The organism is Halostagnicola bangensis (assembly GCF_054653435.1).
On sequence record NZ_BAAIGG010000002.1, the window covers coordinates 1462109 to 1577451 of the forward strand.

The following is a 115343-nucleotide window of genomic DNA, read 5'->3' on the forward strand; positions in this document are numbered from 1 at the left end:
AACCTTGTAGTTAACACCGGAAAGGTCACCCATCGCACGACCCTTCGCTCCACCGATACCGGCGATGGTCACTTCGTCGTGCTCGTCGATGAACGAAATTGCACCGTCACCGGGACAGAACGCGGTGACCTGCTTTCCATTCTTGATCAGCTGCACTCGGACGCACTTTCGAATCGCCGAGTTCGGCTGTTTTGCCTCGATACCAACCTTCTCGAGGACAATCCCGCGAGCCTGCGGGGCACCCTCGAGCGGGTCGGACTTCTCTCGAAGTCCACGTGCACGGCGCGCGTAGTCAGAGTCGGACCACCGCTGATTCTGGCGGTCCTTCTTGAGCTTGCGCGCGGCGTATTTGCCGTTTGCCATGCACGTCGGTATCCGACGGAGGCACTTAAGCATCCCTGTTTGGAGTCGGTGTTACGTCCCGAGAACGCTCGAGGTACCCCCCTCGAGGAATCTGAGCGCGTTTCATAACGACTCGAGTTACGGGCAGAACGCGGCGTAGCGCCCCTCGGCGGGCAGGAGGTGTCCGAACGTTCGCCGACAGCTCGGCTTTCCCGTTTCGGAACGCATCTCGAACCCTCCATCGCGAAAGACGTCCCTCGAGTCAACTCGTTTCTCGCAAAAGGAAACTCGCGACCGCGTCAGATCAACTGCACGTCGTCGAATCCGAAGTGCCGGTCGCACAACGTGCGTGCCCGCTCGATCGTCTCGCCGTTCGAACCGATCGCGACGCCGCGGTCTTCGTCCGCGACCTCGACGTAGGCGACGAGGTCGTCGTTCTCGCTGACCGTTACGTTGTACACCGCGGCGGGTGCGAGCGTGTTCGCGACGAACGTCTCGGGATCGTCCGCGTTTTCGACGAGCCGAACCGACTTGTCGACGCGATCCTCGAACTGCATCACGTTCTGCCCGCCGGGCCCGATCGCTTCGCCCATCTCGCCGCTTTCGACCACGATTAACAACTGGTCGTCGTCGACGAGACAGTCCTGGCCCGTTGTCTCAGTCGCGTCTTCGAAGGCCGCGAGGTACCGGCGCGCCTCGTCCTCGAGGGTGACGCCCATCAGTCGGCTTGACTACCCGACCCGGTCGATCCCATCCGCAGGTCGACGTCGCCGGTTCCGAGCTTGATCGGTTTGCCGACGATGACGTTCTCCGTGACGCCATCGAGTTCGTCGATCTCGCCGTGAATCGCCGCGTTCAGGAGGTGGTTAACCGTGACCTCGAACGCCGCCCTCGCGAGGACGGAATCTTTCGATCCGGAAATACCGTGGCGACCGATCGACTCGATCGTTCCTTCGTTGCTCATCATGTCGGCGACGAGCATCAGGTGCCGAACGTTCACGTCGTCGAGCCCCTGCTCGGCCAGCGTGTTGTTCGTCTCCTCGATGATCGTCTCTCGAGCGGCCTCGATCCCGAGGTTGCGGTGAATCTCGTGGATGTTGTTACACTTCGTCCGCGAGGCGTCGACGCCCTCGATCGCGAGCGCGTCGCCGAAGGCCGACCCCTCGGTGTAGAGGACGAACTCCTCGTTGCCGTCGTCCAACTCTTCGCGCCGGATAACGACCCGAGAGACCTCTTCGATACCCTTGAACGTGATATCCCGAAGCTCTTCAACGAGCTGGAGGAGATCGCGGTAGGACGGCTCTTCGGGACCGAACTCGATCGTCGCCCCCTGCTGAACCGTTTTCACGCCGAGATTGTCCTCGATGATATCCGCGACCTCTTCGGCCGTGATCATCCGCTCCTCGAGCGTATCCTGGTTGAGCGAGATCTGGACCCGCATATCTGCGACGTTCGTCGACACGTCACCGAGTGCGAGGATCTGCGTTGCCTCGATCTTCCAGACGACCTCGTGGGCTTTCTCGCGTTCGGTCGCGTACTCGTCCTCGAGGAACACCGTCATCATCGGTGTATCCGGCGTCTTCCGTGCGTCGACAAGCTCGATGAGGCGTGGAAGCCCCTGGGTCACGTCGATCTCCGCGACGCCGGCGTAGTGGAACGTGTTCATCGTCAGCTGCGTCCCGGGTTCGCCGATCGACTGCGCGGAGACGGTGCCAACGGGGTCGAGCGGATCGACTCGCGTATCGACATACTTGTTCTCGACGGCGGTGACGATTTCGTTGATCTGCTCGTTCGTGAGCGCGTCTCGAGCTTCGATCGTCTCGTAGACGTTGTCTTTGAGTCGTCGCGGCAGATCCGAATCTTCGACGAGAACGATCGTGTCCTCGCTGACGTCGTAGGCGATCTCAGTCATCGGAGCTCACCTCCGCGCCGTCGGGCAATCGACGACTGTCCGCGTGCTCGGAGAGGTTCGTCGTCTCCTGTTTCGGACCGATGAACGCCGCCTTCTCGGCGTCGTCCTCGAACTCGGCCTCGACGATGCGGTCGGCGATTCCGTCGACGTCGACGGCGTGTTCCTCGTCGGAGCCGACCTTGACTGGCGAGGTGCCGTCCTCGCCGAACTCGAACTGAACGATCGTGTCGCTCGTATCTCGAACGGTCCCGTCGTACTGGGTCTCGAGTTCCGAGAGCGCGTTGATCAGCCGGCGCTGGAGGTAGCCGGACTTCGACGTCCGGACTGCCGTGTCGACCAGCCCTTCGCGGCCACCCATCGCGTGGAAGAAGAACTCGCGCGGTGTGAGTCCACTCGTGTAGGAATTCTCGACGAACCCGTGTGCCTCAGCCGAGAGGTCGTTTGGTTCGTAGTGCGAGAGGGTCCGGTCCTCGTAGCCGCGGTTGATACGCTCTCCCCGAACTGCCTGCTGGCCGACACAGCCGGCCATCTGGGTCAGGTTGAGCATCGAGCCACGCGCTCCGGATTCGGCCATGACTACGGCCGGGTTGTCCTCCGTGAAGTGCTCCTCCGCAATGTTACCCGCGTTGTCACGTGCCCGCGAGAGCGTCTGCATGATCTTCATCTCGAGGGTTTCGTCGATCGTTCGGCCGGGCAGGCTCTCGAGTTCGCCCGCATCGTAGGCGTCGATCAGTTCCTCGACGCGGTCGTTCGCATCGAGGATCGTCTCGTCGATGCGATCCTGAGCCTCTCCGGGGATCGTCTCGTCGTCGATCCCGATCGAGAACCCGAAGTGCATGATCGCACGCATCGCCAGCGTCGAGACTTCGTTGATGAAGACTCGAGCGCGGGTGTTCCCGTACTCCTTTGTGATTGTGTCGACGATCTCTCCGCCGAACTCGCCAACCTCGTCCTCGGCGATGGTGCCCTCGAGGAGCTGTCCGTCCTCAATGGTCACATCCTCGCCGACGGTGCCGGTAAAGTGGAGGTTGAGATCGTCCGGCAGGAGTTCGGAGAAGACGTCGTGGCCGGTCCAGAACGGCTCGTCTTCGTCGTCGATGCCGCTCGGTTCCGGCAGCTCATCGATCCGCGTCGCGCGAAGCAAGTCAAGCGCCTGCGTCTCGTTGAATCGCGGATTATCGTGCGTGAGCAGATACGTTCCGGAGATGTGGTCCTGAATCGCGCCGATGATGTTCTCACCGAAGCGGGGGCTCAGGATCTGTTCTTGCACGCGCATGAGGACGCGCGCTTCCGCGCGGGCTTCCTCGTTCTGCAACGCGTGCATGTTCATCTCGTCGCCGTCGAAGTCAGCGTTGTACGGCGGACAGACGACAGTGTTGAGACGGAACGTCTTGTACGGCATGACCACGACCTCGTGGGCCATGATCGACATCCGGTGTAGGGACGGCTGGCGATTGAAGATGACGATATCGCCGTCGATGAGGTGTCGGTTGACCTCCCAGCCGGGACCGATCGTCTGAATTCCTTCCGCGTCGGAATCCTCGGTCATCCCGGCGAGTGCCTCGCAGTTTTTCTCGGTGACCTTCAGCCGACGGCCGTCGGGTCGGCGAACGTAGTTCGCACCGGGATGCGAATTCGGCCCGTTCGCGACGTATCGTCGTGCATCCTCGACGTTTCGCTCGGTGACGAGCATCGTCTGGGTCATCTCCGAGGCGACCCGGTCGGGAACGCCGACCTCGTTGAGCGAGAGGGTTGGGTCCGGCGAGATGACGGTCCGGGCGGAGAAGTTCACGCGCTTCCCCGAGAGCGATCCGCGGAACCGACCCTCCTTGCCTTTGAGTCGCTGGCTGAGGGTCTTGAGCGGTCGACCCGAGCGGTGTCGAGCCGGCGGCGTTCCGGAGATTTCGTTGTCCATGAACGTCGTGACGTGGTACTGAAGCAGCTCCCAGAGGTCCTCGATGATCAGCTGTGGCGCACCGGCCTCACGATTCTCCATGAACCGCTGGTTGATCCGGATGATGTCCACGAGCTTGTGCGTGAGGTCGTCTTCCGAACGCTGGCCGTTGTCCAACGTGATCGACGGTCGCGCCGTCACGGGCGGAACCGGCAACACGGTGAGAATCATCCACTCCGGACGGGAACGGTCGGAATCGATCCCGAGCACTTCGATATCCTCGTCGGGAATGTTTTCGAACCAGTCCCGGATGTCACTCGGCATCAGCTTATTCGTGTCCTCCTCGGTGAGGTCGATATCTAAGGCCTTCTCGATAGCCTTCCGCTGGCTCTCGCGTGGCCGGAACGATCCCGAGAGGATCTCGTTGACTCGAGTGATCTCGATGTCGGTCTTCTCGGCGAGTTCGTCCGGCGTCGTTCGCTCGATGCCTTCCTCTTCGTCGCCCTGCATCGCTCCTGCGATGCGCTGGGAGAACTCACTCGTGAGAACCTGCTGAACCTCATAGTAGGTCGTCGGCTTCTCGTGATCGATGTCGTACTGGATTTCGCCGCAGTGTGGACACCGATCTTTCTTTCGAGCCTGTCGAATCGCGGACTTGGTAACGTCGTTTAGGTCTCGTCCGAGTTTCCGGGATTCCGTGATGTCGTCGCGGAACTCGTCCCGTTCGTCTTCGGTCAACAGGAGCTTCGAACACTCTCGACAGGTTCCGCGAAGGAGCCGTCGAATGAGTTTGGTAAAGCCGACGTGGATGACCGGCGCGGCCAGTTCGATGTGGCCGAAGTGGCCGTTACACGACCCGGAGTGTTTGCCGCAGGTCTTACACTCGAGGCCGGGGTCGATGACCCCCAGTCGCGGGTCCATCAGCCCCATGTCGATGGGGAACCCGTCGTCGTCGTACGTGTCGGCGGTGATGATCTTCGTCGCGCTCATCTCCCGATACTCCTCGGGCTCCATGAGCCCGAAGTTTATCGATCCGATGTCTTTTGGTGTGCTGTTTTGCATGGGTTAGACGGCGTCTACTAGTTCCAGTCGTGGTGCGATACCCAGCGCCTTCATCTCGTCCAAGAGGAGCTTGAACGCGTAGCTCATCTCGATCTCGTGGATGTCGGTCTCCTCGTCACAGTTCGGGCAGTAGACCCGGCGCTGCTCGACGTTCTCGACCGCGCTCATCCCACACTGCCCGCAGATGTTGATGAACTCACGGTCGGATTCGTCGAGGAGTCGCTCTTTGAGGGTCATCGCCGCGCCGTGGCCGATGAAGACGTCCCGTTCCATCTCACCGATACGGAGGCCACCCTCGCGGGCACGACCCTCCGTCGGCTGGCGAGTGAGAACCTGCACGGGCCCGCGAGAGCGAGCGTGCAACTTGTTCGAGACCATGTGGTAGAGCTTCTGGTAGAAAATGATCCCGACGAAAATCTCGGCCTCAATCTTCTCGCCCGTGATGCCCGAGTACATCGTTTCCTTGCCCGACGACTCGAAGCCGGACTCCTCGAGTCCGCCCCGGAGCTCGTCTTCGTCCTCGCCGAGGAACGGCGTCCCGTCGACGCGGCGGCCTTCCATCGCGCCGAGTTTCCCGCCGATCATCTCGAGGATGTGTCCGACCGTCATCCGCGACGGCAGTGCGTGCGGGTTAAGCACGAGGTCGGGGACGACGCCCGCTTCGGTAAACGGCATGTCCTCCTGGGGTGCGAGGTGGCCGACAACCCCCTTCTGGCCGTGCCGAGACGCGAACTTGTCCCCGAGTTCGGGGATCCGTTCGTCACGCACGGATACCTTCGAGAGCTTCGAGCCGTCCTCGCCTTCCATCAGCGTGACCGTGTCGACGACACCGCTCTCTCCCGACCGCATCGTGACGCTGGTCTCCCGACGTTTCTGTGGCGAGAGGCCACCCATATCGTCGGGCTCCTCGAGGAAACGTGGCGGGCTCGTCTTTCCGAGCAGCACGCTGTTTTCGTCGACCTTCGTTTCGGGGTTAACCAGTCCGTCCTCGTCTAAGTGCGTGTAGGCTTCCTCGCCTCGAGCCCCGCGGACGTCCTGTGAGGGAATCTCGAATCGATCCTCCTGTCCGCCGGGGTAGCGTCGTTCCTCGCCCTCGTAAGTTCGGAAAAAGTGCGAACGAGCGAGGGCGCGTTCGACCGAGGCCTTGTTCATGACGAGGGCGTCCTCAATATTGAATCCCTCGTAGCTCATCACGGCGACGACGAAGTTCTGTGCGGCGGGTCGGTCGTCGAAGCCGATCTGCTCGGTCGTCTGGGTTTTGACCATCGAGAGCTGCGGGTAGTGTAGCAGATGCTGGCGCGTGTCCGGACGAATTCGATAGTTCGCCGACGGCAGTCCTAGCGACTGCTTGATCATCCCTGCACCCATCGTAATGCGCGGCGAGGCGTTGTGTTCCGGATACGGAATCATCCCCGCACCGATCCCGAAGATGAGCTGGGGATCGATCTCGAGGTGCGTGTGGCGTTCGTTGAGATCGTCCTCCTCGACGGCCACGTAGATGTCCTCTTCCTCCTCGGCGTCGATGAACTCGATGTAGCCGTGAGCGACGAGATCTTCGAACTCGAGTTCGTCGTTACGAAGCGCTTCGATCTCGTCGTCGGTAATTCGCGGTTCGCCGTCCTCGACGACCAGTAGGGGCCGTCGCGCTCGTCCGGCGTCGGCGTTGATGATTACTTCGCGCGTGCGATCTTTCACGGAGACGTTGACCATCTCCGAAACGTCGCCGATACGTCGCGCTTCGCGGATCTGTTCGGCAAGTTCGTGCGGATCCTCGTGTGTCCCCACCAGCGATCCGTTCACGTACACCTTGGCTTCTCGTTGTTGGCTACTCATTGTTGGTTAGTCGTCTGCTGGCGATGTCGTACGCTCGATGCCTTCGAGGCCCGGAATTCCTTCGACCCCCATCGATGCCAGTTCGCGTTTGAGTCCCTGTTCGTCCTCGACGTTCTGGGAGAGTTCCATCGCCTGCGCGAAGTTCTTCACCAGTCCGCAGTTCGGTCCTTCCGGCGTCTCCGAGGGACAGATGCGACCCCACTGGGTCGCGTGTAAGTCCCGCGCCTCGAAGTGTGGCTGCGACCGCGAAAGCGGCGACCGCAGACGGCGGAGGTGAGAAAGAACTCCCATGAAGTCGGTTCGGTCGACCAGCTGAGAGACGCCCGAACGACCGCCGACCCAGTTCCCCGTCGCGATCGGGTGCTCGAGGCGTTCGGTGAGCACATCCGATCGCACGACGGTGTTGACCGACAACTGACGATTTCGCATGTTTGCACGCTCGAGCTGGTACTTCACGTCCCGGGCCAGCTTGTTCAGCGCAGTTCGGAACAGATCCTTCATCAGGTCGCCGCTGACCTTCAGTCGCTTGTTCGCGTAGTGGTCCTTGTCGTCGGATTCTCGGCGGTCGAGTGCGAGCTCGAAACACGCCTCGGCCATCCGACAGAGGTAGTGGGCCTTGTTGATTCGGACGTCTTCTTCCTCGACACCGTCCTCGTGGAGGTGGGGAAGCAGGTACCGATCAATGACGTAGTTCGCCCGTTTGAGCTGGTAGTTCTTGCCCTGACCGGAGGCGACGCGTTTCCCGAGTTCCTCGATCGCTTGCTCTTCGCTCTGGACTTCCGCTTCCTCCAGGTTCTCGAGCATGTACTTGACGACCTCGGGGTCGTTCGACACCTTGTGGACGATCTCCTCGTCGGACTCGAGGCCGAGCGCGCGGACGAGCGTGACGAAGTTGATCGAGCCCGATACGGATGGGAACGAAACCTCGAGCAGTCCGTCTCGCGTCCGTTCACACAGCACGAGTGCGCGATAGCCACGGCGCTGGGAGAACGTCTTGGCGACCTGAATCTCGTCGCCGTATTTGGTGTCATACTCCGCGAGGATCTTGTTCGGTGCGAGGTCCTCGCTGGTCATCAGCACGCGCTCGGAGCCGTTGACGATGAAGTAGCCACCGGGATCGGCGGGGTCTTCGCCGATGTCGATCAGTTCCTGATCGGAAAAGCCCGCGATATTACACTTATCGGAGCCGACCATGACCGGCATCCGACCGATCTTCGTCTCCGTGGAGTCGACGACCCGCTGGTCGCCCTCCTCGCCCTTGACGATGGACATCTCCATGAAGACCGGCGCGGAGTAGGTGATGTTCCGGAGTCGAGCCTCCTGTGGGTAGAGTAGCTCTTCGGAGCCGTCGGCCTCCCGAACGCGGGGCGTGACGACGCGGACGTCACCGAGTTCGACGTGGACCGGTTCCTCGCCTTCCTTGTCGCCGATGTCCGTGTCGATCGTCTCCTTCTCGTCGACCACCCGCTGCATCCCCCGGTTAAGGAAGGAGTTGAACGAACGGTAGTGGTGTTCTGCGAGTCGTTCCCTCGAGAAATATTCGCGCGAAATGTCCCGTCGTTTTTCTCTGTTAAGTTCTGTTGCCATTTATTCCACCACGAGTCGGTAAATTACCGCTTGATCAGTCGTTCGTGAATCCCGAACGATTTTGATTACGTCCCCGGTCTCCGCGTCGTCGGGCAGTGCGGGGTCGTTGCGTTTGATTTTCGGCAGGTCTGTACGGTCGATGTCGTACTCGTCGAGTACTTCATCGAGGACATCGTCCTCGAGGATAGTGTGCTCTGGAACGAGTTCGTGTTGGCTTACGTCTACCATGGGTTGTGCTGGGCTATGGGGAGAGAAGCTGCTGTCACGAGATACTACAGAGACGTATCGGCGGCAGGCAGTTAAGAGTTTCTAAGTCGGACGCAAGCGTAGCGCTATCCGGCCGGCCAAACCTGACCGGAGTAGCCGTTCACACTCCAAAATACCCCGTTATCAGTTAAATCCCTTTTGGGAACTGTTGTTTCGTTGATTTTTCTTGGAGGAACGACCCTCCTCGAGAGCCACTACCATACAGCGACCGAGTAAGAATCCTTAAGAGTGTCACCGTGAAAGGAATGGTTGTCAGGTGCCCGGGTGGTGTAGTGGCCCATCATACAACCCTGTCACGGTTGTGACGCGGGTTCAAATCCCGCCTCGGGCGCTTTTTCGAGAACTAATACGACGAGCGAAGCGAGTCGCTTTTTCGATTTGTATACTCGTGAGTGACCGGCGAAGTCGTGAGCCAGTGAGACCGTAGCCCGGAACGGCTCTACTGGGTCCAAATTCCACCTCGAGCCGTACCTGATTCTACTTCTCGAGCGAACAACAGTGTAGCAAACGAGAACTGAGATCATCAACTATCCAGCTACAATGCAGTATGGCGAGTCCCTGAACGAAACGCAATCGATCATGACTGGCCGGGTTAGCCATCGCTGGCGATCCCCTCGAGTGACCGAAAGAGCACCACGACCGCGGCGAGTGTGAGTCCCATCGTTAGCAGAGCGGTGAGAACCTGTAGTTCATAACCCCCGATCCAGGTAGTGATCCAAAGTTGCATTCCGACCGCAAACAACAACACAAGTCCGAACGCGCGGGTTCGATCCGCACCAACATCATCGATGGCCACCTCCAAAAGTAGCGACCCCGGTTATGGTCGTAGTGGAGGGGTGCACCTCTTAGGGACTGGTAGCTATGACGTCAAATTTCTCCGGAATAGGAGAGGCGGGAGCGGAGCAAACGGAAAGCCAAGTTCGAACGCTCGAGAATTGCCTCGACATCCCCGTTTCGCACTACCACGCGGCCCTCGATTGGAAAGCCTTAATACCATCACCGGGAAAGGAATGATTGTCAGGTGCCCGGGTGGTGTAGTGGCCCATCATACAACCCTGTCACGGTTGTGACGCGGGTTCAAATCCCGCCTCGGGCGTTTTCCTACTTTCAACTTCTGAGCGAGGAGCTTCTGTGACGAGCGAAGACTGAAAGTAGGAAAACACAGACAGGGATTTGAATCCTGGAAGTCGCAGCCCGCGCAGGCTCCTCGAGCCGAGCAGGACCGTCTTCCTTCGGTTCAAATCCCGCCTCGGGCGTTTTCTGCTGACGCTACATCATGAGTGAGGAGTGTAACGACGAACGAGTGACAGCATCAGCGAAACGCACACAAGGGTTTTGAATCCTGGAAGTCGCAGCCCGTGCAGGCTCCTCGAGCCGAGCAGGACCGTCTTCCTTCGGTTCAAATCCCGCCTCGGGCGTCTTCTTCCGCGAACAATTTTGACGAGCACCGCGTAGCGTGTGCTCGTCTTCGTGAGCGGGAACGACGGCATAAGGAATTTGAACTAAAGAGCACGCAGCCGAGCGAAGCGAGGTCGTGCGACCGTAGTTCAAATCCCGCCTCAGGCGCTTTTTCGAGAACTAATACGACGAGCGAAGCGAGTCGCTTTTTCTCGAAAACCTAACAAGGGATTTGGATACAAGTAGTCGCACCGCCCGGAACGGTCGAACGAAGTGAGGCCGCATGCCCGGAACGTCTACGCACGGGTTCAAATCCCGCCTCAGGCGCTCTCTCGAAATTCAACCTCGTGAGCAACCAGCTTGTTGTCTTACGGGCTTCTCGAGTTCTGAAGATGCTGATCTCGTTCGAGTGATCTCCTCATTTCAACGCCCACTCGGAGGGTTCGAGGCCGAGTTCATGGACAAGCCCCACCCTAAGCGCTTTAATGATCGAGAGAAGTATTGGGAACAGCTGTACGAGGGAGTACCACTACAGGCCCCAGCTGCCGATAAGTGGGGTAGACCCCATTCCCAGAACTTAGCTAATTCATTATAGCGCTTAGGGTGGGTAGTTGACCGCTCGAGCAGACGGAGACAATGGAACACGAACAGACGATCCGCTCACGCTGAGCCAGACGTGAGTTTATATACCAATAGTCTTCCAAACGGCGTATGCGAACGCTCTCACGATTTCACGAGGACGATCGAGCGATCGAAGGACTGCCGATTCGGCTCGTCATCGCACTCGTTGTCGGTGTTGCCTGCCTCGGGATCATGATGAACATGCTCAGCGGCATTGGAACGCTCTCGGAGACCGAAGTCGACGTCGAAATCGATCCGACGACGATTCCCGCGGGTACGGAAGAAGACGTCAATATAACCGTTATCGGCGAAGACGGAAACGATGTCGAAGGCGCGACCGTCATCGTCTCGAGCGGGAGCGCGTCGATCAATGAAACTGTAGATAACGAAACGGACAGCGACGGGACCACCATACTGAACCTCGAGCCCGAAATCAGACAGGGGCAGGGAACGGGAACGCTCGAGGTCGACGTCCATCCGCCGACGAGCACCGACTACGTCGACGAGCAGGCGAACAACGACATCATCGTGACCGAGGACTGATCGCGTCGTCCCACTCGATCCACTCCTGTTCCCAGCCCCGGCGAGACTGGGCGTGTCGAACGGCGTGTTCGCGATCCTCTCGAGCGGTTCGGTTTCGCTCGACGGCACCCGACTGTTCACCCTCGACCAATAGCGGATCGAACGAAACGGCACCACGTTCAACTTCCACCGGTGACCCGTCGGCCGAAACGGCCGTCAGCCGTTGGGTGTGGCTCCCCTGTGGATACACGAGACGGCCACTGTCAGCCAACTGCTGGAGAAGCGCTTGCGGCGGGGAAACCGCGGCCGCCTCGAGAAGAATTCGATCGAACGGTGCGTACTCCGGAAGTCCGTACGCGCCGTCCCGACAGTCGACGAGAATGCCTTCGTAGTCCGCGTTCTCGAGGTTCGTTCGCGCCTCGTAGACGACGGGGCGAGCGATATCGATCGCGTGGACGTTCGTCTCGCCGACGAGTTCGGCGGTGACGGCCGCCGTGTAGCCGACGCCGGCACCGACGATCAAGACGTCGTCGTCCGCCTCCGGAGAAAGAACCTGTAGCAAGCGGGCGACAACGCTCGGGGCGAGGATTCGCGTTCCCAGACAGTCGGTATCCCGATCGGCGTACGCCAACTGCTCGTCGTCGAAGAACTCGTGACGAGGGACCTCACGCATCGCGACGCCGATGTCGTTGTCGGTGAGGATCCCTTTGGCCGCGGATTCGAGCCCGTCGACCATATCTTCACGTAATACCGCCAAATCCATACGACGAGTAAACTGCCGGTGGTAATCAAAGACGCGCTTGCGTTACTGTGCGGCCTTCCGGTGGGGACGCGACCCCCCTACTTCCACCGAAATCGGCGAGCAACGAACTCGAGTACTCGAAAATCGGCTACTCCGACAAGATCAACTAGCCAAGCGACAAACGCTCGACCGTCGAATAGCGCGGTCCGTCCCGCGAAAGCGTACTCTCGGTCAACCGAACCGACGTAACACGGATTCCGCCGATAGTTGGATCTCGATTTCGAACCGTCTCCTGCACCAAATCCTTCCCACCTGCGTGTTCCATTCGCGCGAGCGTAACATGTGGTGTGAAATCGTGTTCCTCCGGTTCGAAGCCCATCGCCGTCGTTCGAGCTTCGATCGTTTCGTGTAACCGACGGAGCTGATCGCCGCCCGTTTCGACGCCCAGCCAGACAACACTGATGTACTCGAGGTCCGGAAAGACGCCGAGGCCGCCGAATCGAACGGTAAACGGGTCGATGTTGGCATCGGCGACGGCGGCCTCGAGTTCGGATTCGAGTTTCGGGACCTGATCTTCGTTGACATCGCCGAGGAATTTGAGCGTGATATGCGCCTGGGTAGGATCGACGAAGTTCAGCCCGCTGGCGTCCTCGAGTGCCGTCTGGAGATCGGCGACAGACTCCGTGAGTGTCTCGGGAAGGTCGATGCTGACGAACAGTCGCATGGGTAGCGATTCGGTGGGGAGGGTATTCAACGAACGGGGAGCCGCGACGCTCGAGAGGAAACCAGCGTCGTCCCGTTTTCCTCGCGGGGTAAAGCGTGCACTGAGGAATTCTCGGTTGGCGAGGGTCGCAGGTCTTAACAGTCGTCGCCGCCAAAAAATTGCAATGACCGAACGAGAGAACGACCGAGATCCCGAACATCAGTACTCCGAGGGGGAAGGGATCGACCAGTCGTACGACGAGTTCGATCTCGACCCGCCCGAGCTCGGCGTCGATCCGACGAAAGTCGACCCAGTCGACTCCCGAGCCGTCACCGACCTCCTAGACGAACGGAATATCGGGAGCGAGGACGTCGATGCCGAAGAACTGCTCGAGGTCGGCTTGAGCTACATGCGGATCAACCGCCACGAGCAGGCAACCGAAGCCTTCGAACGGGCGGCCAACTTCGCCGAAGACGACCTCGTCGAACAGGAGGCGTGGGTGAACAAGGGTGTCGCCCATTCGGAACTCGAGGAGTACGATCAGGCGATCGGTGCCCACCAGGAGGCGCTTCGAATCGACGACGAGAGCGAGCACGCGGCGAGTGCGGAGACGAACCTGGCCTACGCACTCTGGGAGTTCGGCGAGACCGCACAGGCACTCGAGCACGCCGAGCGGGCCGTCGAAATCGACGAGCGATTCGCACAGGCGTGGTTCAATCGTGCCTTTTTCCTCGCCGAACGGGGGCTCGCCGAGGAGGCCCACAACTGCATCGACAATGCGATTCGTCTCGGACTGCGAAACGCACAGGTTCTCGAGGAGAAGGCGCGAATCCTCGAGGAACTGGGCGAGTACGACGAAGCAGAAGAGATCGCCGAGGAGGCCAACGAGATGCGCGAGAGCGCCGAGGAGCGACTCGTTGAAGAGCGCCAGCAGCTACAGGAGTAGTCGTAACCACCGATGGAATCTGAGAGAGACATGCTCGTGACGGAACGCGAGACGCCGGAGGGGTTGCTCGTCGCCGTCTGTGACCGGGCAGTACTCGGAGAAACCTTCGAAAGCGATGATTTTTCCTTGACTGTCACCGAGGAGTTTTACGGTGGCGACGACGCCGACGAAGAGGCGGTCGCACACAGCCTCGCTCGAGCGACCGTCGCTAACATCGTTGGTCAGAAGTCGGTCGACCTCGCGATCGACGAAGGGATTGTCGACGAAGCGAACGTGCTCGAGGTCGGTGAGACGGTCCACGCGCAGTTGTTGCGGATGTGAGATGGCCGCGGTCGATGAGGAGATAGCTGCGGTCGAGAAGTCGATGGCGCGACTTACAGCTCCGCTCTCTGGAATCGATAATACCCGATAGCGACGGGGGCGACGAGCCAGAACAGGAGAACGACGATGCCGAACCACTCCTGTAAGAAGAATGGTGCGTCTCCCGATCCGGCGTAGCGCTCGGCCGGCGTCAGCTGGTAGGCTTCGGTGGACTCGAGTCCGTACTGGAACTGGAAGGGAAAGATACCACCGTCGACGAGGGAATTCGCGAAGTTCGTGTATGCGAATATTGGATTGAACTGATCGATCAGTAGGTACCACGTTTCCACTTCGAGGGGTGGCCCCTCGTCGTAGATGAGATAGTACGTACCGGCGGTGAGGAGTTCCCAGAGGGCGACGAACACCATGTAGATCCCAACGACGATAGCCATTGATCGACCGCGGGAGGAAACGCTCGCAGAGACCCCGACAGCCATCCCGACGAACGTGATTCCAAATAACACGGTGAGCGCGCCGAACGCGAGCCAGTCGGTGAACGGGACCGACCGAAACAGAACCAAGCTGAGGACGAACGCGACGACGAACGCGATGACAATAGCGACCACGACGACGCCGATTCGCCCGAGTAATTTGCCGAGCACGATGTCGATCCGGTTCGGTGGAAGCCCGAGCAGGAGCTTGATGCTTCCCGATTGGCGCTCGCCGACGACGGCCATATAGCCGACGATAAGTGCGGCAACCGGCAGGACAACCTGTATCGGAAAGTTGAGGAAACCGAGCGCTTCGGAGGCGACCACGTCATCGAGAGTAGCCCAGATAGCAACGTACCCGATGACAACAATGCCGACGAACAATCCGACTATTCCCCAGAGCAATTTCGATCGTCCAGCATCGGCGAAATCCTTTCGAGCGACGGTGGCGATATGTGACGTCATCCGGCCACCTCGCTGTCCGGGTTCTGGGTCACAGGTTCGGTGGTATCCTCGGAAGCAATGTGCGAACGCTGGGCTCGCTCACTATCACCGTTCGTCAACGTCGTGAACAGCGACTCGAGGGACACCTCCTCGATTCGGATGTCGTGAATCGTCGCGCCCGTCCGCGTAAGTTCCGTGACGACTGTCGCCTTCGCCAGTGGATCGACGACGGAGCACTCGAGCGTCTGCCCGGAGACGGAGGCCGCGGTAACGCCCTCGATCGACGCGGCAGTCTCTCGAGCGTGTTCATCGGCGTCCGCGAGGGTAAGCGTCATCGTCGCGCCGCCGCCGATAGATTCGCGCAGACCTTCGATCGTGTCGACCGCGACGAGGTGGCCGTCGTTCAACACGCCGATTCGGTCACAGACTGCGTCGACGTGCTCCAAGATGTGACTCGAGAAGAAGACGGTTGTCCCTCGGTTGGCCTCGCTCCGGACGAGTTCTTGCATTTCGCGGATTCCGTGTGGATCGAGCCCTGAGGAAGGCTCATCCATGATCAACAGATCGGGGTCGCCGACGAGCGCCATCGCCATCGCCAGTCGCTGGCGCATTCCCGTCGAATACTCGCCCGCTCGGCGACGACGATCCTCGGGAGCTAATCCGACCCGCTCGAGAAGGTCGTCTGGATCGTCGTCGGCGCCTTTGGTCTCGATCGCGAACTCGACGTGGCGGCGACCCGTCAATCGAGGGTAGCAATCGAATCCTTCGGGAAGGACGCCGACGCGAGGACTGATCCGATCCGCTTCCTCCTGAGCGTCGTAGCCGAGTACCGTTGCCGACCCCTCGGTCGGGCGCGTAAAATCCAGCAGCGTGTTGATCGTCGTCGACTTGCCGGCCCCGTTTGGGCCGAGAAACCCGAACACTTCCCCCTCTCGAACCTCGAGGTCGAGATCGGCGATTGCAGTCAAGTCGCCGTATCGTTTCGTCAAATCGGACGTGCGGATTGCAACCATCGTGCGGGCCCTACCACATTGTGCGTTATAATTCGACAGCCAGGGTTTCAACTCGAGAAGGAGCGGGCCCTCGTTGGAAAGTATCGGAGACAACGCGCCGACGCCATCAGATCGGCGTAGCTGGCCGGTCGAGCGTCGACTCCGTAAAGACGGGGGTGGACCGAAGGAGTGTTTTGTCTCCAGTCCCTCTTATTTACCAATGAGTCAACGAAACGTCGGCACGCTCGATATCGAGCGTATCCGGTCGGACTTCCCGATTCTCGAGCGGGAGTTCGACGACCAGCAGGTGGTCTACCTCGACAACGCGGCGACGACCCAGACCCCCGATCCGGTTATCGACGCGATGAGCGACTACTACCGCTACACGAACTCGAACGTCCACCGAGGCATCCACCACCTCAGTCAGGAGGCTTCGGAGGCCTACGAGCGAGCCCACGACCGCGTCGCCGAGTTCATCGGCGCGAGCGGCGGCCGCGAAGAAGTCATCTTCACGAAGAACACGACCGAGAGCGAGAACCTCGTCGCCTACTCGTGGGGCCTGAACGAACTCGGCCCCGGCGACGAGGTCGTGCTCACGGAGATGGAACACCACGCCTCGCTGGTCACCTGGCAACAGATCGCCCACGAGACGGGCGCGGACGTGAAGTACATTCGAATCGACGAGGACGGCCGTCTCGACATGGACCACGCACGCGAGTGCATCACTGACGACACCGCGATCCTCTCGGCGGTCCACGTCTCGAACACGCTCGGCACCGTCAACCCCGTCACTGAGTTGACCGAACTCGCCCACGAACACGACGCGCTGTCGTTCATCGACGGTGCGCAGGCGGTCCCGAACCGACCGGTCGACGTCGAAGAAATCGGCGCCGACTTCTATGCCTTCTCCGGACACAAGATGGCCGGTCCGACCGGAATCGGCGTCCTCTACGGAAAGAAACAGCTACTCGAGGAGATGGAGCCCTACCTCTACGGTGGCGGAATGATCCGGAAGGTCACCTTTGAGGACTCCACCTGGGCGGACCTCCCCTGGAAGTTCGAACCCGGCACGCCACCCATCGCCGAGGCCGTCGGTCTCGAGGCTGCGATCGACTACCTCGAGGAGATCGGCATGGAACGGGTTCAGGCCCACGAAGAGGAGTTAGCCGAGTACGCCTACGAACAGCTCGAGGCCGAGGGAGACATCGAAATCTATGGCCCCGAACCCGGTCCCGACCGAAGCGGCCTCGTCGGCTTCAACCTCGAGTCGGTCCACGCCCACGACCTCGCCTCGATCATGAACGACCACACGGTCGCGGTCCGAGCCGGCGATCACTGTACCCAGCCGCTCCACGACAAGCTGGGGGTCGCAGCGTCGGCTCGAGCGTCCTTTTACGTCTACAACACGCGCGAGGAAATCGACAAGTTGGTTGCGGCGATTGATGATGCACGCCAGTTGTTCGCGTAGACAAACACGGTCGTCGGCGGAGTGATACGACCGCGGGACTTCCAAAAACAGTATCGCCGGACGGCCCCTCTGCATGTCAATTCTCCTCACACGGAATTTTTCACTTTCAGTCACGTATTCGGTATCGCCGAGGTGAGAACTATGTACGAGACACCACAGGACGTTCCCAAACGGGATCCGTTCGAGACCCTGGTCGACGTTCTCACCGCGGCGACCCGATACGACCTCGCGCTCGGGATCATCCCGATCGCGTTCGCGGTTGCGCTGGTCGCCGCGTTCGTACTGGCTATTCCGGTACAGTACGCACTGTTGCCCGCAGCAGTCGTCGGCGTCGTGGTCGTCGTCGACGCCTGCTACCTGAACCCGCCGGTCGATCCCGACCAGGGTTCGGACACAGCATAGACCATCAACCGTTCTTTCTTTGGAATCGATCGAGCGTCTCTCCACACCGATTAGCGGTACTCGAGTCGTTCGGTTTCCGTGGCCGAGACACAACCGAGCGCCGTTCGGGGCGGACGCGGCCCCGGAATCCTTTTACAGCAGACAGCCGTATCCGTATTCAATCATGGGAATGGGTTCGGATATGTATCGACAGCAGATCCTCGACCACTACAAGAGTCCCCGCAACTACGGGGAGCTCGAGGATCCGACCTTCACGCACGTCGGGGAGAACCCGATGTGTGGCGACGAGATTCAGATGGACGTCAAACTCGAGGACGACGAGGAGACGATCGAACACGTCGCGTTCTCCGGCGACGGCTGTGCGATCAGTCAGGCTTCCGCGAGCATGCTTTCGGGTAAACTCGCGGGGAAGACGATCGACGAACTACTCGAGATGGATCGGGACGACATCATCGACATGCTCGGCGTCGAGATTTCGCCGATGCGGATCAAGTGCGCCGTCCTCGCCGAGAAGGTCGCACAGGACGGGGCGAAAATCTACCGCGGCGAACTGGACAAGTCGAAGACGTCGACTGAAGACTGAGCTTTCCTACCCTGTGTTCGTTGGGCCGGTTATCGTCACGTCATCAACCATAACCGGTTCGATGGCGTGATTTTGTCCCCGTTCACCGATCCACTTGCAGTTCGTTCTCGGTCGTCGAAAGGGACGTTGCAACCCGATAGCTTACCCTCGAGACGACCGTTCGTCCGATATGGTCGAAACGGCGGTCGGATTCGTCCTCGGCGCAGTCATCGGAGCGATAGCGACGGCAGCCGGCTCGTACCTGCTGTACTGGAAACGCGAGCGCGACGCGACGAAGCGGCTCCGGCAGGCGTTCAGCGAGGAACTTCGAGCGTACAAACACGTCGACGAGATTATCGACGACGGCGGCTACGAACGGGTGACGACCAGCGTCGAGAATCCGGTTATCTACGAGTCGGCCGCGGGCGATCTCGGTCTCCTGACCGAAGCCGAGATCGGGAAGCTGGTGGCCTTTTACAGTTCGTTGTACTGGTTGCAGGGGCTCGAGGACCCCGAGGATAAGAAAGAACAAATCGAGGAGGTTACGGAGATGCGTCAGGCGGCGCTCGAGGCATTGGGTAATTCGAGCGAGTGAATAGCAACAATCGAGCGAACAGTTCCGAGTGTGTCGGGACGGTTCCAGCTTCCGACTACTCCGGCTTCAGTCCCTCGTCCTGTACGCGCATTACGCCCTCGCCGTCGGCGAGGTTCGGCGCGTCGACCAGTCGGACGATCCGTTTGTCGGCTTTGGACTTTCGGAGGTAGATACGGAACGTGGACTTGTGGCCGAGGATGTTCCCACCGATCGGCTGCGTCGGGTCGCCGAAGAACGAGTCGGGATTCGAGGCGACCTGATTGGTGACGATGATGGCCGCGTTGTAGAGGTTTCCAACCTTGTCGATGTCGTGAAGGTGCTTGTTGAGTTTCTGCTGTCGGTCGGCGAGGTTACCACGGCCGACGTACTCCGCGCGGAAGTGGGCGGTCAGCGAGTCGATACAGAGTAGTCGAACCGGGTACTCCGAGTCTTCCCGTTCGCTCGCTAGTTCTTTGGCCTTCTCGGCGAGCAGCATCTGGTGGTTCGAGTTGAATGCCTTTGCGACGTGAATCTTCTCGAGGATGTCCTCGATGAGAGTATCAAGCGTGGCTTCGTCGTCAGGTGATCCTTCGATTTCGCGGTCCTCGAGGGTCGCTTCGATCGCCTCGTCGGGGAGGCCACGAACCATGTCGTCGATACGTTCCGGTCGGAACGTGTCTTCGGAGTCCACGAAGATGGCGCTCCCGTGGAGTCCGCCGACTTCCTTCGGAAGCTGGACGTTGACGGCCATCTGGTGGGTGACCTGAGACTTCCCCGCACCGAACTCGCCGTACACTTCGGTGATCGACTGGGTCTCGATACCGCCGCCCAGCAATTCGTCGACCTCGTCGATGTGCCAGCTGAGTTTGCCGATCTCGTTTCGTCGCTCAAGAACCGTCGAACCGGTTTCGAAGCCACCGATGTCAGCTTCGTCGCGGGCCGCGCGAACGATATCGCTCGCGGTAGACTCGCCCACATCGGCCGTATTCGAGAGTTCCGACGGAGCGGCGACGGCGAGACTCTGGAAAGAATCAAAGCCTGCATCGTAGAGTTTGTCTGCGGTTGCCGGTCCGACACCAGGGAGTGCTTCGAGGTCTGCGTCTGCCATACTCAGTCGTTGTGCCGGTACCCGTATAAAGCCTCGTTAACAGGGAAGTGAAAGTGAAAGTGCGCGACTGCGTCGGGGTAAACAGATTCGTATCCGAGAGTATAACCGGCAAGAGAGAATCGGCGAACGAACCGATCGCTGGCGGCTGACAGTGAAGTGAATCAATCCCAGCCCGTCGTGTCGTCCCGCCAGGAAAGACAACGGAGCTGGCCGTCGTCCGTGACAACGTAAAGCGAGCCGTCAGAAACCGCGGGGCCGCTCGAGACGCCCTCCTCGAGCGGGTAGTGCCAGCCGAAGTCGGGTTCGTCGATATCGATCCCGTAGACTGAACCGCTCGAATCGCCGAGACAGAGGGTGTCACCGACGACGGCCGGTTCCGAGCGCGCGACGCCGTCGAGGTTGATCCCCTTTTTCGCGAAGAGCCACCCGCGGAGTTTCCGCTTGCCGAACATCGTGTCGGTGATGTGGAGGTAGCCGTCCGAGGCGGCGACGAAAACGCTGTCGTCGGTAACCGTCGGTGCACTCGTAAACGACCCCTGAATCTCGTAGGTGAACCACGACTGACCCGTTTCGGCGTTCAAGGCGACGAGGAGCCCGCCGTCGTCGGCGACGTACACGCGGTCGCCGGAGCCAGCATCGATATCGCCGTCGACGGCGAGACTCTGCTGTTGGTTCTCGGCCGTGTCGACAGCCGTCTCGCTGGGCTGGATATCGGTTCCGACTGCGGTATCAGTGCCGCTCGCGGTGTCAGTTCCATGCACGGAATCATCTTCGAGTGAGGGAGTGCTCCCGACCGCGGCATCGTCTTCGGAGGCGGTTGGTTCGAGCGCAGGGGAAGTGCGTTCGGCGGTTCCGACAGGTTCGGTTCGCTCCGCGTCGCCGTTGCCCGGAACGGCCGTCGGGCCGCCGACGACCGCGCCGTTTATCGGTGCCGTCCAAAGTTCCTCGCCCGACGCCGTCTCGAGCGCGAGGACTTCGTCTTGATAGGTTCCGACGTAGACGCGGTTGGTCTCGAATCCGGGCGTCGTCGCGGGCGTCCCGACGACGCCGGCGTCCGTCTCGTGAACCCACAGTTCCTCGCCGGTTTCGGCGGCGAGAGCCGAGACGCCCTCGTCGTGGCCAACGAAGAGGACGCCACGCGAGAACGTCGGTGCCGATTCGACGCTCCCGGAGACTTCGCCCTCCCACTGGAGTTCCCCGGTTTCCGGCTCGAGTGCGAACACCGTGCCGTCGGATGCGACGACGAACAGCGACTCCTCGGTGACAGCGAGCGCCGAATCGATCGGCAGCTGCGTCTCGAAAACCCACCGACGTCGACCCTCGTACCTGTCGAACGCGTACACGTTCCCCGCGCTCGAGCCGATGTAGACGGTATCGCGGTCAAGCACCGGCGCGGCCTCGACCGAACCGCTAATTTCGGTCTCCCAGGCCGCGTCTGGGCGTTCCGGCTCCTCGAGGGCTGGCCCTCTCCGGTGGCCGGAGTTCTCGTGATCGCTTCTGAACTGGTTCCAATCGCTCACTGGCCAATCGTTGCAACTCACAGGTCATAATAGATACGACACGTGCTGGCCTCGTCGGTTGGTTTTACGGACTGATCGGGGCGAGGCCGGTCATTCCCAGGGGTGCGTTCCGGACGAACTCGGCCACAGCGGGTACCAGTACTCCTTCTCGCGCTCGATCTCGAGTTCCCCGTCGAGCACCGACTCGAGCTTGAACTCGGCGCTCGAGTCGCGTTCCCGACCGGGGCGAGGTGCAAACGGATAGAAGCGGCCACGTCGGAAGGAGTAAATCCAGTATGCGGGGCCGTCACTGTCGGCAGTGGCACCTCCTTCGTAGGCGAAGACGGCAGCAAGCAGTCGCGAGCCGTAGCCGTGCTCGATGAACGTATCTGCCGCAAAGTGCATGCTCGTGATCAGATCCTCCGGATCGCTCTCCTCGAGAATCACCCACCGGTAGCCGTGATCGTCCTCGGCGACCTCGAACTCGGTTCCCGTCTCTTCGCGGCCCGCCTCGAGGATCGCCTCGACCTCCGAGACGGCCTCGCGGAAGGTGCTCGAGTCGACGCCGGAGAAACAGAGTGCACCAATGTCGGCCGACTTGTAGCCCAGTTCGGCTTCCATGGTGAGATAGGCCGTGCTCATCCCGAAGAGGTCCTCGGGGTCGGCGTCGCGCTTGGCGTCGGACTCGGCGCGTAAGCCGAGTACGGATCGGAGTCCATCCAGCAGTCCCATACCCGTATTGTCGTGGGAACTACCTTAGAAGTCATCCATTTACGCGCGCACTCGAGTGCACGTTCGAAGTGAGTGATGAGGAGACAGGAGAGCGTGCCGAAAGACTCCTCGAGAACCCAAGCGAGGCATGGTACAGTTATAGGCGCGAACCTACTATGAAGTGATATGACCGAGATGGAAACCCAACGCGTGGGGTCGCGAGGACAGGTCACGATCCCGAAAGAACTACGAGAGGCGTCGGGCATCCAGAGCGGCGACGAAGTCGAGGTTCGAAGGGAATCCGGGCGAATCATCATCGAGAAACCCATCTCCCGCGAGGAACTCGCTGAGGGGTATCGCCGTCGAGCCAAACGGACTCGAGAGATGATCGACGAGATGAAAGGAACGTCACGCGAAGCAAACGTACACCTCGACGACGCGCCCGAGTGCGATGACGAATGTCCGCTCGGTGACGCCGAGTGAAATGATCACAATCCGTCTCTCGAGGACAGTTCCTCACTGAAGAGCGTCATATTCTCGTTCCAATTCCGATCATAGCTCATCGCTTAGTACCGGTGATGGATACGTATACTGTCGGACAGAGTCAATACGAAGTCGATGGCGATTCGCGGCCATCTCCACCGGCGACGGCCGTAGCGGAGCTATCGATCTTCACGTCGTTCTGTCCGGCAGTATAGCAACCGACTACCCGGACATCATCTCACTGACGACTCGAGCGAACTTCCGTGGTTGCTCGAGATACTCGATCCGGAGGGACTGGTCCGAGATGCGTTCGAGTTTGATCGATACGTCGACGAAGGGGAAATGCCGAAACACGAGTGGGGGAGGGGTCGTCTCGACGGTCGTGACGTCCTCGAACGAAACAACCCATTGTGGCTCCTCGAGGTACCGGTCGTACGCGACGAGCGAGTCGTCGTACACGCGATACTCGAGGAAAGCGTGTCCCAGCCACACGACCACGCCCACCACAGACAGCGAGAGCAGGAGCGTACCGACAATTGCGATCGTGACCACTGCAGGACCAACCGCGAGATTGAATGGCAATACGCCTACCAGTCCAACTGCGCCGATGAGCAAAAGACCCGGGTAAACTGTGTACAGACACCCGACGTAAAGAGCGCGACTGAATACCGCTCGTCTGTCAGTTAGGAATACGTAACGTGACTCGCTCGGCGGAACGGATACCGATGAGGCCGTCGTCTCGCTGCTGGGATCGAATATGAGGGCATTCGGGCCGATGCCAGCCTCGCGGAAATCGAGCAGTAGTTTCGGCACTACCAGAAGCGTCGTTGCGGCCGCGATCTGCCCGACGTGTGCGTCTTGTTGTGTAGCCAGAAAGAGAAACGCAAGGAATCCGACGAGAACCGTATAGAGGATCGCTCGAGGACGGACTGTCGTCACCGACGCTCGCTCGTAACGCCCTGCCTCTGTCCACGTGGCAACGGTCGAGGCGTGCTTTGTGACGAACAATGGAAGGAGCAGTACGAGGGAAATATCGAGGCTCCCTTCTGGTAGCGGAACGACGTACAATGTCACAACGAACAGCAAAGTCAACACGAAAAGAGAGGCCCACTGTGCCAGCACGAACGGAAGGTTTCCAGGCGAAAGTCCCGGCATCCAATCTGCGATGTGGATCGTGCCACGCTTATCCAGCAGATTCTCGTAGAACTTCTCGAACTCGCCGTAGGGCCCGAACGGGGGAGTGGTATCGCCCCGCGGTTTTCCGGCGAACAACCGCTCGAGCAATATTCGACAGATTCCGAATAGTGCATCGATCACGAAGAGGACGGGGACGGTAAGTGGGCCCCATTCGAAACTGAGAGCTCCAACGACAATCGCAATATTTGATAGTAGGATAGATTCTAATAGAAGGTTGCGAGATCTCATCATTTTATTTGGCTATTTTTAATTATTAATGGTACTCAGCTCTTTCCAAGTGAAACAGAAAGTGTCCCAAGCCATAGTCAGAGATAGCTACGTCACAGCTGAGTGATCGGTCATCGTTCCGCGAACGCTCCGCACGAATTCCTCCGGTTGGTCGAGATACTCAAGACGGAAACTCTCGTCTGTTGCACACTCAATTTCGACGGGTGCGTTGACGGACGGAATGATCTGAGATTTGAGCGGTTCCGGTTTCGTCGTGATAGTGGTCAAATCTTTAGACGAAACAACCCACTGCGGCTCCTCAAGGTAGTGATCATATGCCACGAGTACCTCACCATACACGCGGTACTCAACGTTGCCATACGCTAGCCACATGGCGACGTAATCAATAGACAGTGCGATTAGGAGGGTAGCTATAACTCCGATAAGGCCGACAAGAAGCGACTGAGAAAACACTGCGATGAGTCCGAACACGGCAATGATGGCCAATCCCGGAGCGAGCATGTGCAGAACACCCAAAAAAAGAGCGGTATTATACACTCCTCGTCTGCCGTTTTGAAACACGTGACGCGGCTCGCGTGCCGGGATGGGTAGTGGTTGCGTCGCAGTATCGCTGCTTGGATCGAATACAAGCAAGTCTGGACCGATACCAGCTTCGCGGAAATCAAACAGGAGTTTTGGGACTAGTGGGATTGTCGCCGCAACAATGATCGCACTGCCTGCGGGTTGTGAGCCAACAAAGACAATAGCAATGAATGCGATAGCAAACGAAAAAAGGAGTTCGCGGCGACGTCGGACTGTTGGCGCTGAAGCCTGTTCGTACTGATTTGTGGTCTGCCATATCACGATAATCGAGACGTGTCTAGTGGTAATCAGAGCCAGTACTAGCCCGAAAGATTCGTCGATGGTACCAGCTATTGGTCCGAACGAAAGCCATGTTATACCGAGACAGAAACCGAAAGCTGCAATGAAAACCCACCATTCTAGGGCATACGGGATATTCCGAGGATAGAGTTTTGGTATCCAGTCACGGAGACGAATTACACCGCGTTTGTCGAGGAGGCTCTCATAAATCACACCGTGATAAATTGGTTGCGTTGGAAAGATCGGATACGTTGGAACTTGAGCATTACCTCTCGGTTTACCAGCGAACAACCGTTCGACCGATATACGAATAGCTCCGAGGAGTGCGTCGAACACAAAGAGGGCGACAACGGTGAGCGGACTCCACCCGAACACGGCAGCGCCACCAATGATTGCAAAATTCGATATTAATATAATCGGTATTAAAAGTATTTTCCCTTTCATCATCTACACATCTATTTTTACCTTACAGCATAAATGTCCACCTGTATCCATTGGAAGATACAGCCCTTCCAAACAGGAACTGGGTCGAGTTGTTATACCTAGGAAGTTCTCTCAGCAGACATTCACATCTGTCGGGGAATGATTCCCACTACAGATATCTTCTGCTTCCGAGAACAAAATTGTCTCACCATATGTAAAGACTGCACCAAAGAATGTAGTACAAGCGACCCCTCCAAGTCCAAGCGTCCCAATTCCTAATGCAGAACAGGTCAGAGAGGCGGTAACACCAAGACCGACTCCAACCGTAACGGCGATGACAGCGATACAACCGCCGCAGTTATAATTCCCGTCTGCGAGTTCCTGCAATGCACCGGAAGAACCTAATGAGTATAGTGTATTGGCGAACCCAGCCCTGAGAGCCCAAATAGCGCGTTGGGAGCCTCTTTGTTCAAACTCTTCGACTAATCGAATAAGTCCATGCATCGTGTCGGAAATAATTTGAGTACTATCAATAATAATGTCCTCAATTGTCGTGTCCTGAGCATTTTCAACAGCAGTCGAGACTGCACCCGCTACCTCATCTTGGGTTGTACCAACATGATCGGCAAAAGAACTCACGGCATCGCCGAAGGCGTCAATGATATCATCGGCGCTCGGAATGCTCGGAACCCAACTTGGAATGCTGGGAATAAGCTGAGGCTCTACTCCTGATGTATCTACGCGCTGTACTTCATCACCTCCCTCAAAAGTCTGTTTACTGGTTTCCTCAGAAGCTGCGATGTTAGTCGAGATTTCTTCATGTTCGAAGGTTTTGGTTTCGAATGCAGTTCCAACACTGCTCGCTCCAAATTCTGTTTGTAAATTATTAATTTCGACTGTTTCAGGTATCTCATTATCTGTTAACCACTGAATCTCGTAGCCCGCGCTCTCGGTCTCGTCAGTGGATCGATCCCGATGAAGATAGGCTGTTCCGTGGTCACCATCATCAATATCGTCGATTTGAAATGCCACAGTATCTTTCGGTTCATCGTCCGCAACAGAGCCTAAAAACAGACTTTCCGCATCATGACGGATTCGACCATTGATTGCCTCGTCAATGATTTCGAAGGAGGTGGCTCGTTCGGCCTCCGCCGCTCGTTGTAATTTGGCGGAATTGACTGCATCTTCGTATACCTCGTTACCGATTGATACCTCAAGTTCATCAATCGATACAGTAGTGGGACGACCGTAGTACTTGATTTTTTCAGTTTCCCCAGGCCCAACGGAGACAGTTGCCTGCCAGTGTGCCTCACGATCGTAGACAACCGCCTCACTGGCTTCAGCTTCGAACGTTACATCCGTATCTTCCGGTGCTTCGCAGACGATGCGCTTTGATGATGGTTGGATCTCAACGGTTGTCCCACCCTCGTGTTCAATCTCCTCTACGTTGCCATCATACCGAGCTACAACGTCTCCTGATTCTGATGTTCCGGTAATCGTACCGTCTTCGACATGACTGGAAAATCCTTGTTTGAGCCGAGCATCATCTGACGTGTGGACAGTCACTTGAGCCTCTGCACCGCTGATTCTCAGTTCACCTGGGAGCCGGGATGGCAACACAGCGTCCTGTCGCGGATCTGGGTCGGGATGTCAGTGACCGCGAACTACTTGCGCAGGTTGCAACCGATGCTGGACAGCATTTCGCTATGCTCCATAACTGTGGCCCCCTCTCAGGTCTTGGCCCCGTCGGTATCGAAAATGGAGAAATTATCGTCACTGACTACGATACTGACTCGTGGTCGGCGTGGCTCCGGTCCACTGTCGAATCGAATCGAGTTCCTTTGAATGAGTTCGCCGATCTTGAACCAGATATCCGTCAATTCGTTTTTGAAGCTGTCGAGGGTCTTTCAGAGATCGAGCCAGTTCCGATTCATTATGACTATCGTCCCAAGAACCTGGTACTCAACCGACAAGGCGGAATTAAAACCGTTTTAGATTGGGGAGCAGTCCGGAGTGCACATAGTGTGTACGAATTAGTTCTCACAGAGCAATACCTGTCCAAGTGGGCACCACTTGACTCTGAAGTTCGGGGACTCGTTCGTGACCATCTTTATGGGTCATACACACGACACCGGCCATTCAACCATGATACGATTATGCAATACCGCAAATTGTACCTCGTGGTCACCCAACTTAGTGCACTTGCACAAATCCAGGCTCTACCAGAACAGGACCGGCCTCAACAACTATCACGACACAAAACTTTCTTTCGAAAACTTCTGTAACATCCCGAATCTTCCTCACAATCAGAAAACATCACATTTTGTCTCAAACAAATTCTTATAGACCATTTTCAGACGGTTCTGGTGGCAATCAGCTAATGCTTAGGTATATTTCCACCAATCATGTATTCTCTCTGGTATAGTGAAGGAACAGCATCTTGGAGCTGATCCAGCAGGTGGATACGTTATTCATTGATTTGTATTGATTATTTACAGGTGGAATAATGTGGCAGATTATATCCAAACCGTTCACGCCGTCGCCGTCTCGCGCTCGAGATCCCGAAGCTGTTCGATCCGTCGTTCCGTCGAAGGGTGGGTGCTGAACAGTCGGCCGACGATGCCCGACTTCAGCGGGATGATGAAGAAGGCGTTCATTTCGGCCTCCTCGCGGAGGTCTTCGTCGGGCACTTTGTCGACCTCGCCCGAGATTTTCATGAGCGCGGACGCGAGCGCGCCGGGGTTGCCGGTGATGGCCGCCGCGCCACGATCGGCCGCGAATTCGCGGTAGCGCGAGAGCGCGCGGATGAGGATGTAGCTGATGATCCAGACGAGCAAGGAGATCAAGATCGCGACGAGGATCCCCGCCGCGCCCTTGCCGCCGCCCTGGCTCCGTCCGCCGCCGGTAAAGATCATCGTCTGACCGCCGAAGCGAACGATGAGGAAGGCGATGGTCGAGAGAAAGGAGGCGATGGTCATCACGGCGACGTCGCGGTTCTTGACGTGGGCGAGTTCGTGTGCGAGCACGCCGTCTAGCTCCTCCTGGTCTAACGTTCGCATGAGTCCGGTCGTCACCGCGACGACGGCGTTGCTCGGCGAGCGACCCGTCGCGAAGGCGTTTGGCACCTTCGAATCGACGACGGCCACCTTCGGCTTCGGGAGGTCGGCCTGCTGGGAGAGGCGGTCAACCGAGGCGTGTAGTTGCGGGTACTCCTCGTACTCGACCTCCTCGGCACCCATACTCCACAGCGTGAGTTTGTCGCTGTAGAAGAATTGGATCAACGAGAAGCTCCCGAATAGGAGCGCAACGAGGAGAAGACTCGAGGCGGTCCCACCGAACGCGGTCGTGAGTGCAACGATGAAAAACAGGTATACTCCGAAGAGCAGGAACATCGTGAGGCCCATTCGCGCGCGAAGCCCCCAGTCCGGTTGCCAGTCCATATGGGGGACTAGAACTCGAGGGGAAATAAGTGTCGTCAAACCGACGAGCGAGCGCTCGAGCGAAACCCCCCTGTTTCCCATCGAGATCTAATGACGAAAGCACGTCTGACATGAACGAGACGTAACCATCTGACGTGTGGCAGACGTTCGTCTTGCTCATCGTGTGATAGTTCCACATGTGATAGAGGTTTCCGACCGAGAGATCCCAACATCCAATCCGAGTATCTCGAGAAAGGGCCGGAAATCACCCGACTACGCCAGGGATGAGTGCGTCCGATCGTGACCGGTAGCGTTGAAACGTTCCTTGAGCATGAACAGTTCACCCCCCTATTTCGTGTGGAAAGGAGTGACAATCAGATCGACAGACGCAAACTGGACCCCCTCGTTTCGTGTGGAGCTCTCACAAACTGAAAGGAGCAGGTATCGCTTTATGCGATCAAAATATCCTCGAGTGGGATCGAAAACGAGAGAGCGCGCCGTTTAACTCGCTCAGCCTCAAAGTGGAGTCAATGGCTGATTCGCGTGCGTTCTGTCCCCGCTGCGGTGATCCGATTCCGGATCGATCCAGGAGCGACGCGACCGAAACCGGGGATGCAACCGAGACGACAGAGACGACTGAGACGATGAACGAGGGAGACGGGACCGAGACGAGCGAGATCCCCGATCCGAGAACCGCGGGAAGCGACCTCTGCCGGGCGTGTTACTTCGAGGACTTCGAATTCGTTGATGCGCCCCAGCAGGTCGATGTCCGGGTTTGTGCGCGGTGTGGAGCGGTCCACCGGGGACAGCGCTGGGTCGACGTGGGTGCAGACGACTACACCGACGTCGCGATCGAAGAGGTGAGCGAAGCACTCGGCGTTCACGTCGACGCCGAAGACGTGGCCTGGCAGGTCGAACCCGAACAGGTCGACGAGAACACGATCCGGATGCACTGTTATTTCACGGGTGTCGTGCGCGGCGAACCCGTCGAAGAGCAAGTAACAGTTCCCGTGAGAATCGCTCGACAGACCTGTACGCGCTGTGGCCGAATCGCCGGCGACTACTACGCGAGCATCGTCCAGATTCGCGCCGAAGACCGGACGCCGGTCGCCGAGGAGACCGAACGCGCGAAAGAAATCGCGAATAATATCGTCGCCGAAATGGAGGCGACCGGAGACCGCAACGCCTTCATCACCAAAATGAGCGAAACGCCCGACGGGCTGAACATGCGGGTCTCGACCAACAAAATCGGGAAGAAAATCTCGAACAAGATGGTCGAGGAGTTCGGCGGGACCATCAACGACGCTGAGACGCTCGTGACGGAAGATTCCGACGGAAACGAGGTCTACCGCGTCACCTTCGCCGTTCGTCTGCCGCCGTACCGACCGGGCGACATTATCGAACTCGCCGACGAAGACGACGACGATGGCCCCGTCCTCGTCCGGAGCGCTCGAGGAAACCTCAAAGGAACGCGCGTAACGACGGGCGAGCACTACGAAGCGGACTACGAGGAAGGCAACTCCCCCGACGCCCGAAAGCTCGGCGAACTCGAGGCCGCCGAGGAGACGACCGTCGTCACCGTCGAGGACGAAAACGCCGTGCAGGTGCTCGATCCTGAAACCTATCAGGCGAAGACGGTGTCCCGGCCCGAATACTTCGATCCCGACGCCGAGACGGTCCCCATCCTGAAAAGCCGCGCCGGGTTGCACGTCCTTCCGGCAGAGAGCGATGACTGAGGAGCCAGAAGGGGCGAGTTCGATTCCCGAAGGGGAAAGCCCGACGCTCGAGGCGGGAACGGACACACCGCTTGCCGTCGTCGTCGAAAAGCCCCGCGCTGAAACTGCGACCGAATCCCTGCGGACCGAAGGTGTCTACGACGACGAGCGACGGGTCCGCGAGTACACCGCCGAAACGGTCGCACTGCCGGTTTCGTCCCAGCCGTCCGAGACGTCGGTGCTCGAGGTGATCCGCCAGATCGACCCCGACTACCGGAGTCCGGACCTCGAGACCAGACTCGCCGAACGGGGCTGGAGCGACGCCGAACTCGAGACGGTTCCGGGTTCGTGGGCCGTCGTCGGATCGGTGATCCTCGTGACGGTTCCCGAGGACTGCCCCGACGAGACGGCACTTGGCGAGGAACTACTCGAAATTCACGGCGAGGCCGAAAGCGTCCTCGCCGACGAGGGCGTCGCGAACGACGGTACCGCGGGGACCTATCGGGAGCCGCGAACGCGGTTGCTTGCAGGCCACCGCGACACCGAGACGATCCATGTAGAACACGGTACGAAGTACGGTCTCGATCCGACAGAAGTGATGTTCTCGCCCGGAAACCAGGCCGAACGAGCGCGAATGGGCGAGGTCGTTTCGGCGGGTGAACGAGTGTTCGACATGTTCGCCGGGATCGGCTACTTCACGCTCCCGATGGCGCGAGCCGGTGCGAAGGTGACTGCCGCCGAAGTCAACCCGACCGCGTTTCGGTATCTCCTCGAGAACGCGATGTTGAACGAGGTTCAGTCCGATCTCGAAGCCTACATGACCGACTGCCGGGAGCTGGCTGAGGGTCTCGAGGTCGACCGAGTGGTTATGGGCTACTACGGCGTCGGGGACGAGCCGAAACCGTCCAGTGACCCCGGTGACGAAACCGGCACCCGAACCGACGAAGCCCACGAGTTCCTCCCCGCGGCACTCGAGGCACTCGAGCCCGGTGGAACGGTCCACTACCACGAGGCGACCCCCGAGTCACTCCTGTGGGAGCGGCCGGTCGAGCGGGTCGAAGGAGCCATCGAAGCGGCGGGGCGGACGCTCGAGCGGGTCGACGACCGGCGTCGCGTCAAAAGTCACAGCGCCGGCGTCGAACACGTCGTTCTCGACGCCGTCGTCGACTGAGACGATCCGGTTGTGAACGCTCGACGTTCAACGATTCGGGAGCCGACGGCATCGAGCGGCGAACACAGCCGTGACATTCATACAGGTTGAGACAGAACGAGTGAATAATGAACAGAGGACAGGTCATCGCGCTCGTGTTCGCAATACTGATGGCGACTTCGATGGTCGCGATGCCGGCGATCTATCTCTTTTAGCCCGGCCTCGTTTCGCCACCGGATAGCCGGCCCTCGTCGCCCTCGAGTTCGGCGGCGAAGACATATGTCGAGACGGCCGTCGACGTTCCGAGCATGACGACGCTCACGGTGAACGTCGCCTCGTCGACGGTCAGCAGCGAGAAGACGATCCACGCGAGCACCGGCATGCAGACGATTTTCAGCGCGACGACGGAGCCGGTCGCACCGAAATCGATCGCCGACAGGTCGACCTCGAGCGAGACACCGACACACTCGGACGTTTCTACCGCCGGTTAGCTATGACGGCGTGAGGGGTCACGTTAGCCGTCAGTGTCCCAGACGTCGGCCAACGGACTCGAGCGCGAAGAATTCCGCTTCCGGAATCGGTTGTTGTCTCGCGAGGATCGGTTACCGTCGTCAGCGGACCCGGACGCGCTGTCGGACCCGGAACTGCCGTTCGAACCGGCAGACGAAGAGAACCCAGAACGACTCGAAGACGACCGTCTACCACCCGCCTCAGCCACCGCAGTCCGAGGCTCGAACGCGGGCAGCGACGGCTGGTCCATCCGAACGACCTGCGCTTCGAACCAGTCGGGCATGTCTGTGCGTGCGCGATCAAACAGGTCTAACAGGCTCGAGTCCGCCAGATACGTCGCGCCGTAGTCGTCGGGCGCGCGGACGACCCGACCACAGCCCTGGATGATCGTCCGGAGCGCGGTTCGGTAGTACCAGGCCCACTGGCCCTCCTCGAGTCGGTGGGCGACGCGCGAATCGCCGGTGTTGAGAAACGGCGCTTTACAGAGGACTTGCCAGCGACAGAGATCGCCCTTGAGATCGAGCGCTTCCTCCATCTTGACCGAGAGGAACACGTCCGGATCGTCGCTCGCCTTCCAGGCCTCGAGGTCGCCGTCGCGGCCATCTCTCGAGTGGGTTTGCACCCGCTCGCTGACGCCGAAATCCCGGAGGAGATCGGCCAGTCGCTCCTGGATCGCGTAGGAGTGAGCGTGGACCAGCCCCTTCTCGTCGGGGTGTTCCTGCATGATCCGGACGATTGTTCTGGCGATCTTCGGCAGGGTTTCGTCGCGTTCGTCGTAGGTCATCTTCCCTTGTGTCACGTCGTACAGCGGTCGGTTTTCGACGGGGAACGTGTGTTCGACATCGACGAGGGCGACGTCCGCGGGATTGAGTCCGACCTGCCTGCAGAACGCTTCTTTGTTGAGAATCGTCGCCGAGAGGAGCGCGAATTTGTTTCCCCGATCCCAGACGGTGTGTCTGAGGTATCGCTCGGGGTTCATCGGCTTGATCGTCAGCGGGCCGCCGAGTTCGTCGTCTGTACCGTCCGAATCGGTACCCTGTGCGTTTTCGTCGGCCGGCTCCTGATCGACGAGCCAGGTCGTCGGACTCTCCGGATCCCGATAGTCGGAGACGAACCACTCGAGTTCGCCGATGAGTTCCTGAAAGCGATCCCGTTCGCGAACGTCCGCGGGTGTGAGCGTCTCCTGCTCGAGTAATTCATCTTTTCTGCGGGTACACGTCTGGGCAAGATTCTCGGCGTAGCGTGCGGCGCGGTCGACGCCGTCGATGTCGGGAACGCGAAGGTCCTCCCAGATGGGGATTGATCGAGGGCCGAGCCGGATCGTGGCGTACATCTCGGCCCACTCGGCGAGCCCGTGCGCTTCGTCGACGACGACGACGTCTCGAGTTCGAAAGACTTCGCTCCCCGCGGTCTGCATGAAGTACGCGAGCGTCATCGCCGCGATTTCGCGGTTCGAGGCGATCGCGCGGTCAGAAAAGTACGGACAGCGATGTTTGACCGAGCAGTCGTACCCGCGTTCGCGAACGCAGGGGGCCTGATTGACGGGCGTGTTCCGCTCGTTCGGGAGGATACAGTCGTAGTTCGATTTCCCGCGGATAACGTTCAGATCCGCGAGCAAGTCGTCGGCCGCGACATCGTCGAGTTGGGAAACCTGCGGTGTCGTGTAGTAGGCTCCGGAGGGATCGCTCGGATCCGCCTCCTCGACGGTCTGGGCACAGCCTGCGATCGCTCGAGCCAGCAGGGACTTGCCGCTCCCCGTCGGCGCTCGAACGAGAACGACGTCGTTGCCGGCCTCGAAGGCGTCTCGTATGTCTCGGAGGGCCGTCTCCTGCGTTCCGCGGTAGCTCGGCGCGGGAAACTCCTCGAAGATCCGCTCGGTGTTCACCGTTCGGTTCACGGAGGGGCTCGATCCTAAAAGCACCGAACCGTCGCCGTCAGTGAGTCTTGGGACAGGGTATCGGTCGAACACCACTGCCCACAGAGATGCCGAAACCGCCGCCTACCGAACGGTAGGGACTCGATTACAAATACGAAATCTCCCTTCGAACCTGAACGTGGAAGGGTCGCTCAGCGGAAGAGCACCGTGGGCCATTGGCCCGCGGAGGCCCTCAGGCCTCGTGGCGTTCGAATCCCACCCCTTCCGTGTTCTCTGTCGTCTGCTATCGAACGACAGTTAGCGGAGTAGCGCTCTCAACGAAGCGATAGTGTGGATGTCTCTTCGTCAACCCGTTCTAACTTCTCGATATCCTCGGCGGTCGGTTCGTCGGGCAACGCCCCGAGACAGGGATAACACAATAGATGGCTCGAGCCGTCCTCGAGCTCGAGGGTCATCGCAGTACCGTCGCTGCCGTCGTCCTCGCCGAACGTCCAGATATTGGCGATGCCGCCCGCGACTGAGATCGGTCGGCCACAGCCATCACACGAGTCAGTTCCCATAGCTGACTATCGTGACGGAACGGTCAAAGTCGTTCCCCTGTCCTCGACTCGACGGACCTGCCGGTATAGGTGGTAGATTCCAGCGGAAAGGAAGCGATCCGCCACTAGTTCGATTTGATCTCCTCGAACTTGCTCAAGAGCTCGTCCGCAGAATCGCCCGAATCGTATTCGACCGTTCCGTGGTGGATCGTCCGCTCGTCGTCGAAATCCGTGTCCACCTTGGAAGCTTGCTTTTCACGTCGCTCGTGTTCGTCTTCATCATAGGCACCCATTGACATGGCAACTATGAACATGTAAGTAGTTCTCTCTTATCAAGGTAACGGTTGCAACAGTCGTTAACATGTGTGAAACGGAGAGTATCACCAGATGCACAATGAGCGGGAGAAGGGAAGACGTATGCGAGCCCAGCGCGTACTCGCCACTGTGGCACGGCCGCTTCGCTTCCGTTATTCGCCCGCCCACTGGAGCGAGCAACGGGTTCGACAGGAAATTTTGCAACCGCTTCGGAACAACATCGGCGCTCAAGCCGTCAGTCCGCGATATCGGATCAACGGTGGGTGGGACACCCACCGATTCGAGATGGCAAACGACGACGTCGCGCTGTTCGCCCGAAACGAGGAGGAGGCCTACTGGATGGGCAACACCGAGACGCCGTCGACGCTGTGGCGAACCGATAAGTTCGGCTGGCGCGACGTGCCGTATCACGTCTCCCGGTGGGCACAGCGGGAATTACTCTCGACGCTCCACGAGGAAGATCCGTGGCTCGCCGACTATCCGCACCTCTCGTGGTTTTTCCTTCCCGTGTTCATGTCCAAGGACGGGCGTGAATCCACGCGGGCCTTTTTCCGCGAGCACGCGGCCGGCTTCCCCGATGCCGGACGCAGGGAATCGACGCGCTTTTTCGAGGAGTTCTTCTCGAGCGGCACGCTTGATGAGTACCGACACGTCATGTCGGGAAAACTCGGCACCAGCGATCACGTCGACCGGGTTCGAATGAGCGCGGCGATGGGAGAGTTCATCGCCGCGAAAGTCCTCGTCGACGCGGGCTACGACGTGGTTCCCGAGATCGAGGTGACGACGGGACACTCGCTGGATTTCCGCGCGAAAGACGCGGAAACGAACGTGCTCGTCGAAGTAACTCGACCCCAGCCGCCCGCAAACCGGGCCGCCGCGGGGCCGGTCGCCGCGGTTCGGGATACCGCCGAGACGAAGACCAACGGCCAGCTCGCCGAACACGGCGGCGGCGCAGTGTTGTTCGTCGACTGCTCGAGTTTCCGCGAGGACAACTGGAACGCAGTTCGGGGCGAACAGCCCGACGTTCGCCACCGACCCGCCGTCGTCTATCGAGCCCGCCCGAACGGGCACATCGAGGGCTATCAGAAGGGATCGGTGCCACTCGAGTTAGACGACGCGCTCGAGTTCGAGAATTTCGGTCAGTTTTGAGACGGACCGGTCACGCTACCGCAGTAGTGAGACGAAGCTGGAGTACTGTTCTGATCACTCGAGTGAGCCAGTTACAGTAACACGTTAACTAGCGAATTCCGGACGGAGTACGGATGAAAACCCCGAAACGGGGGACTCAATTTCGAGCGAGTGTCTCAGAACGACACCTGTTCGGGGGCGTAGGGGCTTCCAAGCGGCGTCGGATCGCGGTCGCTGTAGCCGACGCGGCCGATCGCCTTCTTGCTCACGGCAGAGTAGACCGCAAACCGCACTTCTTCGGAGGACTCGAACGTCTCCGAATCGAGGCGAGCGAGTACCTCCTCGACGGATTCGGAGCCGTTCGGGAGCTCGAGCGTGCGCTCCCCGTAGGCCTCGATCATTTCCTCGGTTGTCGCGGGATACTCGTGTGCGTCGATCATCTCGCCGGTGCCATTGAGCAACATTACACGCTAACCGTTGTGAACGATAATTATAAACATTGTCCATAAACGTTCTTTAGGAGGCCGATAGACATTATATGCCTATATCGTCCTAGAATGTACTCCGACTCATTCCTCGAGGACGCCATCGGAGACCTCGATTTTGCAATACGTCGATCGATACGGAACCGATCAGCGGCTCGAAACTCCCGCGAGGACCAGTGGTACTGCCGGCTGTAACTATGTGAAGATTTTCGCACCCCCGGGGCGACGAAAATCTTGAACGACTTACAGCCGGCAGTATGAGAAACGGCTTTAGGACCGGACTGACTCGAGCACAGTATGCCCTACGCCGATCTCCACGTCCACACGACCCGCTCGGACGGGAGCTTAGAACTCGAGGAGGTCCCCGATGCCGCCCGCCGCCACGGCGTCGACATCGTCGCGATCACTGACCACGACCGACGCCAACCGTTCGAAGAGCCGGTCATCGAGCGCGGCGGCGTGACGATCCTCCACGGTATCGAACTGCGCGTCGAGACGGCCGGCGGCCAGCGCGTCGACCTGCTGGGCTACGAACTCGAGCCGACGCCGGAACTCGAGGAAACCCTCGAGGGAATTCAGACGAACCGCCGCGAGCGCGGACAGGAAATCGTCGACTGTATCGAGGATCGCCTCGGCGTCGACCTCGGCGTCACCGTCGACGACGGCTTCGGCCGACCGCACGTCGCCCGCGTGGTCGGAGACCACCCCGACACCGAATACGACTACGAAGAGACATTCGACGAACTAATCGGAAGCGGAAAACCCTGTTTCGTTTCGCGGGAGATCCCCTCGTTCGAGCGCGGCCAGCGGCTCCTCTCGGAAGCCGCGGCGGTCGTCTCCTTGGCTCATCCGCTTCGGTATCCGGAACCGGAGCGGGCGCTCGAGCTCACCGCCGACCTCGACGCCGTCGAATTACACTATCCCTACGGCGCTTCCGTCGATCTCGAGCCGGTCGAGCGAGCGATCGAGCGAAACGACCTGCTCGTCACCGGCGGAACGGACGCCCACGGCGAACAGCTCGGTCTCGAGGGACTCTCGAAGAAGGCGTATCACGAACTCGAACTGTCAGGCTAGAAATGGGGGTTTTCGACCGATAACGGAGGCTTCAATGTGTCTCGGCCCAAATGGCCGTCCATGAATTGCCACTACTGCGACCGCGAGGCCGCTTTCGCCGCCGAGTCCGACGGACTCAGGGTCGGCCTCTGCGAGGAACACTTCCGCGAGCGGTTGCAGGAACTCGCCGAGGCCGACGGCCTCGAGACGTTGAAAGAGCAAGTCGATGTCGACCGCGCTGAGTAACGCAGACGGCAACCGGTAGAAATCGAGTCCGTAATTAGGCCGTCCGGCCCGCATCCACGTCGATCGCATCAACTGGGCAGACGTCGACACAGAGCATGCAATCGATGCACTGGGCCTCCTTGGTTGGCTCCGCTTTCTTGTCGCTCTCGGGGTGTCCCGGTGTGTCGACCCACGTAAAGACGTCGACGGGACAGTCCTCGAGACAGGCCCCGTCGGCGATACAAAGGTCGTAATCGACGGCGACGTGCGTGCCCCGAATGCCGAGCTCTTCGGGTTCGTCGACCGGCCCCCAGACGGCAACCCCGTTCTCTTCGCCTTCTTTCTCGCGGTTTTCGTGGAACTGTGGATCTATGGCCATTGCTAACAGATGTAAATGGGAGGCGCGAACTTAAATTTATGTTCCTCCGTGCGTGTGTGCGACTTCGGTGTCTGAGACAGTGCAGAGTTGCTTTGGGACAGTGCGAGAGAAATGCTTTGGGACAGTGCGAGAACGTTGCTCCTCGAGAGACGGGGCCGTCGTGACAGCCGCCACGAGGGAGCTTCCGCGGTGCTGAAGCTTTTGGTAGCCGGACCACAAGTACCAGCATGAGCGAGTCCGAATCGGCCACGCCGCGGCTGGTCTTCGACGACGACTGCGGATTCTGTACCTGGTGTGCCGAGTACGCCGCCGAGCGCGGCGAGTTCGAACTCGTCGGCTTTCGGGACCTCACGCCGGACCAACTGGCCCGGCTCCCCGATGAGTACGAAGATTGTGCTCACCTCCTCACCCAGGACGCCGTCTACTCCTGTGGCGAAGCGATCGAGGAGGTCGGCACGCGACTCGAGACACCCTCGAGACACCTCGCGGCGGCCTTTCGACAACTCCCCGGTGCCGAAGAGGCGCGAGAACCGCTCTACCGCCGGGTTGCGGATAACAGGGACCTGTTCGGGAAGATCGTTCGACGGGACCCGCCAGCGAGAGAGAACTGATACTCGAGGGAGACCCGTAGACGGTTGCACAAGAGCGGGATATCCGTAAACAATACTCACGGACGGATGATCGTAAACGTGGTGCTCACACGCGACGATCATACGTAACGGACTCGACCCGCCGAACGCATCGTTTTTGCGCGACCCGACGAATAACTGAATATGGACCTCACTCATCGCCCACGACGGCTTCGTCAAGACGGAATTCGCTCGCTGGTGAGCGAGACGAGTCTCGAGCCGTCGGATTTCATCGCACCGATTTTCGTCGACGCGACGACGGACGAACGCGTCCCGATCGAGTCGATGCCGGGCCACGAGCGCGTCCCGGTAGACGAGGCGGTCGCTCGCGTCGAGGAAGTCAGAGAGACCGGCGTCGAGGCCGTCATGCTGTTCGGCATTCCGGAATCGAAAGATCCCGAGGGGACCCGTGCGTGGGCTGAAGACGGCGTCGTCCAGGAGGCGACTCGACGAATTACGAGCGAGACCGACGCGTACGTTATCACCGACGTCTGTCTCTGCGAGTACACCGATCACGGCCACTGTGGGCCGTTGGCTGAGGAACTCCGTGGTGAGGGTGGAGGCGGCGTCCCCGAAGGAACCTGTGGACACGACGGCGCCGTGCCGACCAATACGATGACCGTCGACAACGACGCGACCCTCGAGTCCCTCGAGAAGATCGCGACCTCCCACGCCGAGTCGGGGGCAGATATGATCGCGCCGAGCGGGATGATGGACGGGATGGTCGGCGCGATTCGCGGGGCGCTCGACGAAGCCGGCTTCAAAGGCGTCCCGATCATGAGCTACGCGGCGAAGTACGAGAGCGCCTTCTACGGCCCGTTCCGGGACGCCGCGGATGGTGCACCCTCCTTTGGAAACCGACGACACTACCAAATGGATCCCGCGAACGCACGCGAGGCGATCCGCGAGGTCGAACTCGACGTCGAGCAGGGAGCGGACGTGTTGATGGTCAAACCGGCGCTCCCGTACCTCGATATCGTCGCCGAGCTCCGGCGGGAGTTCGACCACCCAATCGCGGCCTACAACGTCTCCGGCGAGTACGCCATGCTTCAGGCCGCCGCGGAGAAGGGCTGGCTCGAGTTGGACGAAGTGGCACTCGAGTCGCTGCTGTCGATCAAACGGGCAGGTGCGGATCTGATTCTAACCTACTTCGCAGAAACCGTCGCCGAAGAGCTATCGGCTGGATCCTGAACGAAAGTCAGTCTCTCATGTGATCCGGCACTCGAGTATTTCGGTGATGGTAAAATAAGAGGTCGCTTCTTCAAGAGGTACCACCTCACTCGAGCTCAATGAATATGTTATCCACAGATGGCTGAAAACAGCCAGAAACCGCCAAACGTTCACATGCACTCGAGCCGGGACGCTCGTGCGGCAATATCTGCCGCGCGCAAGCCCAAAGAGGCCAAAATCCGTTCAATCGTCGCAAAAGTTTCCACGGTCGATCCGAACGCCGGTGGACGGACGGTCAGTGTATAAGCACGTGAGAAGACGAACGGCCCTAGTCAAGGCCCTAATACACATTATATTGCCTTTAGATTCGCCCGGATTGCCCTATTACACCACCATTCCTACCGGATTGTCAACGCCAACCATTATATATAGGTGAGACCTCGAGAACGAACGTGATTTGGAGTACAATCATGACTCAAAACAAAGATAGTGTGGACATACGTAACGGTATTGGGGGCAGTGCGTTCGGAACGGGTAGTGAGGTGACGCACGCATGATCGATCCAATTCTTCTCGAGGCCACTGCAGCCGACCTCGAAGAACTCGCGACGGGGATGAACCTGATGTGGGCACTGACGGTGACGTTCCTCATCTTCTTCATGCACGCTGGGTTCGCGATGCTCGAGGCGGGGCAGGTCCGCTCGAAGAACGTCGCGAACCAGTTGACCAAGAACATGTTGACCTGGGCAGTGGGAATCGGGGTGTTCTTCGTCATCGGTATGGGTATTTCAAATAACGTTGGGGCGGGGCTCGTCGGTGGCGACGGCGGACCACTGACGATGTTTGGAGAAGGATCGTTCGACCTCACGATGTGGCTGTTCAGCGCGGTGTTCGCGATGACCGCCGCGACGATCGTTTCCGGTGCGGTGGCGGGACGTGCGAAACTCCGCGCGTACGTGACCTACACCTTCCTGCTCGCCGCCCTCATCTACCCGGTGGTGGCTGGCATGGTCTGGTACGCACCGGGACCAGATGCACCGATTCTCGCTAGCCTCGGATTTGCCGACTTCGCGGGCGGAATGGTCGTCCACGGCGTCGGCGGTGTTGCAGGGCTCACCGCAGCCTGGATTATCGGTGCCCGGATGGACAAGTACAACGACGACGGGAGCGTCAACATCATTCCCGGTCACTCGATGACATTCGCCGTGTTGGGAACGCTAATCCTCTGTTTCGGCTGGTTCGGCTTCAACGTCGGAACGGCCGCAGACGTCATCGATTCCGAAGCGATGGCGGAGGGAACGTTCGTTCTCGGCGACTTCGCTTACGTTGGCGAAATCGCAGCGGTTACCGCCCTCGGGATGGGGCTCGGCGCAATCGGGGCCTCCGTCGTCTCGCTCGCGATGAACGGGAAAGTCGACACGCTCTACGTCGCCAACGGCATGCTCGCAGGTCTTGTCGGCGTCACCGGTCCGACCGACCTCATCACGCCAGTGGGAGCGATCGCGATCGGCTTCCTCGCCGGCGCACAACTGCCAATCGTCTTCAAATTCGTCGAACAGAAACTCAAGATCGACGATGTCTGTGCAGTCTTCCCCGTCCACGGGAGCGCGGGCATGCTCGGGCTGATCATCTACCCGCTCTGGTCGAACGCCGAAGGCGCAACGACCATCGGCGAAGGAGTTATCGCTGGCGGGATCTTCTCGATCGAAGCCAGCGCGTTCGGTCCACAGATTCTCGGCGTCGGTGTCATCACCATCTGGACGGTGCTCGCGACCGCAGCCGTCTGGGGCGCGTTCAAGGCAATCGGTGAAGCTCGAGTCACGCCCGAACACGAACGCGACGGACTCGATATCGCCGAACACGGCGTCGACACCTACCCAGAGTTCGGCGGCCCGGATGTCGCGACCGACGGCGGCGTTCCCGAAAAGCAGATTCGTACCGACGGCGGTGAAGACGATTACACGACGGACATTCAGATGGTCACGGCCATCATCCGTCCGGACCGCCTCGGTGACGTGAAAAAAGCGCTCGCCGAAAGCGGTGCGCCGTCGCTCACCGTCACTAACGTCTCCGGACGCGGGTCCCAGCCCGCCAAGAAGGGACAGTGGCGCGGCGAGGAGTACACCGTCGACCTTCACCAGAAGGTCAAAATCGAGTGCGTCGTCGCGGACGTCCCCGCAGAGGACGTCGTCGACGCGATCCGAGAGGGAGCTAACACCGGCGAACCCGGTGACGGCAAGATCTTCGTGCTCCCCGTCGAAAGCGCGATGCAGGTTCGCACTGGCGACACCGGAACGGACGCAGTCTGATCGGATCGGTTCCGATTTGACTGGCGATTTTAAGACGTTGCTCCGCTCAATCATTGTGGCTTACTACGAGGTGCGTTCGGCTCACTTCTGTCGTTTCTTTTCGCTCCGGCGAGCAGTTCGTCGGCTAACCTCGGTACTTCTTTGTCGTCCGATACGTAAGGCCCGCATATGAACGACGACAACTCGCGGGACCTGTACGACAGGGCACTGTCGGTGATGCCAGGCGGCGTGAATTCGGCAGTTCGTGCGGCGATCGAACCGTACCCCTTTTTCGTCCAGAAGGGGGACGGCGGCCACGTCATCGACGCCGACGGCAACCGCTACGTCGACTGGGTGATGGGACTCGGTCCGCTACTGCTCGGCCACGACCTCCCGGAGGAAGTTCGAGCCGGAATTCAACGAAACGCGACCGAGGGGCCGATGTACGGCGCGCCGACCGAGATCGAAGTCGACCTCGCGGAGTTCGTCGTCCGACACGTCCCGAGCGTCGAGAAAATACGGTTCGTCAACTCCGGGACCGAAGCGACAACCTCCGCGGTTCGACTGGCTCGAGGACACACCGGCCGGAACAAGATCGTCATCATGCAGGGTGGCTATCACGGCGCGCAGGAATCGACGCTCGTCGAGGGCGACGCCGACGAGCGCGGACCGAGTTCGGCGGGGATCCCCGTCTCCTTTTCTGACCACACGATTCCAGTGCCGTTCAACGACGAAGACGCCGTACGCGAGGTCTTCGAGGAACACGGCGACGACATCGCCGCCGTGCTCACCGAGCCGATTCTCGGGAACAACGGCATCGTCCACCCCGTTCCGGGCTATCACGAGTTCCTTCGAGAGATCACCGACGAGCACGGCTCGCTGTTGATCTTCGACGAGGTGATTACCGGCTTCCGCGTTGGCGGACTCGGCTGCGCACAGAGCGAACTCGACGTGACCCCCGACCTCACGACGTTTGGCAAGATCATCGGCGGCGGCTTTCCCGTCGGCGCGATCGGCGGTAAAGCGGAGATCATGGAAGGACTCACGCCTGCGGGCGACGTCTTTCAGGCGGGCACCTTCTCGGGCCACCCCGTGACGATGGCCGCCGGCCTCGAGACGCTGAAATTCGCCGCAGAGAACGATGTCTACGAGCACGTCGACGGACTCGGAGACCGGCTCCGATCGGGACTCTCCGACATCGTCGCCGACCAGGCGCCGAGTTACACCGTCGCGGGAACGGCGAGCATGTTCAAGGTGATTTTCACCCGCGAAAATCCCGGAACGGGAGCGCTCGAGGGAGAATCGGAGTTCGGTTGCGTACAAGATCCCGACTCCCCTCGCTACGAGTACGCACCGAAAAACGCCGCGGACGTAAGCGCCGCCGAAACCGATCGCTGGCGGCGCGTGTTCTGGGGCCAGATGAAAGAGCGGGGCATCTTCCTCAGCCAGAACCAGTTCGAGTGTCAGTTCGTCAGCTACGCCCACACCGAAGCCGACGTCGAAGAGACGCTCGAGGCGTACAAAGAAGCGCTCTAAGAAATTCATCTCGAGCAGAGAGTCTCAACACCTGCAACGAACCCACATCTACAAGTCGTGGGCTATCCCACAAAAGAGTGGAAGGGTTGCTAGCCGGGAAGAATACAGGGAATCCGGCGTTTTTTGGAGCGGTAACGCGGAGAGAGGCGGTACTCGAAACAGTGTACGATCCCGTCTCTCGGGTGAGCGCGCTCGAAAGCACGGCCATTATGAGTCTCAAGCTGGTTACTCCGGCACCTGCATGCCCGAAATCTACGACCAAATCGACGAGTCGATCGAGCCAGTCGACCTTCGGTTCTCCGAAACCGAAATCGAAGAACAGACCGATCATCTTCTGGAATTCATTCGAGAACAAGTCGACGCATCCGACGCTGACGGCGTCGAAATCGCGCTCTCAGGCGGTATCGATAGCACGGTGACTGCGGCGCTCGCGGTCGAAGCCCTCGGTACCGACGCGGTCCACGGAGTTACCCTCCCGAAGGAGGTAAACGAGGACGAAAACATGAGCGACGCCGAGCGCGTCGCGACCGACCTCGGGATTTCCTACGACGTCTTCGGTATCGACTCCATCATGAACGAGGTGCTCGAGACCGCAGACGCCGACAGCGGGAATATCGCCGAGGATCAGTGGGAGGGGCGATACGTGGGGAACACGAGCGCCCGGGTCCGGATGACCGTCACGTATCTCCTCGCCAATCGAGAGAACAGAATCGTTCTGGGGACCGGAAACCGCGCGGAGCTCGCGACGGGTTACGTGACGAAGTACGGAGACGGCGGGGTGGACTGTAACCCGCTCGCGAACCTCTACAAACAGCAGGTTCGACAGGTTGCCGCCTACCTCGGCGTCGACGAGTCGATCGTTCAGAAGACGCCGACCGGCGGGATGGTCGACTACGGTACCGACGAGGAGGAGCTCGGACTCGACTACAACACGCTCGACGCCGTATTGGCGTTCTACATCGACGGAAACCTCTCCGCTTCGGTGACCGCGCGCCTCACCGACACGACCCCCGAGAAGGTAAAAGAGGTCGAACGGCTCCACGAAGAGAGCGAACACAAACGAACGCCGCCGACGGAACCCGAGGCGCTGTTCTAGAGAGGTCGATTGTCAGAGGGGGTCGTTCACAACGTTCTCGATGCTGACAACGGCTCGGAATACCGTCAAAGCTCCCAGCGGCTCCGAATTCCCAGTCCAGACAAGGGATCCGAACACCACTCAACGCCAGACGTTTCCGTTCTAGGGTGGAACGTCACGATACGTGATTACTCTCGAGCGGCCCTCGAGTGTTTCGGCTGTCGACTGGGGACGGATTATCGAGCGGCTGTGCTTTCTCTTTCCGCCGGTGATCGGCGTCGGAGCGATCGGAGTCATTCAGGAGGCCGATCCCGGCGTCCCCGGCCTCGCGTGGGGACTCTTTTTGGTCGGGACCTTCGGCTACACCCTGTTGACGATTGGAATGATGCTTGCACTCTTCGTCGACGCGCGCGACGTTCGGTCTGACTCGATCGCCGCCGCAAACTCGAAGGGGACTGCGAGTGCAGAAGAATCCTCGAGTTCGAACGGCGACTCGAGATCGAAGAACTCCACGAGCACGAACTGGACGCCGAGTCCCTGGCTCTACGCGACGTTTGCACTGCTCTGGGCACCGGCGGCGGGGGTCATCTATCTCGCGCGACGTCACAGGGCAGCCGGGACGAAAGCTGGATGGAACGGCTGGTGGCTCGTCGTCGCACTCTCGCTGATGACGACCGTACTCGGAGTGATTACCGCGGTAATCGCCGTCGTCTTCTCGATCCCGGGACTGCTCCTGGCCGCAGTCGCACTCACCGGTGCGGTGGCGTTCGGCACGTTTCCGATCGCGATCCACCAGGACGCCGCTTACGTCAGTGCACGGGGCGGGTCGTGGCAACCGAATCCCGGACTCTTCCTCGGTATCGCACTAGTGAGCCTGTTCGCTGCCCCGATTCAGCCCGTACTGGCCGGGTACTATCTGTTCCGTCGACGGCGGTCGACGGGGACGCCCTGACACCTCCTCTAGTGGCGGACAGGGATACGAACTTGCCCACCCTCGACAGTGGACAGTGAGAAACGCCGCTCCTCGAGGACACGTGCTTCCACGCTCTCAATCGGCGGTGACGATCGCGTCCTCGTACTGGCCGACCGCCTCGAGAACCGCCTTCCGATCCGCTTCGTCGACATCGAACTCCGCCAGCGTCTCCCCGAGGTACTGTGCAATCGCGTCGAAATCCTTCTGCGAGATCCCGAGATGGTCGTGGGCGGTTTCCATATCTTCGCCCGTGTACTCGACGGGGCCACCCGCGACCGAGCTCAGGAACTGGGTCTGGTGGGCGCGCTGGGCCTGCATATCCACGTCCTCGAAGTACCCGACCAGATCATCATCGGCGAGAACGTATTCGTAAAACTGGTCGACGACGGCACCGATCGCTTCCTCGCCGCCGAGACGGTCGTACAGGGTTTGTTCTGCCATCGATAACAAGTTTCAGTTACGGTACCAAAAACGTCATGACGAACATCTTCGAGTAACGTCCTCACGAACAGCTTCGGCTTCGGTGGTCACGAATGCACCGTTCGATGACAGAACGGAGACAGAGCGTGCGCTTTTCATAGGTGAGGCCCGGACCTGTGTCTATGAGAACACGCGGGACATTGCGGCTGGCGACACGAGGGTCCACACTCGCCCGAAGACAGGCGGCCCTCGTTCAGGAGCAACTCGAGGATCGCGGCTACGAGGTCGAACTCGTCACCGTCGAGACCACGGGCGACCAAATTCGGGACGAACTGATCCACCGGCTGGGGAAGACGGGTGCGTTCGTCCGGGAACTCGACGAACGGGTCCTCGACGGCGACCTCGACGGCGCGATCCACTCGATGAAAGACATGCCGACCGAGCAGCCGTCGGAACTCGTTACCGCGGCCATCCCCCAGCGCGGACGGCCGGGCGACGCCCTCGTCACACCCGACGGAACGTCGCTCGAGGAACTCCCCGAAGGAGCGACGGTCGGAACCTCGAGTCTCCGTCGTCGCGCCCAACTCCTCTCGGAACGCCCCGATCTCGAGGTCGAGCCCCTCCGCGGAAACGTCGACACGCGACTCGAGAAACTCCTCGCACCCGCGTTGCAAGAAGAACACGCAGAACGGAGCGATGCCGACAAGGAACGAAAGGGCGACACCGGCGGCTACAAGCCGGATTACGAGGACAAGAACACCGACGACGATGAAGACGACGAAACGAATAATCAAACCGTCGACGAGTGGTTCGACGGCCTCTCGGAGATCGAAAAGCAGGCCCTCGGGCGCGAAATCGAGACGGAGTACGACGCGATCGTCCTCGCGGAAGCCGGCCTCGAGCGAAGCGGGCTGGCCCACCACGTCGAGTACGAACAACTCTCGAAGAAGACGTTCGTTCCCGCACCGGGCCAGGGCGCGCTCGCGGTGACTGCAACCGACGGTGAGACGGCCCGGAATATCCAGTCGGCGATCGACCACCCGCGCAGTCGCGCCGAGACGACCGTCGAACGAACGTTGCTTTCGGAACTCGGCGGCGGCTGTATCGCTCCGATCGGCATCTACGCGATCGTGCAGGGAGAATATGTCCAGGCTCGAGTCACAGTCTTCGACCGAGACGGCGAGGAATCCGTTCTCGCGAATCGAGATCTCCCCGTCGAAACGCACGCTGACGCGGCCATCGAGTTCGCGCGAGACCTCGAAGACCGCGGTGCCGCGGAGCTGATCGCGGAGGCTCGAAAAGACGGTGAAACGGAAACCGACGAGAGCGAAGCCGATACCGACCAAAATCTTCCGGACCGAGAGGACCAACCGGAGGGAAAGTAAGGTGACGGGAGACACGGTTCAGTTCGACGACAGCGACCCGGATTCCGACGCCGAGCAAGCGGCCGGAACCGTCTCACTGGTCGGGAGCGGCCCCGGTGATCCCGAACTGCTGACGGTCAAAGCGAAACGGTTGCTCGACGATGCGGATGTCGTTCTCCACGACAAGCTTCCGGGTCCGAAGATCATCGAGACGCTTCCTGAGGATCGGCGCGAGGACGTCGGCAAACGCGCTGGCGGCGAACGCACCTCCCAGTCCGAGATCAACGAGCGGCTCGTCGAACTCGCCCGCGAGGGCAAGGACGTGGTTCGGCTCAAGGGCGGCGATTCGTTCGTGTTCGGCCGCGGCGGCGAAGAGGCCGAGTACCTCGCCGAGCGCGAGATTCCCTTCGAGGTCGTCCCCGGCGTCACCTCGGCGATCGCCGCGCCGGCCGTCGCCGGCGTCCCCGTTACCCACCGCGATCACGCCTCCTCCGTGAGTTTCGTCACGGGTCACGAGGATCCGACCAAAGAAGAGTCCGCAGTCGATTGGGACGCACTTGCCGCGACGGGCGGCACCATCGTCGTCCTGATGGGCGTCGGCCGACTACCCGACTACACGAAGGCGCTTCTCGAGACCGGCATGGCTCCCGAAACGCCCGTCGCGCTGATCGAGCGCGGCACCTGGCCGGGCCAGCAGGTCGCGACGGGGACTCTCGAGACCATCGTCGACGTCCGCGACGAGGAAGGCATCTCCCCGCCCGCCGTGACGGTGATCGGCGACGTGGCCTCGACCCGCGAGGCCGTCGGCGAGTTCATCGAAAACGACTACGAGCGCCAGGAAAACGGTTCCACGGAGGGATAATCGATGTCGACAAACACCCCGTCGGTCGCCGTCTTCCGTCCCGACGACGATCGGATCGAAACCGCGACCGCGCTACTCTCCGAACTCGGCGTCGACCCCGTTCCGGACCCGATGCTCGCCGTCGAACCGACCGACGCGGTTCCACGGACCGACGCCGAATACGTCGTGTTGACGAGCAAGACCGGTGCGGAACTCGTCGCCGACGCCGGCTGGGAACCCGGCGAGGCGACCGTCTGTGCGATCGGTCCCGCGACGGCCGACGCCCTTCGCCAGGTCGGCTACGATGTCGATATCGTCCCCGAGGAGTACACCTCGAGCGGACTCGTTTCGCGGCTCGCGAACGAGGTCGACGGCGCGCGCGTCGAGGTGGCTCGCAGCGATCACGGGAGCGACGTGTTGCTCGAGGGCCTCGAACGCGAGGGAGCGTACCTCCACGAAACGATCCTCTACCGGCTCGTTCGCCCCGACGCAAGCGGCGACTCGGTCGAACTCGCGGCAGAAAGGCGACTCGACGCGGCGTGTTTCACCTCGTCGCTGACCGTCGAACACTTCCTCGAGGCCGCGCGGGCGCGAGCGAACGGGGACACAACGAACGCCCTCGAGGGGCTAAACGACGCCGTCGTCGGCGTCATCGGCGAACCGACCGCGGCAACGGCGGCGGAGCTCGGCGTCGACGTCGACGTCGTCTCGAGCGAAGCGACCTTCGAGACGCTGGCTCGGGAAACGGTCGCCGAACTCGAGTAGGCGGTTTTCTCGGTTTACAAGCGGACCAGGAGAATGCCGGGGCCGTTCGGAAATCGAGGAGTTTCGTAATCAAGCAAAGCCCTCAGTTTCGCAGACTTCGCGGAAACTGCGCTCAGCTTATCTTCGCTTAGTCACGAGAATCGAAGATTCTCGAACGGTTTGACCCCGAGGCGATTCACGTCCCGTACCCGCACCCGATCGCGGCGAACAACGCGTCGATTACGTCGGTCGGTTCGTCAGCCGGCGCCCGGTAGTTCAGCATCACGCGTGTCCCATCTCGGTCGAGTGAAACATGTCGCATTCCGTCGTGAGTGAAAATGTCATCCGCAGGGAGGTCGTCCCGACCGCCGAATCCGAGGGAGGACACCACATCTTCCTCGACCGCCTCGGCGTCGTCGAACTCGTCGCTTCGAAACGTTACCGTCGAAACATGTACATCGCCCTCGGCGAACGCGTCCCCGGAAACGTATCCAATCCGGTTTGCCGTCTCCTCGCCGCCGACGGTATCTCGGCAGTTCCTAACGGGGCGCTCAACCGCGAACCGAACGGGCGCCTCTCGCGTCGCCGCGGTGAACGCATCAAGGAGGGGACCGGCCAACGGATCGGATTTGTCGTTCCAGACGGCCGCTACCGACGTCGCCGTCTCCCGCTCACCGAGGACAAAGAGGTTTTCCGTGATCGACGCGACAGCTGCCTCGCCAACAACGCGAATCGGAGAGTCGCCGTCGGTGACCATTTCGGCCGTCTCGTCGGCGATCGACTCGAGTTCTGCCAGCAAGTCGGCTTCGCTCCAGGTTACCCACGCCAGCGCCGCCGCCCCGTCATCGTCGCCAACGAGGACCAGTTTCGCGAGACCGTCGGCCTCGATGTCAGTAACCGTTTCACGGTCGATGAACGACGTGATCGCGTCGGGTACGTCTGCGAACGCGGGCGAATCGAGAAGCGTCAACGCACCCGCTCGAGCGATATCGTCCGTCTGGAGGTCGTCGACGCGAACGTGGACGAGCCGATCGATACTGCTCGGAACCGAGCCGGAGGTGAGAATCCAGGCGCCGGGGCGGTCATCCGATCCGTTGGCGAGGGCCCAGGTGCCGCCGAAAACGCCGAGCGCAGCGGCGAGTCCGCCCGCGCCAACGACGGCCCGCCGTGTTGGATTGGGGAGGGTCATCGATAGGAGATGATCGTATTCGGTATAGACATATTGTTCATTCGGATTCGCCATAGGAGTTAGGGCCGTGACATAAGACTGTGTACCCGGCGTGCCTATCGTCCTCGACGCCGAATATGAACACAAACTAGCACGGTAGTCCGGAGGGAAGCTCCCACCAGTATGCGACTCAGTGATTCATCGATACCAGCTGTTTCACAGAGAAGATTGCTGAAAAAGCATCGCAGAAGCCATCCAACGGAGAATAGACACGCTGAATGTCGCTCCACTAGTAGCAGGCAGAACTGAACGCGTCCCTCCACGCCGGACCGCAACTTTATCCCGGAAGCCGACCCACAACCGACCGAGACGAATGTCAGGCCCCGTCCCCGAACTCGACGATCGCGCCCGCGAGTGCGCCAAGCGGCTATGCGAGGCCGAGGAAGTGCTGCTTGCCTCCCACATCGACGCTGACGGACTCACCAGCGCGGCGATCGCCGCGAGCGCACTCGAGCGTGCGAACATCCCCTTCGAAACCGTCTTCGAAAAACAGCTCGACGAGAAGGCGATCGCGGCCATTGCCGCCAGAGAGTACGAGACGGTGCTGTTTACGGACTTCGGGAGCGGCCAGCTCGATGTGATCGGCGAGCACGAAGACGACGGCGCGTTCACGGCCGTCATCGCCGACCATCACCAGCCCGCAGACAGGGAGACAGAGTACCACCTCAACCCGCTGTTGTTCGGAATCAACGGCGCGTCGGAGTTATCCGGTGCGGGCGCGAGTTACGTCCTCGCTCGAGCGCTCGCGGAAACGGCCGGAGGTGGGAACGAACCTGACGGATGCATCGCAACCGACGGCGGAACCGAAGCCCAGAGCGGGGCAAGCCCAGAGTGTGGAACCGGGACCGCCACAAACCCGCCCGCCGGCGGAACGGGACCACAAGCGGACAATCGTGACCTCGCCGCGCTCGCCGTCGTCGGAGCCGTCGGCGACATGCAAGCCTCGGGCGGCGAACTCCACGGCGCGAACGAAGGGATCGTCGAGGAGGGCGTCGAAGCAGGCGTCCTCGAGACCGCAACCGATCTGGCGATTTACGGTAAACAGACCCGTCCGTTGCCGAAACTGCTCGAGTACTCTACCGACGTTTACATTCCCGGCATCTCGAACGACTCGAACGGCGCGCTCCGATTTCTCGACGGACTCGACCTCGAGTTGAAACGCGACGGCGAGTGGCGGCGCTGGTCCGGGCTGACCGGCGAGGAAAAACAAACCGTCGCGAGCGCGCTCGTCCAGCGAGCCGTCTCGACCGGCGTCCCGGCATCCAAAATCGACGGTCTCGTGGGTACCTCCTACGTTCTAAGCGCCGAACCGGTCGGAACGGAGCTCCGCGATGCGAGCGAGTTTTCCACGCTCTTAAATGCTACAGCGCGATACGAAAGAGCCGATGTCGGGCTGGGCGTCTGCCTCGGAAACCGCGAGGGGGCGCTCGAGAGAGCCCGAACGCTCCTTCGAAATCACCGGCAAAACCTCTCGAAGGGGATCGATCTGGTCACACAGGAGGGTGTAACGACTGAGGAGCACGTGCAGTGGTTCGACGCAGGCGACCGCATTCGAGAGACCATCGTGGGAATCGTCGCCGGCATGGCGATGGGCAACGACGGAATCACCACTGGAAAGCCGATCTTCGCGTTCGCCGAAAAGGAAGGGAACGACGGCGAGGATGTCGAAATCAAGGTCTCTGCAAGAGGAACTCACAGTCTCGTCAGGAACGGACTCGACCTCTCGGTCGTCATGAGCGATGCGTCACAGGCAGTGGGCGGTGACGGTGGCGGTCACGACGTCGCCGCCGGTGCAACGGTTCCCGCCGGGGAAGAGTCGGCGTTCATCGAGCGAGCCGACGAGATCGTGGGCGAACAGCTCGAATAGAGCGATATCGAAGCGGGGAACGTGCAACTCGAGGATCCGAGAACATCACGGTTTTGGGTGCGTAGATTCAGGACCGGTCCATCGAAGCAGGAACGGTCGGAACTAGCGGCGCTCGCTTGGTGAGCATGTACGTCGACTTTCGGACGGCACCTTTGGCGTACTGGACCGTACTTTTGTGAATCGGCGTGCGCTTTCCGCGGATTTGTGTTCGGCCCTCGAGAATCGCGTCGACGAGTTCGTCGCCGTCGATATCGGCTTTTGTCTCCGCCGATCGCTCGGGTTCGATTAGAATCTCCGTGTAGGCCTTTCCGACGTTCGGGAGGTAATGAGCGTCGCTAGCACCGATTTGGGGATATTCTCGCTTTCTGGCGAACGTTCGCGCACGGCGGTTTCGATAGCCGGTAAAGACCATCGAGTTGTACACCTCGATCGCGTCGGCGTCTTTGATCCGGCGTTTTCGGACGCCGTGGCGCGAGCGCTGGAACGGATGGGGAACGATCGCGATCCCGTCGAGTTCACGCACGCGTTCGACCGTCTCCGTAAACGCCATTCCTGGCTTCGGACGTTCTTTGACGCCGACGGCCAAGAGGTGGCCGTGGCGAGTCGATACTTCGACGCCCGGGATACCGATCAGGCCGTACTCTGGGGCGAGTTTCGCCGCGCGGCGGGACTCCTCGATTTCGTCGTGGTCCGTGATTACGACGCCGTCGAGGTCGATATCCGCGGCGTGTTCCAAGATGAGCTCGATCGGTTCGTGCCCGTCGTAGGAGTCATCGGAGTGAACGTGAAAATCGATCGAAAATGGGAGGTATGAGTTCATATGACCGACTGTCGCTGTCAACAATAGGACTGACAAACCCATAAGCGCTCCGCTCGAAACGCCACCGCGAGGCGACAGCCATCGGACAAAGCAGACGGGACCGCCTCGAGGCCAGCGACCGACGGTAAAATTCGTCGAGTAGCGACGCCGTCCGCGTACAGACAGGCGACGGCGAGCTTTCGACTCGCCGCTTCCATCAATCGAGATCAGGATAGTATCGTACTCAGTTGACCGGCGAGACGTAATTGAATATAGCACTGTATAGTTTATTAGAGAGAGAAAACGACTTCGCGGCCGGGAGACGCGTCGCTTTTTGTAGGTTCCCAACAATGTGTGAACAAGCCATGACAACAACGTACACAGGAGCAGATCTGTTCGTCGACGCCCTCGAGTCCTACGGCGTTTCACACGTGTTCGGGAACCCCGGCACGACGGAACTGCCGGTGATGAACGCCCTTTCGGAAAGCGAACTCGAGTACGTCCTGGGCCTTCACGAAGATGTGGCGGTGGGAATGGCCTCCGGATACGCCAGTACGCGACGGTATCACGCCGACGACGACCCCTCGATCAACCCTGTGGGGGTCGTGAACCTCCACATCACCCCGGGGCTCGCCCACGGATTGGGGAACATCTACGCCGCGAAGATGGCCGGAACGCCACTCGTGGTTACGGCGGGAAACCACGAACGAGACTTTCGGCACGAAGAACCGCTGCTGTCGGGCGAACTCGTCGAGATGACCGAGCAGTTCTGCAAGTGGTCCGACGAAGTGCTCGACGTGACCGCCCTGCCGACGATGCTTCGCCGGGCGTTTCGGGTCGCACTGACGCCCCCGACCGGTCCCGTCTTCCTCGGGCTCCCGATGGACGTCATGCTCTCGGAGACCAGTCCGGACGAAATCGAACCGCTCGGCCCAGTTCCGACCGCTGGCGGCGGAGATACGGACCAACTCGAGCACGCCGCGACCCTGCTGGCGGAGGCGAACGACCCCGTCATGATCGTCGGCGACCACGTGGCTCGAGCGGGTGAGAGCGCGGTCGACGCCGCGGTCGATCTCGCGGAGGCGTCGGGCGCACGCGTCCACGGCGAGATCCTTGCCTGCGAGATCAACTTCCCGACCGATCACGATCATTGGATCTCCTTCGTGCCGCCGGATGAGGACATCGCGTCGATGTTGATGAGTACGGATACGCTCGTCTTCGCCGGGATATCGACAAATACGACCCTCATGCGCCACGAAGAGCCGTTGGTCGATTCGGAAACGACCTGCATCCACCTGAGCGACGCCCCCTGGGAAGTGGGGAAGAATCAACGCGCCGACGCGGCGATACTCGGCGATCCCGGCACCGTCATGGCCGATCTGGCGGACCGCGTCTCGGATCGGCTTTCCGAAGACGAACACGAGAACCGACTCGAGAACGTTCGTGCGGTAAAAGAATCGATGAAGGGGCTCATCCGGGAGATGGGCGTTGACGAGAGCTCGGAGGATGAAACCCGGGCGGGGAAACACGAACTCGTAGACGCACTCGAGGCCGTTGTGCCGAACGCGTACATCGTCGACGAAGGAATAACGTCGAAGTACCCGCTGTTGACCCGGTTCTCGCTTTCGCCACAACAGATGATTTCGAACAAGGGCGGCGGACTCGGCTACGGACTCCCCGCTTCCGTCGGGGCCTCCCTGGCCGAATCGATGCGTGACGAGTCACGCGAGGTGATCGGCTACATCGGCGACGGCTCGTACCTGTACTACCCGAACACCATCTACACGGCGGCCCGGTACGACCTCGATCTGACAGTCGTCGTCTCCGACAACCGCAACTACCGGATCCTGAAGGACAATATGCAAACGATCTACGGCGGAACCGACGAAGACTTCGAATACGTGGGGATGGACTTCGAACCAGCCGTCGACCTCGTCGCCAACGCGGAGAGTTACGGGGCACGCGGGCACCTCGTGGAGACGCCCGGCGAACTCGAGCCAACGCTGGAGGAGGCACTCGAGCACGATGGAACCGACGTGGTGGACGTGCTCGTCCACGATTAGTTACCGTGTATTGGTAACATAGAACATATTTTGAGTCGCAATCGGTTCTGGGGATCAGTTTCGAGCGGTAGCGCTCCGATAACGGTTGCTATCGAATACTGAGGGGGAGAGTCGTTTATCGATGATAAATCGTATTTCGATATATAGAATGTTGCCGCCATCCGATCAATTGTCACGAAAGCGCCGAGGAATCTTCCGGGATGAGCGCTGACAGAGACACCGACTCGAGGGCAGCGCGAATATCGAGCGGACTATCCGATGAGTCGACGGAGTCGTAGACGTGGTGCATACACTCGAGAAGGGCGTCGAGTGCGGCGCTACGGGTCGTGACGCTCCCGAGTCGTTCGGTCGCCGAACACTCGCCGACCGAGTATCGGTACCGGATCTCCCAGCATCGACTTAGACCGAGCGACGGATGGGAGCTATGAGCGGAAACTCGAGCCGCAAATAGCGTAGCCGAGGACCGACTGTGACGATACGAGATTCGATCGTCGCTGGTCTCGACCGGTCCCCAATTAGGCGGGAGTTCCTCCCTCGGAAGGGACCGTTGTGTTAGTGGCATATCAGATCGAACGCGACTGCTCGGGGTGCTCGTTTGGCCTGCGAATTCATCCCACCTATGTAGGCACCCGATACTGTATCAGCCAGAGAGACAATATCAGCGAGTACGAACAAAAGCATCCGGCAATCGCAACCCCAGACTGGCAGTGCCAAAACAACTAATCGCCCCACTTTTGGTGACGCTGTCCCTTTCACCCGACATGACCGACTTCGACTCCGAGAAGTTCGAGGATAAGTACGCGAATTACTTCCCCGAACTCCAGCAGGCGTACAAGAACGCGTTCAACCGAATGAACGACCGATACGATTCCGAGCTCGTCCACGCTATTGACCAACAAGTGCTCAACGAGAGCGAGCCGTTTTACGAGGGAGACGGTGAATTTCGCGTGGAACTGCCGGACGATCCCTACGACCGACTCGCGGGCGTCGTCGTCGAAGAAGAACGATTCGAACAGGTGCTCGAGAAACACGTCGAAGAGATCGAAACCGAGCTCCAGCGAGTGTTTAATTTTTAAGTAGCGCGTCTGCCGGTATCACGCCCTAAAACGGGAACCTGGGCCAAGAAACCGAATACAAACTGCGGAAGGTCTAAGGACGTTCGCCACCAACACGAATTCATGAGCACGGAAACCCAGAACGACGGAGACGACCTCGAAGATAGCGTGACGAACTTCCTGCGCCGGAACTTCCCGCAGATTCAGATGCACGGCGGGAACGCAGCGATTCAGGACCTTGACCGTGAGACCGGAGAGGTTACCATCGCACTCGGTGGTGCCTGCAGTGGCTGTGGTATCTCTCCGATGACGATTCAGGCGATCAAGAGCCGAATGGTCAAGGAAATTCCCGAAATCGAGAAGGTTAACGCACACACCGGCGCTGGCGGCGGTGGCGACATGGGCGGTGCAACGCCATCGTTCCCCGGCGAGACCGTCGATGACGACGAGGGCGAGTCCGACGAAGGACCAGCCGCACCGTTCTAAAGGAAGTCGTCCACAGACGTGATTCGTGGTTGATTACGACGCTAGTTTTTGAATACCTGCGTTAGTTCCGCCGAAAGTAGATTCCGATCCGAGCAGTGCTCGCGACCGGTTGGCTACGTTCGGTTCGGCGCATGGCCCCGTTCCCACGTTCGAACCAGTTCGGTGAGCAGTCGATTCGTCGGAACGTCGATCCCCCGTTCTGCGGCCCGGTCGACCACGTAGCCATTGATCGCGTCGATCTCGGTTCGGCGTCCAGCAAGTACGTCCTGGGCCATCGAAGAGGTGTTGTTCCGCGTCAACGTCGCTACCGTTCTCACTGCCTCGAGCGCCTCTCTGTTCGATAACGAAACGCCGTTCTCGCGTGCGACTCGAGCCGTTTCGCGTGTTGCGGCCCGCGAGATCGCACTCGCCGGCGGCTCGAGAACCGTCCCGTTTTCGACCACCGTCAACGCCGTTATCGGGTTGATGCCGGTGTTAACGGCGAGTTTCTTCCAGCGACGAAACGGCATGTCACAGGCGACGGTCGTCTCGAGGCCCGCTCGGTCGAACGCGTCTCCCACCCGATCCGCGAGAGTGGATTGACCACCGCCGTTGGGGCCGAGAACGATATCGCCCAGGCCCGTACACTCGACGACGCCGGGGTCTCGCAACATTGCCCCGTACGTTGCGGTCCCCGACAGTATCGTCGTCTCCAGATGGGCCCCGAGCGTCTCCTCGTTTCCCATCCCATTCTGGAGCGAGCAGACGGCATCGAACGTCCCCGTCGCAAGCGTTTTTGCCGCCGATTCGGTGTCGAACGATTTCACTGTCAAAAGCGCGATATCTGCCTCGAGGTCCGTGCCGTCGGTCGTCACATCGGGATAAACGACAGTCTCGAGTTCGCCCTCGATTCGGAGCCCTTCCTCGCGGACGGCGGACGCATGAGCGTCGCGAGCGACGAGCGTCACGTCGTGTTCGCGTGCGAGCGTTCCGCCGAGCAGGCTCCCGAGGCTTCCGGCTCCGAAGACGACGATTCGCATGGCTCGAGGTGGAACGAGCGGGGTGAAAACCGTTTTCGTCTCGGGTTACGGGAACGGGTCGAACACCACCGCGACCGCGAGAAGAGCACATACCAGGGCGGCGAGGGCGTAGTGAATACCGCGAAGCCGAACTCGAGTGACCGGAGAGTCGTCTCGAATGTCCCGAAAAGGACACGACGACCAGATAGTCGTTATCCTGTCATAGGGTCGGTTGTACCTGTATACCGGTTTGTCGCCAGAGCGGGGTGGCGAATAGCCGGAAATGACTTACAACCGACCCTATCAGGGGCGGCGACGAACCGAAGGTCAGCTGGAGTTCCTGCGTGCACTCACCCGTCCGATCCAGTGGGAAATTCGTCGGAAGCTGTTCTCCGACGACGGGTCACCGACACCGGTCAATCTTCGGTCCAGTAATAGATATCCTCCCGGTCGGCACCACAGTTCGGGCAGTTGTCCGGAATATCGTGATCGAGTTTGCCCATCTCACCGCACTCCCAGCAACGCCACATGAGTTCCGCTTCGCCGAAATTCTTTCCGGATCGGACGTGTTCGACGCTCATTCCCTCGAGACCTTCCCGAAGCGTGACGTAGAACCCGTCCTCGTCGAATCCGCGAATCCGTCCGATTTTGGTCCCGTCTTCGGCGTAGACTTCCGTTCCGAATCCGAGGCGTGTCGTATCGTCGGTCATGGACTACTCGTCTACACGAAACTGCATAAAGGGACAGCGATGGTTTCCAGTTTCCAACCGGGGGAGTTACATGAAGTCTTCAATACCCGATTGCTTGTTCTTATCGTTCTCGAAAACGCTCTCGAGAGCCTTCTCGAGCACCTCGAGTCGCTGTTTCGTGTAGGGGCGACAGTCGTACTCCTCGGCGACCTCGATCGCAGTCTGCATGTACTTGTTCACCGACCCCTGGTGGACGGTGAGGTTGACCCGGCCGCCACACTCCCGGCAGGTTTCGGTCAGGGGCATCCGGCGGAACTTCTCGCCGCAGTCGAGACAGCGCGTCTCCTGTCTGGAGAACGCCCGCAGGTTGCCGATCAGGTCCGGCAGGAAGTGGTACTCGATGACTCGCTCGGCGACGTCCGTCTCGTCGACGGCCTCGAGTTTCCTCGAGAGCGCGAGCTGGGCATCCATCTTGTCCATCATCGATCCCAGAGTCTTGTACGCCGAGAGGTCGGGCCCCATCGCGATGTCGGTGGTGTCGTGGGTGTGGGAAAAGCCGGTGTACTCCTGATCCGTCCCGAGGGTCTCTTCGGCGATCTGGACGTCCACTTCTCCCGGATCGGCCATCTCGAGGGTCGCCTCGTAGAACTCCCGAGGATATTGTGAGACGATATCGATGTTGTGGGCTTCGTCGTCGATCTCGGAGGGGTCGATCCGCGAAGACATCACGAGGGGTGCATCCATCTTCCCCCCTCTCTGGTCTGGCAGAAAACTCATACTAAAGTTCAATAAGCCGTCCATGAGGAGCATCACGCAATCCTCGTCACCATCACAATTTCGGCGTTTTGCGGCGTGAAAGTACGGATGAGCATATCCGACAGCCGCACTCGTGAAACCAATCACTCTCCCGACAGTTGCCGCACTCGTGTGGGGTGCCATGCCGAAGACGAGTTCGCCGACCAGTTCCTCGCGTTCCTCGAGTTCATAGAAGGGCTCGAGGCCGTAGTACTGCTCTAAGAGGTCGTCGATGAAGTCGGCCGTCTTGAGCATGTGTTCTGCCGCGCCGTCCGAGAGGACGACGTCCTGAACCTTGAGTTCGACAAGTTGATCCTCGTGAACGAGCGCTTCGCCGTGGATATCCTCCTCGTAGCCCAAGGCCTGTAGTTGGCCGACGTCGACGTCGAGTTCGCTCGCGCGAACCGACGTGATCGGGAGGTCGGTCATGTCGTATCGGACGGTGCCGTCTTTAAACGAGGAGACGTCGTGTTTCGCCCGCAGGATCCCCTTTTCCATGGGCTCGGGAATCTTGTTCGCGGAGGTCAGCCCCTTGACGCCTTTGAGGATGTCGAAGGCGTTCTCGCGCTCGCCGACGGACTCGAGGGCGTTTCGGTACTCCTCGTGGAGGTTGACCTCACGGTTTTCGACGCAGGTGGCTTCGGTTTCGCAGTGATCGCATTCGACGCGGCCGGCTTCGTCGGGTTCGATCGCCGAGTCACAGGAGGGGCATCGATAGTCGGGTTCTGTCCGGGAGCCACACTCCGAACAGCGGTTTTTGAACGTCTCCGTGTCGCACGTCTCGCAGTAGTGTCGGCCGATCTGGACCTCGACGACGCCGGGCGTATCGGCCATCGTTTCGGCGTGTTTACCGGCTTTAGCGATGTCGCGCTGTGCGCCGCCGGCCTCGGCGATCGGAAACAGCGTGTGGACCGCGGGGCTGAGATCGCGACTTTCGGATTTCTCGGGTCGACCCATCCGGTTGCCGATCCGGGTCGGCGCGCGTTCCCGAACGCTGAAGGGTGCGACCTCGTTGACCGCTTCAATCGCATTCTCGCCGGAGTACGTCCTGTCCTCCTCCGCTGTCTCCTCGTCAGCGGCTTCCGCCTCGTCGCCAGCCTCCGTATCGTCGCCAGCGGAGCGTCCCCAGGTACGTGCTCGTTCCGAGAGGTCGTCGTCGGCCCATGTCCGCTCGAAGTCTCCGTCGTCGTTCCGAGTAACACCGAGCGTCCTGGCTAACGGAACCCAGTCGTCGACCTCGAGTCGGCCCTCCCGCTGGCGGTGTTCGATAACGATGGTCTCGAGAGCGTCTCGAACCGCTTCGGTTCGTTCGAGAACGAGCGTCTCGCCGGCGTTCCCGATTCGTCCGTTCGAGACGGCTTCCGCGAGCGCACAAAAGGCGTCGACGGACAGATCGTGCCAGAGGTAGGTGTAGTCGGGGTGAAGCGGCGCGTCGTACTCGAGGGCCCACTCGAGGGCCCGCTTGGCGGGCGGATGCTCCGCGTCGATCCGCGGATCGTCGAGCAGGGCCTGTGCGTCCGCGCCGGCTTGCTCCATATCCTGAATCCACCACTCGTAGACGTAGGAGGCTGGCGCGAGCGGGTGGTTGTTCTCGACGAACTCGCCGTAGTTGACGAGGTACTCGCCTGTGTCGAGGATCTCCTCGACGCCGTTTCTGATCTCGAGGGCCTCCTCGGGGTCGTTGATGCGGCGGACATCGCCGTTGGCGAGTTTGACCGTCGGTCCCTCGATGGAATCGACGGGGACGACGCCGTGGGCTTTTCCCGGTCGCTCGGTTTTGATCTGCGTGCCGGTCGCGAGGAAGTCGTCGACCAGGTGCATCGTCGCAGGGTGGACCCCGCCGGTCGCGAAGCCGTGATTTCGCGAGCGGCCGTACCGCAGTCGGAAGCCGCCCTCGGCGCTGGGATGGGAAAACACGGGCCGGCCGGCGATCAGGTCCCGGAGGAACTTCTTCGAGGGGTCCGGCCGAACCGGTCCCGTGTCGTCGTCCGCCGCTTGGGCTTTCTCGAGGCCGGCTTCGGAGTCGGTCTCGGCGTCGGATTCCCCATCGCCGTCGGCGTCGGACTCGTCGTCTCCCGCTTCATCCGCGTCGCCGTAGTACGTTCCGTCGATCAAGTCCTGAAGCCACGGCCAGTCGACCTCCTCGAGCTGAGAAGTATACCGCTGAATCTTCGGTGCCTTCAGCGCGATTCCTTCGGCGAGAACGAGACACATGCCGCCGCGGGCGGAGTTGGTGTCGACGCGCTCTAAGTCGCGAAAGCCGGAGACCTCCTCGTCGCCGGTTGCCTCGCCGTCTAACATGACCGGGAGGTGTTTCGCGATGAACTTCGTCTCCGGATCCTTCGGGGTGTACTGGAGGCCGGTTTCCTTATCGTAAAGAGAGATTTCCTCGGCGTACCGTTCGATCTCTTCGCTTCGTGCGTCGTACTGGTCGACGCCGACGAGCGCGCGCGTATAGTCCCCTACGAGAACCGATAGCGCCTGTGCGGTCCCGCCGGCCGAGCGGATCGGGCCGGCGTAATAGACGTTGACGAACTCCGTACCGTCGTCGTTCTCGAGGAGTTCGACCTTGTCGATGCCCTCGATGGGGGCGGCGACGACACCCTCGGTGAGCAACGCGACGGCGGTTCGAACCGCGCCTTCGATCTTGCCCGCTTTCGTCTCGTAATCGCCGACGGTCCCCTCGGCGAAGTCCTTCGCAAGCTCCAGGGCCGCCTCCTCGCGGCTCATCTGGCCCTCGAGTTCCCGAACTCGTTCGGCGACCCCGTCGATGCCGAGGATGTTTTCGACGCGGTCGGCCATATCCTTCGCGACCGGAATCTCGACTTCGGGCTCGGGGTCCCCGCCGCGTTCCTTGGCGGTCTCGGCGACGTCGAACGCCTCGTCGAGTTGGGCTTCTAGCCGCGAGAAATACTGCCGGTCTTCCTCGCGCATTTCAGAGCCAGAGATCGAGATCAGTCGTCTCGTCGTGTTCGCGCTCCAAATCGTTCTCGAAGACGCGCATGTACACTTCACCGGCCCAGACGGTCGCCTCGTTGAGGTGGCCGGAAATCGTCTCGCCGTCGGCGTCCGAGAGGACCACATGCGTGTGCGCAAACCGGTCCCCGTTGAGCCAGGAGACGTTTCCGACGCAACTTGCAACCTCGAGTGGCTCGTCCGCGTCTATCGAGTAGTACTCGAGGTCGTCCTGATCGTAAAACGCGAGTTCGGCGTCCTGGACGGCGCCGAGTGCGGTAAACCAGGCCGCGCCCGCATCGACGTCGGCCGCGAGAGCTTCGATTTCGGCTCGCCAATCCGAGCCCGTCTCGAGGCGGGCGACGTACTCGTCCGTGGTTTCGACGGCTCGATAGTCCATACAGACGTACAGTGTTCGGAGGGTGAAAAAGGTCATCGGTTGCTCGCAGGTTCGATCTCGACCGGTCGGACGAACGTCGTGAGGGGAACTACGACCCCGTGGCTACTGACCGAAAAGTCACAATAGGTGACCAGATGTACACAGATGTTCATCATCATAATCAACCACGTAAAATGGTGAAATTGGAACATTGATGCATACATTACCTCGTTAGAATATCTGAACATCGCGTTGGATATCCGTGCTCTACCAAAACATATATAGTGAAATATTGCACCATCTATGCTAGAATGGCGAAAAAGCTATCAGACCTTTCGCGGCGGCGGGTGCTCGCCTCCGGTGTTGCAGCTTCTGCTGCGGCGTTTGCGGGGTGTATCGGTGGAAACGGTGACGACGACGGAGACGGTGAGATTCTCGATCCGGAAGACTACGACTACGACCGAGAAGAGCCAGACGACCCGGACGCCGTTCGAGACAGTTCGATGACCTACACGCAGGAACTCGAGCGGGCCGAGGACTTCGATCCGGTCGTCTCGAACGACGCCTACAGCATGCAGATCGCGATGCTGATCTACGACGGGCTCTACGAGTACGACTACGATCTAGAGCTACAGCCGAAGGTAGCAGTCGACTATCCGGACGTCGAAAACGACGGAACGCGATACCTCTACGAGATTCACGATGGGATCGAGTTCCACGACGGAACCGAGCTGACGGCCTCGGATGTCGCCCACTCGTTCCGCGCTCCCGTCGAAGAGGAAACGCCGAACATCTCCTCCTACGACATGATCGACGATATCGAGGTAATCGACGACCTCCAACTGCAGGTCGATCTCCAGCATCCGTACGGTCCGTGGGAGACGATGAGTCAGGCCGTCGAGATCGTTCCCGAAGACACTCGAACCGACGACCGAGACGAGTTCAACACGAACCCGGTCGGCTCTGGGCCGTTCATGTGGAGTGACTTCGAGTACAACGAGTACGTCGAACTCGAGCGCAACGACGACTACTGGGACGAGCCCGAACCGCTCATGGAAGCGATTCGGTTCGAAGACAACGTCGACGATCCAGGTCGGGTCAGCGACGTGCTAAGCGGCGGAACCGACGCGATCGGAGACATTCCGAACGACGACTGGGACAACCTCGAGGACGACGACGACATTCGCGTCCACGTTTCCGAAAGCCCGTCCGTCACGTACGTCTATTTCAACTGCAACGAGGGAGCAGGGACGGCGATCCCCGAAGTCCGACGGGCAATTGCACACTCGTTCTCGATGACGGACTACGTCGAGACGTACCTGAACAATTCGGCGATGCCGATCGTGACGCCGACATCGCCCATCTCGAACGAGCTGTGGGACTTCCCGCTCGACGAGTGGGAAGAGGCCTACCCCGAGTACGATCCGGATCTCGCCCAGGAATTACTCGACGAGCACGCGCCGGACGACTGGAACCCGACGTTCCTCGCGCCGGACGACGAGCGAGCGACGCTCGCAGAACGCGTCGCCTCGCGGCTCGACGAAATCGGCTACGACATGGAGGTCCAGACGCGACAGTTCAGCCAGATGCTCGATGAGACGATCTACAGCGACGGCGACCCGGACGATTACGAAGCGTACATCGTCGGCTGGACGGGGGGTCCGGATCCGGACTACTACCTGTACCCCAACTTCCACGAGAGCCAGGAAAGTACCAATCAGGGGCACTTCTACGAGGGAGAGGGCGACTTCCACGACAAGATCCTCGAAGCGCGCGAATCCGCCGACCAAGAGGAGCGCGAACAGCTCTACATCGAGCTCATCGACGAGGTTATCGAGCAGCTACCGGCTCTGCCAGCCTACACCGAACACAACTCGATGGCCACTGCGGAGTACGTCAAGGACATGCACGTCCACCCGCAGATGCAGTACAACCCGAACATCGTCTCGGACGGCAGTAACGTCTGGGTCGACGACGACTGATCGACGTACCGCAGTCCAACCGCAACTGATTTCGGGCAATATTTAGCTGTCGTTCCACGAAAGACTTGCACACACACTTTCGATGAGACTACTTCGATACACGATCTACCGACTCGTTCAATCGATCCCTGTTCTGATCGGGATTACGCTTATTACGTTTATTCTTGCGAATCTCGCACCCGGAGACCCGGTGCAGTTGATGCTCCACGGACAGGAAGTCGACGAGGACCTCGTCAGGACGGTCGAAGAACGATACGGCCTCGATCAACCGCTCCACGAGCGGTATCTCAACTACATGGCTGGCTTGGTACAGGGCGATTTCGGACACAGCATTCACCGCGACCGACCGGTACGCGATCTGATGCTCGACCGAATCGGACCGACGCTCTTGCTCGTCCTTTCGGCGTACGTGTTCGCAATCGTGACGTCGATCCCGCTCGGCATTCTGGCCGCCAAGCGACGAAACGAGCCCGCGGACCACATTTCGCGAATCGTCGCGCTGTTCGGGGTCAGCACGCCGTCGTTCTGGATCGGCATCATGCTGATCGTGATCTTCTCGGTCACTCTCGGCGTACTTCCCTCGAGCGGGCTCGTCTATCCGTGGCGGACACCCGCCGATACGAGCTTTTTCGGGTATCTCACCCACTTCTATGACGTGTTACGGCATCTCCTGTTGCCGATGATCGCACTCGGTACGCTCCAGATGGCGACGTTGATGCGCGTCGAGCGAACGCAGATGATCAACTCGTTACAGGGAGAGTACGTCAAACTCGCGCGAGCGTACGGCGTTCCGGAGCGGCGTGTTCTCCGAAAGCACGCCTTCAAGCCCGCGCAGTTGCCGATCATCACCATTATCGGCCTCAACCTCTCGACGGCCCTCGGCGGAGCCGTCCTCATCGAGTACGTGTTCAACATCAACGGCATGGGCCGGCTGTTGATCGAGGCGATTCAGGAGTTAGACTATCAGCTCATCATGGGAATCACGATCGTGATCGGATTCATCTTCGTGATCGGCGTCATCATCACTGACATTTCCTACGCCTACATCGATCCGCGAGTGACCTACGGGGAGGAAGAATAATCATGTCCATCGAATCACAGAGCGAAGTCGGCGACGGTTCGGGAGGCGGCGCTGAGAACCAGTACGGCTGGCGCTATACGATCTCGAAAGTCCTAGAAGACACGACTGCACGCTGGGGACTGTACGTCGTCTGTGTGGTCCTGTTCATCTCCGCGTACACGGCGATCGACAGCAACCTATCGGTCATCACGTTCGGGCGAGTGTCCGACTTTACGTTTGCGGAAGCGCTCCCGCTTCTCGAGGATCCAGAGCGGATCCCGCCGCCGGGAGAGACGGACGGACACCAGCCGCCGGTGTTCCACGCCGACGGCTCGATGGCCCACCCGCTCGGAACCGACCCCGACGGACGGGATTATCTCAGCCGTATCGTCTACGGGGCGCAAGTGTCCGTCAGCGTCGGGATTTTCTCGACGCTCATCGGTCTGGTCGGCGGGACGATCATCGGCGCGATCGCCGGTTACTACGGCGGCATCGTCGACGACATCCTGATGCGATCCGTCGAAATCGTCTACGCCATCCCACCGCTGGTCCTCATCATCGTCTTTACGGTGTTGATCAGCGGCGGAAGTCCGGACATTCAGTTCGCCATTGTCGGGGTGGGGATCGCGTTCATACCGGTGTTTGCCAGGATCATCCGAAGCGAAGTGTTGAGCGTCCGTGAGATGGACTACATCGAAGCGGCGCGTGCCTCAGGCGTGAAAGACCGCAACATCATCCTCAGACACATCATCCCGAACAGTTTCGCACCCGTCATGGTGTATGCGACCCTACAGATCGGTGTGACGATCCTGATCGTCGCGGGGCTCTCCTTCCTCGGATACGGAGCCCAACCGCCGACGCCGGACTGGGGCGAGATGCTCCGAGTGTCTCACGGCCACATGCTCTCGAACATCTGGCTCTCGATCTGGCCCGGACTCGCAATCTTGATCACGATTATGGGGTTCAATCTCCTCGGCGACGGCATCCAGGACGCGCTCGATCCCCAAATTGACGACTAACAATGACTGAACCACTCCTACGCGTCGAGAATCTCAAGACGCAGTTCTTCACGGAAACAGGCACAGTGCGCGCGGTAGACGGAATATCGTTCGAAGTCAACGAGGGCGAAATTGTTGGGCTGGTCGGCGAAAGCGGGGCCGGCAAGAGCGTCGCCTCGATGAGTCTGATGCGACTCATCGATAGCCCGGGCGAAATCGTCGGCGGGGAAATCACCTACAACGGCGAGACGATCTTCGGCCTCGAGGAAGGCCCCGACGGGGAACTTCGCGAACGGGAGGATATGCTCTCTCCCGAACGGATGCGCCGGGAGATCCGCGGGAACGAAATCGCGGTCATCTTTCAGGATCCGATGGAGTCGCTGAACCCGGTGTTTACCGTCGGCGGACAGCTTCGGGAGTTCATCGAACTCAACCGCGACCTCGAGGGGGCGGCGGCCAAGGAGGAAGCGATCGAGATGCTTCGAGAGGTCGGCATCCCCGATCCGGAAGAGCGCTACGAGGAGTATCCCCACCAGTTCTCCGGCGGGATGCGCCAGCGGGTGCTCATCGCGATGGCGCTGGCCTGCGAACCGAACCTGATCATCGCCGACGAGCCGACGACGGCCCTCGATGTCACCGTCGAAGGCCAGATTCTGGATCTCGTCGACGATCTACAAGAGAAGTACGGCACGAGCTTCATCTGGGTCACCCACGACCTCGGCGTCGTCGCCGAGATTTGCGACCGAGTAAACGTCATGTATCTCGGGGAAATCGTCGAGCAAGCGCCCGTCGACGAGCTCTTTTACGAGACCAGCCATCCCTACACCAACGCGCTGTTGAACTCGATGCCCCGACCCGATCGAACGGTCGAGGAACTCGAGCCGATCGAGGGCATGATGCCGGAGGCGATCAACCCGCCGTCGGGCTGTCGGTTCCATCCGCGCTGTCCCGACGCAAAGGAAGTCTGTACGCGCGTTCACCCGGACCCGAAGGTCGTCGACACCGTCGACGGTGACCCGCACCGGTCGGCCTGTCTCAAGCGCGACGCCTTCGACGTCGGCTACGACGAGAGCCCGCCGATCGACGCCGAACCGGACGTGGTTGCGGCCGCCGGAAGCGGAACCGGAGGTGAGGACGATGAGTGATTCGGTCGGAAGTCAGGACGTACCACCCCAGGAGGAAGAACGCATCGAGATGGGCGAGACGGTGCTCGAGGTCGACAGCTTGAAAAAGCACTTCGGCTCGGATTCCGGACTGCTCGCGGGCCTCAAGTTCGACCCCGGATCGTTCCCGCCGTTTAGCACCGGGACGGACCAGGTCAAGGCCGTCGACGACGTCTCGTTCGATATCGAGAAGGGGGAAACACTCGGTCTCGTCGGCGAATCCGGCTGCGGGAAGAGTACGCTCGGACGGACCATACTCCGACTGCTCGAGCCGACCGACGGGAGCATCGAGTTCAAGGGAGAGGATCTCGCGGAACTGAGCGGGGAACGTCTCCGCCAGAAGCGCTCGGAGATCCAGATGATCTTTCAGGATCCCCAATCGTCACTCGACCCCCGTATGAAAGTCGGGCAGATCGTCGAGGAGCCGATGAAGGCCCACGGCATGCCGGAGTCGGATCCGGAGGTCGAAACGACGGCCGAAGTCGAAGCGACCGAACTATCGGAACCGGTCGAGGTCGAGGTTGCCGACGATATCGACATGGTGGTCGATCCGGAGAACGAGGTTGCGACCGTTCCGGTCCGGGTGACTCGAGACGCGGACGGCGAGATTACCGCGAGCGTCCCGGATCAGCTGGAGGCGGACGTTACGGTGTCGGGAGAGGGGACGATTCACGTCGACGTCTCCGTCGCGGCGTCGAAGGATACGCTCCGACGGGATCGCGCCGAGTTCCTGCTCGACAAAGTAGGGCTCGACTCCAATCACTACAACCGGTATCCACACGAGTTCTCCGGTGGCCAGCGCCAGCGGGTCAACCTGGCTCGAGCGCTGTCGGTCGATCCCGACTTCATCGTCTGTGACGAACCCGTTTCGGCGCTGGACGTCTCGATTCAGGCCCAGGTGCTGAACACGATGGAGGAGCTTCAGGAGGAGTTCGGCCTGACCTACCTCTTTATCGCCCACGACCTCTCGGTGATTCGCCACATTTCCGACCGCGTGGCGGTGATGTACCTCGGACACATCGTCGAACTCGCCGACAAGACGGAGCTGTTCGAGAATCCACAGCATCCCTACACGGAGGCGTTGCTCGAGTCGATCCCCGTCCCCGATCCGCGAGACGAGGGGGCTCGAGGCGTACTCGAGGGCGAAGTGCCGAGCCCGATCGACCCGCCGTCGGGCTGTCGGTTCCGGACACGGTGTCCGAAGCTGATCGCGCCCGACGCCTACGAGTTCGCCGAGCGAGAGTGGGAGGCGACGCGGGCGTTCATGCGCGCAGTCAAGCGCCGGACGTTCGAACCGGCACACGAGTCGGAGATCCGCGAGCGGTTCTTCGGGGATATCTCTCCGAGAGGCGAAGCAGGCGAAATCGTCGACGAAGCGATCCGACTCGTCGCGACGGGACGAGAAGATCAGGACGAACTCGAACCGGATGAGACTCGAGAAGCGTGGACCGAGGCGACCGAACTGCTACTCGAGAGCTTCGCCGAGGAGAGCATCTGTGCACAGGAGCGTCCGAGCTACGAGTTCGAGTCAGAACACAGCGATGAGACACACTTCGCCGCCTGTCACCTCCACCGGTAATGGCTCCACCGGTACGCCTCGAAGTGCAATCAGACCGCCACTTCGAGGAGTTTCGTGGATATCCGACTTCTAGTCGAAGCGATACCGACAAGACACGACTCGACTCGAGAAGAGTAGTGAGATCGTGGAAAACGCACGATCTGGCGCGACGTTCTACAGCGATCGACGATAGCCACACATCGGACAGTGTAGCGTTCCGTCCGTGACGAGGAGGTTGACTCGACTACAGCGCCCGCAGGGTCCGCTCACCGTAACGTCCGCTTCGCGGGCGACGGCTCGAACCGTGTTTTGAAGCACTGTGAGACGTCGTTCCGTCGCCTCGAGGCGTTCCGTGACCTGCTCGAGTTGGGCGCGACGAGCGCGGTCACCCGTTCGCTCGCGTTGTCGCTCTTGGGGGTAGGTTTCTCGAGGTGTCATCGGGTCATCGGACACAGTACGTCGTCAGAGAATAAAACCGTGCTGTGAGGTGCTCTCGGTCGAGAAAATCGGCGGCGACTGACAGTCACGAGGCCTCACTCGAGCGTGATCGTCGTCGTATCGCTCGGATCGTGTTCTCCCCGTGTCGCGACGAACACGCGAATTTCGTGTTCGCCCGGCTCGGGACGGACCGATTCGTGTCGACCACGAGTGTACTCGAGTCGGCCGTTCCAGACGAACGAAACGCGTTTTCGTTCGCCGCCCCGGAACCGGAACGTCGAGGGGGACGATCGAGTGTAGAGCCGCTCGTCGCTCGCCTCGAGAAAGCCGTCGACGCTCCATCCCCACCGGCGTTGGCTCGGCGTCGCGAGTTCGACCGGAACCGGAAGCCGGTTCTTGAACTCGGCGGTTACCTCGACGGAGTCGCCGCGTTCGTACACATCCCGGTCAGTCGAGACGGAGACGACGACCGCCCGTCTAGCGAGCGCTGCGGGAACGAACGGGGAAAGGTATCTCGAGAGCGTATACCGCGAGGAGTCGACACCGTACTCGTCGGCGTCGTTTCCCCGGCCTCGAGGGCGACGGCCCACCATCGACTGTGGGTCAGCAGTCGACGAATAAAGGATTGGTCATTATCTCGCTCCTCGAGCGGGAGAGGGCAACACGAAAAAAACGGGTGCGAGGGCAACATCAGAAAGCGCGTGCGAGGGCAACATCCAAAAGTGCGTTCAGGGCAACATCCGGGAACAGGCGCGGGAACCAGCGTCCGGAAGGGGAACACTAATTCGACTCGTCTCCCCACCCTCCGACGATGGACTCGACTCGAGCGACGATCGGTGCGCCGAAGCGTGGTCTGCCGTGACGGGGGCCGCTCCCGAGGCCGTCGCTCTCGCGATGCTCACGGCGCTTTTCTGGGGGTTCTCTCCGATCTTCGACAAACGCGGCATGGCCGCGGGCGGGGATTCGGTTCAGGCATCGCTGGTCGTCGTGCTCGTCGACTCGGCCGTTTACTGGCTCCTCATTAGCGTCCTTTACGGCCGGAGCGCGTTTTCAGGGCTAACGCTCGAGGTCGCCGCCGTCTTCGTTTTCGCGGGCGTCATCGGAACGGGCATCGGTCGAATCGCGATCTTCGTCGGCGTCGACAAGGTCGGCGCGAGTCTCAACAGCGCGATCTTGAGCACGCGGCCGCTGTTCGCGACGCTGATCGCGCTGGTCGTCCTCGAGGAGCCGTTCGGGCCGATAACCGGCCTCGGGATCGTCGTGATCGTGATCGGCCTGTCGGTGCTTACGACCTCGAGGGGCGGCGATCTGGCAGGCTGGGAACCACGAGACCTCCTCTGGCCCCTCGCCGCCGCGGTGACGTTCGCCGTCGCCAACGTCGCCCGCCGGTACGGCATGCTCGAGAGCCCGATTTCGGCGCTCGAGGCGGTGGCGATAAACGAGACGGCAGGGCTGGTCGCACTCGTCGCGTTCGCACTCGCCACGAATCGGCGAAAAATCCTCTCGCGGCCGCGAGAGAGTTACACCTATTTCGTCGGTGCCGGGCTCCTAACGAGCGTCGCGATGTTGTCGCTGATGGCCGCGCTGGGACTCGAGGGGGGCCGAATCGCCATCGTGGATCCGCTGGTCGCGACCGCACCGTTTTTCACCCTCGTGTTCGCGGCCGTGTTACTCCGGGATCTCGAGCGGGTGACGAGAGGCGTCGTCGTCGGTGCCGGACTGATCGTCGTCGGCGCGGTGATGGTGACGATCTGAGCGGGAATAGGCCTCCGAAAGCGAAAATCGAGGACTATCATCGATTCCGAACCCAATCACGAGCAGGTAGGGCGTGAAAACGGTAGTAATCAGCCGTCAGGACATGAGAACGGTAGTAGCCAGCCGTCAGGACGTGAGAACGGTGACCGGGCCGTCGAACTCGAGAATCACCGATTGTGCAACGTCACCGAAAATAGCCTTTCCAGCGGGCGACCGGCCTTTTCCGCTCACGAAGATATGATCACACTCTCGTTCCGCCGCGATCTCCAGAACGTCGTCTGGAATCCGTCCGACGACTTCGCGAACCGTATACGGAATGTCCGAACCGAAGACCTCGTCCGCGAGGTCCGCCGCGTCCGCCTGTCTGGTTCGCTTTATTTCCTCGAGGGTTCGATCCGGTCTGGCCTGACGTTTTAGTTCGTTCTGGATTCGGTCGGCATCTATTGAAACACAGACGAGCACCTCCTTTTCGGTTCCCGTGACGTGTTCTGCTGCCGTCTTGAAAAGTGTCTCATCGATCGCATCTCCAGTCTGTACGATCAGTACGTTCTCCATAGCACACAATTATCAGCGCATTAGGAAAAACTATCTTTTGAGAGGGAGAAGTCGAAATTGCGGAGAAACTGATTTTGGGACCATCTATACCCGATTCTCAGTCTTTTTATTCAAATACACATGGTAAATAACCATATTCTCTTCAATCGGAATCTCTTAATGCTATGGGTTGACAGTGCTAATGTGAATGTACAATACGATTAATCAATATTGGAACAATTCAGAATCATCTCTCCTCCGAGCGGAGATTGCCTACGGCGTCCCGCTATATATTTACCTTCCACTGCTTCTCACCGTACTCACCGCCGTCTTCACCGGCGACCTTCCGGACGATATGGTCGGCGCGACGGCCTTTTTGCTCGTCATATCGGGGATCACCGTCTTTATCGGCGATCGAGTTCCGGTCTGGCGCACGTGGTTCGGCGGCGGACTCGTTCTCTGTCTCGTGTTGGGACTGCTGATAAACTACTACTCGCTGATCCCCGCGGAGTCGTACCAGACCATCGAGGGCTTCCTGCAGGATAGCTCGAACATGCTCGACTGGTTCATCGCCGCGTTGATTACGGGAAGCATCCTCTCGATGCCGCGGTCGTATCTGGTCAAGGCGCTCCCGATATACGCCCCAGCCGTCGTTGGTGGGCTGGTCGTCGCCGCGTTGACGGCCTACGTTTCGGGGGCGATCCTGGGCTACGGCGGACTGGATGCACTGCTAACAATACTGATCCCGGTCTTCGGGGGTGGGATGGGTGCGGGCGGGATCCCGTTGAGCGAAATCTACGCGAGCGAGACGGGGACAAGCTTCGAACAGATGTTCTCGATCATCGCTCCCGTGATCATCCTCGGCAATATGGCCGGAATCCTCTTTGCCGCGGTCGCGAACCGAATCGGGAAGGTTCGCCCGTCGCTGAGCGGCGACGGCGTCGTCATGCCCGAAGAAAAGTGGATGCCAGAATCCGGTTCCGAGACCGAAGATTCCGGCGTCGAGCTCACCGAAAACACGATCGTCACGGGGTGGATGATCGCGATGGGGCTGTTGATACTCGGCTATCTGTTCGCGAACATCATCCCGATTCACCCGTTCGCGATCATGATCCTGTTCGCGGTTGGAATCAAGGTTTCACAGGTGTTTCCGGATCGGTTAGAAGACGGTGCGGGCCACTTCTATGACTTCATGGTCGCGGGATTCGTCGGCCCGCTTTTGCTCGCGATCGGAATGGCGCTCATCGATATCGACGTCCTCATCGAGATGATCACGCCGACGTACTTCGCCATCGTGATCCTCGTCGTCATCGGTGGCGCGGTCGGTGCCGCATTCGTCGGCTACCTCTTTGGCATGTTCCCGATCGAGGCGGCCCTCTGTGGCGGCCTCTGTATGGTCAACATGGGCGGGTCGGGCGATGTCGCGACCCTCGCGGCCGCCGAACGAATGGAATTGATGGCGTTCGCACAGATGTCCTCGAGACTCGGCGGAGCGCTGATGCTCCTGATCGGGCAGGCCGCGGTTACGATATGGGGGTCGATTCTGCTGTAGGAACATTCAGGATCCACTCCTCGAGAACATCGTTCTGTATCCAGGCACAGTCACAAATTCCGGCATTCGTTTGGCTCTTTTAGCACCCTTTTTCGAGCGGTCGAACGACCGATTTTGAGCTACGACGCAGTGGAACACGGCCTGCAGTTCGTTAGTAGGGGTGTCGTTCTCGACGGAAACGACTCGGCGAACATTGGTTAGTACGTTCGCCGATAGTAGCCTTGAACGTTCTTCGTGGATCCGTCGCCCACCTGTGAGTTCTTCCGCCGTTCGGACATCGTGAGCGGTGATCGATCGGTAGCTTTACAATCTAGCTTTCACTACTGAAAACTGAGTTTCATGGTTGCCGCTATCGACGGTCAATCGCTTCGTCTCGTTGAGCCCACCCGCAGTGAATTCACACCAAACGGCCCTGGTTATAATTACACCACTATTCAAATTAGCAAATCTTATTAATAGACATCCATATCTTATGAAAACGATGAACTCGACAATATCACGTCGTCAGTTGCTTGGTGGAATCGGTGCCGCCGCAGTTTCAGGACTCGCGGGTTGTGCGGAAGGGAGTACGGACGAGCCGGGAACGTTTACGATCGTTCCGCACATGGACCCGACCGGAGCCGGCGATTCGTGGGACAACTGGGGCGGTATGAGCCCCTACTGGACGCGAGTCGTCGAACCGCTCGTCTGGGGAACTAAAGACATGCAGCCCGAGCCGTGGCTGGCGACCGACTGGGAAGCGGCCGGCGACACCACCTGGGTGTTCGAGCTGCGCGAGGGAGTCAGCTTCCACAATGGTGAGGAGATGACCGCCGACGACGTGGTCACGACGTTCGAGGACGACATCCTGACCGAGCGTGGCGACGTCGTTTACGGCTGGCTCCACCTCGAGCCAAACAGCGTCGAAAAGATCGACGACTACACCGTCGAGTTCGAAAACACCGAACCGTTCCCCGGGTTTCCCGGAACGATCGCTCACAACATGATCGACATCCATCCGCCCGAAGCGGAGCCGAGGGCGGGGAACGTCATCGGAACCGGCCCGTTCACCTTGGAGGAGATCGACAACGGCCAACAACTCGAGGTTGCGGCGTTCGAGGACTACTGGGGTGGCGAACCAGGTCCGGACGGCCTCACGTTCCGAGCGGCCGAAGACGCGACGACGCGGACGAACCTCCTCGAGTCGGGGGATGTCGATATCATCTACGACCCCGCCAAGAGTCGCGTCTCCTCGTTCCGAGAGGACGACGACATCGCCCTCGAGGCCGAACAGTCGCCGGGCTCGACGTACGTCTCGATCAACCTCTACAACGAGCCGACCGACGACGCGGCGCTCCGGCAGGCGCTGAACCACGCGATTTCGCAGGAGGAGATCGTCGACTCGTTGCTCGAGGGGATCGGCATCGCGGCCGGCGGCCCCATCTCGACGGTGATCGACTGGGCCGCAGACGAGGAACTGCCGAGCTACGAACGGGATCACGACGCCGCGCGAGAGCTCGTCGACGAGTCGAGCTACGACGGGGAAGCGCTGTCCTGTCTCGTCGAAAACGACATGGACGACGGCGGTCTCATCGCCCAGCGACTCGACTCAGAGTTCGACGACATCGGCGTCGACATCGACGTCGAAGTGCTCGAGCAGGCCTCCCTTGACGACCGCGTCGACAGCGGCGAGTTCCACCTCAGGATCAGAGGATCGCAGTCGAACAGTCCGGCGGCCGACTACCTCATGTGGGAAAATTTCCACTCGCTGGGCATCAGCAACATAGATCGACACGAAAACGAGGGAACTGGCCTCCACAACCTCGGTGGAGCGGTCGATGAGCTGATCGAGACGGGATTCCAGTCTCGAGAGCCCGACGAGAAAGAGACGGCGTATGTCGAGGCACAACGACAGATCATGGAGGAAGCGGTCGTCATCCCGCTTTACTTCCAGGAGTACGTCGTCGCCGCCGACGCCGCCATCGAAGGAATCGGCCACCACCCCATCGATCGACTCACCGAGTGGACCGATCTTCGAAGAGAGTCGTAAGGAGCGAACCCACCGATGTACAACTACCTCGCATATCGCTTCGGAACGTCGCTCGCGGTCATGTTCGGCGTCTCGATCGTTACCTTCGGATTGGTCTTTTTGACACCCGGCGATCCGGCCGAGGTGATCCTCCGCCAGCGCCTCGAGCGCCAGCCCTCCCAACAGGAGATCGACGCTTTCCGTGCCGAACGGGGCTTGGACGAACCGGTTCCGATCCAGTATCTCGACTGGTTGAGCGGCGTGCTCCGGGGCGACCTCGGCTCGTCGTATTACACAGACACCGCCGTGTCGACGCTGCTCGTCGACGCGCTTCCGTTAACCCTCGAGTTGGCCGTCGTGTCGATGGCGGTCGCGCTCGTGATTGCGATCCCGACGGGCGTCCTGAGTGCCGTCCATCGAGGCTCCGCCGTCGACCACGCGAGCCAGTTCGGCGCGTTGGTCGGCGTCTCAATGCCGAACTTCTGGCTCGGCTACCTCCTCATCCTGGTCTTCTCGCTGACGCTCGGCGTTCTCCCGGTCGCCGGTGCGGGCAGTTACAGCCAACTCGTCTTGCCGGCGCTCACGCTCGGGACCGGAATGGCCGCCGTCGTAACGCGACTCGTCAGAACCTCGATGCTTGAGGTTCTCGAGGATCCGTACATCGACACGGCTCGGACGAAGGGGCTCCGAGAGCGGATCGTCGTCTACAAACACGCGTTCAGAAACGGGATTATTCCCGTCGTAACGATCGTCGGCCTCCAGTTCGGCTCGCTCCTCAACGGCGCGGTCGTCGTCGAAATCGTCTTCCAACGACCCGGGCTCGGCATGTTACTCGTCGACGCGGTCTTCGAGCGTAATTACCCCGTCGTCCAGGGGATCGCCCTGTTCACCGCCCTGATATTCGTCGCGACGAACCTGTTGGTCGACGCGAGCTATCGGTACCTCGATCCGCGCGTCTCCCTGGGTGGTGAAACGGCGTGAACGACCTGGTGGGTTCCCTCCGGACACGGTATCGAGACGTACGAACCTCTCGAGAACTCCGTGCGTTCCTCGCGGATCCGCTCAACATCGCGGGACTGGCTATCGTCGGAACGCTCGTCATCGCGGCCGTATTCGGCCCGCTGGTCGCCCCCTACGATCCGGCCGCTCAGGACGTTCCCAACCGGCTCCAGGGGCCCTCGCTCGCCCACCCGTTCGGGACCGACCAGCTCGGTCGAGACATCTTCTCGAGACTATTATACGGGGCGCGGCTTTCGCTCGGGATCGCCGTTTTGGTTACCGCGATCAGGCTCGTCCTCGGGACGACGATCGGGGTACTCGCGGGGTACGCGGGCGGCTGGATCGACGAACTGCTGATGCGACTCGTCGACGTTCAGCTCGCGTTTCCCGGGCTCGTCCTCGCGCTCGTGATAGCCGGGATCCTCGGCCCGAGCCTGCGAAACGTCATGATCGCACTCGCCGTCGTCGGCTGGGCGTCCTACGCCCGGGTCGTCCGGGCCAGCGTGCTCTCGACGAAAGAACGCGAGTTCGTCCAGGCGGCACAGCTGATGGGCGTCTCCCGGTTCCGAATCACGATCCGACACCTCCTGCCGAACGTCGCCAGCCCGGTCATCGTTTTGGCGACGTTGAACCTGGGAACTGTCATCCTCGGGACGGCCGGACTCTCGTTTATCGGCCTCGGCGCACAGCCGCCGACGCCCGAATGGGGGACGATGCTCTCGGCCGGCCGCCACTACCTCCGGGACGCCTGGTGGATCGCAAACATCCCGGGCGTCGCGATCATGCTCACCGTCCTCGGGTTCAACCTCCTCGGTGACGGACTCCGGGACATCCTCGATCCGAAACACGACGCGACGACCGAGAAAATCACGTAACTATGACCGAATTACTCACCGTCGAAAACCTCCACACGCAGTTTCAGACGCACGACGGAATCGTTCGCGCGGTCGACGGCGTCTCCTTTACCGTCGACCACGGCGAAATCGTTGGCGTCGTCGGCGAGAGCGGCTGTGGCAAGTCCGTCACCGCCCGCTCTATCGTCGGTCTCGAGGACCCCGGCGAGATCGTCCGGGGATCCGTCCAGATCGACGGGACCGAAGTCACCGACGCGTCGCCCCGGGAGCTTCGACGGCTTCGCGGCGACGCCGTCTCGATGGTGTTTCAGGACCCAACAGAGACGTTAAACCCCGTCTTCGATATCGGCGAACAGATTGCCGAATCGCTCAAGGTCCACGACGAACCGGACTCCCAGCGACTCCTCGACTACCTCCACGCTCCGCTGTTCAGCCGCCGGTCCGACTGGCGAGAAAAGCGCGACCGGGCGGTCGAACTCATGGAAGCGGTTGGGATCGCAAGTCCCGACGACCGCGTCGATGCGTATCCGCACGAACTCTCGGGTGGAATGCGCCAACGGGCCGGCCTCGCGATCGCACTCGCCTCGGAACCCGACCTCCTGATCGCCGACGAACCGACGACAGCGCTGGATACGACGACGCAGGCACAGATCCTCGAGCGACTTCGACGGCTCAACGACGAGCGCGGCCTCGCGATGGTCCTGATCAGCCATGACATCGGCGTCGTCGCCGACATCTGCGATCGAATCGTCGTGATGTACGCCGGCGAAGTGATGGAAACCGGCCCGACCGAACGCATCCTCGAGGACCCGCGCCATCCGTACACGCGAGCGTTACTCGAGTGTTTGACCCAGGAGTCAGAACGAAAGTCGTCCTTACCCACGATCGACGGATCGGTCCCCGACCTGCTCGAGGAGCGACCCGGCTGTTCGTTCGCGCCGCGTTGTCCCCATGCGACCGACTCGTGTCGAACCCGCGAGATACCACACGTGGAGATCGACGGAGCCACCGGCGGGACCGCGGCATGTGCCGAACCGATCGTGTTCGACTCGAGTCGAGCGGACGGAACTCGAGGCGGCAACTCGAATCGCTCAATGGGGAAACCCTTCCCCTCGATGGGGGAAACCGCCTCGAGTCGCGAGCGGTCGCGGACCGAACGGGCCGAGGAACGCTCCGGCGCGGAGCCCCTCGTCGAGTGCGACGGCGTCTCCAAGCGGTTCGATCTCGACGGCACGATCCTCGATCGGATCCTCGGGAACGAGCGAACCCTCACGGCGGTCTCCGACATCGATCTCGAGGTCCGTTCGGGAAAAACACTCGGCCTCGTCGGCGAAAGCGGGAGCGGGAAGTCGACGTTGGCCGGTCTCGTCGCCGGCCTCGAGACGCCGACGACGGGAGAGATTCGCATCGACAGCGCGCGAATGGGGGCGGTCGGCGAACGGTCGGCAGAGACCCTCGCAACCGTCGGATACGTGTTCCAGAATCCGAAATCGAGTATCAACCCGCGAATGACGGTCGAAGCGGCGATCGCCGAACCCATGCGCGCTCGGGGGTGGAGCGAACGCCGTCGGGAGGAACGCGTTGTAAAGCTGCTCGATCGCGTCGGATTGGCATCCGGCTACGCAAAGAGCTATCCTCACGAGCTTTCCGGGGGCCAGATTCAACGCGTCGCGATCGCCCGTGCGATCGCGCTCGATCCGGACCTTCTCGTCCTCGACGAACCCGTCTCGGCGCTCGACATTTCCGTGCAAGCGCGGATCCTTAACCTCCTGTTGGATCTCCAAGACGAACTCGGTCTCACGTACCTGCTCATCTCCCACGACCTCGACGTCGTCGAACACGTCGCGGACCGCATTGCCGTGATGTACCTCGGTGAGTTGATGGAAGTCGGCCCCGCCGCGCAGGTGTTCGGTCGGCCGACACACCCGTACACGGAGGCGTTACTCGAGGCGATTCCGTCGCTCGGAGAGGCGTCGAACGGAACCAGCCTCGAGGGCGAGATCCCCAGTCCCGTCTCGCCGCCCAGCGGCTGTGCGTTCCACACGCGGTGTCCGAGAGCGCAACCGGAGTGTGCGACAGTAGAACCCGACCATCGTCAGATCGGAGCGACGCGGTCGGCGTGTCACGTTCCGCTAACGGAGACCGGTTCCGCGGGAAGAACTGATTCCGAAGGAAAGACCGAGTCCACAGCAGGGACGGATTCGCAGTCGGACGACGGATCGTACGAAGAGCGCGACGGTACGGAAGCGGAATCCGATGTCACACCGACCTGACGATCGGATATGGTCCGAGGCCGATGGTCACACGAACGGGAACGATTCGCCGACAGGAGGTGTCAACGGCTATCGAACGGCTGATCGGCCACGGCGGCAACTTTCGCCAGCTTCGGACACAACGGAAGGGTTTACCCTATCGACGCAATTGACTCGCGCATGAAGGTTCTGGTCACGGACCCTATCGCTGACGCGGGCTTGGCGGTACTTAGGGACGCCGGCTACGAAGTCGAAACGGCATACGAACTCGAGGACGAGGCGCTCCTCGAGGAGATTTCGGACGCCAACGGACTGATCGTTCGTTCGGGAACTGAAGTCACCGAGGACGTCCTTACGGCCGCCGAAGAACTGGCTATCGTTGGTCGCGCGGGAATCGGTGTCGACAACATCGACATCGACGCTGCGACCGACGAGGGCGTTATCGTCGCAAACGCGCCGGAAGGGAACGTTCGAGCCGCCGCCGAGCACACCGTCGCGATGACGTTCGCGGCCGCGCGCTCGATCCCGCAGGCACACGTCCGCCTCAAAAACGCCGAGTGGGCCAAAGGCGACTACCTCGGAACCGAACTCGACGACAAGACCCTCGGCGTCGTCGGCCTCGGCCGCGTGGGACAGGAAGTCGCAAAAAAGCTCGACTCGATGGGGATGGACATCGTCGCGTACGACCCCTACATCTCCGAGGACCGCGCAGACCGCATCGGCGCGGAACTCGTCGAGTTCGAGGAGTGTCTCGAGGCCGCGGACTTCGTCACGGTTCACACACCGCTGACCCCCGAAACGGAAGGGCTGATTAGCGACGAGGAGCTCGAACTGCTCGAGGGCGGCTACCTGATCAACTGCGCCCGCGGGGGCGTCGTCGACGAGGACGCGCTCGCGGCGAAAGTCGAAGACGGCACCCTCGAGGGGGCCGCACTCGACGTCTTCGCTGAGGAGCCCCTTAGCGAGGACTCGCCGCTTTTGTACGTCGATGACGTGATCGTCACGCCCCATCTCGGCGCGTCGACGGAAGCCGCTCAGGAGAACGTCGCCACTCAGACCGCAGAGCAGGTCGTCGCCGCCATCGAAGGCGAGCCGGTCGCGAACGCGCTCAACGCCCCCTCGATCGACGAGAGTGCGTTCCCGCGCGTCGAACCCTACATCGACCTCGCCGAGACCGCGGGCAAAGTTTCCGCACAACTACTCGACGGCCGCATCGAGAGCGTCGAAGTCACCTACGAAGGAGACATCGCCGACGAAGACATCGAGTTCGTCACCGCGAGCGCGCTCAAGGGCGTCTTCGAACCCCTCGAGTGGCAGGTCAACGCCGTCAACGCACCGCAGATCGCGGAGGACCGCGGCGTCGATGTCACCGAATCCAAGACCCGACAGGCCGAGGACTTCCAGGGCCTGATCTCGGTCACCGTCGGCAACGGCAACTCGGAAGTCTCCGTCGACGGAACGCTCTTCGCCGGGAACGACCCCCGAATCGTCCGCATCGACGGCTACCGCGTCGACGCGATCCCCCACGGCCGAATGGTCATCACGCGAAACACCGACGAGCCCGGCGTTATCGGCCTCATCGGCTCCGTGATGGGCAAACACGGCGTCAACATCGCCGGCATGTTCAACGCCCGCGAAACGATCGGCGGCGAAGCACTCACCGTCTACAACGTCGACAGTGCCGTGCCCGACGAAGCGCGGGAGGAACTCGAGGCCGACGAACGGATCATCGGCGTTGCAGATATTACCCTGAACGGCCAGGACTGACCGGATCTCGTATTTCTCGAGAAGCGGTTTTTTGTTGGTTCTCGAGACAAAGTCGCGATCGAAACAACCGCCGTCGAGATGGATCGCAGTCGCCGAATCGTCCGACTACGACGCTTTCCCGCGACCGCCGGTCGGCGCGGTGCGGGCACGTCCTGACGCGTCACGACTCCACGTCGGTGAACGATCCGGGCGCGTGGACGTACACGGCGTACAGAATAATCGCCGTGATGAGGAAATCGAGACTGTGTTCGAGGAAATGGTGGACCGTCATCGGGACGTAGCCGAGTACGGTTCCCCCGCCGACGATCGAACGGGTGAAAAGCGCCCCGACGGCGACGCTGACGAGGAGGTACTGCGTCGTGCCCCATCGACGGTACGCGGCGAGGCTCACGACGAAGAGGATCCCCGTTCCGGGCTCTCGTTCGCGCGGTCGGCGAACCCGACACCCCTCGAGAACGCCATCGCGATCACGCCCGTGCGGATTCGATCCACTCGAGCAACGTGTCGGCCGACTTGGTCCCCGTGTCGGCGTTGACGATCCTATTTTGTTCATCGAAAACGAACGTGGCGGGGACGGCTCTCACGTCGAGTTCGGACGTCAAGACGAGATCCGCGTCGACTCCGACGGTCCAGGATCCGTCGTGTGCCCGCCACCATTCCACCACGTCCGTTCGGTCGACGGTCGCTCCGAGCGGTTCGTTCGAGACGGAAAGAAAGTGAACGTCGTCGCTCCGTTCGTAGACCTCCTGTAACGTCGACATCATCCCGCGACAGGTCGAACACCACGTGGCGAACACCTCGAGAAACGTGACGCGGCCGGGTTCCGGCACGGTCGTCTCGCCAGCTTCGCTACCGGGAGCCTCGAGCGTTTCGACCGTCACCGGATCGACATCCCCGTCGGCTTGAAATCTCGAGTAGACGACCGCGCTGGTGCCGAGCACACCGACGCTTCCGAGACCCGCGAGTACGTCGCGTCTGTTCATGCGAACTGATCGCGCACGTCGGCGAGGTCACGAAGGACTTCGTCCGGCCGGGGCGGTTGGCGACCGTACGCTCGCTCGACGTAGCCGTCGCGGTTGACGAGCAACAGGAGGTTTCCGTGGACGAACGTCGTTTCGTCATCGTCGTCGTGGCCGCTATCGTGGTCGTCACCCTCCTGCTCCTCTTGGTCATCGTGGTCGCTCTCCTGGTCCTGGTCGTCGTGGTCGCTGTCCTGATCATGATCGTCGTGGCTTTCTTGCTCGTCGTGGTCGTCGTGGTTGACCTCCCCCATCGGCACTTCCTCGAACCCGACGCCGAAGCCGTCGTTGATGACCGCCGCCGCCTCCGATGTCGATTCGGGCCGGAGGAACTGCCAGTTCTCGGCGTCCGGATCCGCACCGTTTGACTCGGAGAACGATCGAAGTTCTTCGGGCGTGTCGTGTTCGGGATCGAACGTCGTCGGGAGGAGCGCAACCTCGTCAGCGTAGCCGTTCTCGAGCGCGTCGGCCTGGACGTGTGCGAGACTCGAGGTGAGCGAGTGACACGGGCCGGGACAGCGGGTGAAGACGAAGGTGAGCAAGGTTTCTCGTTCCTCGAGGAACTCCGTCGTCGATATCGATCGATCGTGAAGCGGCGACGGCAGCGTCGCCGTCGGAAGTTCCTCGCCGTGTGTCGGATAGGGTAACGTTTCGGGGTCCGCGTCATGATCCGGCGGATCCAACGCGGTTGTGGAATCGTCTCCGAGACAACCGGCTACCGACACCGTAGAAGCCAGACAGAGAGTTCCGAGAAGGTGGCGTCGTTGCATATCTCAAATTTGAGGGTATCGAAACATAGCCTCGTTGGTGCGATTATCGAAAGAGTCGGACCGTCGATTCGCACGAACGATGCCGGGGCGGCGAGTGCAACCCCGCGTTGACGGGCACGGACCGATTCGCCCGCGGAGACACGCGTCGGCGAGCGACGACTCGAAACGAACTACGGGCCTTCACCGCGATTTTCATCGGCGGCGTCCTCGAGTCGCTCAAGTTCGCGTTCGGCGTCCGGCGACCGCCTGTGCTGTGGCGACGTGATGGGCTCGCCCGAGCCCTCGATACGTTCCTCGAGGTCTTCGACGGCGATCCACGCTCGGAGCCGCGCGAGTAGTCCTCGAGCCATGGCGGGAGAATAGTGAGCGACCGTGAAAAATATGGGTTCCGTGCGGAATGCGAGCACGGACTGCAGGGATCGGCACATTCATCGGTCGGATTCCCTGATATTCAGGTATGGACAGCCCCCAATCGGACCCTCCGTCCGATCCCGAAGAGCCCGGTTCCGATCCTGAAGATCCCGGTTCCGATCCTGGAGATTCTGGCCCCGGTGCGTCAGGGCCCGAAGAACCCCCGTCGCGGTCGCGGTTGATCGCCATTGCCGGCTCGGTCGGCTACGTCATCGGCGCGTTCATCATCGCATTCGCCGGCAGTATCGCGCTGATGATGCCACTCATGATCGGGCTGATGGTGACCGATAGCCTCGAGCTCGTAGAGTACCTCTTCGAGGGAGACGGGTTCGTGTTCCTGGCCGCCGCAGAGTCGGCGATGTTGGGACTGGGCGCGGTCGGCCTCGCGGCGCTTTCGGTCATGCGCGGCTGGATCCCGAAATCCGATTTCGGACTGTCGATCCCGACGAACCGCCAGTTCGTCATCAGCCTCATCGCGATCGCCGGACTCGTCGCGCTCGGCATGGCACTCTCGATCATCAGCAACACGCTCGGGATCCCCGCTTCGGAGCACTCGCTGATCGACGAGAACGCCTCGGCGACGTACTTCCTCGCGCTGGCCGTGATCTCGATTCTCATCATCGGCCCCGCCGAGGAGCTGTTGTTCAGGGGCGTCATCCAGAACTACATGCGCCCCGCGTTCGGCTCTGCAGGGGCGATCGTCCTGACCTCGGTGCTGTTCTCGAGCATCCACCTGCCCGCCTACTTTACGGCCACGTTCGCCGAAGCTGTCGTCTCGCTCGGCGTCGTCCTCGCGCTGTCGCTCGTGCTCGGCTGGCTCTACGAGAAGTACGAAAACCTCTATCTCGTGATGTGGATTCACGGCGGTTACAACGCCGTCTTGTTCCTGTTTCAGGCGTTTCTGTAAGTCGTCTTTTCGAAATCACCTTGGTTCAATTGGCCGTCCTCGAGCGCGGCCGTTCTGGGGAACAACGGGATTTCGTTCGGGTCACTCGAGAGATGGGAGCGAGCACCTGACGAAGATGAAGGCTATGAACCGCTCTGTGATACTCGAGAACTGTTATTGGTGAGACCACCGGAGGTACCTGCTCGAGTAAGAGTGACTGTGACCCCGAAGGCCCTCAGCCCGCTGGCGGTCTCACAGCGACATATCGCCTACGGCGATAGGGGTCGCTGTGATGACCACGCAAGCGCCAGCGCGCTTCGCCCCTTCACTCCGCCAGGCCACACCGCGTTCCACAACGCAGGCCTGCCCTTCCTCGTTCGCGCGAGCGAAGCGAGTGCGAGCTCGGAAGAGCTTGCTCTTCCGTAGGAGAGCACGTCTCGCCTATTTGCGAGACGTGCTCTCGGCCACAGCCTTCGGTGCAGTAATCTGCGGTGGCGCGCGCTGGTGGGCCACTCGAGCGGACCACAGTGCTGGACGAGAGGGAACCACAGTTGCTGGACGAGAGGAGACCGGCAGGTCTCGAGACAGAGAGACGACGAATCAGATACTGCCTCGAGGACGGATTCGGTTACAGAAACAGCGATTTTCCCGGTCCGTTACGGATAGATATAAGTCTCATCAGGTCAACAAACAGAATGGAAGTCACCCTCCACGAGTGATGGGGCATGCGTTGAAATGCCCCGGGTGTCCTAGCACCCGAGGCGTGGCTTCCAAACACGAGCCGTTTGCAAGCCATGTTTCCGTTCATTCTACCGGGATATAAACATCCCGCACGACCGATGCAGAGCACTCAGCCATCAGTGACACCCACCGCCGGAGGGCAATTATGACCGACAAGAGCGACGACCTCGAGACTGAATCAGACGCCACATCCGATTCGAGGTCTCTGGTCGAGTGTCCCACCTGCGGAACCCCGGTCGCACTCGTCACAATGAAAGAGCCCACGATCGGCATCGCCACGCCCTGTGGCTGTCACGTCGCCCCGAACCTGCTCGAGTCTAACTAAGGCTCGAGTCGGGGCGGTAAGCCGAAATCCCGATCACCGAGTTAGCGATGAAGAAACCACCACCACCATCACCACATCGTGGATCGGGGTTTCGGTCCGTAAACCGGACTCGAGGCATTTTCTCGAGACAGAAATCGAGGGAGTAGGTCAACATGAATCTGCAAAACTAATCATGTCGTCAGTACGAATTTGAGATGTTCCTCAATCCCGTAGTGGGTTTTCTCCCTTCTGCGACACTCCCTCAACGTGCTGGTTCACGAGTGCAAAATCCAGTTTCAATCCCGTAGTGGGTTTTCTCCCTTCTGCGACCGCTCGCAAAAAGGCGTTGACGTTCCTGCTATTCGGAGTTTCAATCCCGTAGTGGGTTTTCTCCCTTCTGCGACGTTTGGATCGTTCGTTCGCCAAAAGCATCCGAGTTTCAATCCCGTAGTGGGTTTTCTCCCTTCTGCGACAACCGTTCATCGTATCGCTCGAGAATTAGACGGGAAGTTTCAATCCCGTAGTGGGTTTTCTCCCTTCTGCGACACTTCGCGAATCGCTTCGCGGTCGCCGGACAACATGTTTCAATCCCGTAGTGGGTTTTCTCCCTTCTGCGACCCGACCCATTGCATTGCCCCGCCGCTATACGGTCCGGTTTCAATCCCGTAGTGGGTTTTCTCCCTTCTGCGACGGAATCAATCGCCCCGATCGCGACGACCCCAGCAGTGTTTCAATCCCGTAGTGGGTTTTCTCCCTTCTGCGACCCACTACTCTCCTGGGCACTCGCCCGCCCGGCGTACCGTTTCAATCCCGTAGTGGGTTTTCTCCCTTCTGCGACTCATCCTCGCCGTCGAGGTCGTCCGGCGGCGTCAGTTTCAATCCCGTAGTGGGTTTTCTCCCTTCTGCGACTGGATCATTGAATTGGGAGTCCGAATTGGTAGAAGAGTTTCAATCCCGTAGTGGGTTTTCTCCCTTCTGCGACCCGCTACCGATAACAAGAGGTAATCAATAATGCCATTGTTTCAATCCCGTAGTGGGTTTTCTCCCTTCTGCGACGTATCAGGATTAGCGACTGTCGCGGGGTGATGACACTGTTTCAATCCCGTAGTGGGTTTTCTCCCTTCTGCGACTATAGCGGGATGTTCGAGACTCTCGCCCAACAGCAAGTTTCAATCCCGTAGTGGGTTTTCTCCCTTCTGCGACGGTCGTCTGTGCCGGTCCCTCGAGTAAGAGATGTCGTGTTTCAATCCCGTAGTGGGTTTTCTCCCTTCTGCGACGTCGTCTGGCTTGGCGAGTGACTGATGCTCATAGTGCGTTTCAATCCCGTAGTGGGTTTTCTCCCTTCTGCGACCCTCCCATGAACCGACGCAGGCCGAGGAACCCAGCCAGTTTCAATCCCGTAGTGGGTTTTCTCCCTTCTGCGACCAGCGTCGAGTTCGTCGAGGCCCGGCGAGTCGTCGTGTTTCAATCCCGTAGTGGGTTTTCTCCCTTCTGCGACCCGCGCTTGCGATTCGGTCGTTAAGGCTCTCGTCGTGTTTCAATCCCGTAGTGGGTTTTCTCCCTTCTGCGACTTCAACAGGCCCATATCTATCTGCAAGGCGCATCCCGTTTCAATCCCGTAGTGGGTTTTCTCCCTTCTGCGACAGAAGCGGACCAACAATGCTGAGGATGCCGCTTTCGCGTTTCAATCCCGTAGTGGGTTTTCTCCCTTCTGCGACCTTTTACGACGACGTCCGCGACGAACTGAATTGGAATCGTTTCAATCCCGTAGTGGGTTTTCTCCCTTCTGCGACAAGTCTCCCCCAGATCCTGATTCGAGTTCATTCCGCTGTTTCAATCCCGTAGTGGGTTTTCTCCCTTCTGCGACGTGACCAGCGTCGAGGCCGTCGTCGACGTCGTCAGTGTTTCAATCCCGTAGTGGGTTTTCTCCCTTCTGCGACTCGCGTTCGCTCGTCGTCGTCGACGCTCATCGATGGTTTCAATCCCGTAGTGGGTTTTCTCCCTTCTGCGACGTCAAGCTGGCGAGACGCTGCAACCATCTCCTGTTGTTTCAATCCCGTAGTGGGTTTTCTCCCTTCTGCGACTGGTCAACGTGCGCGTTCGCGATGCGCAGGGAGACGTGTTTCAATCCCGTAGTGGGTTTTCTCCCTTCTGCGACCCGCTGCAACCACCACGTCGTCGAGAGCCCCTGAATAGTTTCAATCCCGTAGTGGGTTTTCTCCCTTCTGCGACCAATTCCGCTACACGGCGGCTACTCATCGGTCAATGTTTCAATCCCGTAGTGGGTTTTCTCCCTTCTGCGACGTTCCGATGAGTAGTGCAAGACAGAAGGAAACGAAGTTTCAATCCCGTAGTGGGTTTTCTCCCTTCTGCGACATCGACACTCTTGAGTTGAGCGCAGACCTCGACGAGTTTCAATCCCGTAGTGGGTTTTCTCCCTTCTGCGACCTGGCGGGTGTAAACTCCCTGGGTTTGTGAACACGTCGTTTCAATCCCGTAGTGGGTTTTCTCCCTTCTGCGACCCAACAGTTCCTCACGTAGCCTTTCGTTACTGAAGCGTTTCAATCCCGTAGTGGGTTTTCTCCCTTCTGCGACACACACGCCGCTTGTCTGCCATGCCGGTGTACTCATGTTTCAATCCCGTAGTGGGTTTTCTCCCTTCTGCGACTAAAGTGTCCAACTCTGACCTGCTCCCTTTCGGGGGTTTCAATCCCGTAGTGGGTTTTCTCCCTTCTGCGACGGGCAGTGACTGCGCTTGCGGCGAGTGTCAGTAATCGTTTCAATCCCGTAGTGGGTTTTCTCCCTTCTGCGACACGTTTCCGTTTCCGTTTGCGATGAGTGTACTATATGTTTCAATCCCGTAGTGGGTTTTCTCCCTTCTGCGACACGACGAACGAAGCGTGCACGTGCCCGGATTACAAAGTTTCAATCCCGTAGTGGGTTTTCTCCCTTCTGCGACCAGGGATCGGAACATCTGGCAACCCGGCCCGTTCACGGTTTCAATCCCGTAGTGGGTTTTCTCCCTTCTGCGACGCCGTCGTCAGATGTGTCACTCATAAGTATGAAAGTTTCAATCCCGTAGTGGGTTTTCTCCCTTCTGCGACAGTATAAACCTCGCAGGGGCATTGAACCAGAGAGGACAGTTTCAATCCCGTAGTGGGTTTTCTCCCTTCTGCGACAGACCGCGCGGGAGATCCGCGAAGAGTACGACGAGCTGTTTCAATCCCGTAGTGGGTTTTCTCCCTTCTGCGACGCTGACTTCCGCGAGGGGCCAGCTTCGGGATCCGAGCTGTTTCAATCCCGTAGTGGGTTTTCTCCCTTCTGCGACGATCACGTTCCGGGTTATGCTCACGGACGGAAACGAGTTCGTTTCAATCCCGTAGTGGGTTTTCTCCCTTCTGCGACCGCTCTGTCCTTGGACAGTCCCACCGGCTGTAACGTGTTTCAATCCCGTAGTGGGTTTTCTCCCTTCTGCGACAGGTTGGGCACACTGTCACCATGTTCGTATCTTCGTGTTTCAATCCCGTAGTGGGTTTTCTCCCTTCTGCGACACTCGCCCACGGCGGGGCAGGGAAGCGACTGCTGTTTCAATCCCGTAGTGGGTTTTCTCCCTTCTGCGACGGCTTCGACGTGTGGAGTGTCGAAGATGAGGTGTTCATGGTTTCAATCCCGTAGTGGGTTTTCTCCCTTCTGCGACATACCCTTCTCATATGCCCTCTCTATGTATCTGTTCTGTTTCAATCCCGTAGTGGGTTTTCTCCCTTCTGCGACGGGAGTTCTCGGATCCGTCTGACCGCGTTTGGTCTTGTTTCAATCCCGTAGTGGGTTTTCTCCCTTCTGCGACGTACGGGGGAGGCCTACTACGTAGGCCCCCCCTAACAAGTTTCAATCCCGTAGTGGGTTTTCTCCCTTCTGCGACGTCAAAGAGGACCTGCATCATCGGGCTCTCGTTCTGCGTTTCAATCCCGTAGTGGGTTTTCTCCCTTCTGCGACGTCGACTTCTCCCGTTCGAACTTCGGCCACGTAATAATGTTTCAATCCCGTAGTGGGTTTTCTCCCTTCTGCGACTTCCCCGTCGGTGTGAACGTCTTCTCGAGTTTCGGTTTCAATCCCGTAGTGGGTTTTCTCCCTTCTGCGACGATTAAAAATTCTTGATGATGGAGAGGGGGTAGAAGTGTTTCAATCCCGTAGTGGGTTTTCTCCCTTCTGCGACAGCTCGCAGCGGCGTTGCTCGAGCGCAACTATCTGCGTTTCAATCCCGTAGTGGGTTTTCTCCCTTCTGCGACAATCCTCTCATCGTTCCAAGCCGCAGGTCAACACATCGTTTCAATCCCGTAGTGGGTTTTCTCCCTTCTGCGACAGGGGGTTGAGATACGGATAGAAGGGTCATAAGTGTTCCTCGAGCGTCGAAAATGACTCTTCTATTCATCGACCCCCACCGTACAGACTGTTTATAACAGTCGATGAAACGACGAGTCGATATCAAATGACATTCGACTGTTCTTCATCCTGTGATGCACCAATATCGGTGGTTGCATCGAGACACGAATCGCACAACCGATACAGCCGAATTCGGTCGCCATCCGATGGCTCGATGTGGGACTCGAGTTCGTCCTCGAGTTCGACTCGATCAGTCTTGGATATCTCGAGTTCGAACACGCTGTACTGTTTCCACGCGCCGTAGCGCTCGAGCGTGCGGTACACTCGACGTCGATTCGAGTCGTCGCTTACGTCGTAGGTGATTGCGAGTCGCATTGTTAGTGATCGAATGTAAGCGCATGGTAGTCGTCAAGCTCACCGGTAATCGACTTTCGAAGGAGGATGGCCTGCTGACGGATGGCTTTCCGACGAGTAACGGTGTATTCGAAGTAGGGGTGCGTGAACTCCTCGTTCATGTAGTCGTCGAACTTTGACAAATATGTCTTGAACGCATCATCGTTCAGCCGGTTATCGTCCCGAAAATCGTTATGCGTGATGACACCACGGTTAACTAACCGGGTGACCAGCGCATCGCAAAAGATCGGCCGGAATTCTTCCTGAAGATCGAGTGCGAGCGAAGGCCGTCCGTGACGATCTGCGTGTAACACGCCCAAAAACGGATCGAGATTATACTGGCGCAACGCCGCCAGAACCTCGTTTTTCATGAAGACGTACGTCAACGAAAGAAGGGAGTTGATGTGGTCCTCCGGCGGACGCTTCGTTCGCTTTTCGAACGTCCATCCGTCAGTTAACGTCTCGTCGAGTCGAGAAAAGTATCGCTCCGCCGCTTCACCCTCCGTTCCGCGGAGGCCGTCTTTCGTCGTCGCCTTTCCGGCACGGACTCCGAGATCTTTCAACACTTCCGTACCACGGACTCCCTTTCGAGAGAGCAGGGTTCGTGCATTACGAATCTTCCCAGCGATCACCGCTTTAGCGATCTCGAGTTCTTCCTCGTCTGAAAGTGCGTACTGTGCGCGTCGAACCTCCGCAATCGTGTTTCTCTCAGGAACGAAGCTCCCACGGTACTTTCCGTGTTGTGTGAAATAATTCAGTACGATGCCGTGTTCGTTTGCCGTGGCGACGAACGGCGTCGAAAAGTTCACGCCGCCGAAAACGTTGATCGTATCGACCTTCTCGATCGGTCTCGAGGCGAGCTGTCCGTCGTCGCCGTCGACATCCCAGATAACGATTCGGCCACCATCGACCTGGACCTGCGACCCTTGTTTCGTGACGAACAATACCGCCTCGTCGTACATTCCCTCGGAAGCCTTCATAGGTTGTCCTCCCAGCCGGTTCCGACCGCTTTTTCGGGCTCGAGACGAGCCGTTTCTGCAGGCATACAGTACTCTCGAGCCGAACACGCCTCGCACTTGTCTGGGTTATCAGTGAAGGAGGGTATCGAATCGACCGACATTGACTGAATTGCGCTAATCTGTTCGTGAACTTCCGCTCGATGGTCTTCCGTAATTGGAATGTGCATTCGCTGATCCGTTTCGTAGAGATATATTGCTCCTTCTCGAACCGGCTCGTCGAGATGATCTTCGAGGAGCATGCAGTATCCTGCGAGCTGTACTTCGTCGCTTTTGTAGTAATCCCCACTTTCGGCTCTTTTTCGTTCGACAGGAACAGCACGGTCTTCCTCGAGATCGAGAACGTCGATCTTTCCTTTGAGGCCCAGTTCTTCGGACTCGAGGTAGAGTTCGTTTAACCAGTCCCCACGAGTCGACTGATTCTCGTGTGTCGTCTTCCCCTCGATTCGTTCGTAGTTCCGCCCTTGTGTATCATAGAAATGGAGATACCAATACCGGCGTGGACAGTACGCAAACTGGTTCAGGTCGGAGACATTAATTAGTTCCACAGTCATACCTGACGCTGGTAAACATCGATTTTTGGTGGTCCAATATCGCTAGTCTCGACTTCTGTTTCGTACTCCGCGGTAGTGATTCGGCGAGGGACGACGGCATTGACGATCCGAATCATTCGATAGAATTGATGTAAGATGCCAATGTCAAGTTCGAACTCGTCTTCCAAGTCCATCTGATTGATTCGGCGACGAATCTTCGTTTGGAGGAGGTCCTCGATCTCGCTCGTCGGTTTGTCGTATCGTGTCGGTTCTGTCTCGTATTCTGGTAGTCGTGCAGTCACCGCTGAGAGGACATCACCAGCAGATGGTTTCAAAACGAGAACATCATCGTCTTCCACCCGGTCGATATCGTAGTGTCGAAGTGTTGTCGTGAGATCGTACGTTGTCACGCCAAGTTGGTCTCCGCGCGGATATTTGATCGATGCTGACAGAGATCGACCACGAAGCCCACGGAATGTCTGAAAGCAGTGTCGGGTAAACCGAAGTAGTTTCGCTGCTTCACTGTTCTGCTGGTACTTTCCAGGGCCGAGTCCGTCCTTTATTTCTTCAATCTCACTTTCAACAGTTGCGATAAACCCGCGCCAGCGATCATACTGTTCGATGTTTGCTTCGAAATCCTCTCGCAGTTCCTCGTTGAACCATCCGTAATCATCCTCGCGTGAAGCAATCGCGTAGGCAGCTCGAAATCCGACGAGATTACCGAGCCACTCGTGATCCATCTCGGATGACTCAAGTCCCTCGTGGATCTGGGCAGCGAACGTCGGAAAATCAACACTGGCACCCCATGGACCCTGTCCAAGCCCGTACAGGTGAACTGTCGCCTCAGATTCGCGGCCAGCACGGCCGAAGCGCTGAAGAAATGCGCTCGCATCAGGTGGACTTTCCATGTACTGCGTCGTTATATCGTAATCAAGCCCGACCTCTCCCTTGCTCGTCGTGTTGAGGATATAGAAGCTCTCCTCGTCAAGGTCGACGGCTTCATCGTTCGTATCGAATCCATTGTCCTTGGCAGTATGTTCGAAGACAGTTGGATACTCGTCGTGTAAGAACTGATGGAAGTCATTGCTGTCTTTCGCACTATTGAACACGACGACAGCATGCGGTTGATCGTACTCCCCAGCTGACTCGACCTTCTCTCGAAGCACCGTTGCGATCTCGTCACGCTGCTCGAGAATATTTCGTTCCTCATGACGAACGACGTCGACCGACTGGCGAAATTGGTCACCATTTTCGACGTATTCCGCATCAATATCACAGATTTCGAGACCAACTCGTTTCCGCAAGAAATCCACGAAGTCATCGTTTGGCGTCGCTGATGCGAGAAGGATTTTCGGATCACTGTGTCGCTCCTCGAGTATTTTCGTTTGGAGCAAAAGGCCACTCGCAGCGAGTGCATCGTAGAAATGGAACTCGTCGTAGACTATTGCATCGAATTTATTGAAAAACCGCATCGCATCACCCCCACGGTACATGTCCTGAATCGCCGCTTGTAGAATATCTGGATTAGTAAGAACGACTTCGTGATCAGCAGCAAACTTGTTCACGTACCGAATTAGGTTTTCAGTCCGCTCGTGTCCATGTCCATCTAATGTATTCCCGTTTAGAATACAAACATCGATTTCATCCGCTTCAAATCGCTCGCGTTGCTGGCGCATAAGCGCATTTGTAGGGTAGACAAGCAGCGTCATATCACGCGAATCGATAAGCTCGTAAAACGTCGCCGTCTTCCCTGCACCAGTCGGAGCGTGAACGGCAGCGACAGGTTCGGTACCCTCACGAATCCATTCAACGACACGGTTCTGGAACGCCCTTGCATAATCAAACCCTTGTTCCTCGAGGGCAGGTTCTGGAGGTTCTGTTGCAAGAGCTGCACTATCCACTTGAAAACGACTCATCCGAGCACCTCAGGGAGAACACGTTCCCTAACAAAGTCGGGATTAGCACCAACGAAGTGCTGTAACCGTGGATCATTTCCTCGCCTGAAAGAGTCACTATGCTCTAACAACGCTGCAAGGATTTCATCAGATAGATCGTAGACTTCGGAGAGGAGATACTTATTCAGGACGAGTGTATCCAGTTCCGAAGTTTGTGCCCGGATTTCACCAGTCTGCTTGATTCCCATTCGAAAGAACGGGCGTCGAGGAAGTTCTTCTTCACCCCAGACAGTAAATTCGAACGTCGAGCCGGGGGACAGTCCGACGTAGTTTCGCATTGTCTGATATGCCGCTCCCGAGTTCTCGAGAATCGCAGGCACTGACTTCGTACCAGCAACTTGATTTGCAATCTCTGTGTCGTTCGTAGTGAAATGCCGTTCTGACCGGTAATCCGTACTCCGGAACGTCCGTTCATCGGTTTGGACGGCGACCGGCCGCATATCCGTAACGAAGAACGGAGCTTCCTCGAGGTGAGAGTAGTCGGGAGATGTCGCTTCATCCCCAAATTCCGCGTATCGTTTTTCCATTCCGAAGTATCGATAGCCAAGAGCATGCATGAGTGCAGTGGCTGAGAGCGTCGGTTGCGTTCGGATCGCACGCCCCTCCGAACTGGAGTAGAAGAGCGGTGCATACAGCGTTGCCTCAAACGTCTGCTCAATCATCGTCCAGAAGTTCGCTTTTAGCGTCCTCCATAAGGTCTGCAAACTCTTCGCACATCACATCGTCGGCATCTTCGGCTTCTCGCGAAGCGACTGATCGAACCCGCTCGAACCACTCAGGAACATCTTCGGCACTCTCGAAGGAACCGTAAACTTCCCAATCAGTACGACGAACATCTGCAACGTATTCTCCAACGCTGTCTGGCAATTCGTCACCCTCATCGTGGTATTCCATCAGAAGTTCGCCCGTCGATAGTGAGGTGTCGTGATCGCCGAGAATGACGCCCAGGATTTCGTTCCGAACATTTCGCCCTGTTCGCGTCTCTCGAGCCCCGTACTTACCCGTGTTGAGGATATTATGAAGGGTGTACAGCAACATTGGTCCAGTCGCTGCCTCGAGTGTGATAAAGTGAACAAGGTCGTTCCCCGGTTGAACTTTCACGAAGTCGAAAAGCGCCTCAGATTGGTCTCCGTCAGCATCCCGCATCGTTCCTGACTCGTAGACGGCGTTACGAGTTTCCTTATTCATTAGATCGTACTCCTCAGTCGTATACGTGTACCCCTCCACAACTCGGGATTTGATAGCAAAGTCCTGATCGCCGGTACCAGCTAACCCATATGTGAGCGTTCCAACGTTGAGGGATTTCTCGAGCGTTTCCGGTTCGTTATACGCGTACTCTTCGTGGACGAACTCCTCATCTAGACTACGAAGCAGAGACAATCCGGTGAGCCGTTCTTTGCTGGTAAATTTCTCACCGTTTACCTGTGCATGGAGTTTGTCGCCGAACTCCTGCGTTTCCGCACGGTCGTGATTCGAATTACGGAAGAGTGTCGGTTCGGTTATATCCCTCTTGACGATGAGCGTGACGGACGGTTTGCGTTTTCGGTAGATACCGAACGATTCGACGAGGCCTGTGTCTGGATATTCGAGTGTCATTAGTAGTTCTGAAGTGCTTGATCGTATGCGTAATAGTACGAGTTAACGAGCGCGTCTTCCCAATCGGAGAGTTTTTTCAGGTCATAGAGATTGTTCTCGATGAGGTAGGAACGGATCGCCTCAACGAACACCGCTGCTTGCTCCGGCGTTGCATGTCCGGCGTAGTCTTCGCGGTCTGCAGCAGCATACACCTGACTTTCAACGTAGTCGACAAGTTGGTCGTCGTCCATCTGCTGATTCTTTCCGCTAAGGAATGCATCGAGTGCCTCACGGAATACTTTCGTTTTCTTATACTTGCTGTCATATTGTTGGCCAAACAGGTCAATTCCCCGTTCGGCGACGGTTTTCATGTCCATAAGTGCATCTTGATGATACGTTTCGAAGTACTCCCGAAGATCCGGAAGTCTGATCGCGTTATCATGATTGACAACTGCGAAATTTGCAATGCTGTGGAACGTGTCGCGGTCGAGGTGAAGATATGAGTTGGTCATATTCGCATCCTGCCCGACCATACTCATGATTTTGAATAACTGGAGCGAACGTTGGAGATGCGATTCCGATCGGTCTCCCTCAACAAAATCAGGGAGCGGACCGAATCGCTCTGCTTCATCCAGCCCGAGGAGTTCTTGTGGTCGGGTGGCCTCCTCGTCCGTAAAGACCGTATTCGCGCTTTCAAAGCGCGTAAACGGCCTTCCGATGACCACCTTCATCCCAGATTCTTGGGCTGCTTCCATCACCTGGCGGACGACTGCCATTCGATGATTTTCATCCAGCACGTAAAGCGGCTGGAGGAAGTACTGGGGTTTCACCAGCTCAGACTTTACTTCAGGATCATCTAATTCATCGCTATCCCCTTGGACAATATTTCCGACGCGATTACTCCGTACTCGAACATCGCCGAGGAAATCATCGAAGTAAAAGTACGCAACCTCGAGTGCGTTGTTCGTACTGACATCGTGTTGCTCACAGACGTGAGAAAGAAGTGCGTACTCTAGGTTGCACACCTCACAAATTGACTTGTACTTCGCGTGTGGTGGAACACGACGAGAATATTCCTGAGTCCGGTAGACCCCGCTAAGCCCCTTTTGGTACTTTGTATCCGTTTCTGCACCACAGAGGAAACACATCTCATCTTTCGACCCGAGATCCGGTGCAATTCGACCATCGAAGAACCGATCAACAACGGCCCCTATTGCATCGGATTCCGGCTCAAGATCGTCGTGCAACTCAGGACGAACGGCCGCTGAAAACGTTTCAAGGAAATCAACGTGTTCGTCATACTGTTGGACGAGATACGCAACAAAATGAAGTTTGACCTTCTGAACGCCCTGTTCGTCCTCAATTCGGTCATATGCGTTTTGTACGTCCGGATCCTCAAATTCTGAGTATCCATCAATATAGACTGCCTTTGCTAAAATTGGGAAATAAGGATCGAATTCCTCAGGAATATGTTCAAAGGGCTCTACCCCCGCAGATCCACGCTCGAGGAGATCACGAAATGCATCAGCGATTTTTTGCTCTTTTTCTTCAATAGGAATATTGACCTCTGCTAAAACATCATAATCAAAAGAGTTCCAGTTGAGTTTACAATCGAACTCGAACTCAGTCCCGATTAGTTCAGGCGCTCGTTCCTCAACAATATCTTTGAGATACGAACGATCGATGAGGTTGCCTAGATAAACAACAGTATTTGACGAACTACCAACGATAACGCCGTACGTATCGTTGCCTGTCTCGCCGGCAATAGCTTCCTTTGTTGCGCCAAGAAGCGTATCGTTTAGAATTGGTTGCTCGAGTTGAGTGAACTCCACTCGGTGGACATCGTCTTGTCCCATCAGCGTACAAAGTTGATCGTACACTCCATCAGTACCATCTCTAAGTGCAACTGAGGCGGTACTATCTCCAATACGGCAATATCGTTCGAGTCCGTTGAACGACGTATCAGTCGCTCGAGTTTCGGTACTATTTTCGGTCGTTTCGGTCCGCTGAACGAGATATTGGAGGTCGTCGCGATAGCCCTCTCCAAGGAATTCTTCGATCCTAAATGGATCGCCCTCCCGTGGTTCTCCATCTTCGGTCGGCTCTGGATCGAAATACAACTCGAAAGCCGCCGCACTATTACCCTCGATATCTGCACCGTAGGCCTCACGGACGAACTTGTCCGTATCGTGGAGTGCAAGCGCAGAAGCGAGCACGCGAAGTTCTTCCTCGTAATCCGCGTACAGATCCTCCCCCGGGCCAACTGCTTCGTACACGAACGCGTTCACGCCGATCGTAACTGCGTTCAAGATGTGTGCAGCTAACGAAGAATTTGCCGAAGAATCCACTTTTGCGTCGTACTTACCGGCTGCATCGATAATGTTTGAGTACAGGTCTGTACTTCCGACGATCGTTTCGTGAGCATCTCGAGCGGCTTCAGGATTCATCAATCGTTCACCTCCACAGCAACATCACCACACCCTCGAGCGACAGCACTCCCAACCCCCGAATACTCCGCAAAGAGCGCAAGCGCCGTCACTGCGTTTTCGACGCTCTCACTGGCATCTTTAAACGCGTACGTACATCGGCCAGAGAATCCCTGTCTGAAGATTGGCTGTGGGTTTCCGTCGTCGCCTTCGACGCGGTTGACCAGCACACTGTGCGTTCGATAGCTCGAGTCATCCGGTTTTTCGATCACCGACGAGGCGAGCGCATCTCGACTGATATCCAACTCGAGTTCCTCGGGAGCAGTCCGGTTCCACTTTCCAAGTAGGCTCGAGAAGATAGCCGTCCGAACGGGGAACATCGTCGTGACCGACCCTGCCTCCTCGAGACAAGTTGCTGTACGGAAATCAAAGCGGAGGTTTGGGCTATCGGCTTTATCCGCCCGTTCGAGTAACGTCTCGTGGCTCGCGTTCTCGCTTTCGAACGACTCCACACGAAGCGTTCCGTTCGTTAATTCGATTATTTCACCCGTAAGCACGAGCGACGAAACGAGGGCCTGGAAAATGTCCTCGTCCGCTCGGTCAGTAATTCCGAGCGAGAGTTCGTATTCCTCGTTCGGTAGGGCAAGTTTGTGATGCGACCGATCACTACTCCCAAATGAGCCCTGAAGACCGCCGTTGTGGAGACTTCCAATCGGCGAATCGTGTACGTGCGCGCTTACATCTTCGTCTGCTGACTCGAGCGCGCTCAGTAAGGCGCTGTAAACCGAATAGCCATCCGACAACGGCACACTGAACCGCTTGTCGGGCCGTAGCCGAATGGTGATTCGGCGAAGGCGAGAAGCGGAGTGGGGTTGTTGTTCCATACGGTTGCAAATAGTACACTCGAGACACTCACCATAAATGTCACGGCATATATAAAACGGAATTAGAATATGATGATTGCAAAATCGTGCAACGTTATAAGAAAGAGACGAATAACACCCTCCAATGCAAACGTTCGTCTCTCCTATCGGGTTTAACACGACCAGTGTCACACGGACGATACTCAATCAGGAAGTCGGCCCTGATGACGAAGTCGTGTTACTTCGGCCCGAACATCAAACAGACGATGATCGTGCGTCCGAAGCAATCGCAGATGTCGAACAACTATTGCAAGAAATCGAACCAGGAATCACAGTACACGTTACTCGAATACCACACGAGAACTTCGCAGCTGCGGTGATGACGTGCAGCGATGTCCTCCGGGCTGCAGATGGATCTGTTATCGTTAATTTCGGTGGTGGTGCTCGAGATGTGCTCGTTCCACTGACGATCGCAACTGTCGCGCACGGACACAATATTGCCGAGATTCTTGGATACAGTGACATCGATGGGCAGGTTCGAGAGTGGGAACTACCAACTATTCCAACGAACATCTCGAAAGGAGCCGTTGGCACACTCGAATCAATTGACCAGGCCGACGACGCTACGACAATACCAGTGCTTAAACAGCAAGGTGATCAAGCAAAAAGTACGATTGGAAGACACGTGAATCAGCTCGAGGACGAGAGTCTGGTTACGTCGTGGACTGAAGACCGAACAAAACACGTCGAAATCACACTCGGCGGGCAACTCTATCTGGCATCAAGAGGATCTGTTTGAGGTGCTGTTTCATCGACCCATATAAACAGTCTGTATAGCAGGGGTCGATGAACGGCACCATGAAATTCAACTGATGAGGAAGCTTTTTAGCGAACATCCACGTATTTGAACCCCCTGTCGCAACAGGGAGAAAACCCAGAACGGGATTGAAACTGAGGACGCTGGCCGGACTCGGAACCGTGCACCGGGCGTCGCAACAGGGAGAAAACCCAGAACGGGATTGAAACCGGAGTGGTTGAACGACATCGAAAGGTTATCAACGAAGTCGCAACAGGGAGAAAACCCAGAACGGGATTGAAACACCAAGCACAACCGCCGCGTTCTGAAGTGCAAGGTGTCGCAACAGGGAGAAAACCCAGAACGGGATTGAAACGCGCAGAACGGGCCGTATGAACTCGACGAAATCGAGGGGTCGCAACAGGGAGAAAACCCAGAACGGGATTGAAACTTCTCCCTGACCGTATCCTTAGCGAACTTGTAGAGGTCGCAACAGGGAGAAAACCCAGAACGGGATTGAAACGTGGCCGGGGACGTGATCAAATCGGAAGACGAGCGTGTCGCAACAGGGAGAAAACCCAGAACGGGATTGAAACTTGTTAGGGGGGGCCTACGTAGTAGGCCTCCCCCGGTCGCAACAGGGAGAAAACCCAGAACGGGATTGAAACGGCCAAGATCTATCAGATCCATCACTGAGTCGTGTGGTCGCAACAGGGAGAAAACCCAGAACGGGATTGAAACAGCAGGAGGAAAACCGGGAGTACAAGCTCGCCCAAGTCGCAACAGGGAGAAAACCCAGAACGGGATTGAAACAGCGATGAGTACGTCACAACGCGAAGACAACGGAGAGTCGCAACAGGGAGAAAACCCAGAACGGGATTGAAACTGACGCGTTCGGAGCGGGCGGTGAACCGTTCCTTGGGTCGCAACAGGGAGAAAACCCAGAACGGGATTGAAACTCGAAGAGATAGACCTCGAACCCGAGGTGAACGTCTCGTCGCAACAGGGAGAAAACCCAGAACGGGATTGAAACACGGTGCTCTGGTCGTGATCGTCGTCCGTCGACGAAGTCGCAACAGGGAGAAAACCCAGAACGGGATTGAAACTTCCGTGGCCTTCGATCAGGCCGGGGAAAATAACCGTCGCAACAGGGAGAAAACCCAGAACGGGATTGAAACTTACTGTAGATGTCTAAAGAGAGAACGTCTCTATCTGTCGCAACAGGGAGAAAACCCAGAACGGGATTGAAACGCCGCAGAAATGGGCGTGCCGGAATCGACGGCGAACGGTCGCAACAGGGAGAAAACCCAGAACGGGATTGAAACCTGTTCACAACGCGAATAACAGAACCTAAGCCCGCTGTCGCAACAGGGAGAAAACCCAGAACGGGATTGAAACAAAGTGGAACGATAATCGTTTGAGACTGTCACCCCGGTCGCAACAGGGAGAAAACCCAGAACGGGATTGAAACCACCCACTGTGATATCATCTGCCCGGATGGCGGGGGTCGCAACAGGGAGAAAACCCAGAACGGGATTGAAACCTATCCATCGAGCATCGCCTCACGGGCCTCGAGGACGTCGCAACAGGGAGAAAACCCAGAACGGGATTGAAACGGAGCGTGACAGCCACGTTACCGCCAGATGCGTCGTCGCAACAGGGAGAAAACCCAGAACGGGATTGAAACCTCTGCGTGTTGCACCCCGCCCATGAATTTGTGACCGTCGCAACAGGGAGAAAACCCAGAACGGGATTGAAACCGAGGTCAAGATTGAGTACCTGGCCGATGGCGCTACGGTCGCAACAGGGAGAAAACCCAGAACGGGATTGAAACCGGGCGATGACTGAGCCTCGGGAAGTCTTAGAGGGTCGCAACAGGGAGAAAACCCAGAACGGGATTGAAACAGGATAACAAGCAGACGTGGACGTTCGAAGGCGGCACGTCGCAACAGGGAGAAAACCCAGAACGGGATTGAAACTTTTTGATGTTGGCATTGGTATTGTAAATTGTAGTGTCGCAACAGGGAGAAAACCCAGAACGGGATTGAAACAAGAGGTCGTGAATGACGACATGGACGACCACATTCGAGTCGCAACAGGGAGAAAACCCAGAACGGGATTGAAACACGGGAATATTATCGCCCTGATGCCGCTCAAACCATGTCGCAACAGGGAGAAAACCCAGAACGGGATTGAAACCGCGGACCTCCCGGACGTGACGTTTGCCCACGAGTCGCAACAGGGAGAAAACCCAGAACGGGATTGAAACACGACTCGTGACTCGGATCACCGTCGACGAGTACGCGTCGCAACAGGGAGAAAACCCAGAACGGGATTGAAACAACCGAAGCTACAGAGCGAACAAGGTCGTTGGCGAGGGTCGCAACAGGGAGAAAACCCAGAACGGGATTGAAACGATTTAGACCCGCAAGGTCACGCCACTGAAGGCCTTGTCGCAACAGGGAGAAAACCCAGAACGGGATTGAAACCGCACCGGAATCCATGATAACCAGTAACGCGATTGTCGCAACAGGGAGAAAACCCAGAACGGGATTGAAACCGCGATCCGCAGGCGCGTTCATCCGGAAAACTTCCGTGTCGCAACAGGGAGAAAACCCAGAACGGGATTGAAACAACTCCAATGGCGGAAAGAGATGGACGCAGAGACCGGGTCGCAACAGGGAGAAAACCCAGAACGGGATTGAAACGCGGCTGGGGCTCTCCGATCGATCAGTATCTCGAGTGTCGCAACAGGGAGAAAACCCAGAACGGGATTGAAACGGCGGCTCACAGCAAACCACCTAATCGCTCCATTAGGTCGCAACAGGGAGAAAACCCAGAACGGGATTGAAACAGTGGTCGCTTCGCCGTCACCGTGAGTCACCTGCGCGTCGCAACAGGGAGAAAACCCAGAACGGGATTGAAACTCGCGTTTGAACGCCCACCGCTGTTCCATCATAAAGAGTCGCAACAGGGAGAAAACCCAGAACGGGATTGAAACGGTCTGAAGTAACCGCGAGTGAGGAAGAACAGGGCGGTCGCAACAGGGAGAAAACCCAGAACGGGATTGAAACTGGCTGTACACTGTCTTGCACTGACTGCATCGGTATGTCGCAACAGGGAGAAAACCCAGAACGGGATTGAAACATATATAATGTCCGAGAACCATGTTTACAATTCGCTGTCGCAACAGGGAGAAAACCCAGAACGGGATTGAAACTACTCATATGCACCCATTGACCGGCAAGTGATTAAAGTCGCAACAGGGAGAAAACCCAGAACGGGATTGAAACAGGATGTCACCGACCACGTTGACGACGCGACGATCGTCGCAACAGGGAGAAAACCCAGAACGGGATTGAAACGGCCCTGAATCGTATCCTTCATGTGGCCGGGAAGGAGTCGCAACAGGGAGAAAACCCAGAACGGGATTGAAACTTTTCACCGGCCTTTACGGGCCCATTTACCAGGGTTGTCGCAACAGGGAGAAAACCCAGAACGGGATTGAAACGTGTGTTCGTCTTACGCGGTATCAATCAATTAGGTGAGTCGCAACAGGGAGAAAACCCAGAACGGGATTGAAACGGTTCCGGTAAGCGGCAGAAACAGGAATCAACCGACGGTCGCAACAGGGAGAAAACCCAGAACGGGATTGAAACCGAAACGAACTCCAGCATCGTCCGCACTTTCACGTGATGTCGCAACAGGGAGAAAACCCAGAACGGGATTGAAACCGAAACGAACTCCAGCATCGTCCGCACTTTCACGTGATGTCGCAACAGGGAGAAAACCCAGAACGGGATTGAAACCGATGACCGCCGGGATTACAGCTCCCCTCGGGGCGATGGTCGCAACAGGGAGAAAACCCAGAACGGGATTGAAACAGCGAACAACGACAACAACGCAACAGCTCCAGATCGGTCGCAACAGGGAGAAAACCCAGAACGGGATTGAAACATGTCGCCAGCGGAATTCTCGAGTTCGTTTAAGAGGAGTCGCAACAGGGAGAAAACCCAGAACGGGATTGAAACTTCTTTGAGGCGCTAAACGTCCTCGACGCGCTTACGAACGTCGCAACAGGGAGAAAACCCAGAACGGGATTGAAACTAGACCCACGGCACACCGCCATCCTCGGCGGTCGTGTCGCAACAGGGAGAAAACCCAGAACGGGATTGAAACGCGGTGTTCCCGAAGCTGATCCGTCCGCTGGCGAAGCGTCGCAACAGGGAGAAAACCCAGAACGGGATTGAAACAGGCTTGCGGGGTCGAACTTGTCCCCGCATTCCTCGCAAGTCGCAACAGGGAGAAAACCCAGAACGGGATTGAAACGTTGATCGTAAGCACGGAGGCGGCTTAACGGCGTTGTCGCAACAGGGAGAAAACCCAGAACGGGATTGAAACGGAAATTTACGGCGATTCCTCGAAAGAGGATCTTATGTCGCAACAGGGAGAAAACCCAGAACGGGATTGAAACATCTGGGGCCAGGTCACCTGCGCGGCCGGGTCAGGTCGCAACAGGGAGAAAACCCAGAACGGGATTGAAACGTCCGACCTCGATCTACGTGACGAAGGCGGAAACGGTCGCAACAGGGAGAAAACCCAGAACGGGATTGAAACTTCGACGACCTTCGAGAGACGGGCGACGAACTCGTCGAGTCGCAACAGGGAGAAAACCCAGAACGGGATTGAAACCGATAATGTCCGACGACGTCGAGTCGGTCGAGTTCGGTCGCAACAGGGAGAAAACCCAGAACGGGATTGAAACCGATGTCCGTCGGCGTAACGTTCGTCGGCGACCTCGAGTCGCAACAGGGAGAAAACCCAGAACGGGATTGAAACCATGATGCCTTGTTTTGCCGCCGATTGACGGCAACCTCGGACGCTCTCACAGGAAGATTCCGACACATTCTCCCTGAAATGGACGCCGTCTGGCGATATGGCATCGCTCAGACGGCTAGCACGGATGTGTCGAGACCTTGCCAAACAGCACGTTGATGATCCGGACGTACCCGCCGCGCCGGACGGCGCGGACGGGTACGCCGAGTGGACACAGATCGCGTTGATTCTGTTCCGAGTAGAACTGGAGAAGAGCCTCCGTGAAACTGAAGACTACCTCAACGAGATGCCCGCTGTTCTTGCTGTGTTCGATCTCGACGAGGCACCGCACTACAGCTCGCTCTCTCGATGGGAACAACAGTACCGAATGCGTGAACTTCGCCGCCTGCTCCGCCGAAGCGCGGAGCAGGCGGGTTGGAGCGGTGAAGCAGCGATTGACGCGAGTGGCTTCCAACGTGATCAAACCAGCCATCATTACCGCGACCGTGCAGGCTTCTCGTACCGGTCGCTGAAGACGACGATCTTGATCGACGTAAACTCATTAGCGATCAAGGACGTTCACTACACGACCCAGAAAGCGTGGGATGGCCATATCGGGATGCAGGTCTTCCGGCGAAACGCGGAAGACCTGCGCGTACTGTCTGCTGACGCGAACTACTCATGGAGCGACCTCCGAGAGGAGTGTCGCTCCAACTCAACGCGACCGTTGATCAAGCACAGAGAGCAGACACCGTTACAGAAGGCGCACAACGCCCGGATGAACGAGGACTACAACCAGCGCTGGATGAGTGAAACAGGCTTCTCGCAGTTGAAGGAAGACGACGGCGAGAAGCTCCGCTCCCGGAGCTGGCACGGCCAGTTCCGGGAGCTGACTCGGAAGTGCATCGTCCATAACCTGACGCAGGCGGCGAGTTAAGGGCTCGCCGCCTGCTCCCCTTCTCCGGATGTATCCGGGAGAGGCATCGCCGTCGTCACCGAAGCAAGGACGCTATATACCATAGTTCTGACCCTTCAGCAAGCGTCGATACTGACAGCGATTGCATCTCCTGCGGTCAAAAACTCGTCTCAAACGGTGTGGAACGGCAGATCGTCAACACCACCCCAACGCAGTCTTGCGTTCAACAAGGCAAACCATGATCCTTCCAACCCGGCGCTTCACTTTCACACCGGTCGCAACAGGGAGAAAACCCAGAACGGGATTGAAACTGCAACGGATTGTGTTGATATGGTGCGAAACATTCCGTCGCAACAGGGAGAAAACCCAGAACGGGATTGAAACGCGTTTCGTACGATTACATCCTTGAAAAAGAATAATGGGTCGCAACAGGGAGAAAACCCAGAACGGGATTGAAACTGGTTGAGGAAATCGGCGAAGCCGCCGCTCGAGGTGCTGTGTCGCAACAGGGAGAAAACCCAGAACGGGATTGAAACTCGATATCGTCAAACGGGTCGTCGGGATCGTCGCCGTCGCAACAGGGAGAAAACCCAGAACGGGATTGAAACATCGAGCGGATTCTCGACCCGAACCATCCGCGGAAGTCGCAACAGGGAGAAAACCCAGAACGGGATTGAAACAGGACGACCGTCGACGGGCCATCCTGGAGGTTCGCCACGTCGCAACAGGGAGAAAACCCAGAACGGGATTGAAACGATGATAGATTTGCTCTCGCCGGGGTCTATTTCAGTGTCGCAACAGGGAGAAAACCCAGAACGGGATTGAAACCTCATTGAGTCAGACTCAGACGAGTTACACGAGGAGTCGCAACAGGGAGAAAACCCAGAACGGGATTGAAACCGCTCGTACCACTCGTTGATCGTGAGCGTGAGCGCCTCGGTCGCAACAGGGAGAAAACCCAGAACGGGATTGAAACCGGCGTGTTCGGCTCGCCGATCGGTGTGGCGTCGAGGTCGCAACAGGGAGAAAACCCAGAACGGGATTGAAACTACAAATGAACCTTGAGAGTAAACGATGAGTCCAGGTCGCAACAGGGAGAAAACCCAGAACGGGATTGAAACAAGCATGACGGGCTTCGGCGGCCGCCAGACGGCTAGTCGCAACAGGGAGAAAACCCAGAACGGGATTGAAACCATCCGAAGCGAAACGGGGTCCGCGTCGTTATCGAGCGTCGCAACAGGGAGAAAACCCAGAACGGGATTGAAACACGTGCAACTGCGAACTCCACAACATCGACGACGCGGACGTCGCAACAGGGAGAAAACCCAGAACGGGATTGAAACTTCGGCCTGCCGTCTTGCGGTTAGACCCCCCTTGAAAAGTCGCAACAGGGAGAAAACCCAGAACGGGATTGAAACAGGAAGGCATGCGCGCCATCAGTTAGGTAGTATGTCATGTCGCAACAGGGAGAAAACCCAGAACGGGATTGAAACTTCATCTTGCCGCCCTTGTGGATTCCCTGGCAGATCGGTCGCAACAGGGAGAAAACCCAGAACGGGATTGAAACACGGGCCACTCGAGCGACTCGTCACCGTTTGCGAGGAAAATAACAGCTGCCATCGAGATTTGCTCGAGAACCACTACCGGTCCAACCGAAACCCGTCCGTTCCCACAACGGAGAGTTCAGCAAAAGACCTATCGCCCCCGGCGGACTTCCACTCGAGTATGGACGACGGCATCGAGGTCGATTTTGGCGACGACGGGCTGGTTCCGGCCGTAGCTCAGGACGCCGAGACTGGCGAGGTGTTGATGCTCGCATACGTGTCTCCGGAGGCCCTCGAGCGGACGCGAGAGACGGGGGTAGCTCACTACTACTCGAGAAGCCGCGACGAGTTGTGGCAGAAGGGCAAGACAAGCGGCCACACCCAGCAGGTCGACGCCGTGCGGGTCGATTGTGATGCCGATACGTTGCTCTATCTGGTCGACCAGGAGGGCGGCGCGTGTCACACGGGCCATCGGTCGTGTTTCTACCGCACGATTGAGGGCGAGAACGTCGGCGAGAAGGTGTTCGAACCGGACGAAGTGTACGAATAATTCGGCCAGCTAACTAAACAACGCGAACTCAACGGACCCAGACAATGAGCGAATCCGTTCATCGCACAGAATCCGACGCACTCGAGGCGCTCGAGGCGGCCCGAGACCGGCTCGAACGGGCACAACAACAGATCGAAACGCAGGGCGGCGACGGCGGAGAGGCGGTCGAGGACGCCGCCCAAGCGTACCGGGATGCGACCGACCTCCTGGAGTCCTACGTCGACCGCGCGACGGGAACGGGAAAGGAGAACTTCAAGGCCTACGTCGAACTCGAGGGAAAGTTCGATTCACTCGTGGAAGGGCTCTCGGACGATCTAAAGGGACGAGAAGCCTTCGAGGCGTCGCTGGACGCGATCGATAAACGCCGCCTAAGCGAGTCCGATTTCGAAAAGGCAGAAGCCAAACTCAAGCCCGCCAAGCAGTACGCGGAGCTGATCGACGAACGCCAGGCCGCTCGCGAGGCGGTCAGATCGGCCCGAACGAACGCGAGCAAACGCCTGCGAGAGATCGAAGACGAACTCGAGGAAAACGAGCGGCTGCTCGAGCTTTCGAACGCCGACCTCGACGCGCCGGTCGAGCAACTCCGCGAGCCCATCGAGGTCTACAACGATGCGTTCCGCGAGGCCTTCGAGGCGTACCGAAGCGAGGCCTCCGCACGGGAGATTTTCGCCTTCCTCGATCGGACGCGCTGGTACCCCTTCGTCGGGTACGAACAACCGCCCGCGGATCTCGAGTCCTACGTCACCACCAATTCCGCGGGCGAGTATACGATCGACGAACTCCTCGAGTACGCGAACTACTCCCGGTCGAAGCTCTCTCACTACGTCGACGACGCGGACGAGCTCAAACGGCAGGTGGCGACCCAGCAGACCTATCTCGACGGCATCGACGCCGAGCCGTTGACCCTCGAGTGGCCGCCCGGACCCGCGGGGGTCCTCCAGCGCCGAACGCGGGAGTATCGACCGTTCGTCGACCGGATCGCCGACGAAGAGACAGTCGCGCTGTTGCGAGACGTCCGGCTCCTCACCCGCGACCCCGACTACGGTCGCCTGCAAACGGCGGCCCAGGCGGTCGTTCAGCTCACTCCCGACGAACGCAGGCGACTAGCGGACGGACGGATTGGGGACGAACTCGAGGCGCTTCGAGAGGAGCGCAAACAGTTGCGGGCGGCCCTCGAGGTCGACGATCCGGTGTAGCTCACTACCGTTTTTCGGCTACTGCCGTATGACATTCCGTACGTGATGCTCGTGTTCAGGTAAAAGTTCAGTTTATTTGTCACTCACGAGTTGAGAGTCCACAACTGCGTTCTGCTGTGGCCCCATACGTCGAGAGGTATCGTGAATGTAGTCGGCCCACCGACGGACGGCCTCGAGGCTCTCTCGAGTAATCCGATCGTGTTTCGCCGCCAGTTACCCACATTTCTGTGAGTCGGTGATACGTATCGAGAACGTCTAGTTCGGGAGCCCAACGTTTGAGTTCCGACTCCTAAGCGTTTCTCCGAAAAGTGCGTAGGGATGTGCCGCGTCTCCGAGGCGCAGCTGCAAACTCCGGAGAATTTTCCCGGGTCGGGCACGAACCCCGTGGTATGACACATCATCTCTTGGTCCCCGTCGACGACTCCGATCCCGCTCGCGCGGCCCTCGAGTACGCCCTCGAGCACTTTCCCGACGCGGAGATCACCGTCCTTCACGCGGTCGACGACCTCGCGGCCGGCTACGCCGGTCAACCGCCCGCGATCGCGGGAACCGATGCCGAACCAGAGGTGTTCGACGAAGCGAAGCGACTCGCCGAAGAGTACGACGCTGATCTCGAGACGGCGGTCGTCGATGGAACGGCCGGCGACGCCATCCTCGAGTACGCCGAGGAGGAAGGCGTCGACGGCATCATCATGGGAAGCAAGGGCCGGTCGGGCGTCTCGAGAGTGTTGCTCGGCAGCATCGCAGAACAGGTGACTCGACGGGCGACGGTTCCGGTGACAGTCGTTCCGTGATTGCGGTCCGCACGATCGCCGATGACGGCGCGGGCCTTCCCTGAGGACGACGCTTCGCCTCACTCTCCGCCTCGATCGACACTCGCTCTTCGCCCCGATCGACACTCGCTCTTCGCTCCGATCGGCGCTCGAGACGGCCGAAACCGATCACGTTTTTACCTCGAGTCCGAACGCTCGAGCAGGATGGACGATCAGCTCGGGAGCACGCTCCACACCGGACTCCTCATCATGACCACAGCGGGGATGGCGTGGCTGTCAGGGTTCCCGATGTTGTTTCCGAGTCTCGGTCCAACGGCGTTCGTGCTGGCACTGTTCCAGAAGAGCGACGCGACCTCGCCGCGGCGCGTGATCGGCGGCCACGTCATCGGCGTCGTCGCCGGGCTCCTCGCTTACCACCTGCTCGCCGGCGGAATCACGATGGCGGGGACGACGGAACCGGGGTCGATAGAAGGCCTCCGCCTCGCAGCAAGCGGCGTGTTCGCGACGACGCTCACCGCGGGCGGAATGCTGGCGACGGATACCCGCCATCCCCCGGCCTGTGCGACCACGTTGATCGTCTCGCTCGGACTCCTCACGACGGTCCTCGAGGGCGCGTTGATCGTCCTCACCGTCATCGTTCTCGTGCTCGCCCATCAGCTGTTGCTCGCGACCGAACGGTGGGGCGCACGACACGTCTGAAAGAAAAAGCTGGTTGAAAGATGGCAGGTCCGCAGTCAGGCCTCGTCCTTCGCCTCGATTAACGCCCGATACATGTCGTCTGCGAGTTCGTCGGCGCGACTCGAGTCGCGAGCTTCTGCGTAGATTCGAACGAGGGGTTCGGTTCCCGACGGTCGGGCGAGCACCCAGGCGTCGCCGTGATCAAGTCGGTAGCCGTCGCGGGTGTTGAGTTCCGCCTCGGAGGTTTTGGCCTGGTTCGCCGCAGCGTCGATCATCGCGTCGCGCTCGGCGGTCGAGTCGTACTCGACGTTCCGTCGAACGTTCGCGTAGCCGCCGTACGGTTCGACGAGGTCGCTCACCGACTGGTCGGCGACGAGTTCGAGGAACCGGGCCCCGGTAAAGGCCCCGTCTCGCGAGAGGCGGAATCCGGGGAAGAAGATGCCACCGTTGCCCTCGCCGGCGACCGGAACGCGGCGGTCGTTGGCCTCGAGTTCCTCGATCCTCGTGATGATGTTCGTCGAGCCGATGGGTGTGAGTTCGATGGATGCACCGGCGTCGTTGACCACGTCGACCAGTCGCTGGGAGACGTTGACCGCGGAGACGGTCGTATCGTCGGGCTCGAGTTCGGCCGCGGCGAGTGCGGCCAGCGTCGCGTCGCCCTCGATGTACTCGCCGGTTTCGTCGAAGAAGATGGCGCGGTCGGCGTCGCCGTCGTGGGCGATTCCGATATCGGCGTCGGTCGCGCGAACGAGCCGGCCGAGATCCTCGAGGTTGTCGGGAACGGGCTCGGGGTCGCGACCGGGGAAGTGGCCGTCGGCCTGGCTGTTGACGGTGACGACTCGACAGCCGAGCTCGCGGAAGAACTCGGGGCTGACGAGCGCACCCGCACCGTGGCCTGGGTCGAGGGCGACGGTCAGGTCGGCGTCGGCGATCCGCTCTCGGTCGACGGTCGCAAGCAGTTCGTCGATATAGTCCCGCCGGACGCCGTCGACGTCACGGCTTCGTCCGGTTTCGTCCCACGCGGCGACCTCGAACGACTCTGCGAGCAGCGCTTCCTCGATTCGCTCTAAGTCGTCGATCGCCAGTTCGACGCCGTCGCTCCCGACGAGTTTGACGCCGTTGTACTGGGGCGGATTGTGCGAAGCCGTGATCACGATGGTCGGCACGCCCTCGCGTTCCGCGTAGAACTGCGCGCCCGGCGTCGGGAGGATGCCGAGTCGATCGACATCCGTTCCCGTGCTCACGATTCCGCTGGCCGCCGCATCGGCGAGCATCCGGCCGGTGTGGCGCGTATCTCGAGCGATCGCGATGCGGTCGACGTCCCAGGCTGTCCCCGCAGCCTTTGCGACACGCAGGACGAATTCCGGCGTCAGTTCCTCGTTGGCGACGCCGCGAGTTCCACTCGATCCGAACACTTTCATTGAGAGGTACTCTGTACGGACACCTCAAAGGGGTTCCGGAGAACGCACACGTCCAGCGCTCGCTCGAAGGAGTACAGTAGTCGCAACCAATGGCGTCGCCGACATCCGATATCGTCCGCGAACCCGACAGCGTCGCCGCCAAGCAGAATGCTTTCGACGCCCCCGGCCAATAGCACGACTATGACCTCGATCGACGAAAAACGCGTCTACGGCGAGAGTGAGGGCGCGCTCAGCGCCTACGTCGGCAGTTCCATGGGTGTCGTCCGTGTGAAAGTCTCCGGAAGCGCCGTCGGCGAGTTCTCGCTCTGTCACCGAAGCGAGACTCGAGATGTCGCCGCCGGGCCCGGTTCAGTCGCCATCGCGACCGAAGAAGACGTGCTGGTGGCTGATCCGACCGATCCCGACTCGTTCGCGGAAACGGACTTCGGCCCCGCAGTAGGCGTGAGCTACCACGACGAAGCGCTACTGGCCGCCGGACCCGATGGTCGCATCGGCCGCCGACTCGAGGGAGACTGGGAAACGCTCGCCGAAACGCTAGAAGCCGACGTTCGAGCGATGGACGGAGACCTGTTGGGAACCGAAAACGGCGTCTATCGCGTTCACGACGGCGAACTCGACCACGCGGGGCTCACAGACGTCCGCGACGTCTCCGCGGCCGGCGTTCCGCTCGCGGCGACCGAAGCGGGGCTGTACAAACTCGGCAACGGCTGGATGGAGGTTCGATCTGAATCCTTCGACACGGTCGCGGCCGACCCGGTTAGCCCGCCGGGCGAACTCGAGCGAGCGCACGCGGTTTCCGAGGGCGTCGTCTACGAGCACTCGAGCGACGGGAGCGAAACGGCCGAATGGATTCGGGACGACGAGTTGGGGTCCGACGAGCAAACGGACGAAGATCGGCGCGCGAGCGGTGCGAACTCGAGCGATTCCGTCGTCGGCTTCGGCTACGGGGAAACCGTCTATGCGATCACGTCGGCGGGAACGTTTCTCGCGGCCGATACGGACGGCTGGCGACCGCACGTTCTCGGCGTGGCGGGCGTTACAGGGCTAGCGATCCCTGAACCACCGGCGTAATCCGATCCGGCGAGCGACGAGAGTCTGACGTGCGTCTGACGGGGGCTTAATGTGACGGGATTCTCAGAAGACTCCAATGGCAGAGATAACACGGCGGCGCGTGCTGGCCGTCGCGGGTGCAACCACGATGGGTGCGGTTGCTGGGTGTACGAGTTCCGGTGAAGAAGACGAAAACGGCGGCGACGACGAAAGCGCTGGCGGTGAGGGCGACGGGCCCGAAACCGAGAGCTCCGAAACCGGTGACCAGACCGGGACCGTCCTCGGCGATATTACGGTCGAAAACATGGACGAGACGAGCCACACCGTCGATGTTCTCGTCGAATTCGACGGCGAAATCGAGGACTGGACCTCCGAGAGTCTCGAGTCCAGCGGCGAAAGTACGACGCTCGAGCGAAACTGGCCATCGGAACCGGGTTCGATCCGGATCGTCGCTCGAGTCGACGGCGACGAGTTCACCGAAGCGACGCCAGCGGACTGGAACGACCCGGACTGTTTCAACCTATACGTTAGCGTCAGAGACGCCGACGGCGTGACGATCGCGGCCGATACGGACAGCGGCCCCTGCGGATCAGGGGATACCGATGTCGACGACGCCGAAGAAGCCGAGGACTAACGCGATCCGGAGAACGAAAACTGGTTTAGCCCGGGGGCAGTCTCACCGAGTATGATCGTCAGCGGATCCGCCTCACAGTCGCTCGGTGCCTCGCTCGCGAGAGTTCTCGAGGAGCCGCTCACGGCCGCCACCTACGACCGGTTTCCCGACGGCGAAACGCTCGCCGCGGTTCCGGATTTTGCCGGTGAGCGCGCTATCGTTGTCGCATCGACTATTTCGAACGACGCCCACATCGAACTCCTCCAGCTACAGGACGCCGTTCGCCAGGCGGGTGCCGAAGAAGTCGTCACGGTGCTCCCGTACATGGGCTACGGCCGCCAGGACGACGCCTTCGAGGAGGGACATCCGATCTCCGCTCGCGCGGTCGCCCGCGCCATCTCGACGGGTGCGGATCGCGTCCTGACCGTTAACCCCCACGAACGAGGCGTCTGCGAGTTTTTCGAACCGACGGCGACAGCCGTCGACGCGGCCGGACGGCTCGCGGAGCCGCTTCCGGACGCGCTCGAGGACCCCGTCTTTCTCTCGCCCGACGCCGGCGCGATCGATCTCGCAAAAACGGTTCGAGACAACTACGGCGGCGGCGAGACGGATTACTTCGAAAAGACGCGCCACTCCGGAACTGACGTCGAAATCTCTCCGAGCGACGTCGATGTCGCCGGACGCGACGTCGTGGTGGCCGACGACATCATCGCGACGGGATCGACGATGAGCGAGGCCGTCGCCGTCCTCGAGGAGCGAGGCGTCGAGCGGGTGTTCATCACCTGCGTCCATCCGTTGTTAGCTCGCAACGCCTACACGAAGCTCTCTCGAGCGGGCGTCGAAGCGATTTACGGAACCGACACGGTCGAACGAACGGTCAGTTCGGTGTCGGTCGCGCCTGCGATTGCGAACGAACTATAGACCAGTCCGGTACTCAGCGTGGCGCCCCGCGCAGAATCGAGACGACGAACGGAGCGGAGTTTCTCGACGAGAAAACGCGATAGTAGGCTTATATGATAATCACGTCTCTTGTCAATCGATGTTATCGAAACGGTCGCTGCTTCGTCGCGCCATCGCGGTCGCGGGCGGCGGACTCATCGCCAGCGGGACGGCCGGTGCCGCACCGATCGGCGGGTCGTCGTCGACGGCTCAGCGACACCGGCAGAACGGATACGATGCCAGCGCAGTCGTCGACGCCGAAACGACGGTAACTGCCAGCGTCGAGCGTCCGGTATTGAACGTCGTCGGACTCCCCGATCCGGTCGGGAACGCGCTCACCGATATCCAACAGCAGTACTCGTCAGTCTCACTCGAGGATATCCAGCGCGTGAGCGCGAGCGCCGCAATCGACGGCGAAACGATAACCGGCGGCTGTGCCATCGCAACCGGTTCGTTCGACAGCCAAGCGATCGGGGCACAAGCGCGAGAGCATGGGCTAACCGACGTCGAGTCGACCGATGACGAACATCGAATGGAGGCGGGTTCCCATCAGCAGAGAGCGACGGGAACCGGCTCGAGTCGCACCATCACGCCCACAACTCGAGAACCCGAAACGGTCGATCGGTTCGCCGCCGCGGACTCGCCGTACGCCATCGGCGTCGACGACTCCACGCTCTACGTCGGCTACGATCACGGAGAGACCGACGCGCGGACACACGTCGAGACGGCCCTCGAGATGAACGCCGACGATCAGTCACGAACGACTCAGAGCGGGACGGTCGCGGGTTCGAACTACGGTTCGCTCCCGTCGCTGCTCTCCGGTCACGCGGTCGCATACGCGTCGCTGGGCTCGGATACGCGTCGCTCGCTCTGCAGTCGGCTAACCGACGCGCCGGATGCGTTCAAATCCGCAATTCGGGCCGCCAGCGCCGCCGGTGTTGCCCTCCAAGCAGGATCCGACCGAAGCCGTCTCCGATACGGCATCGTCGCCGATCCAAATCGAGTCACCGCAGAGACCGTTCGTAACATCGTTACCGAGGCGACAACCGGTTCACAGTCGCTCGAGAGCGACGGAATCTACCGCAGCGGCAACACCATCGTCTTCGACGCGACTGTCGAGACGGACGCGCTGTGGGCGTCT

101 protein-coding genes, 3 tRNA genes, 1 pseudogene and 3 CRISPR repeat arrays (2 of these 108 running past the window's edge) are annotated in these 115343 nt (G+C 59.3%); of the genes and pseudogenes, 55 read left to right on the forward strand and 50 right to left on the reverse strand.

Annotated elements, in window-relative coordinates; all coding sequences use genetic code 11:
• The 7 genes from ACYQ14_RS08960 to ACYQ14_RS08990 all read right to left on the reverse strand — a co-directional run.
• On the reverse strand, positions 1-363 hold the 5' portion of the coding sequence (locus tag ACYQ14_RS08960; RefSeq protein WP_004267302.1) for a 30S ribosomal protein S12. Its footprint begins 66 nt before the window's first position; only the first 363 of its 429 coding nucleotides appear in the window; the start codon lies at positions 361-363; its stop codon lies off the left edge, out of view.
• 278 nt (positions 364-641) lie between these two features.
• Positions 642-1061: a NusA-like transcription termination signal-binding factor gene (locus ACYQ14_RS08965; protein ID WP_459887253.1), complete on the reverse strand. Its 420-nt coding sequence runs from the start codon at positions 1059-1061 to the stop codon at positions 642-644.
• Positions 1061-2254: a DNA-directed RNA polymerase subunit A'' gene (gene rpoA2 / locus ACYQ14_RS08970; protein WP_459887255.1), complete on the reverse strand. Its 1194-nt coding sequence runs from the start codon at positions 2252-2254 to the stop codon at positions 1061-1063. Before rpoA2 ends, ACYQ14_RS08965 begins: the two co-directional genes overlap by 1 nt.
• Entirely contained in the window at positions 2247-5210 is a 2964-nt protein-coding gene (locus tag ACYQ14_RS08975) for a DNA-directed RNA polymerase subunit A' (RefSeq protein ID WP_459887256.1), read from the reverse strand. The genes rpoA2 and ACYQ14_RS08975 overlap by 8 nt, the downstream gene beginning before the upstream one ends.
• 3 nt (positions 5211-5213) lie before the next feature.
• Positions 5214-7043, reverse strand: coding sequence for a DNA-directed RNA polymerase subunit B (gene rpoB, locus ACYQ14_RS08980; RefSeq protein WP_459887258.1), 1830 nt, complete (start codon positions 7041-7043; stop codon positions 5214-5216).
• A gap of 6 nt (positions 7044-7049) precedes the next feature.
• Entirely contained in the window at positions 7050-8630 is a 1581-nt protein-coding gene (locus tag ACYQ14_RS08985) for a DNA-directed RNA polymerase subunit B'' (protein ID WP_283836782.1), read from the reverse strand.
• Positions 8631-8858: a DNA-directed RNA polymerase subunit H gene (locus ACYQ14_RS08990; RefSeq protein ID WP_459887260.1), complete on the reverse strand. Its 228-nt coding sequence runs from the start codon at positions 8856-8858 to the stop codon at positions 8631-8633. It lies immediately after the preceding gene.
• A gap of 297 nt (positions 8859-9155) precedes the next feature.
• Here ACYQ14_RS08990 and ACYQ14_RS08995 point away from each other — a divergent pair.
• Positions 9156-9228 (forward strand) — tRNA-Asp (locus ACYQ14_RS08995).
• Positions 9229-9489: 261 nt separating this feature from the next.
• On the opposite strand, the gene ACYQ14_RS09000 is transcribed toward ACYQ14_RS08995, so the two are convergent.
• The gene (locus ACYQ14_RS09000; RefSeq protein ID WP_459887262.1) at positions 9490-9693 is read right to left on the reverse strand and encodes a hypothetical protein; all 204 of its coding nucleotides are present in this window, start codon (positions 9691-9693) and stop codon (positions 9490-9492) included.
• Between the two features lie 227 nt (positions 9694-9920).
• Between ACYQ14_RS09000 and ACYQ14_RS09005 the strand changes: the two genes are divergently transcribed.
• Together ACYQ14_RS09005 and ACYQ14_RS09010 are read left to right on the forward strand one after the other, a co-directional pair.
• Positions 9921-9993 (forward strand) — tRNA-Asp (locus tag ACYQ14_RS09005).
• Between the two features lie 1013 nt (positions 9994-11006).
• Positions 11007-11459 carry a DUF7382 domain-containing protein gene (locus ACYQ14_RS09010; RefSeq protein WP_459887264.1) on the forward strand — a complete coding sequence of 151 codons (453 nt, stop codon included), beginning with the start codon at positions 11007-11009 and terminating at the stop codon, positions 11457-11459.
• Here the strand turns inward: ACYQ14_RS09010 and ACYQ14_RS09015 are convergent.
• Both ACYQ14_RS09015 and thpR read right to left on the reverse strand, forming a co-directional pair.
• The gene (locus tag ACYQ14_RS09015; protein ID WP_459887266.1) at positions 11440-12201 is read right to left on the reverse strand and encodes a protein-L-isoaspartate O-methyltransferase family protein; all 762 of its coding nucleotides are present in this window, start codon (positions 12199-12201) and stop codon (positions 11440-11442) included. The genes ACYQ14_RS09010 and ACYQ14_RS09015 overlap by 20 nt on opposite strands.
• 145 nt (positions 12202-12346) lie before the next feature.
• The gene (thpR, locus tag ACYQ14_RS09020) at positions 12347-12904 is read right to left on the reverse strand and encodes an RNA 2',3'-cyclic phosphodiesterase (protein WP_459887268.1); all 558 of its coding nucleotides are present in this window, start codon (positions 12902-12904) and stop codon (positions 12347-12349) included.
• Positions 12905-13067: 163 nt separating this feature from the next.
• Between thpR and ACYQ14_RS09025 the strand changes: the two genes are divergently transcribed.
• Positions 13068-13829 carry a tetratricopeptide repeat protein gene (locus ACYQ14_RS09025; protein ID WP_459887270.1) on the forward strand — a complete coding sequence of 254 codons (762 nt, stop codon included), beginning with the start codon at positions 13068-13070 and terminating at the stop codon, positions 13827-13829.
• Positions 13830-13859: 30 nt separating this feature from the next.
• Positions 13860-14150: a DUF424 domain-containing protein gene (locus ACYQ14_RS09030; protein ID WP_283836962.1), complete on the forward strand. Its 291-nt coding sequence runs from the start codon at positions 13860-13862 to the stop codon at positions 14148-14150.
• 53 nt (positions 14151-14203) lie between these two features.
• Here the strand turns inward: ACYQ14_RS09030 and ACYQ14_RS09035 are convergent, their stop codons facing one another.
• Both ACYQ14_RS09035 and ACYQ14_RS09040 read right to left on the reverse strand, forming a co-directional pair.
• Positions 14204-15085 carry an ABC transporter permease subunit gene (locus ACYQ14_RS09035; protein ID WP_459887272.1) on the reverse strand — a complete coding sequence of 294 codons (882 nt, stop codon included), beginning with the start codon at positions 15083-15085 and terminating at the stop codon, positions 14204-14206.
• Positions 15082-16077 (reverse strand): ABC transporter ATP-binding protein, encoded by a 996-nt coding sequence (locus tag ACYQ14_RS09040; protein WP_459887274.1) that lies wholly within the window; start codon positions 16075-16077, stop codon positions 15082-15084. Before ACYQ14_RS09040 ends, ACYQ14_RS09035 begins: the two co-directional genes overlap by 4 nt.
• 199 nt (positions 16078-16276) lie before the next feature.
• On the opposite strand from ACYQ14_RS09040, the gene ACYQ14_RS09045 reads away from it, so the two are divergent.
• From ACYQ14_RS09045 to ACYQ14_RS09060, 4 genes are all read left to right on the forward strand, one after another.
• Positions 16277-17524: an aminotransferase class V-fold PLP-dependent enzyme gene (locus ACYQ14_RS09045; protein ID WP_459887276.1), complete on the forward strand. Its 1248-nt coding sequence runs from the start codon at positions 16277-16279 to the stop codon at positions 17522-17524.
• Between the two features lie 141 nt (positions 17525-17665).
• Positions 17666-17926, forward strand: a complete 261-nt coding sequence (locus ACYQ14_RS09050; RefSeq protein ID WP_459887278.1) for a DUF8015 family protein — start codon at positions 17666-17668, stop codon at positions 17924-17926.
• 163 nt (positions 17927-18089) lie between these two features.
• A complete protein-coding gene (sufU, locus tag ACYQ14_RS09055; protein WP_459887280.1) occupies positions 18090-18509 on the forward strand; it encodes a Fe-S cluster assembly sulfur transfer protein SufU in 420 nt (139 codons plus the stop codon).
• A 169-nt stretch (positions 18510-18678) separates the two neighbouring features.
• Complete coding sequence (locus ACYQ14_RS09060) at positions 18679-19083, forward strand: hypothetical protein (protein WP_283836771.1); 405 nt, start codon at positions 18679-18681, stop codon at positions 19081-19083.
• Positions 19084-19138: 55 nt separating this feature from the next.
• Here the strand turns inward: ACYQ14_RS09060 and radA are convergent, their stop codons facing one another.
• The 3 genes from radA to pspAB all read right to left on the reverse strand — a co-directional run bounded on the left by radA (position 19139) and on the right by pspAB (position 22401).
• Positions 19139-20170: a DNA repair and recombination protein RadA gene (gene radA, locus ACYQ14_RS09065; protein ID WP_283836770.1), complete on the reverse strand. Its 1032-nt coding sequence runs from the start codon at positions 20168-20170 to the stop codon at positions 19139-19141.
• A gap of 161 nt (positions 20171-20331) precedes the next feature.
• Positions 20332-21690 carry an outer membrane protein assembly factor BamB family protein gene (locus ACYQ14_RS09070; protein ID WP_459887283.1) on the reverse strand — a complete coding sequence of 453 codons (1359 nt, stop codon included), beginning with the start codon at positions 21688-21690 and terminating at the stop codon, positions 20332-20334.
• A 90-nt stretch (positions 21691-21780) separates the two neighbouring features.
• Positions 21781-22401 (reverse strand): PspA-associated protein PspAB, encoded by a 621-nt coding sequence (pspAB, locus tag ACYQ14_RS09075; protein ID WP_459887285.1) that lies wholly within the window; start codon positions 22399-22401, stop codon positions 21781-21783.
• A 165-nt stretch (positions 22402-22566) separates the two neighbouring features.
• Between pspAB and ACYQ14_RS09080 the strand changes: the two genes are divergently transcribed.
• The gene (locus ACYQ14_RS09080) at positions 22567-22863 is read left to right on the forward strand and encodes an AbrB/MazE/SpoVT family DNA-binding domain-containing protein (protein ID WP_459887286.1); all 297 of its coding nucleotides are present in this window, start codon (positions 22567-22569) and stop codon (positions 22861-22863) included.
• A 222-nt stretch (positions 22864-23085) separates the two neighbouring features.
• On the opposite strand, the gene ACYQ14_RS09085 is transcribed toward ACYQ14_RS09080, so the two are convergent.
• The 3 genes from ACYQ14_RS09085 to ACYQ14_RS09095 all read right to left on the reverse strand — a co-directional run bounded on the left by ACYQ14_RS09085 (position 23086) and on the right by ACYQ14_RS09095 (position 27138).
• A complete protein-coding gene (locus ACYQ14_RS09085) occupies positions 23086-24180 on the reverse strand; it encodes a hypothetical protein (RefSeq protein WP_459887287.1) in 1095 nt (364 codons plus the stop codon).
• A 195-nt stretch (positions 24181-24375) separates the two neighbouring features.
• Complete coding sequence (locus ACYQ14_RS09090) at positions 24376-25596, reverse strand: hypothetical protein (RefSeq protein ID WP_459887289.1); 1221 nt, start codon at positions 25594-25596, stop codon at positions 24376-24378.
• A gap of 108 nt (positions 25597-25704) precedes the next feature.
• Positions 25705-27138 carry a hypothetical protein gene (locus tag ACYQ14_RS09095; RefSeq protein ID WP_459887291.1) on the reverse strand — a complete coding sequence of 478 codons (1434 nt, stop codon included), beginning with the start codon at positions 27136-27138 and terminating at the stop codon, positions 25705-25707.
• 44 nt (positions 27139-27182) lie between these two features.
• Here ACYQ14_RS09095 and ACYQ14_RS09100 point away from each other — a divergent pair, with 44 nt between their 5' ends.
• A complete protein-coding gene (locus tag ACYQ14_RS09100; RefSeq protein WP_459887293.1) occupies positions 27183-27857 on the forward strand; it encodes a phosphotransferase in 675 nt (224 codons plus the stop codon).
• 246 nt (positions 27858-28103) lie between these two features.
• Here the strand turns inward: ACYQ14_RS09100 and htpX are convergent, their stop codons facing one another.
• The gene (htpX, locus tag ACYQ14_RS09105) at positions 28104-29012 is read right to left on the reverse strand and encodes a zinc metalloprotease HtpX (RefSeq protein ID WP_459887294.1); all 909 of its coding nucleotides are present in this window, start codon (positions 29010-29012) and stop codon (positions 28104-28106) included.
• A gap of 509 nt (positions 29013-29521) precedes the next feature.
• Here htpX and ACYQ14_RS09110 point away from each other — a divergent pair.
• A complete protein-coding gene (locus ACYQ14_RS09110) occupies positions 29522-30727 on the forward strand; it encodes a 60S ribosomal export protein NMD3 (RefSeq protein ID WP_459887295.1) in 1206 nt (401 codons plus the stop codon).
• Entirely contained in the window at positions 30720-31877 is a 1158-nt protein-coding gene (locus ACYQ14_RS09115; protein ID WP_459887297.1) for a class I SAM-dependent methyltransferase, read from the forward strand. Before ACYQ14_RS09110 ends, ACYQ14_RS09115 begins: the two co-directional genes overlap by 8 nt.
• Positions 31878-32106: 229 nt before the next feature.
• Here the strand turns inward: ACYQ14_RS09115 and ACYQ14_RS09120 are convergent.
• Together ACYQ14_RS09120 and ACYQ14_RS09125 are read right to left on the reverse strand one after the other, a co-directional pair.
• A pseudogene (locus ACYQ14_RS09120) lies at positions 32107-32322 on the reverse strand (AEC family transporter); the annotation flags it as partial.
• Positions 32323-32370: 48 nt separating this feature from the next.
• Positions 32371-34251, reverse strand: a complete 1881-nt coding sequence (locus ACYQ14_RS09125; protein ID WP_459890028.1) for a helicase C-terminal domain-containing protein — start codon at positions 34249-34251, stop codon at positions 32371-32373.
• 171 nt (positions 34252-34422) lie between these two features.
• On the opposite strand from ACYQ14_RS09125, the gene ACYQ14_RS09130 reads away from it, so the two are divergent.
• Positions 34423-34509, forward strand: a tRNA-OTHER gene (locus tag ACYQ14_RS09130).
• Between the two features lie 47 nt (positions 34510-34556).
• Here the strand turns inward: ACYQ14_RS09130 and ACYQ14_RS09135 are convergent.
• Both ACYQ14_RS09135 and ACYQ14_RS09140 read right to left on the reverse strand, forming a co-directional pair.
• Positions 34557-34802 (reverse strand): DUF7561 family protein, encoded by a 246-nt coding sequence (locus ACYQ14_RS09135; protein ID WP_459887299.1) that lies wholly within the window; start codon positions 34800-34802, stop codon positions 34557-34559.
• Positions 34803-34906: 104 nt separating this feature from the next.
• Positions 34907-35080, reverse strand: a complete 174-nt coding sequence (locus tag ACYQ14_RS09140) for a DUF5786 family protein (RefSeq protein ID WP_283836960.1) — start codon at positions 35078-35080, stop codon at positions 34907-34909.
• Between the two features lie 145 nt (positions 35081-35225).
• Here ACYQ14_RS09140 and ACYQ14_RS09145 point away from each other — a divergent pair, with 145 nt between their 5' ends.
• On the forward strand, positions 35226-36245 hold the full coding sequence (locus ACYQ14_RS09145) for a DUF5784 family protein (RefSeq protein ID WP_459887301.1): 1020 nt from the start codon (positions 35226-35228) through the stop codon (positions 36243-36245).
• 155 nt (positions 36246-36400) lie between these two features.
• Here ACYQ14_RS09145 and ACYQ14_RS09150 read toward each other — a convergent pair whose 3' ends face one another.
• Positions 36401-36688: a DUF5789 family protein gene (locus ACYQ14_RS09150; RefSeq protein ID WP_459887303.1), complete on the reverse strand. Its 288-nt coding sequence runs from the start codon at positions 36686-36688 to the stop codon at positions 36401-36403.
• A gap of 318 nt (positions 36689-37006) precedes the next feature.
• Here ACYQ14_RS09150 and ACYQ14_RS09155 point away from each other — a divergent pair, with 318 nt between their 5' ends.
• Together ACYQ14_RS09155 and ACYQ14_RS09160 are read left to right on the forward strand one after the other, a co-directional pair.
• A complete protein-coding gene (locus tag ACYQ14_RS09155) occupies positions 37007-37783 on the forward strand; it encodes a PHP domain-containing protein (protein WP_459887305.1) in 777 nt (258 codons plus the stop codon).
• 60 nt (positions 37784-37843) lie between these two features.
• The gene (locus ACYQ14_RS09160; RefSeq protein ID WP_283836757.1) at positions 37844-38008 is read left to right on the forward strand and encodes a DUF6757 family protein; all 165 of its coding nucleotides are present in this window, start codon (positions 37844-37846) and stop codon (positions 38006-38008) included.
• A 34-nt stretch (positions 38009-38042) separates the two neighbouring features.
• Here the strand turns inward: ACYQ14_RS09160 and ACYQ14_RS09165 are convergent, their stop codons facing one another.
• On the reverse strand, positions 38043-38366 hold the full coding sequence (locus ACYQ14_RS09165; RefSeq protein ID WP_283836756.1) for a 4Fe-4S dicluster domain-containing protein: 324 nt from the start codon (positions 38364-38366) through the stop codon (positions 38043-38045).
• A 227-nt stretch (positions 38367-38593) separates the two neighbouring features.
• Between ACYQ14_RS09165 and ACYQ14_RS09170 the strand changes: the two genes are divergently transcribed.
• From ACYQ14_RS09170 to ACYQ14_RS09195, 6 genes are all read left to right on the forward strand, one after another.
• Entirely contained in the window at positions 38594-38977 is a 384-nt protein-coding gene (locus ACYQ14_RS09170; protein WP_459887307.1) for a thiol-disulfide oxidoreductase DCC family protein, read from the forward strand.
• A 162-nt stretch (positions 38978-39139) separates the two neighbouring features.
• Positions 39140-40186 (forward strand): porphobilinogen synthase, encoded by a 1047-nt coding sequence (hemB, locus tag ACYQ14_RS09175; protein WP_459887309.1) that lies wholly within the window; start codon positions 39140-39142, stop codon positions 40184-40186.
• A gap of 532 nt (positions 40187-40718) precedes the next feature.
• On the forward strand, positions 40719-42473 hold the full coding sequence (locus ACYQ14_RS09180; RefSeq protein ID WP_459887311.1) for an ammonium transporter: 1755 nt from the start codon (positions 40719-40721) through the stop codon (positions 42471-42473).
• A gap of 168 nt (positions 42474-42641) precedes the next feature.
• Positions 42642-43988 (forward strand): glutamate-1-semialdehyde 2,1-aminomutase, encoded by a 1347-nt coding sequence (hemL, locus tag ACYQ14_RS09185; RefSeq protein ID WP_459887313.1) that lies wholly within the window; start codon positions 42642-42644, stop codon positions 43986-43988.
• Between the two features lie 241 nt (positions 43989-44229).
• On the forward strand, positions 44230-45084 hold the full coding sequence (locus tag ACYQ14_RS09190; RefSeq protein WP_459887315.1) for an NAD+ synthase: 855 nt from the start codon (positions 44230-44232) through the stop codon (positions 45082-45084).
• A 166-nt stretch (positions 45085-45250) separates the two neighbouring features.
• Entirely contained in the window at positions 45251-46015 is a 765-nt protein-coding gene (locus tag ACYQ14_RS09195) for a hypothetical protein (RefSeq protein ID WP_459890030.1), read from the forward strand.
• Between the two features lie 96 nt (positions 46016-46111).
• Here ACYQ14_RS09195 and ACYQ14_RS09200 read toward each other — a convergent pair whose 3' ends face one another.
• Positions 46112-46477: a group I truncated hemoglobin gene (locus ACYQ14_RS09200; protein ID WP_459887317.1), complete on the reverse strand. Its 366-nt coding sequence runs from the start codon at positions 46475-46477 to the stop codon at positions 46112-46114.
• Positions 46478-46638: 161 nt separating this feature from the next.
• Here ACYQ14_RS09200 and hemC point away from each other — a divergent pair, with 161 nt between their 5' ends.
• From hemC to ACYQ14_RS09215, 3 genes are read left to right on the forward strand one after another with little or no spacing between them, the layout of a single operon-like run.
• Positions 46639-47841, forward strand: coding sequence for a hydroxymethylbilane synthase (gene hemC, locus ACYQ14_RS09205; RefSeq protein WP_459887319.1), 1203 nt, complete (start codon positions 46639-46641; stop codon positions 47839-47841).
• Position 47842: 1 nt separating this feature from the next.
• Complete coding sequence (cobA, locus tag ACYQ14_RS09210) at positions 47843-48682, forward strand: uroporphyrinogen-III C-methyltransferase (protein ID WP_459887320.1); 840 nt, start codon at positions 47843-47845, stop codon at positions 48680-48682.
• A gap of 3 nt (positions 48683-48685) precedes the next feature.
• A complete protein-coding gene (locus ACYQ14_RS09215; RefSeq protein ID WP_459887322.1) occupies positions 48686-49426 on the forward strand; it encodes a uroporphyrinogen-III synthase in 741 nt (246 codons plus the stop codon).
• 175 nt (positions 49427-49601) lie between these two features.
• On the opposite strand, the gene ACYQ14_RS09220 is transcribed toward ACYQ14_RS09215, so the two are convergent.
• Positions 49602-50594: a hypothetical protein gene (locus tag ACYQ14_RS09220; protein ID WP_459887324.1), complete on the reverse strand. Its 993-nt coding sequence runs from the start codon at positions 50592-50594 to the stop codon at positions 49602-49604.
• Positions 50595-50946: 352 nt separating this feature from the next.
• Here ACYQ14_RS09220 and recJ point away from each other — a divergent pair, with 352 nt between their 5' ends.
• Entirely contained in the window at positions 50947-52500 is a 1554-nt protein-coding gene (gene recJ, locus ACYQ14_RS09225; protein WP_459887326.1) for a RecJ family nuclease, read from the forward strand.
• A gap of 67 nt (positions 52501-52567) precedes the next feature.
• Here the strand turns inward: recJ and ACYQ14_RS09230 are convergent, their stop codons facing one another.
• Entirely contained in the window at positions 52568-53320 is a 753-nt protein-coding gene (locus tag ACYQ14_RS09230) for a PHP-associated domain-containing protein (protein ID WP_459887328.1), read from the reverse strand.
• Positions 53321-53664: 344 nt separating this feature from the next.
• Here ACYQ14_RS09230 and ACYQ14_RS09235 point away from each other — a divergent pair, with 344 nt between their 5' ends.
• Positions 53665-55362, forward strand: coding sequence for a thiamine pyrophosphate-binding protein (locus tag ACYQ14_RS09235; protein WP_459887330.1), 1698 nt, complete (start codon positions 53665-53667; stop codon positions 55360-55362).
• A 172-nt stretch (positions 55363-55534) separates the two neighbouring features.
• Here ACYQ14_RS09235 and ACYQ14_RS09240 read toward each other — a convergent pair whose 3' ends face one another.
• Entirely contained in the window at positions 55535-55924 is a 390-nt protein-coding gene (locus tag ACYQ14_RS09240) for a hypothetical protein (RefSeq protein WP_459887332.1), read from the reverse strand.
• Between the two features lie 199 nt (positions 55925-56123).
• On the opposite strand from ACYQ14_RS09240, the gene ACYQ14_RS09245 reads away from it, so the two are divergent.
• Both ACYQ14_RS09245 and ACYQ14_RS09250 read left to right on the forward strand, forming a co-directional pair.
• Positions 56124-56438 (forward strand): DUF5783 family protein, encoded by a 315-nt coding sequence (locus ACYQ14_RS09245; protein ID WP_459887334.1) that lies wholly within the window; start codon positions 56124-56126, stop codon positions 56436-56438.
• 102 nt (positions 56439-56540) lie between these two features.
• Entirely contained in the window at positions 56541-56903 is a 363-nt protein-coding gene (locus ACYQ14_RS09250; protein WP_283836741.1) for a NifU family protein, read from the forward strand.
• Positions 56904-57016: 113 nt separating this feature from the next.
• On the opposite strand, the gene ACYQ14_RS09255 is transcribed toward ACYQ14_RS09250, so the two are convergent.
• From ACYQ14_RS09255 to ACYQ14_RS09270, 4 genes are all read right to left on the reverse strand, one after another.
• Entirely contained in the window at positions 57017-57922 is a 906-nt protein-coding gene (locus tag ACYQ14_RS09255) for a ketopantoate reductase family protein (protein WP_459887336.1), read from the reverse strand.
• 395 nt (positions 57923-58317) lie between these two features.
• On the reverse strand, positions 58318-58611 hold the full coding sequence (locus tag ACYQ14_RS09260; RefSeq protein WP_283836739.1) for a DUF7130 family rubredoxin-like protein: 294 nt from the start codon (positions 58609-58611) through the stop codon (positions 58318-58320).
• Between the two features lie 66 nt (positions 58612-58677).
• Complete coding sequence (locus ACYQ14_RS09265; protein ID WP_459887338.1) at positions 58678-62319, reverse strand: DNA polymerase II large subunit; 3642 nt, start codon at positions 62317-62319, stop codon at positions 58678-58680.
• 1 nt (position 62320) lies between these two features.
• Positions 62321-62740 (reverse strand): PPC domain-containing DNA-binding protein, encoded by a 420-nt coding sequence (locus tag ACYQ14_RS09270; protein WP_283836737.1) that lies wholly within the window; start codon positions 62738-62740, stop codon positions 62321-62323.
• Positions 62741-63030: 290 nt separating this feature from the next.
• Here ACYQ14_RS09270 and ACYQ14_RS09275 point away from each other — a divergent pair, with 290 nt between their 5' ends.
• The 5 genes from ACYQ14_RS09275 (at position 63031) to ACYQ14_RS09295 (ending at position 69501) form a co-directional block, all read left to right on the forward strand.
• A complete protein-coding gene (locus ACYQ14_RS09275; protein ID WP_459887340.1) occupies positions 63031-64701 on the forward strand; it encodes an ABC transporter substrate-binding protein in 1671 nt (556 codons plus the stop codon).
• 82 nt (positions 64702-64783) lie between these two features.
• Positions 64784-65782, forward strand: coding sequence for an ABC transporter permease (locus tag ACYQ14_RS09280; protein WP_459887342.1), 999 nt, complete (start codon positions 64784-64786; stop codon positions 65780-65782).
• A 2-nt stretch (positions 65783-65784) separates the two neighbouring features.
• Entirely contained in the window at positions 65785-66780 is a 996-nt protein-coding gene (locus ACYQ14_RS09285) for an ABC transporter permease (protein WP_459887344.1), read from the forward strand.
• Positions 66781-66782: 2 nt separating this feature from the next.
• On the forward strand, positions 66783-67904 hold the full coding sequence (locus ACYQ14_RS09290) for an ABC transporter ATP-binding protein (protein ID WP_459887346.1): 1122 nt from the start codon (positions 66783-66785) through the stop codon (positions 67902-67904).
• The gene (locus ACYQ14_RS09295) at positions 67897-69501 is read left to right on the forward strand and encodes an ABC transporter ATP-binding protein (protein ID WP_459887348.1); all 1605 of its coding nucleotides are present in this window, start codon (positions 67897-67899) and stop codon (positions 69499-69501) included. Before ACYQ14_RS09290 ends, ACYQ14_RS09295 begins: the two co-directional genes overlap by 8 nt.
• 153 nt (positions 69502-69654) lie before the next feature.
• Here the strand turns inward: ACYQ14_RS09295 and ACYQ14_RS09300 are convergent, their stop codons facing one another.
• Entirely contained in the window at positions 69655-69933 is a 279-nt protein-coding gene (locus ACYQ14_RS09300; protein ID WP_459887350.1) for a hypothetical protein, read from the reverse strand.
• Positions 69934-70013: 80 nt separating this feature from the next.
• Positions 70014-70511 carry a DUF7974 family protein gene (locus ACYQ14_RS09305; protein WP_459887351.1) on the reverse strand — a complete coding sequence of 166 codons (498 nt, stop codon included), beginning with the start codon at positions 70509-70511 and terminating at the stop codon, positions 70014-70016.
• A gap of 301 nt (positions 70512-70812) precedes the next feature.
• Between ACYQ14_RS09305 and ACYQ14_RS09310 the strand changes: the two genes are divergently transcribed.
• Positions 70813-71673, forward strand: a complete 861-nt coding sequence (locus tag ACYQ14_RS09310; RefSeq protein WP_459890032.1) for an EamA family transporter — start codon at positions 70813-70815, stop codon at positions 71671-71673.
• 126 nt (positions 71674-71799) lie between these two features.
• Here ACYQ14_RS09310 and ACYQ14_RS09315 read toward each other — a convergent pair whose 3' ends face one another.
• On the reverse strand, positions 71800-72228 hold the full coding sequence (locus ACYQ14_RS09315; RefSeq protein WP_459887354.1) for a universal stress protein: 429 nt from the start codon (positions 72226-72228) through the stop codon (positions 71800-71802).
• Positions 72229-72415: 187 nt separating this feature from the next.
• Between ACYQ14_RS09315 and ACYQ14_RS09320 the strand changes: the two genes are divergently transcribed.
• The 6 genes from ACYQ14_RS09320 (at position 72416) to serA (ending at position 81639) form a co-directional block, all read left to right on the forward strand.
• Positions 72416-73759: a 2-hydroxycarboxylate transporter family protein gene (locus tag ACYQ14_RS09320; protein ID WP_459887356.1), complete on the forward strand. Its 1344-nt coding sequence runs from the start codon at positions 72416-72418 to the stop codon at positions 73757-73759.
• Between the two features lie 481 nt (positions 73760-74240).
• Complete coding sequence (locus tag ACYQ14_RS09325) at positions 74241-75788, forward strand: ABC transporter substrate-binding protein (protein ID WP_459887358.1); 1548 nt, start codon at positions 74241-74243, stop codon at positions 75786-75788.
• A gap of 15 nt (positions 75789-75803) precedes the next feature.
• Positions 75804-76748, forward strand: coding sequence for a nickel ABC transporter permease (gene nikB / locus ACYQ14_RS09330; protein ID WP_459887360.1), 945 nt, complete (start codon positions 75804-75806; stop codon positions 76746-76748).
• Positions 76745-77641 (forward strand): nickel transporter permease, encoded by an 897-nt coding sequence (gene nikC / locus ACYQ14_RS09335; protein WP_459887362.1) that lies wholly within the window; start codon positions 76745-76747, stop codon positions 77639-77641. Before nikB ends, nikC begins: the two co-directional genes overlap by 4 nt.
• A gap of 2 nt (positions 77642-77643) precedes the next feature.
• Entirely contained in the window at positions 77644-79893 is a 2250-nt protein-coding gene (locus ACYQ14_RS09340) for a dipeptide ABC transporter ATP-binding protein (protein ID WP_459887364.1), read from the forward strand.
• A 159-nt stretch (positions 79894-80052) separates the two neighbouring features.
• Positions 80053-81639, forward strand: coding sequence for a phosphoglycerate dehydrogenase (gene serA / locus ACYQ14_RS09345; RefSeq protein WP_459887365.1), 1587 nt, complete (start codon positions 80053-80055; stop codon positions 81637-81639).
• A 160-nt stretch (positions 81640-81799) separates the two neighbouring features.
• On the opposite strand, the gene ACYQ14_RS09350 is transcribed toward serA, so the two are convergent.
• The 4 genes from ACYQ14_RS09350 to ACYQ14_RS09365 all read right to left on the reverse strand — a co-directional run bounded on the left by ACYQ14_RS09350 (position 81800) and on the right by ACYQ14_RS09365 (position 83778).
• Complete coding sequence (locus ACYQ14_RS09350) at positions 81800-82042, reverse strand: DUF7471 family protein (protein WP_459890034.1); 243 nt, start codon at positions 82040-82042, stop codon at positions 81800-81802.
• A gap of 64 nt (positions 82043-82106) precedes the next feature.
• Positions 82107-82622 carry a TlpA family protein disulfide reductase gene (locus ACYQ14_RS09355; RefSeq protein WP_459887367.1) on the reverse strand — a complete coding sequence of 172 codons (516 nt, stop codon included), beginning with the start codon at positions 82620-82622 and terminating at the stop codon, positions 82107-82109.
• A complete protein-coding gene (locus tag ACYQ14_RS09360) occupies positions 82619-83428 on the reverse strand; it encodes an SCO family protein (protein ID WP_459887369.1) in 810 nt (269 codons plus the stop codon). The genes ACYQ14_RS09355 and ACYQ14_RS09360 overlap by 4 nt, the downstream gene beginning before the upstream one ends.
• Before the next feature lie 170 nt (positions 83429-83598).
• Complete coding sequence (locus ACYQ14_RS09365; RefSeq protein ID WP_459887370.1) at positions 83599-83778, reverse strand: hypothetical protein; 180 nt, start codon at positions 83776-83778, stop codon at positions 83599-83601.
• A gap of 107 nt (positions 83779-83885) precedes the next feature.
• Here ACYQ14_RS09365 and ACYQ14_RS09370 point away from each other — a divergent pair, with 107 nt between their 5' ends.
• The 3 genes from ACYQ14_RS09370 (at position 83886) to ACYQ14_RS09380 (ending at position 85791) form a co-directional block, all read left to right on the forward strand.
• Positions 83886-84746, forward strand: coding sequence for a CPBP family intramembrane glutamic endopeptidase (locus tag ACYQ14_RS09370; RefSeq protein WP_459887372.1), 861 nt, complete (start codon positions 83886-83888; stop codon positions 84744-84746).
• A gap of 198 nt (positions 84747-84944) precedes the next feature.
• Positions 84945-85151, forward strand: a complete 207-nt coding sequence (locus ACYQ14_RS09375) for a hypothetical protein (RefSeq protein ID WP_459887374.1) — start codon at positions 84945-84947, stop codon at positions 85149-85151.
• 460 nt (positions 85152-85611) lie between these two features.
• On the forward strand, positions 85612-85791 hold the full coding sequence (locus tag ACYQ14_RS09380; protein ID WP_459887376.1) for a hypothetical protein: 180 nt from the start codon (positions 85612-85614) through the stop codon (positions 85789-85791).
• A 198-nt stretch (positions 85792-85989) separates the two neighbouring features.
• A CRISPR array of direct repeats spans positions 85990-90130; the repeat unit is 37 nt; unit sequence GTTTCAATCCCGTAGTGGGTTTTCTCCCTTCTGCGAC.
• 122 nt (positions 90131-90252) lie between these two features.
• Here the strand turns inward: ACYQ14_RS09380 and cas2 are convergent.
• From cas2 to cas6, 8 genes are read right to left on the reverse strand one after another with little or no spacing between them, the layout of a single operon-like run.
• Positions 90253-90525 (reverse strand): CRISPR-associated endonuclease Cas2, encoded by a 273-nt coding sequence (cas2, locus tag ACYQ14_RS09385; RefSeq protein WP_459887378.1) that lies wholly within the window; start codon positions 90523-90525, stop codon positions 90253-90255.
• Positions 90526-90527: 2 nt separating this feature from the next.
• Complete coding sequence (gene cas1 / locus ACYQ14_RS09390; protein WP_459887380.1) at positions 90528-91523, reverse strand: CRISPR-associated endonuclease Cas1; 996 nt, start codon at positions 91521-91523, stop codon at positions 90528-90530.
• Positions 91520-92113, reverse strand: coding sequence for a CRISPR-associated protein Cas4 (gene cas4, locus ACYQ14_RS09395; protein ID WP_459887382.1), 594 nt, complete (start codon positions 92111-92113; stop codon positions 91520-91522). Before cas4 ends, cas1 begins: the two co-directional genes overlap by 4 nt.
• Positions 92110-94008 (reverse strand): type I-D CRISPR-associated helicase Cas3', encoded by a 1899-nt coding sequence (gene cas3 / locus ACYQ14_RS09400; protein WP_459887384.1) that lies wholly within the window; start codon positions 94006-94008, stop codon positions 92110-92112. Before cas3 ends, cas4 begins: the two co-directional genes overlap by 4 nt.
• Positions 94005-94709: a hypothetical protein gene (locus ACYQ14_RS09405; RefSeq protein WP_459887385.1), complete on the reverse strand. Its 705-nt coding sequence runs from the start codon at positions 94707-94709 to the stop codon at positions 94005-94007. Before ACYQ14_RS09405 ends, cas3 begins: the two co-directional genes overlap by 4 nt.
• Positions 94702-95643 carry a type I-D CRISPR-associated protein Cas7/Csc2 gene (gene cas7d, locus ACYQ14_RS09410; RefSeq protein ID WP_459887387.1) on the reverse strand — a complete coding sequence of 314 codons (942 nt, stop codon included), beginning with the start codon at positions 95641-95643 and terminating at the stop codon, positions 94702-94704. Before cas7d ends, ACYQ14_RS09405 begins: the two co-directional genes overlap by 8 nt.
• Entirely contained in the window at positions 95643-98069 is a 2427-nt protein-coding gene (locus ACYQ14_RS09415; RefSeq protein WP_459887389.1) for a hypothetical protein, read from the reverse strand. Before ACYQ14_RS09415 ends, cas7d begins: the two co-directional genes overlap by 1 nt.
• Positions 98069-98857, reverse strand: coding sequence for a CRISPR system precrRNA processing endoribonuclease RAMP protein Cas6 (cas6, locus tag ACYQ14_RS09420; protein ID WP_459887391.1), 789 nt, complete (start codon positions 98855-98857; stop codon positions 98069-98071). The genes ACYQ14_RS09415 and cas6 overlap by 1 nt, the downstream gene beginning before the upstream one ends.
• A 199-nt stretch (positions 98858-99056) precedes the next feature.
• Between cas6 and csa3 the strand changes: the two genes are divergently transcribed.
• From csa3 to ACYQ14_RS09440, 4 genes are all read left to right on the forward strand, one after another.
• On the forward strand, positions 99057-99710 hold the full coding sequence (gene csa3, locus ACYQ14_RS09425; protein ID WP_459887393.1) for a CRISPR-associated CARF protein Csa3: 654 nt from the start codon (positions 99057-99059) through the stop codon (positions 99708-99710).
• Between the two features lie 116 nt (positions 99711-99826).
• Positions 99827-104547: direct repeats of the CRISPR family, unit length 37 nt; unit sequence GTCGCAACAGGGAGAAAACCCAGAACGGGATTGAAAC.
• 96 nt (positions 104548-104643) lie between these two features.
• Positions 104644-105459, forward strand: coding sequence for an IS5 family transposase (locus ACYQ14_RS09430; protein ID WP_459887395.1), 816 nt, complete (start codon positions 104644-104646; stop codon positions 105457-105459).
• A gap of 253 nt (positions 105460-105712) precedes the next feature.
• A CRISPR array of direct repeats spans positions 105713-107005; the repeat unit is 37 nt; unit sequence GTCGCAACAGGGAGAAAACCCAGAACGGGATTGAAAC.
• 158 nt (positions 107006-107163) lie between these two features.
• Positions 107164-107532 (forward strand): phosphoribosyl-AMP cyclohydrolase, encoded by a 369-nt coding sequence (gene hisI, locus ACYQ14_RS09435; protein ID WP_459887397.1) that lies wholly within the window; start codon positions 107164-107166, stop codon positions 107530-107532.
• A 44-nt stretch (positions 107533-107576) separates the two neighbouring features.
• The gene (locus ACYQ14_RS09440; protein ID WP_459887399.1) at positions 107577-108728 is read left to right on the forward strand and encodes a DUF7118 family protein; all 1152 of its coding nucleotides are present in this window, start codon (positions 107577-107579) and stop codon (positions 108726-108728) included.
• Positions 108729-108800: 72 nt separating this feature from the next.
• On the opposite strand, the gene ACYQ14_RS22085 is transcribed toward ACYQ14_RS09440, so the two are convergent.
• Entirely contained in the window at positions 108801-108941 is a 141-nt protein-coding gene (locus tag ACYQ14_RS22085) for a DUF8150 family protein (protein ID WP_488193333.1), read from the reverse strand.
• A 176-nt stretch (positions 108942-109117) separates the two neighbouring features.
• On the opposite strand from ACYQ14_RS22085, the gene ACYQ14_RS09445 reads away from it, so the two are divergent.
• A complete protein-coding gene (locus tag ACYQ14_RS09445) occupies positions 109118-109522 on the forward strand; it encodes a universal stress protein (protein WP_459887401.1) in 405 nt (134 codons plus the stop codon).
• A gap of 183 nt (positions 109523-109705) precedes the next feature.
• Entirely contained in the window at positions 109706-110200 is a 495-nt protein-coding gene (locus ACYQ14_RS09450) for an HPP family protein (RefSeq protein ID WP_283836709.1), read from the forward strand.
• Positions 110201-110235: 35 nt separating this feature from the next.
• Here ACYQ14_RS09450 and glmM read toward each other — a convergent pair whose 3' ends face one another.
• Positions 110236-111600, reverse strand: a complete 1365-nt coding sequence (glmM, locus tag ACYQ14_RS09455) for a phosphoglucosamine mutase (RefSeq protein WP_459887403.1) — start codon at positions 111598-111600, stop codon at positions 110236-110238.
• A gap of 180 nt (positions 111601-111780) precedes the next feature.
• Between glmM and ACYQ14_RS09460 the strand changes: the two genes are divergently transcribed.
• The 4 genes from ACYQ14_RS09460 to ACYQ14_RS09475 all read left to right on the forward strand — a co-directional run.
• Positions 111781-112671: an HVO_0234 family beta-propeller protein gene (locus ACYQ14_RS09460; RefSeq protein WP_459887405.1), complete on the forward strand. Its 891-nt coding sequence runs from the start codon at positions 111781-111783 to the stop codon at positions 112669-112671.
• A 76-nt stretch (positions 112672-112747) separates the two neighbouring features.
• Positions 112748-113284 (forward strand): hypothetical protein, encoded by a 537-nt coding sequence (locus ACYQ14_RS09465; protein ID WP_459887407.1) that lies wholly within the window; start codon positions 112748-112750, stop codon positions 113282-113284.
• A gap of 51 nt (positions 113285-113335) precedes the next feature.
• Positions 113336-114184 carry a ribose-phosphate diphosphokinase gene (locus tag ACYQ14_RS09470; protein WP_459887408.1) on the forward strand — a complete coding sequence of 283 codons (849 nt, stop codon included), beginning with the start codon at positions 113336-113338 and terminating at the stop codon, positions 114182-114184.
• Positions 114185-114302: 118 nt separating this feature from the next.
• Positions 114303-115343: the 5' portion of a hypothetical protein gene (locus tag ACYQ14_RS09475; protein ID WP_459887410.1), read on the forward strand. Its footprint extends 63 nt past the window's final position; 1041 of the gene's 1104 nt are visible here — the first part of the coding sequence; it begins with the start codon at positions 114303-114305; its stop codon lies off the right edge, out of view.

Coding starts and splice junctions, on each gene's coding strand:
- ACYQ14_RS09025 (WP_459887270.1), top strand. CDS start 13,068: ATGACCGAACGAGAGAACGACCGAGATCCCGAACATCAGTACTCCGAG.
- ACYQ14_RS09040 (WP_459887274.1), bottom strand. CDS start 16,077: ATGGTTGCAATCCGCACGTCCGATTTGACGAAACGATACGGCGACTTG.
- ACYQ14_RS09190 (WP_459887315.1), top strand. CDS start 44,230: ATGCCCGAAATCTACGACCAAATCGACGAGTCGATCGAGCCAGTCGAC.
- ACYQ14_RS09220 (WP_459887324.1), bottom strand. CDS start 50,594: ATGACCCTCCCCAATCCAACACGGCGGGCCGTCGTTGGCGCGGGCGGA.
- ACYQ14_RS09160 (WP_283836757.1), top strand. CDS start 37,844: ATGAATTGCCACTACTGCGACCGCGAGGCCGCTTTCGCCGCCGAGTCC.
- ACYQ14_RS09250 (WP_283836741.1), top strand. CDS start 56,541: ATGAGCACGGAAACCCAGAACGACGGAGACGACCTCGAAGATAGCGTG.
- ACYQ14_RS09305 (WP_459887351.1), bottom strand. CDS start 70,511: ATGGTGGGCCGTCGCCCTCGAGGCCGGGGAAACGACGCCGACGAGTAC.
- ACYQ14_RS09200 (WP_459887317.1), bottom strand. CDS start 46,477: ATGGCAGAACAAACCCTGTACGACCGTCTCGGCGGCGAGGAAGCGATC.
- ACYQ14_RS09230 (WP_459887328.1), bottom strand. CDS start 53,320: ATGAACTCATACCTCCCATTTTCGATCGATTTTCACGTTCACTCCGAT.
- ACYQ14_RS09295 (WP_459887348.1), top strand. CDS start 67,897: ATGAGTGATTCGGTCGGAAGTCAGGACGTACCACCCCAGGAGGAAGAA.
- ACYQ14_RS09110 (WP_459887295.1), top strand. CDS start 29,522: ATGGCTGATTCGCGTGCGTTCTGTCCCCGCTGCGGTGATCCGATTCCG.
- ACYQ14_RS09080 (WP_459887286.1), top strand. CDS start 22,567: ATGACCGAGATGGAAACCCAACGCGTGGGGTCGCGAGGACAGGTCACG.
- ACYQ14_RS09320 (WP_459887356.1), top strand. CDS start 72,416: ATGTACAATACGATTAATCAATATTGGAACAATTCAGAATCATCTCTC.
- thpR (WP_459887268.1), bottom strand. CDS start 12,904: ATGCGACTGTTCGTCAGCATCGACCTTCCCGAGACACTCACGGAGTCT.
- ACYQ14_RS09155 (WP_459887305.1), top strand. CDS start 37,007: ATGCCCTACGCCGATCTCCACGTCCACACGACCCGCTCGGACGGGAGC.
- hisI (WP_459887397.1), top strand. CDS start 107,164: ATGGACGACGGCATCGAGGTCGATTTTGGCGACGACGGGCTGGTTCCG.
- ACYQ14_RS09405 (WP_459887385.1), bottom strand. CDS start 94,709: ATGATTGAGCAGACGTTTGAGGCAACGCTGTATGCACCGCTCTTCTAC.
- ACYQ14_RS09050 (WP_459887278.1), top strand. CDS start 17,666: ATGTACGAGACACCACAGGACGTTCCCAAACGGGATCCGTTCGAGACC.
- ACYQ14_RS09010 (WP_459887264.1), top strand. CDS start 11,007: ATGCGAACGCTCTCACGATTTCACGAGGACGATCGAGCGATCGAAGGA.
- ACYQ14_RS09290 (WP_459887346.1), top strand. CDS start 66,783: ATGACTGAACCACTCCTACGCGTCGAGAATCTCAAGACGCAGTTCTTC.
- ACYQ14_RS09470 (WP_459887408.1), top strand. CDS start 113,336: ATGATCGTCAGCGGATCCGCCTCACAGTCGCTCGGTGCCTCGCTCGCG.
- ACYQ14_RS09215 (WP_459887322.1), top strand. CDS start 48,686: ATGTCGACAAACACCCCGTCGGTCGCCGTCTTCCGTCCCGACGACGAT.
- ACYQ14_RS09045 (WP_459887276.1), top strand. CDS start 16,277: ATGAGTCAACGAAACGTCGGCACGCTCGATATCGAGCGTATCCGGTCG.
- ACYQ14_RS09255 (WP_459887336.1), bottom strand. CDS start 57,922: ATGCGAATCGTCGTCTTCGGAGCCGGAAGCCTCGGGAGCCTGCTCGGC.
- ACYQ14_RS09465 (WP_459887407.1), top strand. CDS start 112,748: ATGGCAGAGATAACACGGCGGCGCGTGCTGGCCGTCGCGGGTGCAACC.
- sufU (WP_459887280.1), top strand. CDS start 18,090: ATGGGAATGGGTTCGGATATGTATCGACAGCAGATCCTCGACCACTAC.
- ACYQ14_RS09170 (WP_459887307.1), top strand. CDS start 38,594: ATGAGCGAGTCCGAATCGGCCACGCCGCGGCTGGTCTTCGACGACGAC.
- ACYQ14_RS09275 (WP_459887340.1), top strand. CDS start 63,031: ATGGCGAAAAAGCTATCAGACCTTTCGCGGCGGCGGGTGCTCGCCTCC.
- radA (WP_283836770.1), bottom strand. CDS start 20,170: ATGGCAGACGCAGACCTCGAAGCACTCCCTGGTGTCGGACCGGCAACC.
- cas7d (WP_459887387.1), bottom strand. CDS start 95,643: ATGACACTCGAATATCCAGACACAGGCCTCGTCGAATCGTTCGGTATC.
- cas4 (WP_459887382.1), bottom strand. CDS start 92,113: ATGACTGTGGAACTAATTAATGTCTCCGACCTGAACCAGTTTGCGTAC.
- ACYQ14_RS09370 (WP_459887372.1), top strand. CDS start 83,886: ATGGACAGCCCCCAATCGGACCCTCCGTCCGATCCCGAAGAGCCCGGT.
- serA (WP_459887365.1), top strand. CDS start 80,053: ATGAAGGTTCTGGTCACGGACCCTATCGCTGACGCGGGCTTGGCGGTA.
- ACYQ14_RS09365 (WP_459887370.1), bottom strand. CDS start 83,778: ATGGCTCGAGGACTACTCGCGCGGCTCCGAGCGTGGATCGCCGTCGAA.
- ACYQ14_RS09150 (WP_459887303.1), bottom strand. CDS start 36,688: ATGTTGCTCAATGGCACCGGCGAGATGATCGACGCACACGAGTATCCC.
- ACYQ14_RS09445 (WP_459887401.1), top strand. CDS start 109,118: ATGACACATCATCTCTTGGTCCCCGTCGACGACTCCGATCCCGCTCGC.
- ACYQ14_RS09450 (WP_283836709.1), top strand. CDS start 109,706: ATGGACGATCAGCTCGGGAGCACGCTCCACACCGGACTCCTCATCATG.
- nikB (WP_459887360.1), top strand. CDS start 75,804: ATGTACAACTACCTCGCATATCGCTTCGGAACGTCGCTCGCGGTCATG.
- ACYQ14_RS09035 (WP_459887272.1), bottom strand. CDS start 15,085: ATGACGTCACATATCGCCACCGTCGCTCGAAAGGATTTCGCCGATGCT.
- cas2 (WP_459887378.1), bottom strand. CDS start 90,525: ATGCGACTCGCAATCACCTACGACGTAAGCGACGACTCGAATCGACGT.
- cas3 (WP_459887384.1), bottom strand. CDS start 94,008: ATGAGTCGTTTTCAAGTGGATAGTGCAGCTCTTGCAACAGAACCTCCA.
- ACYQ14_RS09415 (WP_459887389.1), bottom strand. CDS start 98,069: ATGAATCCTGAAGCCGCTCGAGATGCTCACGAAACGATCGTCGGAAGT.
- ACYQ14_RS09015 (WP_459887266.1), bottom strand. CDS start 12,201: ATGGATTTGGCGGTATTACGTGAAGATATGGTCGACGGGCTCGAATCC.
- cas1 (WP_459887380.1), bottom strand. CDS start 91,523: ATGAAGGCTTCCGAGGGAATGTACGACGAGGCGGTATTGTTCGTCACG.
- csa3 (WP_459887393.1), top strand. CDS start 99,057: ATGCAAACGTTCGTCTCTCCTATCGGGTTTAACACGACCAGTGTCACA.
- recJ (WP_459887326.1), top strand. CDS start 50,947: ATGTCAGGCCCCGTCCCCGAACTCGACGATCGCGCCCGCGAGTGCGCC.
- hemC (WP_459887319.1), top strand. CDS start 46,639: ATGAGAACACGCGGGACATTGCGGCTGGCGACACGAGGGTCCACACTC.
- hemB (WP_459887309.1), top strand. CDS start 39,140: ATGGACCTCACTCATCGCCCACGACGGCTTCGTCAAGACGGAATTCGC.
- ACYQ14_RS09430 (WP_459887395.1), top strand. CDS start 104,644: ATGGCATCGCTCAGACGGCTAGCACGGATGTGTCGAGACCTTGCCAAA.
- ACYQ14_RS09310 (WP_459890032.1), top strand. CDS start 70,813: ATGCTCACGGCGCTTTTCTGGGGGTTCTCTCCGATCTTCGACAAACGC.
- htpX (WP_459887294.1), bottom strand. CDS start 29,012: ATGGACTGGCAACCGGACTGGGGGCTTCGCGCGCGAATGGGCCTCACG.
- ACYQ14_RS09165 (WP_283836756.1), bottom strand. CDS start 38,366: ATGGCCATAGATCCACAGTTCCACGAAAACCGCGAGAAAGAAGGCGAA.
- ACYQ14_RS09135 (WP_459887299.1), bottom strand. CDS start 34,802: ATGGGAACTGACTCGTGTGATGGCTGTGGCCGACCGATCTCAGTCGCG.
- ACYQ14_RS09280 (WP_459887342.1), top strand. CDS start 64,784: ATGAGACTACTTCGATACACGATCTACCGACTCGTTCAATCGATCCCT.
- ACYQ14_RS09115 (WP_459887297.1), top strand. CDS start 30,720: ATGACTGAGGAGCCAGAAGGGGCGAGTTCGATTCCCGAAGGGGAAAGC.
- ACYQ14_RS09140 (WP_283836960.1), bottom strand. CDS start 35,080: ATGTCAATGGGTGCCTATGATGAAGACGAACACGAGCGACGTGAAAAG.
- ACYQ14_RS09260 (WP_283836739.1), bottom strand. CDS start 58,611: ATGACCGACGATACGACACGCCTCGGATTCGGAACGGAAGTCTACGCC.
- hemL (WP_459887313.1), top strand. CDS start 42,642: ATGAACGACGACAACTCGCGGGACCTGTACGACAGGGCACTGTCGGTG.
- ACYQ14_RS09325 (WP_459887358.1), top strand. CDS start 74,241: ATGAACTCGACAATATCACGTCGTCAGTTGCTTGGTGGAATCGGTGCC.
- ACYQ14_RS09360 (WP_459887369.1), bottom strand. CDS start 83,428: ATGCAACGACGCCACCTTCTCGGAACTCTCTGTCTGGCTTCTACGGTG.
- ACYQ14_RS09245 (WP_459887334.1), top strand. CDS start 56,124: ATGACCGACTTCGACTCCGAGAAGTTCGAGGATAAGTACGCGAATTAC.
- ACYQ14_RS08965 (WP_459887253.1), bottom strand. CDS start 1,061: ATGGGCGTCACCCTCGAGGACGAGGCGCGCCGGTACCTCGCGGCCTTC.
- ACYQ14_RS09060 (WP_283836771.1), top strand. CDS start 18,679: ATGGTCGAAACGGCGGTCGGATTCGTCCTCGGCGCAGTCATCGGAGCG.
- ACYQ14_RS09355 (WP_459887367.1), bottom strand. CDS start 82,622: ATGAACAGACGCGACGTACTCGCGGGTCTCGGAAGCGTCGGTGTGCTC.
- ACYQ14_RS09440 (WP_459887399.1), top strand. CDS start 107,577: ATGAGCGAATCCGTTCATCGCACAGAATCCGACGCACTCGAGGCGCTC.
- ACYQ14_RS09240 (WP_459887332.1), bottom strand. CDS start 55,924: ATGCCACTAACACAACGGTCCCTTCCGAGGGAGGAACTCCCGCCTAAT.
- ACYQ14_RS08985 (WP_283836782.1), bottom strand. CDS start 8,630: ATGGCAACAGAACTTAACAGAGAAAAACGACGGGACATTTCGCGCGAA.
- ACYQ14_RS09340 (WP_459887364.1), top strand. CDS start 77,644: ATGACCGAATTACTCACCGTCGAAAACCTCCACACGCAGTTTCAGACG.
- ACYQ14_RS09030 (WP_283836962.1), top strand. CDS start 13,860: ATGCTCGTGACGGAACGCGAGACGCCGGAGGGGTTGCTCGTCGCCGTC.
- ACYQ14_RS09180 (WP_459887311.1), top strand. CDS start 40,719: ATGATCGATCCAATTCTTCTCGAGGCCACTGCAGCCGACCTCGAAGAA.
- ACYQ14_RS09460 (WP_459887405.1), top strand. CDS start 111,781: ATGACCTCGATCGACGAAAAACGCGTCTACGGCGAGAGTGAGGGCGCG.
- ACYQ14_RS09380 (WP_459887376.1), top strand. CDS start 85,612: ATGACCGACAAGAGCGACGACCTCGAGACTGAATCAGACGCCACATCC.
- glmM (WP_459887403.1), bottom strand. CDS start 111,600: ATGAAAGTGTTCGGATCGAGTGGAACTCGCGGCGTCGCCAACGAGGAA.
- ACYQ14_RS09285 (WP_459887344.1), top strand. CDS start 65,785: ATGTCCATCGAATCACAGAGCGAAGTCGGCGACGGTTCGGGAGGCGGC.
- ACYQ14_RS08990 (WP_459887260.1), bottom strand. CDS start 8,858: ATGGTAGACGTAAGCCAACACGAACTCGTTCCAGAGCACACTATCCTC.
- rpoB (WP_459887258.1), bottom strand. CDS start 7,043: ATGAGTAGCCAACAACGAGAAGCCAAGGTGTACGTGAACGGATCGCTG.
- ACYQ14_RS09090 (WP_459887289.1), bottom strand. CDS start 25,596: ATGATGAAAGGGAAAATACTTTTAATACCGATTATATTAATATCGAAT.
- ACYQ14_RS08975 (WP_459887256.1), bottom strand. CDS start 5,210: ATGCAAAACAGCACACCAAAAGACATCGGATCGATAAACTTCGGGCTC.
- rpoA2 (WP_459887255.1), bottom strand. CDS start 2,254: ATGACTGAGATCGCCTACGACGTCAGCGAGGACACGATCGTTCTCGTC.
- ACYQ14_RS09265 (WP_459887338.1), bottom strand. CDS start 62,319: ATGCGCGAGGAAGACCGGCAGTATTTCTCGCGGCTAGAAGCCCAACTC.
- ACYQ14_RS09100 (WP_459887293.1), top strand. CDS start 27,183: ATGGCAACACAGCGTCCTGTCGCGGATCTGGGTCGGGATGTCAGTGAC.
- ACYQ14_RS09270 (WP_283836737.1), bottom strand. CDS start 62,740: ATGGACTATCGAGCCGTCGAAACCACGGACGAGTACGTCGCCCGCCTC.
- ACYQ14_RS09235 (WP_459887330.1), top strand. CDS start 53,665: ATGACAACAACGTACACAGGAGCAGATCTGTTCGTCGACGCCCTCGAG.
- pspAB (WP_459887285.1), bottom strand. CDS start 22,401: ATGGGACTGCTGGATGGACTCCGATCCGTACTCGGCTTACGCGCCGAG.
- ACYQ14_RS09315 (WP_459887354.1), bottom strand. CDS start 72,228: ATGGAGAACGTACTGATCGTACAGACTGGAGATGCGATCGATGAGACA.